Raw genomic sequence first — 114,448 nt, 5'->3', positions numbered from 1 at the left:
GAGGGGCCACCGCCGGGATCGGAATCTGGTGCCTGATTGACCCGTCTTCATTCGCCGCTGCCGTCGGATTTGGCGCACACCGGCACTTCCTGCATGACGTCGGAGCGTTCCAGCTCGGCCTCGGCGTCATCCTGCTGCTCGCACTGGTTTGGGGTGATGCGCTGGCCACCGCGCTCGCCGGCTTCATCGTGGCCAACACCGTGCACACGGTGAACCACATTGTGGACCTCGACGAGGGGGGCTCGGCCGCGCAAGCGTGGGTTCTCGGAGCGGTGTCGGTTGCGCTGTCACTGGCGTTCATGCTGCGCTTGCGCCAACTCGGCTATGTTGTGGGCGCCGTTGGCACGGCGACCAATTCGGCGTTGGCGCCGTTCGTGCGGCAAAAAACCATCAGCCTCACCACCTTTCGTAAGGATGGCAGGCCAGGTTCTAGCCCGGTGAGCATCGTTGTGGACGGAGACCGCGCATACTTTCGGAGTTTCGAGCAGGCGGTCAAAGTGCGTCGAATGCGGCGTAATCCCATGGTCGAATTCGGCCCCGCCACGGCATCGGGCAAACCAACGGGATATACCCAATCCGGCCGCGTGCGCCTGTTAGAGGGCCCTGAAAATCTGAAAGCCGCACGCCTGCTGCGGCAGAAATATCCGTTTCTGCACGGCGTATTGGTGCCGTCGGCGCACCGGCTCATGCGCTCGAAATTCGGTCACACGGTCCACGCCGAGCTGAATCCGTTATCGTGACGAGCCGCAGCACATCCGAATCAGATCGGTGATCTGGCCGCCCGTTGCGATCGGTTAGACCCCGTGGGTAGCGCACGAACGGCGCGCCAGCGACGAAAAGGCGAGAGCTGCTAGCCTTTCCAGACGACCTTGTCCGTGCCGCCGGCGTCCCGGTAGACGACGCTGTCGGGGTTCGTCCCGTTGCGAACGTCGAAGTAAATGCGCCCTGTCACAGGGCTTCCCAAGGGGAGTGGCCCCTCGGGAAGGCCGTCGGTCTGGTTGCCCTTCATCACCGCGAACGTGGAGCTGTTAACGGCCCTGGCGTTGAAGTCGGCAATGTTCGGGGTTGCGTTCCCGCTCACGCCTTTTGCCGTGACGTCGGAGTACCACACGCCGTCGTTGTGGCCGCTGGGCTGCAAATCGCTCACCGTGTAGTCGATGGTGCCGCCCATACTGGAAATCTCGGCCATCTGGCCGAACTGCAGCACTTGCGGATCGGCGAATGCCGGTGTCGCCGCGAAGAGTCCGGCCGCCGCCAGTGCACCGGTTGCTGCCGTCGTTTTCGATGCGATGTGTGAGAACGCCATTTCGGGCTCCCTTCGTCATGTGCCGACCGTTCAGGCGCGGCAGTTAGCTCGAAGGTGTATCCACGGCTGGGAGTTTCAAACCTGATGTTTGCTGAATAAGACTGGCCGATTCTGAGCGGGCGCTCAATCGGGCACCGGTGATCCTCAAGGGAGGTACCGGGCTCGCCGGCTACGACCGCGTTGTAAGTTCACTCGGGCTACGAAGACCGCGATCGCCTGCGCACTCAATGGTTCGGTTATCGTCCCGGGCCAGGCGCTGAGTCGGCTGCGGCTTGACGCACACCACAGGAAGGCGCGAGAGAAGCCCATGAGAACGATCGCATACCGCCGCGCGGCAGCCGTCGGCCTGGCTGCCGTCGCGCTGATAACCGCCGGCTGCAGCAATGGCAAGCGTGTGGATGCGTCCGCACCGCCTCAGGCCGGGATGAACACCACGTCTACAACCCCAGCGCAGCCCACCGAGGTGAAGCTCATTGGGGAACGCGACGTGGAGGTGACCCTGACCGGCCCGATCGCCGTCAAATATTCCTCGGCAACCGAAGAACAGAAGAAGGCGCTCGGCAAGCCCCTGACGGGTGACCGCAACGCGGGAAAGCGGGAGAGCGGCGTGGTATTCCAGCAGTTCCAGGGCGGCGCGATCGTCGCCAAGAACGACGCGGCTGGCACGCCCGCATATATCGTCCTGGGCAAGATCCGGGAGGCCTGGAACGTCCCACGCGACCCGGCCGGCGCGCCTGCAGTCACCGGCTCTAACGGCTCGGCTGGGCCGTTGGGCTTACCGGTCACCGACCAGAACGCCGTCGGCGATCTGCTGGTGTCGAACTTCGAGCACGGCAAGATCGAATACAACCCGAAGACCGGCCAAGTCGAGGTGACCGTGAACGGCAAGGCCGTGCCGTCCGGGCTGTAGCCCGAACGGGGCGCTTGAATCGGCGGCGCGGCAGATGAGGCGAGTCGAGGATTCGAGGAGTGGCGCGACGGGTATGCGCAGGGGAGTGGCATCTGCCGCGGTAACCCGTAGATCGGAGCGACCGTGATTGTCCTCGGCATCATCCTTCTCGTTATCGGCTATTTCACCGGGCTCAGCATCCTGTACACGATTGGCGGGATTCTCGTCGTCGTCGGCATTATCTTGTGGATCCTGGGCGCGGTGGGGCGCCCCGTCGCTGGCCGCAAAGTGTGGTTTTGACGCGCGTCGTGTCGCGTGGCTTTCAGTGAGCTAAGCGCTGGCGTCATCGGTCGTGGCGGTCGATCTCCTCGGCGGTTTTGCGGATGAAGGTGATTGTGTCGCCGGTGAGAATGTCATCGACCCCAGCTGCTTTGATGCTTGTTTCCAGCCCGTCGGCAATGTCGTTGAACAGTTGAGCCAGATCAGTCGGCGGTGGACCGGCGAGCTTGCCTCGTTGGGCGGCGATCCGGTCCGCCAGGTCGTCGCGTCCATTCTCGCGGGCTGTTCGCTCGTCTTCTTCGAGATATTGCAGAACTGCTGCTAGCTCATCTTTTTCGTCGCTCATTGTGAGAATGCTAGGCCAATGCCCTCTTTCCACGATCTGTAAAGCCCTGACCACCACGGGGCCATTGCGAATGTCAATTCGGATGGAGTCCAGGGAGGCGGCTCGAGTCGAGATCGCGCGCAGGGATTGATCCTGACGCCAGGTGAGGTTCTAACGTTGTGATTTGTGGATGATTTCGAACGCGCGGGACCGGGCGATCAGGTGTGGAAAGTCGGTGCTGTTGCGGAGTTGACCGGGCTGACGGTGCGGGCGTTGCATCATTACGACCACATCGGCCTGCTGGTGCCGTCGCGGCGGTCGAGGTCGGGTCACCGGCTCTATGACGGCACCGATGTCGCGAGGCTGTACCGGATCTGTGTGCTGCGGCGACTGGGGTTCTCGCTGGAGCAGGTCGCTGATGTTCTCGACGACCCGCAATGGCAGATCAAGCAAACGATGCAGCGGCATCTGGAGGACACCCGCCGGAGGGCGGGGTCAGCGGCCGAGCTGGCTACCCGGTTGTCGAGAATGTCGAGCGCGCTGGACGAGGTCGACCTACCAACCGCCAATGAATTGTTCGCAACAATTGAGGAGATGACGAAGTTGGAGCCCACCGTTCGCGGCACTACGGCCCTGCTCGTCTACGACGATTTGCCGACCGCGCATGGCTACTTGGTGCGCGTGTTCGGGCTTACCCCCGGGCCACTGCATCACGACGAGCAGAACCGGTACTTTCACGGGGAGGTCAGTGCAGGTAGCCATGTGATCTGGTTGCACCCGCCGGGGTCGGACTACCTGTCGCCAAAGACCGTGGGGGCTGCGACCGGGATGACCGTCATCAACGTCGATGATGCTGATGCCCACTACCGCCGATGCCTAGCGGCGGGCGCCGACGTTATCGAGGAGCCGATAAATCAGCCCTACGGAGTCCGGGAATGGGGTGCCCGAGACTTGGAAGGCCAGCTCTGGTACTTCCACTCACCGCTGCAGTAGTGAGCAGATGACCCCGAAGCGGCGCGCGGAAACATCGCGCAGTCCAGCGGCGGGATGCGCAGGAGCGACTGATTCACTACCGCACATCGCCACTTGGCTGGCCGACATGGAGATTCCACTGGCCGCAATCGGAAGCCAGGACGTCGTTGACGTCGACTTCGAGTCCACCGACCTTCGGCCCGGGATTGGACGAGGTGCTCACGACGCGCTGGTAGAGAACAGCGGCGGGGTGGACCTGATTGCCGGACCAGGCTCGAGTTTGCCAGACCCAGCGGCGGCCAGGCGTGCTCGAAGACCCGACAACGCCGTCGGCCGCGGCCCATTGGCACACCCTGAGGCCTCCATAGACCCCCGTGCGTTGCACCCCAAGAATCGAGTTGATTCCGCGAAACCACTGCAGCGCAGTGTGATTCCAGGTGTCGCGATTGATGTCCTCGTCGATGGTGAAGAAGATCGGCGCACCCTGGCCGCCGCCCGCGGCGGTGTGCAGCTGCCAGGCGGTACGTGCGTCCGCGATACCGCCGGCGTAACCCCGCGTGAAGTCCGACGGGACTGACCCACCCGGCTTGCCGTATTGGTAGTTACTGACGATCACGAGGCCCGCGGCTTTCAATGAGTCGGCGTAAGGCCGAGTGATCGGCTTGGCGCCAAACGATGACCCAGGACGTGACTCCGAAACGTAATTGACCACCCCGCTATAGCCGGCGGCTCGGATCTGCTGCGCAGGAATCTGGCGCGCGGCGAAGTCGATCAGTTGGGGAGGAGCGACGGCGGCCGCCGTGGGCATGCCGCAGGCCACTGATGCGGCGCCCAGACCGGCCAGCGCAGCAGCGTAGCGCAGCGCGTTGCGGCGGGAGACCGCTGGCAGCCGCGCATCGCCGGCCGGGGGGAGCGCACAGTGCATCGCGCGATGTTAACGATGTGACTGTTGTTCCCGATAGGCCCGCGCTAGCCGAAACGCGGTTGCATCCCCAAATGGATACCGAACGGTTACCGTTCGGCTATGACCACGAAAGGACATGCGAGGGAACGGCTTACCCCACGATCGCCTGCGCCGCGCGCTCGGCGATGAGCATGGTCGGCGCGTTGGTGTTGCCGGAAATGATGGTGGGTATGGCCGACGCATCGACGACTCGCAGGCCGGCGACGCGATAGACGCGGCAATCGGTGTCGAGCACCGTGGTGGACGCTCGCGGCCGACCGTGGGCGTCGAAGGCGCCCATCGCGCAGGTACCCACTGGGTGGAAAATCGTCGTACCCAGTTCGCCGGCCGCCTTCTGTAGTTCCGTGTCGCTCACCAAGTGCGGGCCGGGAAGCAACTCCTGCGGACGGTAGCGGGCGAGGGCCGGCGCCGCCATGATCTGCCGGGTCATCCGGAGGCCTCGCACGGCGATTTGACGATCGGCGTCAGTCGACAGGTAATTGCAAGAGATCTTTGGGTAGGTCAGTGGATCCGCACTGGCCATGCGGACATGTCCACGCGAGGTGGGTCGCAGATTGCAGACCGAGGGAGTGATCGCTCCGAACGGGTGCAGGGGTTCGCCGAACTTCGGCAACGACAGAGGCTGCACATGCCACTCCAAATCCGAACTGGCCAGCGCGGGGTCACTTTTGGCGAAAGCCCCGAGCGTGGAAGGCGGCATGGTCATGGGCCCCGATCGAAACAGCAGGTACTGCAGTCCCATGCCCGCACGGCTGATCCAATTCCGGTACAGCGTATTGACGGTCGGGGCGCCGCGGATCCGGTAGATCGTTCGGATCTGCAAGTGGTCTTGCAGGTTTTCACCCACTCCCGGCAGATCGACGGCCACCGGCACCTGATGCTGGTTCAGCAGGCCCGCGGGGCCCAGACCAGAGACCTGCATCAGGTGCGGCGACCCGATAGCTCCGGCGCTCAGGATCACCTCCCGGCGTGCCCGGACGTCGACGATGTGGCCGCCTTTGAGCAGGCGCACACCGGCGACGCGGTGCTGCGCCGTGGTCCAGGCGCCGCGACGCTGATCCTCGTAGACCTCGTCGTCCAGCAAAAGCCGCAAGGCCTGAGTTTGCGTGTAGACGGTGAGATTCGGCCGACGAGCGATGGGATGTAGGAAGGCATCGGCCATCGACCAGCGGCGGCCGCGCCGTTGGTTGACGTGGAAATATGCACAGCCGGCGTTGTCGCCCTGGTTGAATTCCTCGATCGGGGAGATGCCCACCTGGGCGGCGGCGGCCTGCCAGGCGTCCAGGATCTTCCATCGCACCCGCGGTAGCTCGACGCGGATCTCACCACCGGCGCCGTGCCAGTCGTCGGCTCCACCGAAGTAGTTCTCCAACTTCCGGTAGATCGCCAGTGTCTCGCCGGGACTGTCCGGGCCACCCCAGAGCCAGCGCTCGTCACCGGTGGCCTGTGCCCAGAGCTCGTAATCACTTGCTTGCCCGCGCATGTGGATCATGGCGTTGATCGACGAGCAGCCGCCGATCACCCGGCCCCGCGCGTAGTGAATGCTGCGGCCGGCGAGGCCGGGGTCGGGCTCGGTTGTGAAGCACCAGTCGGTGCGGGGGTTGGCGATCGTGTACAGATAGCCGACCGGCACCTTGATCCAGAACCAATCATCATTGCCGCCGGCCTCAATCAAGAGCACGCGACGATCAGGGTCCGCAGTGAGCCGGTTGGCGAGCAGGCAGCCTGCGCTGCCTGCTCCGACGATGATGAAGTCGAATTCGGCAATCGGACTCATTCCGGCATTAGTCCTTCCATGGCATCGGATGCGTTCCTAGTGTGCGCGATGTGAACAGCGTCGGCGATTCGTTCGTGTCCACCTTCGAGCACGGCAAGATCCAGGACAACAAGGCCGGGGAGACGCAGGCGACGGTCGAAGGCAAGGTTGTACCGTCCGGGTTGTGGCGGCACGATCGGTAGAGTCGCGGCCGTGGGTGAAGTGCTTGACGAGGGCCCGTTCTTTCATGGCACCAAGGCAGCGTTGCGTCCCGGCGACCTACTGACAGCCGGATTCAACTCGAACTACCGGCCCGAGATCGTCATGAATCATATCTATTTCACTGCTCTGCGCGACGGGGCTGGACTCGCGGCCGAGATCGCAGCGTTGGACGGCTCCACGCCACACGTCTACGAAGTCGTGCCCACCGGACCCTTCGAGAACGATCCGAACGTCACGGATAAGAAGTTTCCGGGCAACCCCACACGGTCGTTCCGGAGCGAAGCTCCGCTTCGTGTGGTGCGCGAAGTGACCGACTGGACGCGGCTGACGCCGCAGGCATTACAAATGTGGACCGACCGGCTTGCCTCGATCCGCGCCGACGAACGAGGCGAGATCATCAACTGACGAGCCGTGGCGATAGGCGAGAACCCGTTGGGCTGCAGCGCGGTTATTGATCAGCTCAATCAGAGATGTTGCGCCGCATAGCTTCTTGGACAGCGTTAGCGTTGGGCGCCGGTGCGAGAGTGTGGTGGTGGGTGGTGTCGCAGGCGGCGATCAGATAGCTGACCAGCCGCGCCGAGGCCACGGGGGCGAGCTCATAGGTGCTGGAGACGACTCCTGCATTGGCCATCAGGAAGACCACGAGGTCCTGATGTCGGAAGTCACTGCGCAGGCGTCCGGTCGATTTGGCTTTGGAGATGAGGGTTTTGAACCCTCGATAGGCGGCTGACCGTGTGGCCTCGAACGCGCATGCGTTGGGGAACGTCATTGTCAGCACGTGGTTGAATCCACGGTCCTGGCATTGCATTGCACATACCTGCTCGACGAAACCGCAGAATCCGTGCCATGGGTCGGGGTCGCGCAATGCCGTCTCCACTGCATCGAGGTACGCCGCCATCTTCTCGTCGAACACGGCGGTAATCAGGTCATCGCGGGTCGGGAAGTGGCGAAAGAGGGTGGCGATACCGACTCCGGCTTGCCGGGCGATCTCGGCCATCGCGACATCAAGACCTTGTTCGGCGAAAACCCGCCGAGCGGCAAGCAGGACGGCGCCACGGTTGCGGGCGGCGTCGCGTCGCAGGTTCGGCGACTCGGTCGGGCCGGGCAAGGTTGTCACGGCCTCACCTTAAGGCAGTACTCTGCGGTGGCTGGCGTCGTCGAGGGCGATACGCGAATCGGCGCCGAGATCTCAGTAGTCATTTCTAGTCCTGTCTCGAATACTGTCGTCGCCGGCGGTAGCAGCGCTGGCATATCACGGTACTTTCCTGTTCGCGAATGTGTTGCGTTGTTGCACAGCGTGTTTAGTTGCTGATGGCCGGAAGGGCTCGCACATAGCGTCTGTCGGCGATCTGGGCGACCATGAATGCCGCGATGTCTGCCCGGGTCATCGTCCAGCCCACCTGGTCGACGCCGAGGAAACCCGAGCGGGCCGTCCCTTTGACCGCTTTGTCGGTCGGGCGGATGATACGCGCGACAGTCCAATCCAGATCCGAACCGGTGATGGCCTGGGTCATCGAAACGATCTCGGCGAACCCGTTCGGAAACAACACACGGGCGATTGCCGGGATGATCCGGCCCCGAAATGTCGGACGGTCGCGCGGATCGGTCACCGAGGGGGTGGCCAGCGCGATCAGTCGGCGCGCCTCGGCGGCGCGCATGGCCGCGACGATGGCCCGGGTGCCCTCAGACAATTCTGATCCGCCGACACGGCGATCCAGGGAAGGGCCGAGGGCGCTGATCACGACGTCGGCGCCGGCAATCGCCTTGGTAACCGCCGCGTGGTCAGACAATTCACCGCCCAACACGGTCAACCTTTCGTGGGTGATTCCCAGCTTCTGCGGGGCCCGAGCATAGGCCGTCACGTCATGCCCTGCCGCCAACAACTGGTCGACGACCAGGCGACCGATACCTCCGGTCGCGCCGAACACCGTGCATCTCATCGACCTGACTCCTTCATCCGTGGATCACCAGGTTAACTGGAAAGACCTTTCCACTTACTGTACGCTAAGTGGAAAGCGGGCTCCAGTTGTGGAAGTGAGGAATCAGATGTCGACCCCGGAGCAGAACAAGCAAATCGTGGTGGAGTACTTCGAGCTGCTGTTCAACCAACGACGCATCGACGAGGCGGTGAACCGTTACCAGGCCAGCGATTACGTGCAGCACAACGCCGCGGTCGCGAATGGTCCCGAGGCGCTCAAAGCCACTATCGCAACGTTGTTCGCCCAGTTCCCGGACATGCGCCTCGATATCAAACGTGCCTTCGCCGAGGGCGATTACGTTATCGTCCATTCCGAACTGAGCGGGGTCAGTCTCACCCTGGACGGCACCGAGAACATTGCAGCGAACTCAGCCGATCATGGACACTCGCGATACGCGCTCGTGGACATTGTTCGCCTGGAGCATGGCCGCATCGTGGAGCACTGGGACGTAGCGCAGAAGATCCCGGCGGCAACGATGGACGGAACTCCGATGGTCTAGCGGACATCACATGATGGCGCCGCGTAGCCCAGGGGAGGACGCGCCCAATCACAGCAAACCGATTCGGTAGGCGCCAACGGTGGCCTACGCATGGAGATGGAGACGAAACTATGAGTGAACTCGCCGGCAAGACGGCGTTGGTGATCGGGGCGACTTCAGGCATCGGGCGGCAGACGGCGGACCGGTTCGTCGCCGAAGGGGCCCATGTTTTTGTCACTGGTCGTCGACAGGCTGAATTGGACGCGCTCACTGCTGAATACGGCGATGCGGTTACCGCGATTCGCAATGATGTCACCAAAGTCGAAGAGCTCGATGGAGTATTCGACGCGATCCGCGCGCGGCAGGCCGGGCTGGACGTCGTAGTGACCACCGCGGTCGGCGGCTCGTTGGCACCGTTGCGAGATCTGACGCTGGAACATTTTGAGGAAACGTTCGTCGGCTACCTACGTGGCATCGTTTTTGCCTTGCAGAAGTCACTGCCGCTCCTGAACAAGGGCGCCTCGATTATTGTGACCGGTTCGACCGCGACGACCCGGGGAACGGCATCCTTCGGCGCGTATTCGGCGTCCAAAGCCGCGCTGCGGCAGTTCGTCCGGGTGTGGGCCGTGGAACTGGGGCCACGCGGGATTCGCGTCAACACAGTCAATCCCGGTCCGATCGAGACCGCAGCGCTCAAGAAGCAGGCAGCCGGCCCTGAAGACGTTCAACGCGTGCTCGAGGCTGAGGCCGCTCGTGTGCCGCTCGGGCGCATTGGGCAACCGAACGAGGTTGCCGAAGCAATGGTGTTCCTTGCCTCCGACCGGGCTAGCTTCGTCTCCGGCGGTGAACTGTTCGTTGACGGCGCGCAAGGTCAGGCATAACCCGGCCACCAGGCACAAAAGTGCTCGGCCATGCCGAGACTCCATTGGACTTTGAACTAACACTCTTAGGAGGCTTCACATGCTGAACACCAAAACCATCGTTCATCCCCGTCTCCAACACATCGCACTCACATCCTCTCGACCTGACGAGATGGTGGCGTGGTACCGCACCGTGTTGGGAATGCGCCTTATGCACCGCAACGAGAATCCCACTGGGGCCGACCACGCCCACAACCCCGGTGTCGTTGCCATCTGGCTCACCAACGACGAAATCCACCACCGGATGGCCATCCTGAGCCTGCCCGGACTCAGCGACGACCCGCAACGGTCCGCACACCCGCGCGTGCAGCACTTCGCATTCGAATACCAGACCCTCGACGAACTACTCGGCTCATGGGTACGACTGTCCGACGCCGGAATCACCCCGGTTCTTGCCGCCGACGAAGGCCTCCAAACAGCGTTCTACTACCTCGACCCCGACGGAAACAGTGTTGAACTCAACGTCAACAACTACGGCAGTAACCTCACCGCCAGCGAACACCTCCAGCACTCACCCGAATTCGCTGATCGTCCACTGGGCCAGTTCGTCGACCCGGCACTTTTGGTGCAAGCACGCGAGGCGGGGGCAACCCCTTGGGACATTCACGAGCGTGCGTGGCGAGGCGAATTCGCACCGGCGCAACCACCCAACCCACTGGCCTTGTACTAGCAATCGCGTTGACCACGGCATGGCCGAAATCGATTCCACGATAGGTGATCTCATGACAGCGTTGAGCGGAAGAGTAGCGATCGTGACGGGCGCGGGCCGCGGAATTGGCCGCGGTATTGCTGTGCGGCTTGCCAAGGAGGGAGCGCATGTCATGGTCGCGTCGAGAACCGAAAGTACCGTGCGCGACGTCGTTGCCGAGATCACGGGGCAGGGTGGCACGGCGATCGGCGCCACCCTCGATGTCGCCGAGGAAGAACAGGTTGACGCTGCGGTGGAGCAGACCGTAGAGACGTTTGGGACGGTCGACATCCTCGTCAACGCCGCCCAGTCCTGGGCCAGGCCGGACATCAAATCCATCTCGCCGCCCAAGACGCCCTTCGAGGATGTCACCGCCGCGGAATGGGACCTGACCTTCCGGTCAGGGTTCTACGGAACCCTGTATGCCATGAAAGCGGCGCTGCCGCACATGAAACGGCAACGAAGCGGACGGATCATCAACTTCGGATCGCCTGTCGCCTTATCGGCGCAGCCGTTGTTGGCTCCTTACAACGTGACCAAAGAAGCGATCCGGAGCCTCACCTTGACCGCCGCTCATGAACTGGCTCCCCACCAGATCACCGTGAACTGCATCTTGCCGGCCATCCTCACCGAAGCGTTGGCCCACCACGAGAAAGACCATCTGGAAACACTGGTGCAAAGCCTGCCGATGGGCCGGCTCGGCGACCCCGAACGCGACGCGGGCGGCCTGGTGGTCTACCTCGCAGGCAACGACGGGGGCTACCTCACGGGAGCGACGCTGATTCTCGATGGCGGCGCGGCACACTGACCACCCCGCCGATTTGGGAGCACGTCACGCAGCGGCACGGATAGCAGGGCGGAGGAGTGCATCAGGAGCCGCGGCAGGGGATAGGCTCTGATGACCGCGACCGAACTTGGCCACGAACCAGTTTCGGCGGAGCTCCGCGATGCAGAATGCTATGGGGCAGTGCGGATTCGGTCCGATCGCTGATCTCGGGGATCCGAAGTTGCCACATTGGCGACTTCGGTGAAAAGTCTGAGTACTGCCACTGCGGGGCTTTCGACGGCGGCAGCATGACGCATAGGCTTCTTCGACTGTCTCGTTGTGGTAGGTCAACGCGTCCTAGCCCGTGGCCATTTCGCCGGACTGCGGACCGCTCTTGGCGGACGCCGGGCGATCAGTTCAGGCGTCCGGTTCGCGCGTGAGTGGTCGAGCACGCATTACATAAGTGATCGCCGCACGGAGTCGGCGGGGGTCATCACCGAACGCGCCGAGTCCGGCATTGCACGACGGGCACAAGAGCCCGCGAATAGCCCCCGTCTTGTGATTGTGATCGACGGCCAGCGGCACCTTGAGTAGGGGTTGGCCATCGCTACGCGGGCGACCACCCACTCGGGTGAGGTCGATGTCGGCCTCACTGACGCCGCAAATGCCGCACCGATAGTCCTGCATCGTCCGCAGTTCGTCATATTGCTCGGGAGTGATCCGATACTTGGCCCAAAGATTCGCACGCCGAATCTCGGCAGGACGCTGATAGGATCTGCGAGCTCGCTGGTAGCACGCCATACACAGCGCATCGGACGCGCGGCGCCGTGCCATCCGACTGCGCGGTTTGAGTTGACCGCACCCGTAGGTGGGAGAGCAGCGAATCAACTCCAGATCCGGACGAGTCGTCGTCATGGTCAGAGCATGTCAGCGGGGACCGACATTAGTTGACATAGTGTTGCTTATCGGTAAAAGGTGATAACCCGGTTCAGGAACAGCATGGCCGTCGGTTCAGGAAAGCATGCCCGCTTCAGCTCGCTGCCGCCGCGCACCGGCTGCAAAGCCCAAGCTGGTTACAAACTAGTGGCAGGTCGATGCGCCCGAGCGGACGATTCGACCGTCGCCATTCCACCGCCGCGCACGTGCAAGCAAGAGGCCGTTTACCCCTTCCGCCTTCCCGGCGCCGTAACGACCTCAATATGTCACAGTGACGAATTACATTGGCCCGTGCGTCCTTTGGGCACGCTTGTTGTCCGTTCTCACCGTAGTTGGGGCATTCTCATCGAATCTGGGGTAAGTGCGTGTCTTTCTCATTGAATCTGGGGCACCGGGCTTAGCGTTTATATGTGCTGACGGCGGCGGTGTCGGCTGAGCAGGTCGTGGCGAGTGCTGTGGACTTGGAGTTCAACACCCGCGAAGGCTTCGTGCGTGAACGACTCGACCGGTGTGCCGCATCGCAGTTCGAGCTGGAGTGTTCACCAGTGCGGAACTTTCCGTCGTTTCGTGGTCAGCGCAATTATCCCGGCCTGTGGTGGTTCGCCACTACGGGGACTCATGTTGGTCATGAATCGTGGGTTGAACGTGACCAGTTGATGGCGCTCGACGCCGATCCAGACGTCATTGGTGTGCTGTCTCAACCGTTTTGGATTCACTGGCCTGACGGCACCCGGCATGCTCCTGACTACTTCGTGCGTCGACGCGACGGATCTGTTGTCGTGGTCGACGTTCGGGAAGATGATCGGGTCCCTGACGCCGACCGTGAGGTGTTTGATCGATCAGCGGCGACGTGTGAAACCGTGGGCTGGAATTATCGCCGTGTCGGCGCTCTTGATCCGGTGTTGAGGGCGAACTTGCGTTGGCTGTCGGGTTATCGGCATCCACGGGTATTGCGGATGCGCCTGGCTGACCGCCTGGCCGAGGTCTTCGCCCGCCCGAGTCCGTTGATGGCGGGCGTGCTGGCAGTAGGGACTCCCCTGGTGGTGCTGCCCGTCCTTTACCATCTGCTCTGGCATGGCCGTTTGGTTGCCGACTTGTCCGGTGCGACGCTCGCTGATGACACGCGGATAGCCTTCGGGACAGGCTGGTAACCTGACGTGAGAACGGGTATCGTCCGAGTTGGTGACGAAATCCGTTTATCGGCAGGTGTTTTCACTGTCGTGACCTTGTTATCGGGGTCGGCTCGACTGGTCGACGCAGTCGGTCAGCAGATGGTGATGCCGCTATCGCAACTGTTGACTGATCCGACCCTGGAGTTGGTGTCGGGCTCGCGGCCGCCGTTGTGTTCGGAGGAAATGCTGGCCGGTATCCCGGAGGTAGCCGTCGAGCAGGCTCGCTGGTGGGAGCGCCACATCGTGGAAGTTCTGACTGGCCGCCAGCCCGGGGTGGCCCCTGGCACGCGACCACGCCCGCAGTTCGACACAGCGAAGCGTTCACTGCGTCAACGGGAGCTGGCCAAGCTTGAGGAGTTGCGCGCCGCCGGCCACAAGGTGAGCCGGAATGCGTTGCAGCGCCGCAGATTTTCCTATGAGCGTGACGGCCTTCTGGGGGTCGTCGACGGGCGGCACAATCGACGCCAGCCGGTGTTTGGCCGGGTCGACGAACGCGTCGTCGTCGCGGTGCGCGACGCCATCGACGGCGAGACTGATCTGTCGACCGGAACGGTGCAGCGTTTGCAACGACAGGTCGCCAAGGCGTTGGTTGTCACCTATGGCGCCGATGATGCGCCCGCGATGCCGTCGCAGCCGACCTTCTATCGGCTGGTCAAACGGCTCGCCGAAGGCCGGCACACCTTCGGGTCGGCACGCACGCGCCGATCGCTGTCCAAGCAGCCCGACGGCCCGTTCGGGTCGATTACCGTGGTGCGGCCCGGTGAGATGGTGGAGATCGATTCCACCCCGTTGGATGTTCGGGTGGTCCTCGATGACGGCCTGGTCGATCGGGTCGAGTTGACCGGGATGGTCGACAATGCGACCCGATCGATCCCGGCGGCGGTGTTGCGGCCGACGACCAAGGCGGTCGATGCGTCGTTGCTACTGGCGCGGGCGTTGACGCCCGAGCCGATGCGTCCGGGTTGGGCTGACGCGCTGCGGATGTCACGGTCGGTGCTGCCGCACCACAGCATGACCGATGTTGATAAACGTTTGGCCGACGCCGCGGCGCGGCCGGTGATCGCACCAGAGACAATCGTCTGCGATCATGGCAAAGCGTATCTGTCCAACACGTTTCGGCAAGCGTGCTGCACGTTGGGCATCAATCTGCAGCCGGCCCATCCGGACTGCCCAACGGACAAACCGAAGATCGAACGCACCCTGCAGTCGGTAGGCACCCTGTTCGCGCAGTACGTCGCGGGGTACGTGGGCTCCTCGGTGGAACGGCGAGGCAAGAACGCCGAGCAGGACGCGGTGTGGTCGATGGTCGAGCTGCAGGCGCTGTTGGACGAATGGATCATCGCGGTGTGGCAGAACCGTCCCCATGACGGGCTGCGGGACCCGGTGAACCCCGGTAAGGCGTTGACTCCCAATGAGAAATACGCCGCGCTGGTCGAGGTGGCCGGCTACGTGCCGGTGCCCTTGGATGCCGACGACTACATCGAGTTGCTTCCGGTCCAGTGGCGCACGATCAACAGCTACGGGATCCGGATCAACCACCGTACCTATGACGCCAAGGCGCTCAACCCATACCGGCGCCAGCATTCCGGCGTCGATGCCCACAACGGGAAGTGGGAGGTGCACTACGACCCCTACGACGTTTCACGGATCTGGGTGCGCAATCACCACGAAGACGGCTGGCTGGCCGCGACCTGGACATACCTGCGCAGCGCCCCGGTTCCGTTCGGTGAAACGCTGTGGCGCCACGCACGCACGGTGGCCGACCGTAGAGTCACCCAGAAGGCTCGGGAAGCCGAGATCGCAGCAATCGCCGAGGACTTGATGGATCGGGCCGCAGCCGGACCTGCAGATCGATCGAAAGCCGAGCGGCGGGTGACCGGGCGGTCCAGCGCCGCCAGCGCGAGCCCGACCTGGCCGGCCCCACCGCGGTCACCGGAGCGCGATGCGCCGTCGCCGGCGCGGGCTGCTGCCCACGGTGCGTCCATCGACGATGACGATGACATGGCCGAGGTTATACCCCTGCCGGTGTTCGACGCGCGTAAGGAGGCCCACACATGGCGGCTGTGACCGAGATTGCCGCGGTCGGTCAGCTCGAAGATCGTCGCCAGCCCACCACGACGTTGGAAGGCTGGCGGCGTTTTGTTGATGCGGACCCACCGGAATTCGCTTTGCTCGACGAAGACGCATGGGCCAGCCTCGGCGATGACGAGCGCACGGCCTACAACGAGGCCCGTGTGGCGCACCATTCCGAGCTGGTGGTGGTCACCACCTCCGCGATCGAAGCGATCACCCACCAGGGCCGGCTGCTGACCTTGCTCAACCAGCGTGAGATCGGAGCACGGCGGGGACTGATCATTTCCGGCGGCGCGGCGACCGGAAAGACCACAGCCATCAAGCAACTGGGCCGGTTTCACGAACTACGCACCCACACAAAGTTTCCCGGCGACGAGAGCCGAATTCCGGTGGTGTATGTGACGGCCCCTCCGAAAGGGTCACCACGGAAATTGGCGATGGAATTCGCCCGATTCTTGGGACTGCCACTGCTCAATCCGCGGATGAACGTAACCGACATCTCCGATGCGGTCTGCCAAGTGCTCATCGACGCCCGCACCGACATCGTGGTGGTCGACGAGATCCACAACCTGAATCTGGATACCCGCGCCGGTGAGGAACTGTCTGATCATCTGAAGTACTTCACCGAACATCTGCCGGCAACATTCGTCTACGCGGGGATCGACGTGGAACGCTCCGGGTTGTTCACCGGGACCCGAGGACGACAGCTCGCCGGGCGCTGCGGAGTCATCCACACCAGCGCGTTCCCCGACGCCAAAGAGTGGCGACAACTCATCGCCGCGATGGAAGGCACCCTGCGACTGCACCGCCACGAACCGGGAACCCTCATCGCTCAGGCCCGCTACCTGCATCGGCGCACCGGCGGCATGATCGGCAGCCTGGCTCACCTGATCCGGGCTTCAGCGATCCAGGCCATGCTCGACGGCACCGAGTACATCACCCGTGACGGGATGGACGCGGTGTTGATCGACTATGCCGCACACACTGCTGCGGCCCGCACCGCCAGCTGACATGGCTGCTACCTGGGCCTGGCCCCGTGGCCCGCGCCGGCGGTTGCCGCGAACAGTCGCACCGTTCGCATATGAGGCCGCAACGTCGTATGCTGCAAGGCTGGCCCACGCCAACCGCATCGGAGTGCACACGCTGCGGGGCTACGTCGCTGAATCATGCAACGCTCGCCCGCGGCCCGACTGGTTGGCCGCTGTGAGCGGTCAACCAGTGGACGTCCTCAAGATGCGTCTGCGTGGCCTGGCTGGCGATCCGGCCACGCTCAAGCAGAATCTGCGACGTCCGCTCTGCCGAAGATGTATGGCTGGTAAAGGAATCCGCGAACCCGTCTACTGCTACCTGCCAGCGCACCTCACGGTCTGTCACCGGCACCGTCGTTGGGTCGGACCGCCTGCGCACACTCTCGACGACCAACTTGATCTGCGGGGTCATCCTCAGGTACTTCGGGCTGCCCGAATACACTGGCGCCTGGCGAATCGGTACGCCGACCTCGACCTGCGCGCGGCGCTCGGCGATGCGCGCCACATGCTGGGCTATTGGGCTCACGCCGAGCAGCGCGAAGCGGCCGCGATTCTGCGGGGTGGACTACACGCACACGTGTCGGTCTATCCCGAGGTGATCTCGATCGCCGCTATCTTGCTCACCGTTCGACCGCAGATCGAACATCCCGACGGCTCAACGGTATCCGCCTCGACACTGCTGATGGTACGTATCGGCGAACGCACCACCACCCACCACAATGACGCCACTCCCGTTGAGCAATGGGTACAGAACCGGCGGCAGGTGAGCAAGGTGTCGGGCGGTCGCTTGTCAGGGGCTCCTTAATCGGGGGCTCGAAAAGCTTCGCAGTCCACCCAGATCGGACGGCAACCCGTCGACATCGACGGCGACGAGTATGCACCGATCTGCAACGGTGATCGGCTGCCCGCGGTCCTTCCGCGACGGCACACGTGGGATTCGTGGGGCTACGCCGGACGGACGCGCTCTCGTCTGTCCCGGCATCCTTGATCAAGCACCGCGGGTGGTTGCATTGCCTTCCGTCCAGTTCTAGTATTTGGTCATTGGACCAACTGACGGATTCTGGCCGGCGGCGCTTGGCGGCGTCTGAAACACGAGTCTGCGAAGCAGGGCGGAGGCGCACTCGATGCAAACCGGGCTGGCTCACTACCCCATGCCACCGTGCTGGGCTAGTTCACTTCGAGCGAGTCGGTAATACGTTGCCTACGAATGTGTCCCGGTCTAGTAGCGGCTTTGATGTTGTGGTCGTCGGCTCCGGGTTCGGCGGTGCGGTGACGTCGGCGCGGTTGGCCGAAGCCGGCATGAAGGTGCTGGTCCTCGAACGCGGACCCTGGTGGGGCATGAGCGGCGATTCTCGGCCTAAGGAAGTCACCCGACCATTTCCTCGCGGTCTGACGGGGATGCCGGGGTTTCTCCGCGGCCTGACCAGGGCCAACGATGATGGACAGCGAGTCCTGTGGTCACGTCCGACCGGGTTGTTCGACGTGCATCTGTGGCCCGGTGTGACCGTTGTGGTCGGCAGCGGTGTCGGCGGCGGTTCCCTGGTCTACGCGGGGTACCAATCCCGTCCGGCGGTCGGATTCTTCGATGACTACTTTCCCGCTGAGATCTCCGATGCTGACATGGCACCCTACTTCGAGATGGTCGAAGCGATCCAGCAACCGCAGCAGCTGCCACACCCGGTTGCGTCGCGTGAGATCTTCGCCCAGGGGCTCGCGCGCGCGGGCCTGGGGACGGCTGAAGCACCCGTTATGGGTATCCAGTTCGGCGACCCCGTCAGCCCGCAATGGCGGAACAATGCGGTCGGGAACTCGCAACAAACGTGTCGCGCCTGCGGCGCCTGCGTTATCGGATGTGAATACACCGCCAAGACGACGCTGGATCACACGTACCTCACATTGGCGCGGCGCCACGGCGCCGATATCCGTGCGCTGTGCGAGGTGACCGCGATCGGCGGTACCGACCACCGCTACGAGGTGGCCTGGCACGACCACCGCGACGGAACCGATCATGTGATCGTCACGCCGCAGCTGGTGTTGGCTGCCGGCACGGTTGGTACGCTGCGGCTGCTGTGCGCCGCCCGCGACAAGCACCGCAGCATGCCCTGGCTACCGCCCGCGCTTGGCAAGAACTTTTCCGGCAATGGGGACTATCTGGCGATGCTGAGCCGAACTCGTTCGGCGAAACATGATGGGCGGCACGCAATGTTTCAGAATGTGCACCACTTGGCCGACGGCGGATTCATCGGCGAGGCCGCCCCGCCGGTTGCCCAACTCCCGCTGCCCGGACCGGTGCGCCGCTGGTTATCCGAAACGGTGTTTCTGTTCGCGACGGGCCGCGAGCCCGGGATTCAGTTGCTGGCCGCCAACGGCGTTCCGTTCGCCCCGGCATACAAGGCGATCAATGCCGATTACTACACGCAGACGGGCGATCGGGTCAAACGCGTCGCCGAGGCCTACCAGCCATCCCGGTTCCGTGGGAACTGGCCCGGCGGACAACGAAGCCGACGTCTGGTCACCGTGCACCCGGTTGGGGGCGCCGCGATCGGGGCGACGCCCGATAACGGGGTGATCGACCACCGCGGGGAGGTGTTCGGTCACCGCGGGCTCTTCATCGCAGACGGGTCCATCTACCCGGCCGCCCCGGGGGTGCCTCCGTCGCTGGGGATTGCGGCAATGGCCGAACGGCAGGCCGCATTGATGGTCGGCTCATGACAGCGAAGAACCACGGTTAAGCCGGAACTCTGAAAGGAGTCATGATGGTGTTCACCAAGAAGTCGGCACGGGCCGTCGGAAAACCCACTGGGAAAACCTACACGCTACGTCAACTGGCCTCCGCCCTGGTGCGATTCGTCCCGCTGGCACCCTACGCGGGGATGGTGTGGGGACTGCGCCGGATGGAACCGAGTCTGCGCGAACAGGTCATGCTGACGGTCGCCCGGGCAAACGGCTGCCGGTATTGCAGCTATATCCATCAGGAATGGGCCATCCGCAGCGGAGCGTCCGACGAAGAAATCGCGCAACTCGAGGGCACCGATCCCGCGGCCTTCGACCGTGGCAGGTGGAGCGCTCTTGTCTACGCGAGATCACTGGCTGAAAACGACTTCGGGACACTGCCCCCCGAGATCGTCGCCGACGCGGCCCGCCACCACAACGCGGGTGAGCGACACAACATTGAAGCCGTTGCGCTGGTGATGACCATCGTCAACCGATCCGCGAACACCATGGACGCTCTGCTCTGCCGCTTGCGCGGCGAACCCGCTTCACAGTCGCTGGCCGCCGAGTTGGTCATTACCGCCGGCCTTTTGGCTGTTGGTCCGGTCATCGTGCCAGCTTTGAGCGGCATTCTGCGCAAATCCCCGTGGCGACTTCTTCGTGAGTTCCGCGCCTTCACCGCCGGCAAGACGCCCAACGATGCGCAGGCCGCCTGATGGACGTTCACAGCGGCCAAGACCCGACTATCCCTGAACCCGACGGCCGAGCACCGCAGACATCGCCCATCCAGGAGGCCGTACCGCGGGACAGCTCCAGCGCGTCGGTGCGCACGATGGCCGAATGCGAACAGCTGTTTGATCGCTTGACTGCCCCGCCCGCAAACACGCTCAACGGTGTGTTTCGTGGCCGTCTGGCAGCCTTTCCGGTACTTGACGCACTGCCAGATTGGATACGACGTACAGTCGCCTTGCTCACCCCGCACCTACGGTTTCCTTGGTATGGCAAGTCTTTTGACGGTGACCACGGTGCCAACGTCTGGTTGACCTCGACCGGTCGATTCCGGCGTTTTGGCTACACCGTGCAGTATCGCGAGCAGCGCGTGCGACTGTCGTATCAATGCCCGGACAACCCGCGATTTCTGCGCGGGCTCGAAGCTGAGATACGTGAACTCACACCGGGTCACTTCCTGTGCCGGGCCATCCATCGCGGCACGGTGGTGCTGTACTTCACTCTCGAAGCGTAGAAAACTCAGGCGTGCCGACACCCGTTGCCGCCAGCCACCCCGCCGCTAAACCGATGCCGAAGGACAGGGGCCATCGCACCACGACACCGCGCAACTGACACGCGCACGAAGATTCTCAACAGCGCTGCACGTCGTTTTCGCGCGCAGGGCTACCTGGCCACCACGGTTCGCCAGGTCGCCGACGATGCCGGAATGCTGTTGGGCAGCCTGCAGTACCGCTACGCCAAGAAAGAGGGGCTGCTGATCGCGGTCATGGAGAGCGCGGTGGACCGCACCACCGATGCCATCCGCCAGGCGATCGCCGGCAAGCACCGGGTCGATGACCGACTGCGCGCGGCGATAACGGCTTACCTTGAGACGCTGTGGAGCGGGAACGACGCACTCTACGTCCTGCTGTATGACTGGCGCTCCCTCAAGGGCGGAGATCGGGAGCGGGCAGCGCTGCTACACGAGCGACTCTTCTCGCTCTTTGACGGCCTGTTCTATGAAGCCGCCGGCGCCGGCTTCATCTCCGCCGACATCGACATCCCCACCCTGAGGGATCTGTGGCTGGGGGCGCTGAACTGGACGGCCGACCATCCACCAAATAAGACTGCCGAACAGATCAGCGAACTGCTGTGGACGGTCCTCACCGAGGGCACCGCGCAGCGTCGCGTGGAGCAAGACCACTGAGCGAAGCCGATGATTCCTGTGTCACGCGATCATGTTTTTGACGTCTTCAACAAGCGCACCTATACCGTCGCTCAGTTGTGGACAGATCTGCGGCGCATCGACTGGAAGATCGGAGCCGATGTTTGGCTCCGTCACACAGTGGATCGGCGAACGCGAGAAGCCATCATGCTGGCGGTATCCCACGCCCACGACTGCCGCTACTGCACCTTCATCCACCGCGAATGGGCGTTGCGCACCGGCCTTCCGCTGTCGGTGATCTCAGGACTCGAGACACCCGCCGACCCGCACCAGAAACAGACCATCGGCTCACCACACGACCCGCAATGGCTGGCCACCACCTACGCCGAAGCATTGGCACGCGCCGACTTCGGCCCGGTCTCGCCTTTGCTCGAAACCGCGGTAGCGGTCGAATTCGACAGCGACCACCGCACCCGGATCGAGACGATCGCCCGGATCATCACGATCTTGAACCGCAGCACCAACACCTTCGATGCACTTCTGGCCCGACTGTCGTGCGATCCCGCTGATAACAGCAGGCTGCGCGATGAACTGGCAGTCTCCCTGTTCGCCTGGGCAGTCACGTTTCCCATGTTTCTCACGGCCGAATTGATTCGCCGCGAATCTCCTCGCCACGTCCTGCGCCGGTTTCGGCGTTCCTAGACAAGGCAATTGCGCTTCTGCATGCTGTTGGTCCACCTAGAATCGCGTAGCTACCTACCAATCGAACACGACTTGCCCCAGATTGGATGAGAAAGCCCACGGACGGATTCTCATTCAATCTGGGGCAACGCAGGTCAGAGGCGGCGTTGTGCCCCAGATTCACTGAGAACGGACACTTGTCATCAAGTACGCCGAGCTTCACGATCCGCTGACGACATACGAGGCGATGACGCGGGCCGACGGGCGATGAAGACCCCCTCCGAGCCCTGCTGCCCCCTCCCTGCCCATCGCCGCCCATACGTCACTGTGACGAATGGCTGTGTAGGGCACGGAGACTGGAACACGAGATCGCCGGTGTTGGTTCGGCTTGTGCCCCTACCGCTTGGAGCGCGTGCGGCGATGCGTGGCGGTTGACCAGAGGTAGCCGCAATCCGCGCACTGCAGGTGCACCAGCGTGCCCCGGTTGCTCAGCAGATACTGCCAGTGCGTGTCGCAGTTTCGGCTGCTTCGGCATTCAGCACATTTGGTGCCGTGATCGCAGCACGGGCACGGCAGCCATGCGCGGCGGCTGCGGTCGGCAGTCGGATCAATCGGAAACACGAGCAGTCGTCCGTTCTGGAAGCACACCCGCGCGGACCAACTCGTCATAGACCCGCTGCTGCTCGTCGTCCAGATCGGAGTAAAGCATGTCGTAGGCCTTATGCTCCTCGGCGAGCACTGCGATGGGGTCCCAGTCATCGCCGATTGCTTCGAGCACGGCGCTGCGCCTACGCGCCTCGTCGAGGGTCAGGTCATAGGCAAACTCGAGGTCGGCCATCTCGCTCCCAGCCGTTAGATAGATATGCAAACGAACGGTTAGGATTCCCTAACCGACGCCTGTCACGCTATGACTTGCGTCACTTGTCTTAGTTGAGGTTCGTCACAGTCCGCGCGGGCACCCGCGCCACCGACGGCCGGTTCACCGCACGTCGAGATGAGGGCGACGGCGCGGTCGCGGGATGCCGCACGCCGCCACACCGGCCCGAGGCGCCTCCCCTTTCCCCTTCTCGCCCGTCGCCCGCAATCCGTCACTGTGACGAATATCCTTGCACCGCAGGCGTTTAACGTCGCCACGGCGGACCCGGCCTCAAACCGGGCGCGGCGGGAAGTACATCTCTTGCTTTACCGTGCACACCAGTTCGCCGTTGCGATCGAACATCGTCCCACTCGCCAGCGCCAGCGAACCGGCGCCGCTCGGTGACGACCTGTCGTAAAGAAGCCAATCCGACAAGTCCGCCGGTGCGTGGAACCACACCGAATGGTCGCGCTGAGCTGATGCCCCGGCACCACCGCGTGCGACATATGCCGGTTCGGTCAACGTCACCGCCGACAGGTAGGCCACCAGGCTCGCGGTCAGCACTGGATCGTCGGGAACCTCGCCGTCGGGTCGCCACCACATCAGCGCCCGGGATGGTGGAGCGTCCTGGGTGTCGATTGTTCGGCGCTCGAACCAGCGCAGGCTCGACCACTGCCTGCGGGTGCTCTCGTCGGACTCCGCCGGGTGCGGCGCGACCCATGGCAGGGACGCCGGGCTCGCAGCCTCGGGCATGGGTGGTTGGTAGACGACCTGAGCGGGTGCGGGATCGGCGACTTTGAACGAGGACATCGCTTCCATCAAAATCTTGCCGTCTTGGCGCGCCGTGACCCGTCGCGCGGAAAACGTCCGGCCTTCTTGGAGGTCGACCACTTCGAAATCAACCGGCCGACGCGAATCGCCAGGCCGAAGAAAGTACGTATGGACGCTGTGCGGTGACCGACCCGGCGCGGTGTGGCTGGCCGCCAACAAAGCCTGCGCCGAGATATGTCCGCCCAGAATATGGTTGGCGGGCGCAGGCAGTTGCTGCCCGACGAAGAGCCACGGGTCGACCCTCTCGAGCTCCAGGGTGGCGAGCACGTCGCCAAGCGAAGATGACATCACCGACGTATCTTGCCGGATCGCGTCTCACGCGCTGCTGCGCCGGTATACCTGTAGCCGCCGCAGCGCGTGCGCCGACGCCGGCCCCGATGCCGGCTGCAGCGCGTGGTCGAGCCTTGCACGGACAGTGCGGGTGTCCAGATGCATGCCGATCGCCACCAGGCAGTTGGCGGTGGCCCCGGGCGGTGCCTTCCGGATGTGGATTGCGCCGCCGACCAGGTTGACGACATATTCGTGCACGATCCTGCGATGCCGCACTGCCACAACGCCTTTCAGCCGGAACACCTGCGGCGGTGGATCTTCGAGAAGATCGAGCAGGGCATCGGGGTCGATGCAACCAGAGCTACCTACGGTGACGGCATCGGCGTGGACGTGGTCGTGGTCGTGCTCGGGCGCCAAGTCCAGAAACGAGAGTTGCCCCACCCGTCCGGAGGCGGCGGACGCGTCGAAGAGCAGCTCCGGGTCTATCCGGCCGGCCGTCGTGCCCACGACGTGTATCCGCGGGTTGCGTTGGGCCGCACGCTCTGTGACGCGTTGCACCACAGCCGACCGTTCCGGCTCGGGCACCTGGTCCAGCTTGTTGACCACGATCAGTGACGCCGCACCATAGCGCACCGGCGGCACACTGCCGCGGTCGACGGTATCGAAGTGGTTCACCGCATCGACGACGTCGACAAGCCCACCCGCCCGGACGCCGCGGATGTCACTGAAGCCGATGATCCGCGCGATCGCCACCGGGTCGGCCAGGCCGCTCGCCTCGACGACGATGGCATCGAGGCGGCGAGCCGGGTCGGCGAGCTTGACCAGTGCCTCCTCAAGGCCGCCGCCGTCGGGCAGGCAGCAGATGCAGCCCCCGGCGATCGAGGCCGGCTCGTCGACCTGGCCCGCCACCAAGCCGGCGTCGATGTTGACGTCGCCGAAGTCGTTGACTATCACACCGATTCGTGTACCGGGATGGCGCAATAGATGGTTGAGGAGCGTCGTCTTGCCGGCTCCGAGATGGCCCGTGAGCGCGATGACGGGTATTGCAGCCAAGCTTTGCCTTCCACGTCGACGTCCGGACATCCGATGCTAGCCGCCGCGGCGTGGACCCCTGCGTCTGGTTGACAGGGCCATATTCGATCGAGGCCGCGTCTTAGTCGCGTCAGTCCCCCGGCGCCGACCAGTGCACCACCTTCGGTCCGCGCTCGCCAAACCGGCCGGACACCAGCCCAGCGGCCGGAATGTATAACAGAGCATCCGCTCTGTTATAGTGACCTGGTGCCTCGTCCACGCATGCATGATCCCGACGCCGTACTCGATGCCGTCGAGAACCTGGTGGCGCAATCCGGCCCGACCGCGGTGACCATCCGAGCGATCAGCGCCGCGGTTGGTGTGTCCAACGGCGCTGTGTACCATACGTTTACATCGCGGGGCGGCCTGATGGGCCAAGCCTGGCTGCGGGCGGGTCAGCGATTCTTGGCCGTGCAGACTTCGCTGGTCGACGAAGCACTGGCCAGCGACGGCTCGACCGAGGCCGTGGTGGCCGCCGCCAACGCGGCGGTGGTGTTCACTGAGCAGTATCCCGGGTCGTCAGCGCTCGTGCTGCGCGTGCGCCGCGAGGAAGTACTCGACGACGACGTTCCCGACGTTGTTGCCAATGACTTGCGACAACTCGACAAGCTGCTCGTCGCCTTGATGGTGCGGCTTGCCATCGCGGTATGGGACCGCAAGGACGCGGCGGCGGTCGACGCGATAACCAGCTGCGTCGTCGACCTGCCCACCGCCCTCCTGCTGCGCCGTGGCCGGCTTGGAAGTGCCACGGCACGCGCGCAGTTGCACGCGGCCGTACGCGCCGTGCTGGCCGTAGGACCCGCGACGGCGAAACTTCGCAACTACAAGCCCAACTCACGAGGAGACACATGACAGTCACATTGGATTACGCCGACAAAATCGCCATCGTCCGCCTGGGCGAGGACGAGAACCGTTTCTCCCCTACGTTTCTGGATGACATCGATGATGCGCTCAGCCAAGCCGTCTCAGCTGGCGCCCAAGGGCTGATCACAACGGCCGCCGGAAAGTTCTACTCCAATGGCCTGGATCTGGAATGGTTGGGCGCCCACACCGATCAGGGGCAGTGGTACATCGGCCGGGTGCACCAGCTGCTGGCACGCGTGCTGACCCTGCCCGTCCCCACCGCCGCCGCGGTGGTGGGCCACGCATTCGGCGCCGGAGCGATGCTGGCGATCGCGCATGACTTTCGCGTGATGCGCGCCGACCGCGGGTACTTCTGCTTTCCCGAGGTAGACATCCGCATCCCGTTCAATCCCGGTATGGCGGCGCTCATCCAGTCCAAACTCACGCCGCGCGCCGCCATCGCCTCGATGACCACCGGCCGACGCTTCAGCGGTCCCGAGGCAGAACAGTTCGGCATCGTCGACGCCACCTGCGCCGAGGGTGCGGTCACCGACACCGCGATCGACATGCTGCGCCCGCTGCAGGGCAAAGATTCGGGCACGCTCGGCGCGATCAAACAGACCATGTTCGAAAACGCTGTCCGCGCGCTAGTCGATCAGCAGGGCGGGTCGCAATAACTGCTCATGGACACTGAGTCGGTTCCTGTATGGTCAGCGACGTCTGCCGGCGTAAGAACAGAGGGCATTGGATGGCGAACAGGCTCCCCGACAACGCCTTCACTTCTCCCCAGATATTGGATCCCGGCCTTCGCAAGGCAGCGCGATTCGTGCCTCGCGGCTACGCCTTGCACCGGGGCCTGAAGTTTCAGCGCGCCGTCATGAATCTGATGGGCAATGCGGGACGTATCCGCACCGTGCCAGTCGCCGCCGTCAACGAATACGTCAGTGTCCGTCTGCATCGGCCGGCCGGCCTTCCCGACCGCGCACCCGCGCTGCTGTGGATCCACGGCGGCGGAACCATCATGGGGCACGCCGCCCAGGACGATAAGTTCTTGCGCAAGTTGTCCGACCGCACCGGGTTCGCAATCGCCGCGGTAGAGCACCGCTTGGCTCCCGAACATCCCTATCCGATACCTGTCGAGGATTGTTACGCGGCCCTGCTCTGGCTGGCCCGGCAGCCGTGGGTGGACCCGCGTCGAGTCGCCATCGGCGGGGCCAGTGCCGGAGGGCATTTCGCGGCCGCGGTCGCCCAGCGGGCACACGACCGCAACGACGTCCACATCACCTTCCAAATGCTGGTCTATCCGATGCTCGACGATCGCACCGGCGCCAAGCGCGACGGCCCCAGGCGCATCATGTGGACCGAATCCGACAATCAGCTCGCCTGGCAGTGGTATCTCAACGGGGCCGATCCCCAAGAAGCCGCACCGGCCCGCCGAGCGGATTTGTCGGGCCTGCCGCCCGCCTGGATCGGGGTCGGAACGCTGGACCTCTTCTATGAGGAGAGCCTCGAATACGCGCGGCGCCTGCGTGCGGCGGGCGTGCCGGTGCACGAGGAAATCGTCCCGGGCGCGTTCCATGCGTTCGATCAGATCGCCGACAAGGCGGCGATATCGAGCAAGTTTTTCGAAAGCCAATGTGACTATTTGCGGTGTGCGCTGGCGGCCAGCGGATGACCGCCACCAACCGGCGCGTCATTCGTCACGGATGATCGAATCACGTTGTGAAGGAATGTCGTATCCCCGCGACGTTCGCAATCTGCACAGCGCCATGCTTACTTCAGCTTGATCGGACGCATTTGCTGAGGAACACGACGCACATCGCCCCTCGACCTCGAACGCGGCACTTTTGACTGCAAAGTGTGCACAACGTGCAACTATATGGGTATGGCCAATCCGGTAGGGCTACGAGAGCGCCGTCGCCGCCAGACGAGCGCCGACATCCGCGACGCCGCGGTGCGCCTCACGCTGGAACGCGGATTCGACAAGGTCACGGTCGACGAGATCTGCGCCGAGGCCGGAATCGCCACGCGTACGTTCTTCAACTACTTCCCCAACAAGGAATCCGCCCTCGCCTACGGCCCCTCGGACATACCACCCGAGCTGGTGGCCGATTTCGTCGCCGCTGGGCCAGCCCCCTACTCGGTGGTGCTGGCGGAGCTGATCACCCTGGCCGCCCACCACCTTCGCGACGTGCCGCCGCAGCGCGAGCACGCGGCCCACATGCTGGAACTCGCCAAGACCTCGCCCGCCGTGCTGGCGGCGTTCCTCGCCGACTTGGAGCGGTTTCAAAAGCAGTTGACCGACATCATCGTGCGTCGACAGGCGATGCAGCCCGACGACGAGATGGCGGCGCTGATCTCCGCGCTGGCGCTGACGGCGGTGCGGTCCGGCATCGAGAAGTGGGCCGGCGGCGCGGCGAGTGACACCGCCGACACGCCGATGCCCTATGTTGAGCGTGCCGCGGCGCTGGTGAACAGCATTTTCACAAAGTGACCTGAAACACCAGCAGCAAATGTTGCATGCACTGCAAGATATGCACATCATGTACTATGCGCTGGTGGCGGTACCCGGTAAGGCTTCAGCAACAAGGCGAGCCGGGTGCCGATGCCGGGGACGTCAGCCGGTGTGGGTGGGCAGCATTCACCGCGCTTGATGGCCCAGCGCGGGCGAACCGTAGCAATCGACGTACTTCGCTGTTGAGCAATGCGACTTTGTGGGCGCTCACCCGTCCACGCCCTCCGGTCGCGCAAACGCTGATCCGCGTCACGACCGCGTGATGGGGAAGGGACCACCTAGGTGCAGATATCGAGACTTGTGCGCAACGCCTGGCTGCCGCTGTTGATCGCGGCGGTCGTGGTGGTCGGCGGCTTCGCGGTCGTCAGGGTCAAATCGTTTTTCGGCGCCCACGACACCGGAATCATGAGCAGCCCGCGGCTCGATGATTCGAAGCCATTCAAGCCCAAGGTCGTCAAGTACGAGGTCTTTGGCTCGGCCAGCCAGGCCAACGTGAATTATCTGGACTTGTCGGCCGATCCGAGACGTATCGACGGAGCGCCGCTGCCGTGGACGTTGGTTCTCAGCACCACCGCCCCGTCGGTCTTCCCGAATCTTTCGGCGCAGAGCGACGGCAATTCCCTCGGCTGCCGCATCACCATCGACGACGAAGTCAAGGCCGAGAACATGACCCAAGGCGTGCACGCCCTGACCTTCTGCTTGGTGAAATCCGCATGAGCACAACGATCGACGACACCCGCACCGACGCCATCCCCGTCGTCAAAGAACCCGTGCACGACAAGATCCCGCGCATCATCCGCACGCTCGCCGTACCGATCATCCTGGGCTGGATCGCCATCATCGCGGTGCTCAACGTCGTCGTCCCCCAGCTGGACGAGGTCGGCAAGATGCGTTCGGTGTCGATGGCGCCCGACGACGCGCAATCGGTGGTCGCTACCAAGCGCATGGGTGCGATTTTCAACGAGTACAAGTCCAACAGCTCGGTGATGATCGTCCTCGAGGGTCAGAATCCGCTCGGCGCCGACTCGCACGCCTACTACGACCAGATGGTCAAGAAGCTCGACGCCGACACCAAACACGTTGAGCACGTTCAGGATATGTGGAGCGATCCACTGACCGGGGCCGGCGCGCAGAGCAACGACGGCAAGGCCGCCTACGTCCAGGTCTACCTCGCCGGCAACCAGGGCGAGGCGCTGGCCAACGAGTCGGTGGAATCCGTCCAGAACATTGTCAAGAGCGTGCAGCCACCCAAGGGCGTCAAGGCCTACGTCACCGGCCCCGCGGCGTTGTCGGCGGACCAGAACGAGGCCGGCGACCGCAGCCTGCAGCTCATAACATTGGCCACATTCACCGTGATCATCGGCATGCTGCTGTTGGTGTATCGCTCGGTCATCACCGTGCTGCTGACGCTGGTGATGGTGGTGCTCGAACTATCGGCCGCGCGCGGCATGGTGGCTTTCCTCGGCTACTTCAAGCTCATTGGGCTTTCGACCTTCGCCACGAACCTGTTGGTCACGTTGGGAATCGCGGCCGCCACCGACTACGCGATCTTCTTGATCGGCCGGTATCAGGAAGCCCGCGCTCTCGGCGAGACCCGCGAAGAGGCGTATTACACCATGTACAAGGGCACCGCCCACGTGGTGCTCGGGTCCGGCATGACCATCGCCGGCGCGACCTTCTGCCTGCACTTCACCAACCTGCCGTATTTCCAGACGCTGGGTATTCCGCTGGCCATCGGCATGGTGGTGGTGGTCGCAGCGGCGTTGACGCTCGGTGCCGCCGTCATCGCGGTGGCCACGCGGTTCGGCAAGACCCTCGAACCCAAACGCACCCAACGGATTCGCGGGTGGCGCAAGATCGGCGCCCTGGTCGTTCGCTGGCCCGGTCCGATCCTGGTCATGACGATCGGGATCGCGCTGGTGGGCTTGCTGACCCTGCCGGGCTACCGCACCAACTACAACGACCGCAATTACCTGCCCGCCGATCTGCCCGCAAACGAGGGTTACGCGGCCGCCGACCGGCACTTCTCGCAAGCGCGAATGAATCCGGAAGTATTGATGATCGAAAGCGATCACGACCTGCGGAACTCGGCGGACTTCCTGGTCATCGACAAAATCGCCAAGACCGTCTTCCGGGTGCCGGGAATCGGTCGCGTGCAAGCCATCACCCGCCCGCAGGGGACCCCGATCGAGCACACCTCGATCCCGTTCCAGATCAGCATGCAGGGCGTCACCCAGCAGATGAATCAGAAGTACCAAGAAGACCAGATGGCCGACATGCTGCACCAGGCCGACATGATGCAGACGACCATCGACAGCATGCAGAAGATGCAGAGCATCACGGCGCAAATGACCAATGACATGCATCAGATGGTCAAGAAGATGCACGACATGACGATCGACATCAACGAATTGCGCGACCACATGGCCGATTTCGAGGACTTCTTCCGTCCGATCCGCAGCTACCTGTACTGGGAGAAGCACTGCTACGACATTCCGGTGTGCTGGTCGCTTCGCTCGGTCTTCGACGGACTGGACGGCATCGACACGATGACCGACGACATCGAGAGCCTGTTGCCGATCATGGATCACCTAGACACGCTGATGCCCCAGATGGTGGCGCTGATGCCGTCCATGATCGAAAACATGAAGGCGATGAAAACCACGATGCTGACCATGTATTCGACCCAGAAGGGTCTGCAGGACCAGCAGAACGAGGCGCAGAAGAACTCCAACGCCATGGGCAAGGCGTTCGACGCCTCAAAGAACGACGACTCGTTCTACCTGCCGCCGGAGACGTTCAACAATGCCGAGTTCAAGAAGGGCATGAAGAACTTCATCTCCCCCGACGGGCACGCCGTGCGGTTCATCATCAGCCATGACGGCGATCCGATGTCTCAGGAAGGCATTTCGCACATTCCGCTGATCAAGAAGGCCGCCTACGAAGCATTGAAGGGCACGCCGCTGGAGGGCTCGAAGATCTATCTGGCGGGTACCGCGTCGATCTACAAAGACCTCAGCGACGGCAACACCTATGACCTGTTGATCGCCGGGATCTCTTCGCTGTGCCTGATTTTCATCATCATGCTGATCATCACGCGAGGCGTGGTGGCATCGGCGGTGATCGTGGGGACGGTTTTGCTTTCGCTGGGCGCGTCCTTCGGGCTCTCGGTCCTGATCTGGCAACACCTGATCGGCATCGAGCTGCACTGGATGGTGCTGGCGATGTCGGTCATCATCCTGCTGGCCGTGGGCGCCGACTACAACCTGCTGCTGGTGGCGCGGTTCAAAGAAGAGATCCACGCCGGCCTGAACACCGGCATCATCCGTTCGATGGGCGGCACCGGTTCGGTGGTGACGTCGGCGGGGCTGGTATTCGCCTTCACGATGATGACGATGGCGGTCAGCGAGCTGACGGTCATCGGTCAGGTCGGCACCACAATCGGATTGGGTCTGCTGTTCGACACCTTGATCGTGCGGTCGCTGATGACACCGTCCATCGCCGCGCTGCTGGGCAAGTGGTTCTGGTGGCCGCAACGGGTTCGCCAGCGCCCGGTTCCGTCGCCCTGGCCCCAGCCGGACAAGCAACCCGAATCGGTAAGCGCCGCTACGTAACCCAGTCCGGCTGCGCGTCGGTCTCGACGTTGGAGAAGTCCTTGTGTCCTAGGCCGGCCGTGGTGCCGCCGTCGACGACGAACTCCGAGCCGGTGGAGTAGCTGGACTCGTCGCTGGCCAGGTAGACCACGAGGTTGGATACCTCGACCGGTTGGGCCACGCGGCCCAGCGCGGTCTGGAAGATGTCCTCGGGAACCCAGTCGGTCATCGGCGTCTTGATCAGGCCGGGATGGATTGAGTTGACCCGGATTCCGCTCGGGCCCAGTTCGAGCGCGGCCGACTTGGTCAGTCCGCGCACGGCGAATTTGGTTGCGGTGTAGCCGTGGCAGGCGATCGTGCCGGCCATGCCCTCGATCGACGAAATGTTGATGATCGACCCCCGGCCCGCTTCCTTCATCGGTTTGACCACGGCGCGGATACCGAGAAATACACCGGTCAAATTGATGTCGAGGATTCGCTGCCACTCCGACAGCGCGTAATCCTCCAAAGTGCCGATATTGATGATGCCCGCGTTGTTGACCAGCACGTCGATGCGGCCGAACTCCGCCAGCGCGGTCGCCACTGCCGCATCCCAATCCTCGGGCTTGGTCACGTCCAGGTGTAGGTACCGGACCGAGTCACCGACCTCCGCCGCCACCGCCTTGCCCTCGTCGTCGAGAATGTCACCGAAGACCACCTTTGCTCCCTCGGCGACCAGCGACCGCACGTGCGATGCACCCATCCCCCTTGCGCCCCCGCTGATGAGGGCGACCTTCCCCGCCAACCGTTCTGCCACTGCGCTTCTCCTCCTCGGGTGGGTTCGTCTATGCACCATACGTACCGTTGGCTATGTATGGCCATAGCCAAATGACCGGTCGGCGCGATGTGGTCAGGAGTCGTACGCGCGCAGCAGCGCCCTCGTGCGTGCCCGGCCCTCCGGCGACGGGTCGAATGCCGCGGCGACGTACTCGTCGACGCCCGCGGCGCGCAGTTCGTCGAGCCGACCGCGGACAGTGTCCTCGTCGCCGATGATGGCGGCATCCTGCGGCCCCGCGTAGCCCTCGCGGTCGAGCATCGCGCGGTACGACGGCAGCTGGCCGTAGATGGCGAACTGTTCGGCCGCTTGCTTGCGGGCGGCGTCGACGTCATCGGTGACGCTGACGGGCAGCGACGCGGCGACGCGCACCCCGTCCTCGCGGCCGGCGTCGGCGGCGGCCTGGCGCAGCGTCGGCCCGACGTGGTCGGCCAGCGTTTTGGGTCCGGTCATCCAGGTGCAGGTGCCCGACGTGCGCCGCCCGGCGAGCTTGAGCATCTGCGGACCCAGCGCCGCGATGTAGACGTCGGGCCGCGGCGCGCCCGAGATCATCAGCGCGCCGCGAGTGGTCACCGTCTGCCCGGTCGCGTCGGCACGTTCACCGGCCAGCAGGGGCAAAAGCCCGTCGAGGTATTCGTTCAGCCTGCGCACCGGCTTGTCCCACGGGATGCCCCACATCCCCTCGGTGACGGCCTGGTGGGTCATACCGAGCCCGAGCGTGAACCGGCCACCGGAGGCGAGGCTCAGCGTGAGGGCACGTTGCGCCATCTGCATCGGATGCTGATTTTGGATGGGCACCACACCGCTGGCCACCTCGACCGTGTCGACCTCGCGCAAAGCGATGGCCAGGATCATGAGAAGGTCTGGCTCGTAGGGCAATTGGCTCATCCACACTCGCGTGAAGCCTTCATCGCGAAGCGTCGTGAGGTTGGCGATCGTCGCGTCGATCGGCGATTGGCTGCCCGATCCGCTGAGTTGCCCGAACATAGATACCTGCATGACCGTCACGCTCCTTCGCATCGCCCCCGCGGTGGAAACGTTATCGCCAACCGCCCGGCCGTTGGCAACTATGCCCGCAGGCGGGTTGGGAACCGTGCTCAGCCGACGATGTCGAAGACGGCCGCGGCGGAGGTGACCGCCTTGTCGGCGTTGCCCTCGTCGTGCAGCAGCATGCGCACGCCGACGCGTCCGGTGCTGCCCGGATGCGCGGAGCCCTCGACCCGGAACGGCCCCACCTTGCCCCGCGACATGAACATGACATGCCAGCTGACGACCTGCAGCTTTTTGGTCCCGGCGACTTCGGCGGCGAGGTCGATCGCCGCGGTCTCGAGGACGACGTGCTGGGGTCCGATGTGTAGCGCGGCATCCGGCGACGCGAGTTCGGTGCTCAACTCGGGCAGTATCCAGTGACCGTCGCCCCGCCGGCTGGCGCCGAACGCCTGCCACAGCGGGGGCAGATCGGGAGAGTCCTCGATCACCAGCTCGGTGCCCGAAACATCCATGCGGTCCAGGCCTTCCGGCGGGATGCCGATGATCGCGCCCTGACCCTCGTTGAAGGCGATGACCCGGCTCGGGTGGTCGGCGTCGACGATGGTGCACCGCCCGTAGCCCATCGTGCGGCCCTGGTGCACGATGCCCGAACCGACGATCTCGATCCTGTTGACGTCGTAGCCCGGATCGACGATCTGCACCGAAGCGATGACCGGATTGGGCACGGCGACCATGTCGGTCTGACAGCCCTCCGGTGAGGAAATCGCCAACGGCGCCACCATGATCCCGCCCGCTTCGTTGCGCATGTCACGGCGGATGGTGACGGTGTCGTCGGTCTCCCCCAGGTTCATCGCCGAGTGTCTGCGACCGATGTAGCGGTAGCTCAGCAGGCCCGTCCAACGCCGGTACAATTCGTCCCGATAGGCGTCGGAGTCTCCCATCAACTCTCGGATGTCACGAAGCTGACCGCTCAATTCCGCTCGCCTCCTTAACTTTTGCCGCGCCGCACCTGATTGAACGGCACGCCCCGGTCGTCGGCGCGCTCGCGCGGGAAGTTCAGCACCCGCTCGCCGATCACATTGCGCGCCATCTCGGTGGTGCCGCCACCGATGCTGGCGGTCTGACGGCCCAGATAGCGCGTCCCGATGTCGACCAACCCGCCCCCGTCGTCCACCACGGCCGCCGAACCCGCAACCGCCAGCGCGGTATCGGTCTCGACGTCGTGCACCTCGGCCATATCGAGGCGGATGATCGATCCCGCGGCGGGCGGGAGGGACCCGCCGGCCACGGCGTGGAAGACGTGCTCGCTGAGTTGGCCATGCACCGCCCGGTGCACCAGCGCCCGGCCTACCATCTGCTGAAGCCGTTGGTTCCCAGCCTGGTTCGTCTTTTCGAGCAGCGACATCAGATCCACCGAAACATCATGGGCCTCAGCGATTCCCGGGCCGCTGGTATATTCCGAGCCGTCGCCCATCGTGCGCCGCTCGTGGTACAGCTGCCGGGATGCGACGTCCCATCCTTTGCCCGGTTCACCGATCACGGCGTCGTCGCCCACATCGACGTCGTCGAAGAATTCTTCGCAGAATTCGATGGAGCCGTTGACCTGCTTGATCCGGTTGATGGTGACGCCGGGATGGTGCAGCGGCACCAGAAACATGGTCAGCCCGTCGTGTTTGGGGACGTCCCAGTTGGTGCGGGCCAGGCACAGACCGTAGTCGGCGGCGAACGCCCACGTGCTCCAGGTCTTGGCGCCGTTGATGATCCACCGTCCGCCCCTGCGCTCGGCGCGCGTGATGACGCCCGCCAGGTCCGATCCCCCGTTGGGCTCGGACAGCAGCTGCACCAGCACCTCGTCGCCGCGCAGCGCGGCAGCAATGTGCGCGCGCTTCTGCTGTTCGCTGCCCATGTCGAGAATGGTTGCGCAGCAGATGGCGAACGATGGGACGTTGAGCAGCAGCGGAGTCTCATACGCCTGCGACTCGATGTCGAACGCCTTCTTGTATTCGTAGCTCAGGCCGAGCCCGCCATATTCGCGCGGAAAACAGATCCCGGCGAATCCGCCTTGCCACAGCAGCTTTTGCAATTCTCGAGCCCGCTGCCACGACGGCAGCTCATCGCGCTCCAGCAGCGCCGCCTTGGCCGGGTCGAGTCGCGGCATGGTTGCGGCCAGCCAGGCCCTGGCCCGGCTCCGAAATTCCTCGATCGACTCGGCAGTCACCGGCTGGCCTCTCATTCGAGCGTCGACCTTGTGCTGGGCGACTGTACAGCACCGCCTTGCGGGTGTATAGGTCGGCGCCTTTAGAGCCGCCCAACTTCACCGCCGCGCGAACGAGCGTTGTCAGAATGAATCAACCGATGGAGGTCGCTGCGGACCACGAGCCACGACCCCGTGTTCGGCAGTGAGGCCGCCCGCCAGTAATCTGCGGTCGATCACTATGACCGGCGCACATCCCTTCGACGAAGCCCTCGAGCTCGACGCGATCGGCGCGGGCGTCTGCCGCGGCCGCACCCACCCGGAGTGGGCCAACATGGTCGGCCCGTTCGGTGGGATCACCGCCGCCGTCATGCTGCGGGCCGTCGAGGGACACCCCGACCGCATCGGGGACCCGCTGGCCCTGACCGTCAACTACGCGGCCCCCATCGCCGAGGGTGATTTCGACGTCACCGTGCGGGCGGCGCGGACCAACCGCACCAATCAGCACTGGATCGTCGAGCTCAGCCAGGACGATGTGGTCAAGACGACGGCGACCGCGATCTTCGCGCTCGGGCGCGAGAGTTGGGCCGACACCGAGGGCCACCCGCCCAGCGCGCCGGGCCCCGAACAGGTGCCTGCGGTCGATCCGGGCCTCGTCCGATGGACCAGCCTCTACGACATGCGCTACGTCGAAGGTGCGATGCCGCCGAAAGGCGCGGAGCCCAGCGCGTCGTCGACCTCCACGCTGTGGGTCCGTGACGGCGCGGGGCGCCCGGTCGACTATCCGGCCCTCGCGGCGCTGTGTGACATCTTCTATCCGCGGGTGTTCCTGCGTCGCGGCGGCTTCCTCCCGTCCGGCACCATCTCGTTGACCACCTATTTTCACGCGGATCAGTCCCAACTCGACGCCGTCGCGAGCGACTTCGTGCTGGCCACCGCCCACGCCAACCGCTTCTCCCGCGGCTATTTCGACCAGAGCGCCAAAGAGTGGGCGCGCGACGGCGGGCTGCTGGCCACCACACATCAGATCGTCTACTTCAAAGGGTGACGGGTTTACACTTCGCCAGTGAAACGTCACGCGAGGACGCGTACCGAAAGAATCGAGCCGCAATGACGCCGGAAGGCCTGATCGACGACATGCTGCCGGCGATCGAATCGATCAAGCAACTCAAGGCCCGCTACTGCCGCTACCTGGACACCAAGGACTGGGCGGCCTGGCGGGCCCTCTTCACCGACGACTTCGTCAGCGACACGTCCGAAGCCGGTGGCAAGGTGATCTCCGGCGCCGACGGCTTCGTGGCCTTCACCCGTCGCGCCCTTGGCCGCCCGACGCAACCCACCGCCCACCAGGTCCACACCCCCGAAATCGAGATCACCTCGTCGACGACCGCGCGCGGGATATGGGCTCTGCAAGACGTTGTCCGATTCGGGCCCGGCGTCACCCTGGTCGGCTATGGCCACTACCACGAGACCTACCAGAGCGTCGCCGGCCAGTGGTTTATCAAGAGCTCCAAACTAACTCGGCTCCGCGAGGACATCGTGACGCCGTTCTTCTCGATCTATGTCTCTGCCCGAATCCGCACCGCGATCGGCAAGATCGCCGGCCGGCTGATGGAGCAGTGAGGCGGCCATGACCGTCGACACCGTATTGGTCACTGGCGCATTCGGACAGGTCGGTAAGCGCTGCACGCAGATACTGCTGGAACGGGGACGAACCGTCGTCGCGATGGATCTGCGCAACGACAACACCGTCGCCGTCGAAAGGCAACTCGCCGGCGGTGGGCACCCGGGGACGTTGATTCCGGCGTACGCCGATCTGTTGGATGCCGAGGCGGTGAGCGAGCTCATCGCCGCCCATCAGCCCGGGGCCATCGTCCACCTGGCCGCCATCGTGTCCCCGCCGTCGTACCGCAACCCCGGACTGGCCCGGCGCGTCAACGTCGGTGGCACCGAGAACCTCTTGACGGCCTGCTCGGCGCTCCCCCACCCGCCGCTATTTCTTATCGCCTCCAGCGCCGCGGTGTACGGATCGCGCAACCCCTACCGTCAGCCCGAGCGGATCACGCCGGACACCCCGGTGAACCCCATCGATCAATACGGTCAGGACAAGGTGCTCGCCGAGGCGGCGATCCGGGGTAGTGGCTTGCCCTATGCGCTTTTTCGCCTCGCGGGGGTCATCTCGCCGGACACGCAGGCCAGTATCAACGGCGACTACCTCGTCCTGATGCGTTCGATGCCCAGCGACAATCGCATACACGCGGTGGACGCGCGCGACGCGGCGCTGGCGTTCGCCAACGGCGTCGATCGCGCGGCATCGATTTCCGGCAAGGTCGTGCTCATCGGCGGCAACGAAACGTACGTGCTGCTGCAGCACAACCTGCAGGACGACCTGATGAGCGCCGCCGGGCTGGGCCGGCTCGGCCCGTCGGCGGGCCTGCCCGGCGACCCGGCCGACGACCGCGGCTGGAGTTTCACCGGCTGGTACGACACGACCGAAGCGCAGGCGCTGCTGGACTTTCAAGAGCACGACTGGAATCAGACGCTGGAGTGGATCGCCGAATCGCAGGGCCGCGTGCGCATCGTGGTGCGGCTGCTTGCGCCACTGTTACGGCCGGCGCTGCGCGCCATTTTTTTCGTTCAGCGCCGGCTCGAGGGGCGCGGTCCCTACGCCGACCCGTGGTCGCTGATCGAAAAGAAATATGGCACAGCGGCTTTGGCCAGCGTCGACTAGCGCGTACCCGCACCAGCCGCTAGCGGTCGATCCAGGCCATTTGCGCCTCGGCGTGATGCCCTCCCACGGGAGGGGTGAGGCTGTCGAGCCTGGCGAGCTGATGGGCCGTCAGTTCTACCGCGTCCGCACCGACGTTTTCTTCCAGGCGGGTGACGCGTTTGGTTCCCGGAATGGGCACGATGTCAGGACCTTTCGCCAGCAGCCAGGCCAAGGCGACCTGAGCCGGCGTGGCACCGACGTCCGAGCTGATGTCGCGGACCTCGTCCGCGCACCGCAGGTTGTGCTCGAAGTTGCCCTCGAAGAACCGCGGGTTCGTCTTGCGGTAGTCGGTGTCGGGCAACTCCTGTGCGGAGCGGATGGCCCCGGTGAGGAAGCCACGGCCCAAGGGCGAGTAGGCGACGAATCCGATGCCCAATTCGCGTAGCAGCGGCAGGATTTCGTCTTCTTGATCGCGCGTCCACAGCGAGTACTCGGATTGGACCGCCGTGATGGGGTGTACGGCGTGGGCGCGACGAATGGTGTCCACGCCGACTTCGGACAGACCGACGTGCCGAATTTTCCCGGCGGCGACCAGCTCGGCCAGCGCGCCGATCGTGTCTTCGATCGGGGTCTGGCGGTCGAGTCGGTGTTGGTAGTACAGGTCGATGTGATCGGTCGCCAACCGTCGCAGCGAACCGTCCACGGCGATCCGGATGTTGGCGGGGCTGCTGTCGAGACCCTCGCGGCCCGTGTGCGAGATCAGGCCGAATTTTGTTGCCAGGACCACTTGATCGCGTCGGCCCTGCAACGCACGGGCCAGAAGTTCCTCGTTGACGTACGGGCCGTACACCTCGGCGGTGTCGATCAGCGTGACACCCACGTCGATGGCGCGATGAACGGTGCGGATCGATTCCGCATCGTCACTGCCAGCACCGGCATAGGCCACCGACATCCCCATCGCACCCAGCCCGAGGCGACCGACCTGTAGCTCGCCGAGTTGTGCCTGTTTCATGGGGATGTCTCCTGTCCTACGGTTGAGCGAGACCCCGCTGAGTGCTGAACGGTAGCGTGGCGCTGTGTACCGCGTCGAGCTTCCCCCGAACTGATGGACCGCGCAAACAACCCGCAACGCAATCTGGCGGTCGACTACTACCGGGTATCGGGTGTGGTGCTGATCGTGCTGGGCCACTGGCTGGCCGGATCGGTAACCTATCGCGACGGACAGTTCGGCCGGCAGAACCCGCTCGTCGACCTGCCCTGGACCCAATGGCTGACCTGGCCCTTCCAGGCCGTCCCGGCGTTCTTCCTGGTTGCCGGCTACGCCGCGGCCGTGTCCTGGACCCATCACCACGACACCGGCGGGGTTTCGCGTCGAACCTGGGTGCAGCGTCGGGTGGCCCGGGTGCTTGGGCCAACGGCGGTCTACGCCGGGCTGGTGTCGGTGGCCGTGGTGGTCCTGGCTGCCTGCGGTGTGGCCGGCTCGATCCTCGAGTACGCAGGCTGGGCGGTCGCGATGCACCTGTGGTTCCTGGCGGTGTATCTGGTGGTCGTGTCGATGACGCCGATTGCTGTTGTCGCACAACGCCGTTGGGGGCTGCTGGTGCCGGTTGTCCTGGCGCTGGCGGTCGCGGTGGTGGATGCCGCCCGGCTCGCCGGGCACGTGCCCTACCTCAACTGGGTGAATTATCTGTTGGGTTGGGGCACTCTGTATCAGCTCGGAATCGCTTGGCACGGGCGGTCATTGGGCGGCCACAGGCCTTGGCTGCTGGCCGGCGTTTATGCGGTAGCGCTGGCGGTGCTGGTTTGGCTGAACATTTATCCGGTCAGCATGATCGGAGTTCCCGGACAGACCATCGACAACACGACGCCACCGACCGTGGCCCTGTTGGCGTTCGGCTGTGCGCAAGCCGGAATCGCCATAGCAGTGGCCCCCGCGCTCAACCGTGCGCTGCGCGCCGTGCGCGTCGAGCGCGCACTGTCCATCGCCAACAACAACATCATGGCTCTTTACTTGTGGCACATGATTCCCGTCGTGATCGTGGCGATCGTCGGCTACCCGGCCGGGCTCTTGCCGCAGCCGCCCGAAGGGAGCGCGGAGTGGTGGCTGGCCCGGCTGGAATGGGTGGCCGTCCTCGGCGTCGTGACCGCGGTGGAAATAGCGCTGCTGTTTTGGGCGCGAAGACTTTTCGCTGCCCCCCTGCCCCTGCTCGGCGCACCGCTCACGAAGCGCTGGGCGGAACCCGCGATGCTGGCCGGCGCCGCGATGGCGGCTTATGCCCTGTCGCTGATCGCCGCCGAGGGCTTTGCCCCCGACGGGCGATTTCCGTGGCTGACCGCGGCGATCTTCGCCGCCGGAGCGCTGCTGGCCGCGTTTCGCCCCGCTCGGCAGCACGCCGAAAGGGTGTAACGCTGCCCCGCCTAGTCAAAGGCGCTGTCGGGCAACGGACGGCGGCATATCGCGCCCGCCTCGGCGGCGCTGAGCCCAAACAACCGCAGAACGCTCTCGGTGACCGTGTCGGCGGCATGCGCGTCGTCGCGGTCCGGGTGATCCCGCAATAGGTTGCCCAGCCCCAGCAGGGCGCCCCCGGCCATGGCGAGGGCAAGTTCGGGGTCTTCCACCGTGAACCTGCCGGCCTCGACACCGGCCTTGATGTCGCGCAATGCGCGCGGTGCCAGGCCGTTGGGCGACGACAACAGCGCCAGCCCGTTCGCGAGCAGAATCTGGCTCTCCCGCGGGCGGCGCCGGAACAGCCGGCCGGTGAGCCGGAAGCTGGTGGCGAACGTCTCCGCCGGGTCCTCGATGGATTCGGTGAGCCTGTCCAGCATCGCCCCATACGCGTCGAGTACGTCGGCGACGGCCGCGTCGAACAGCTGCTCCTTGCTGTCGAAGTGGTTGTAGAAAGAACCCATCCCGACGTCGGCCGCTTGGGTGATCTCCAGGACGGGCACGTTGACCTTGCCCTCGGCGATCAGCCGCTGTGCGGCGCCAATCAGAGCAGCTCGGGTGCGCCGTTTGCGCCGCTCCAAGCGGTTGGGCGTCTGACTATCGGGCATCGCGCTCATCTTCAGCAGTATGCATCAGTTATGAGGATTCCGTCAGAAAGCTTGACTGAACGTTGACTCGTATGTGACGATTTCGTCAGTTAGTGACGGAGATGGCCATGGACATGACTAAGGGCGCCCAGCGGGACGGACACAGTCCGCACGGCGCGCTACCCGGCGAGCACACCGGCCGATCACGCAATCCGGTGATCAAGGTCGTCGATCTCGCCTGGCTGGAGTTTGAGCGACCGGACCTGACGCGCGCCGAGGCGTTCGCGCGGGCCTTCGGATTTCAGACGGCCCGCAAAGGTCCGGATGAAGTGCGGTTGCGCGGCACCCTGCCCGGCGGACCGTGCGTTATCCTGCGCCGCGGGCCGAGGCGACGATTCGCCGGTGCGGCGTTCCGGGCGTGCGACGAGGCGGACGTGCTGAGGTTGGCCGGTGCGCACGGCGCGCCGACGCGCCCGCTGCCCGATGGCCTCGGCGGCCTCTCGGTCGAACTGGTCGACCCCAGTCGCATGCCGGTACGCGTTGTCGCCGGCATGACCGAATTACCGGAACTTCCGGCGCAGCAACCGCTTCCGCTCAATTTCGGAGCCGACCCGCGGCGCATCAACGAAACCCAGCGTCCTCGGCGCGCGCCCGCGCGTGTGCAGCGGCTGGGACATCTGGTCATGCAGTCGACGAAGTACGTCAAAACGCTGAACTGGTACCTGGACAACCTGGGGATGATCGTCAGCGATTTCTTGTACTTTCCCGGCCAGCGCGACCGAGGACCGGCGATGAGTTTCATCCGCTGCGATCGCGGCCTGACCCCGACCGACCACCACACGCTAGCGCTCGCACTGGGTCCGGCCAACCGCTACGTCCACTCGGCGTATCAGGTCAGTGACCTCGACGCCCTGGCCGCCGGCGGCGAATACCTGCGCGAGCGTGGCTATTTCCGCTCCTGGGGAATCGGCAGACACATTCAGGGCAGCCAGATTTTCGACTACTGGCGCGATCCCGACGGGTACTTGTTCGAGCACTTCGCCGACGGCGACCTGTTCGACAACACGCTCGAACCGGGATGGGCGCCGTTCACCGCATCCGGATTGGCCCAATGGGGACCACCGGCGAGCAGGGACTTCCTCGGAACCGACCTTAAATCCGCCCGCCATGAACTCTTTTCGATCGCTACCGCCCTGCGCGGACATAACGAATTCGATATCGGCCGCCTAGCGGGACTACTGAAAGTGCCTACCTCATGACTGTTTCCGTCCTGCACACCGCCGACGCCTGGTGGCTCAAAACCGCGCGGGGCGCCGCGAAGATCGACACCGCCGCCACCAGCACCGCGGAACTGCTGGCCGATCGGGCCGCCGTTGAAGCGGCCGCCGACAATACCGACACCGTGGAACTGGACGGTTTGCGATTCGTCTCGCCGGTGACAAGGCCTTGCCGGGTGATAGCCCAGATGACCAACTTCGAATCGCACGTCAAAGACGCCGGCATGGACGCGTCGTCGGTGCCACTGACGTTCTTCCGCAAGGCGTCGGCATCGATCAACGGCCCATTCGACGACATCGTCAAACCGCCACACGTCAAACTCCTCGACTACGAGGTGGAGATCGGGCTGGTCATCGGGAGCACGATCCCGGTCGGCACCAGTATTTCCGAAGCGAACCTCGGCGACCTCATCGCCGGGCTGGTCGTCACCAACGACGTCTCGGCGCGCGACGTCCAGCTTCCCCAAACCCAGTTCTACGAGGCCAAGTCCTATCCGACGTTCACCCCGGTCGGCCCGGAGCTGGTGCTGCTCAACGCGGACGAACTCAAGCGGTTCGGCGATCTGCGACTGCGGTTGAGCGTCAACGGCGACGAGCGCCAGAACGCGCTCGTCGATCGCGACATGCTCTATCGTCCGCTGCAGGCGCTGCAGTCACTCACCCAATTCCAGGAACTCGCGCCCGGCGATTTGGTGCTCACCGGAACCCCGGCCGGCACCGCCTTGAGCGCTCCGCCGAAGCCGCTGCAGGTCATCGGAAACCTGTTGCCCCCCACCCTGAAATGGAAGGTCTTCTTCTCGCGCCAGGCCGACAACACGAACTACCTGCAAGACGGCGACATCGTCGAGGCGTCGATCGGCACCGACGACGGCGCCATCGATCTCGGAACACAGCGCGCCACAGTGCGATTCTCGTGAATAGCGAGGGCATTCCACGTCGTTCGGTTGTCGTAGTCGGCGCCGGACCGACCGGCATCACCGCCGCCACCCTGCTGGCGCAATACGACGTGGATTGCTTGGTGCTCGACCGCTGGTCCGCCGTGTACCGCCAGCCACGCGCCGTGCACCTCGACGACGAGATCTACCGCATCATCGCCCGCATGGGCATCGCCGACGAGTTCGCGTCGATCTCCAGGCCCACGCTGGGTTTGCGATTGCTGGGCGCCGATTTCGGGGTCCTCGCCCAGTTCGACCGAGGCCAGACGCGCGACGCGAACGGCTTTCCGCAGGCCAACATGTTTGACCAGCCGGAGCTGGAGACGCTGCTGCGCTCCAACCTCAAGCGCTACCCCACCGCACAATTGCGCGGGAACGCCGAGGTCACCGAAATCACCAACGGCGCCGAGAGCGCCCGCGTCACGTTCACCGACCGTTCCGACGGCCACGTCCACCACGTAGACGCTGATTATGTCCTGGGATGCGACGGCGCCAACAGCATAGTGCGCGCCCACATCGGTTCCGCGATGCGGGACTTGAACTTTCAGCAACGCTGGCTGGTCGTCGACGTCGCCACCGATGCCGCCCTGAGCCAGTGGGACGGCGTCCACCAGGTATGCCACCCGGTGCGTGCCGGAACCTACATGCGCATCGGAGAAGCCCGCTACCGATGGGAATTCCAGCTGTTGGCCGGCGAAACCGCCGAGGACTTCGGCACGTTGGCCGCACTGCGACCGTTGATCGGGCCCTGGGTGGGAACGGTCGCCGACAGCGAGCTGACCCTGCTGCGCGTCGCCGAGTACACCTTCCGCGCTCAGATCGCCGACCGATGGCGACGCGGCAGCGTGTTCATTCTCGGCGACGCGGCACACCTGACTCCCCCGTTCATCGGCCAGGGCATGGGGGCAGGGATTCGGGACGCAGCCAACTTGGCGTGGAAGATCGCCGCGGTCCATCGCGGGGCCATGGCGAAGGGTGTACTGGACAGCTACGAACAGGAACGCGCGCCGCATACCCGGCAGATGATCCGGCTGGCGCTGGGTGTCGGACGGGCCATGACCGGCGGCGGCCGCGCGGGCGATGCGGCACGTAGGTTGGTGCTGCCGCGGCTGCGCTTCCTCCCCGGTCTGCGCCGCAGGATCGTCGACTCCACCACGCCGGCACTGCATTCGTCTGCGCTCGTGCGCAATTCGCGACTGCCGCGCCGGCTCGGCGGGAGGCTCTGCCCGAATCCCACGCTGCGTGATGGTCAACGCCTCGATAATGTGCTCGGCACTGGCTTCGCACTGATCACGACGGTTCGCCCGACGGCCACCGACGAAGCAGCCCTGCGGCGCCGCGGTGTCGTCGTCCTGATCCCCCAACCCGACGATGCCCTGGCGACGTGGTTGCGTCGGGGACGCGCCAACGCCGCTGTCGTGCGCCCCGACCGGACCGTCGGCCGGGCCGGACGCGACGTCGCGGCGCTGTGCGCCTGGACGACCGGAATACTGCGTGAGCCCCCCGCCTAGACCTTGCGCCGCTGCAGTTGCGCGATGATCCAGAACGGCAACGCCACGAATACCGTGCCACCGACAAGGTTTCCCACGGAGGTGATGCCGATGTTGGTGAGCAGCCCGTGCTGGCCGAAGCCCCAGCCGATCGCGCCGCGCGGCGCCACCGGGTGGAAGAGGTTGAGCAGCAAGGGAAGCCCCAGAAATCCGACATTGGCGATCACGTGCTGGGTGCCGCCGATGACGAACGCGAACGGCCCGTAGAACGCGAACGCCATCCGTGCTACGTCGCTGCGAGCCTTGAAGAACATGCACATCGAGGTCTGCAGGAACCACGTGCACACCACGGCCAGCAGCAGTGCCGTCCAGAAGGGCTGGCCGGCCTTCAGCGTGCCGACGGCGGCCGCTCGCTCGGCGAACGCGCCGAGGTAAGGCCCGCCCGCCGCGGCGCACACCGTGACGAACACCAGCGCGCCGACGATGTTGCCGATGAGTCCGACGGTAACCAACGCGGCATAGCCGCGCAGGCTCAGCGTGCGCTTGAGCACGGCGAGAAAGCCCGCGGCCATGTCCGCGGTGATCAAAGACATGCCCGACACCAGGATCAAGACGAAGGACATGCCGAAGGCCAAGCCCATCAAAAGGCTTGCCACACCGGGTGTTTTGACCCCGGTGCTCACCACCAGGGCCAGCAGCGCCCCGAAGGCCACCATCACACCGCCTACCAGGGACCGCATCAGGAATGCCCACGGATGCGCGGCCTTTTCCACTGCCATGGCCGCTACCCGATCCACCATGGCGCCCACCGACAGTGGTTCGAACGGATCCTCGGGCACGGCGCCGGCCCTGACGCAAGAGGGCAACACGGTCACGTTGTCCGCAACCACAGCATCGCTTCGAAGCTGCGGCGCTTCAGCATTGATCGTCATCGTGGTTCGCCCTTCCTCATGGTGTTGATCACGTTGATGACACCGGCAACGTCGTCCTCGCTGAGCTGCTCACCGTCGAAGACGTGGCTGAGCAGGATCTTGAGGTCGAGCATCTGTTGCAGATAGACCAGACACGGCGGGCATTCGTCGAGGTGCTTGGCCACGATCGGTCCCCACTGCTGCGGGTCGGAGTCGACGAGATCGTCGACGAGGCGGACGAAGTCGACGCAATCGATGGCGGGGACTGCGTTGTCATGAACGGTCATCGTTGATACCACTTTTCCAATTCTGTTCTGAGGTTTCCCCGGGCGCGGTAGAGCAGTGCCCGCTGCGCCTCGGCGGACAGTTCGAGAAGCTCGGCCGCCTCGTCGGCCGATGTTCCGACGATGTCTCGCAGGATGACCAGCTGCCGTTGACGTTCGGGCAACGCGTCCAGCGCCGACCGCACGTAGCCGAGCAGTTCGCTTTCGACGGTTTGGTCTTCGGGGAGAAAGCGACGCGTCGGCGGGAGGCTCCAGTGGCCTGCGTCGGGGTGACCGACGGGGTGCATGCGACCCGACAGCGGGCCGTCGCCTTCGGCGTCGGCGGCCAGCACCTCGTGGTGGCGGATCCGCGATTCCCGGCGCCGGTGCCGGGAGGCGGTGTGTTTGACGATGCCGAACAGCCAGGTGCTCACCGACGAGCGCCCCTGAAACGAATCCGACGACTGCAGCACCTGTACCCACGCCTCTTGCACGGCTTCTTCGGCGACCGTCGCCGAATCCACCATGGTGCGAGCGAATTTCACCATCGGCCCGTGAAAGTCACGCACCAAGCTGGCCAGCGGAACCCCGCCGACCAGGTATTCGGATTCGGTGCCCTCCGGCGGCACCGCCACCGGCGTCACCATCGATCCGCGCTCAGACGCATCTGGCCAGTTCCCAGCGCAGCTGCCCTTCGGACGGCGACTGGACGGGGATGAACGCCGCCTCTCGATAGCGCCGGCTTGCCGGTGTTCGGCTCGCATACCCTTTTCCGCCTGCGGTCCGCACCTCCAAGTCGGCGCTGGCGCTTGACAACTCGGCGGCGGTGAGGCGCAGCGACAGCAACGCCTCCTTGGTCGGCGGCTCGGCTCCTCCGACGGCCGCGGCCAGGTTCGCCAATGTGGCCTCGGCGGCAACCAGCCGGTCCGCGACCCGGTCGACGTCGTCGGCGAACACGGCGTTGACGCCGCCGAGCCCCTCGCGAGCCTGGTCCAGGGCCGTCCGGGCCAGCCCCAAACACATCGCCGACTGCAGGACAAGGAATGTCGGGCGCACCGACTGCAGGAAGCCCTCGAAGTCGCGCGACAGCACCTGCCCGGCAGGAACGTGCGCGTCATCCAGGTTCAGGTAGGACGAGGCGGTGCTTGCCATGGCCAGCAGATCGAAATGCTCGCCCACGTTCACCCCGGGCGTGTTCAGCGGCAGCGCGACGATCAGCTTCTCGCCGGTATCGGTGCGCACAGCGGTCACCATCGTGGAGTCGGGATACAGGTTGCTGGCCCACCTGATCGGACCGGACACCCGGTAACCGCCGGGCACGGATGTGGCCGTCAACTCCACGCTGCCGCAGCCCGCCGCCTCCTTGAACGCCGCGGCCATGCCGGTGACGCCCGGCACCGCTCCCGCTAGGAGCGGCTCGACCGCTGCGCTGCTGAATCCGGTTGCGGCGGTGAGCAGATACTCGACCGTCATGCGATGCGCCCACAACGAGAACCCCGTGCTCATGCAGGCCCCGGAGACCGATCGGATCACCTCGGCCATCACTGGGAGCCTGCCGTCGACGTTGCCCGGGGCGCCAATGCCCAGTAGGCCCACCTCCCCCAGCGCGGCGAAGCTGCGACGGGAGTGGCCCTCGCCGCGGTCCAACGCCGCGGCGTGACCCCGAATGTCCTCCAGCAGTTCGACATCCACCTGGCCGGCCACTGCGTCCGTGGTCGTCGTCATCTCGCCGCCTTCGTGTTGGTCAGTCTTCGTGCCCCGGTGCGGTTTTGCGCCACGGTGCTCATTCGGTGATCAGGGTCGAGTCGACGGTCACCGGGTTGCGAAACGTGTTCACCACCGGCGACCAGGCGATGGCGTTGTCGTGGATCTCCATGAGCGTGGCTTCGTCGGCGTCGCCGGCCAGGCTCACCGTGCAGCGGACGGCGCTGAACCCCAGGTACTTGCCCTCCGGGGTGTCCCCTACGCCCCACACCGCGGAAATGTCGATGTCGCCCTGCATCTCGACCTCGATCTTGGTCAGCGTCACGCCGCGATGCGTTGCGTTGGCCAACAGGCCCACCGAGACGCACGAACCCAGCGCGGCCAACGCGGTCTCCGAGGGATTGGGCGCCGAGTCGTCGCCCAGCAGCGCGGGCGGCTCGCCCACCAGCATCGGCGCCAGATCCCGGACGTAGGTCAGGTTGCGGAAGCCCGTGTGGCACACGGTCTTCGCTTTGAGCGTCTTCCTGCCCGTTTCGGGGTTGCTCTTGGCGTTACACGACAGCCGGTCCAGGCCTTCGGCGTCGATGACGAGCGCGTCGGTCATGTGACTTCTCCGTTTCTCGCTGATTGTGCGGGTTCACGGAGTTAGTGCGCGCCGGGCGGCGATGCGTGACGGCGGGTGCGCTTGATTCACCGGTCCGACACAAGACGTCACGGGCGCGAAACGCGGCGCCCCAGCCGGACCGCTGCCCGGCGACGGGATTTGCTCAGCTGAACAGGCTCTGAGCGATGTAGTGGCCTTCAGCGGGCGCCGGCGGCACCGCGAAGATAGCTGATCCGATGTGCCGGATGTATTCGTTGAGCAGGTCGTGGGCGCCCAGGCGGTTCTGCAGACGAATAAAATCTTGGGGATCTTTTTGATACGAGACGAAAAGCAGACCGGCGTTGAGTTGGCCGTTGGCGTCCAGGCCGTCGGTGTAGTTATACGACCGTCGGCGGATCATGATGCCGTCATTGTTTTCCCGGGCGGCAAGGCCGACGTGAGACTTCGGATCGATGAGCGGGTCGCCGTCGGCGCCTTTGGCCGCGAAGTCCGGCGTATCGAATTCGTGCTTGCCGCTCAGCGGCGCCCCTTCCTCTTTGGTACGCCCGAAGATCTTTTGCTGATTGCCGATCCGGTCGACATCCCACGTCTCCATCAACATCCGGATCTTGCGGACGACTTGGTAAGTCCCCCCGTTCATCCAGGGCTGGTCGCCGTTGGTGACCCAGACATACTTTTCGTACTCCGCATCGGTGGCGATATTGCGGGTTCCGTCCTTGAATCCCAACAGGTTTCGTGGCGTGTGCTGGCCCGGGCCGGCGGAGGCCCGGCCGAACCCGAGCACCGCCCAGAACGGCGAGACGATGTTGCGGCCGAGGCGGGCCAGGTTGCGCACCGCGTGGTAGCACACCTGGGGATCGTCGGCGCACGCCTGCACGGACAGGTCGCCACCATGCAAACGCGGATCCAAATTGTCCCCATTCAGCGGCGGCAGGTCGGTGAATACGGCCGGTCGCCGGGCCGCCAGCCCGAACCGATCGCCGAACAGCGACGGGCCCAGCCCGATCGTGACGGTGAGGCTGGCGGGGCTCAACCCGTACGCCTCCCCGGTGTCGGCGGGAGGCTGCACCTCGACCTGGGGTTGCACCGTCCCGACCGGCTTACCCTGCTGCAGGATCGCGGCGGCGGCCGACCAGCGCGCCAAGAGCGTCTGCAGCTCGGTCCGGCCCGCTCCGCCGGCCAGCGAGAACGACATGAACATGGCGTAACGCTGTGGGGGCGTTTCGATTCCGCCCTGGTGGGGCTGCCCGTAGAAGGGGTAACTGCGGCGCAGATCGACGGTGTCGTCGTCGTCGCCACGTTGTTCCGCGGCCATGGCGTGACCGGCGAACCCGCCGCCGATGGCACCGATGGCGGCGCCGCCGAGGCCGGCCAGCATGGCACCGCCCAGCGCGCGCCGGCGCGACACCGCTGTGGAGTCCGCCGGTGCCCCAGCGTCTTTCGGGTCGCCGTCGGAGGGTTTGGTGATGTCGTCGGTCATGATCAGCCTGCCGTGACGACTTTTTGGGCGACGGTGGACAGGCTCTGGTGCAGCGGCTGGATCACCGCGGTCAACTTGGGAGCGTCGCTGGCCTTCAGCGCCGGGGTATAGGTCTTGTAGCCGCCGAGCGCGGCTGGGTCGCGATACCCGTCCAAGGTGGCGAGCACGGTCTGGAACTGCTGATCGATCTGGTGAACCAGGTTGGCGTCGATCTTCTCCAGGCCCGGCCGTAACGAGGCGTACGCCTGCTGGGCGCCTTCGACGTTGCCCGAGAAGTCCACCAAGTCAATGTGACTGAAGGCCTCTTCCTCTCCGGTGATCTTGGTGTTCTGGATCTCTTCGATCAGGTCGCTGGCACCGTTCGCCAGGTCTTCGGGTTTGTACTGCAGGCTCGCCACAATGCCGTTCAATTTGCCGACGTTGCCGACCAATTCGGTGCTGAGCGCCTTCGTTCCGGGCGTGATCGCGCCGCCCTGCCACAGATCGCGCTCGACGGCGTGAAAGCCTTTCCAGCCAACCTTGGCGTCGACCGGCGTCGACGCACGCATGTCGATCAGATAATCCAGGTTGCCGGCGTTGTCGCCGACCGCGAAGCCCGGCAGCACGAAACCCTCCACCGTGGATTCCGAACGCTCCCAGAACAACCGGGCCTTGGCGTAGGCCGCCTTCGCCGCGTCGACGTTGCCCGATTGCACGGCGGCATCGAGCGCCTTCACGCCGTCGTTGAGCTGGCCGATCTGGTTGACGATGTAGGCCGCGTAATCCTTGGTGCCCTGCCCGAGGACGCTGGCCACGGTGCCCGTCGGCGTCGCCGGCGCTTTACCCGACACCGTCAGGGTCTGGTATTCGGTGCTCGCCCCCGGGCAGTACAGCTGGTAGGCGCCGCCGTCCAGCGAGACCGTGAACGACACCGGGTCCAGGCCGGGTGCAAGGTTCTCCTTCTCGCCCACAATGCGCTGGTCCCTGAGCAATTCGACCTCGTTGATTCCGGGTGCGTTCGTGTTGGCGACGGTGAAGGTCACCGGCCCGGCGGGCACGCTGGTGGTGTCCAGCGTGCAGCCGTCCTGACCACCGTTGTTCGCCATCGTGACCTTGACCGCGTTGGTACCTCCCGGCTTCGCCGGCTGGGCATGACTCGAGTTGTCGCCCGAGTGGCTGCATGCGGTCACCGGCAACACCGCCACCGCAACAAGAGCCGTTGCAGTCAACCAGTATTCACGAGACCGGGACGCTGCCCAGGCGATGCGACTCACCATCAACCGATTTCCTCTCATCCTCTTGCCGGCGGTCCGCGCGCAGCGAGGCTACCGCCGCCAGTGCGCAAGCCAACGCAAAACCCGCCAATACCAGTGGAAGCCACACATTCCAGAGCTGCCGCTCGCCGTGACGACGCTCGCTGGCCACGATCTCGGCGAGTGTCGAGTGGTCTTCGGCAGCGGACGTGGACCAGTCGGTCGCCAGCCCGCCAAGGCTGACGGTTTTGGCGCCCGTCAACCCTCCGCCGGTCAACAGCGCCGTGCGGTTGCTCGTCGCGTGCGCACTGACCACGGAATCGCCTCGCGCGAACACGGTATAGACCGTGGTCGTCGACCATTGACCCTGAAATGGCCCCGGGGTGCGTCCCGCCGCGAGGCCGACCGGCAGCCGGCCCCCCGTCATGGTCAGCAACTGATCCAGCGTGACTTCCGGCGCACCGTCGGCCCCGGCGGCCTCGGAAACCTGCCATACCTGTACCGGCACGCCGTCCACCGTCTGGTCGTCTGCCGGGACGAGCACGATGTTGTGGACGGTCGAGGTGCCCTGGGGGACGACGCTCAGCTCGCGGCCGTGCGGTCCCGTCACTATCGACACCGCGGCGGCGTGGCCGGATCGGTCGGTGACGGTGCGCGCCCCCGGCGTCGGCGGCGAGGCGGCGGCCGGCGTCATGATCACCAGCACCGCCCCGACCACGAGTAGCACCGCCGACGTCGCCGCCAACAGCCGGGCGCGGGCTCGCGGCGCGGCCGCGAGCCGGGTGGGCCAGAGGAAAACGACCAGAACGGGCACGGCATACAGCAGCCAGCCCAGCACCTCGATGAGCCGTGGGTCGGCGGGGATGCCGAACACCCCGGTCGTCGCCGCACCCAGCACCGAATTGCTGGGTATCAAGCCGGACAGGTCGAGCACCTGTTGCTGGCCGATGCTCACCCAACCGGCCTCGTGCGCGGTGCGCAGCGCGCCGAGCACCAGCCCGGCGGCGATCAGCACCAGAAACACCCCGGTGACCCGGAAGAACCGGCCGAGGTTGATCCGCAAGCCGCCGTAATACAGGCCCACGCCGAGCCCGACCGAGGTCAGGATGCCCACGGCGCCGCCCAGCACGGCGAACCACCGATTGCCATGCGACGTCTCGGCGGCGGCCAGCAAGAACACCGACGTCTCGAAGCCCTCCTTGAGGACGGCAAGGAACGCCATCGCAGCCAGGGCGAACGCACCACCGCGGTTGACCGCCTGACGGGCTTCGCGCTCAAGTTCCCCCTTGAGCTGCGCGGCGTTGCCGTTCATCCAGATGATCATCGACGTCACGAACACCACCGCGATGGCGTTGATGACGGTTTCCATCATCTCTTGCTGGACCTGCGGCAGGCTGGCGGCGAACAGGTCGAGGCCGACGCCCACGCCGACGCTCAGCAGCACCGCTACGGCGACACCGGCAAACATCGGCCGGACCGTCGAGCCGTTCCGCTTGAGGAAGGCAGCGACGATGCTCACGATGAGCGACGCCTCTAAGCCTTCACGAAGACCGATGAGGAATGTGCCGATGAATACGCCGAAAATGCCCTGCATACGCCCTGTTTCCGTCCCGCCGGTCGGGACATCGGCCAGCGTAGCCTAACTAGCCCGACGGGCTTCAGCCGTGGTCCGCCGGCCGCGATATCAGGCGACCGGCGCCGTGACGAAGTCGATGAGTTCTTCGACCCGGCTGATCAGTGCCGGCTCGAGATCGTTCCAGTCGCGCACCCGCGAACGGATGTGCCGCCAGGCCCTGGCGATGTCCGGCTGACCGTTGTGCGGCAGACCGAGCGCCTGGCACACGCCGTGCTTCCACTCCACCTGCCGCGGCACCGTGGGCCAGGCGTCCAGGCCCAGCCGCTGCGGTTTCACGGCCTGCCAGATATCGACGTAGGGATGACCGACGACCAGGGTGTCGGTGCCGCCCGGGCCCCGCCGCACCGCATCGGCGATGCGCGCCTCCTTGGAACCCGCGACAAGGTGATCGACGAGCACCCCCAGCCGGCGCCCCGGTCCCGGGGCGAACTCGGCGACGATGTCCACGAGGTCGTCGACGCCACCGAGTTGCTCGACGACGACGCCTTCGATTCGCAAGTCCTCACCCCACACCTGCGCGATGAGCTCGGCGTCGTGGCGACCTTCAACGTAGATGCGGCTGGCCCGGGCGACGCGCGCACGGACACCGGACACGGCGACCGAACCCGAAGCGGTCCTGCCCGCGGCGGTCGGTACCGGCCGGCGCGGCTCGGTGAGGATGACGGGCCGCCCCTCAAGCAAATACCCAGGGCCCAAAGGGAACCCACGCACGTGACCACGCCGGTCTTCGAGGTCCACTCGCCCGTATTCGACCCGCACCACCGCGCCGACGTATCCCGTCGCCACGTCCTCGACCACAAGGCCCGGTTCGGCAGGATGCTCGGTCGAGCGAGGCTTACGTCGTCCCGCGGCGAGGACATCGGTTCCATAGCGATCCACCACGCGGCAATACTAGAAAGCCTTGCGGCCAAAGATCGTTACGGCGCGCCACGTTCGGCGAATCGTCACCGAAGTCACTCTCGATGCGCCGACCACCCCGGCCATAAAAAGTGCGTTTAACTGTGTGGCGTTACTCAGCTGATGGCATTGCCGATGGTACGTTGCTACAAGCAAGCACTGCCGCTCACGCGCAACTTGCGGCGGTTAGCGAGGTGGACACATGGACCTGTCCCATTGGGTGACGAGCATCGTGGCTTTCGTGCGGGCCGGCTACCCCTCGGGCATGCCGGCCGCCCGGCATGTGCCATTGGTGGCGTTGACGCGCCGACGGGTCTGCGGTGACGACATCACCACCATCGCAAGGGATCTCATCGCGCGCCGGCTCTGGCCGATAAGCTCCATCGACATCGGCGTGGAGATCACCCGCATCACCAACCAGCTGCCCTCCCCCGACGACATCGCGCGCGTCCAGCGTCGCGTTCATGCGCTCCGCTGCTCCCGCGGGTAGGCACCTCGACCCAACCCAGTGGATCAACGGATTCGGCGGCCATCCACACCGAAGAAGTGCAGGTGCCCGGGCTCCGGGTGCAGACGCACCCTGCTGCCCTTCTGTGGTGGGTTGCGTCCGTCGACCCGCGCGACGATCGACGCATCGATTACCTTGCCGGACCCGGTGATTCGCCCATACAGGTAGGCATCCGCCCCCAGTTCCTCCACCACGTCGACCTCCATCTCGACGCCGAGACCACCCAGCTCGAAATGTTCGGGACGAACCCCGACCACGACCTCGCCCGCGGCGCTGGCGACGTCCCGGGGCAGGGTTATGGGCCAATCGCCCAACGCCACAGTGGAATCCACGATGGGAAGGGTGAACAGGTTCATTGCCGGCGATCCGATGAAACCCGCCACGAAGACGTTGTCCGGGTTTCGGTAGAGCTCGCGGGGTGGTGCGAACTGCTGCAGCACGCCGTCGCGCAGGACGGCTACACGATCGCCCATGGTCATGGCCTCGACCTGATCGTGGGTGACGTAGACGGTGGTGGTGCCCAACCGCCGTTGCAATGCGGCGATCTGGTTACGGGTCTGCACCCGGAGTTTGGCGTCGAGGTTGGACAGCGGTTCGTCCATCAGGAACACCTGGGGCCGGCGGACGATCGCGCGGCCCATCGCCACTCGCTGGCGTTGGCCGCCGGACAGGTCCTTCGGCTTGCGATCCAGATAGGGTTGCAGGTCAAGCAATTTCGCCGCGCCCAGCACCCGCTGACGAATCTCGCCCTTCGGCGTCTTGGCGATCTTCATGGCAAAGCCCATGTTCTGGGCCACTGTCATGTGTGGGTAGAGCGCATAGTTCTGAAAAACCATCGCAACGTCACGATCCTTGGGATCGACGTTGGTGACGTCTCGCCCGCCGATCCGGATATGGCCGGAGTCCACGACTTCCAGCCCGGCCACCATTCGCAGCGACGTCGTCTTGCCACACCCGGACGGCCCTACCAGGACGACGAATTCGCCGTCGTCAACGACGAGGTCGAGGTTGTCCAGGGCGGGCCGGTCCGCTCCCGGGTAGCGCCGGGTCGCTTGCTCGAATGTCACCGAGGCCATAGCTAGCCGCCCATCCCGGTGACGGCGATTCCCCGGACGAAGGAGCGTTGCGCCACCGCGTAGATGGCGACCAGGGGCAGCATGATGAGCATCGAGGTTGCCATCAGGACCGGCCACCGGGCAACATACTCGCCCTTCATCCGGACCAGGCCCAGGGTCAGGGTGGCCAGGCTGTCGCGCTGAATCATCAGCAGCGGCCACAGGAAATCGTTCCAGACGTTGACCCACGTGAGCACGGCGAGCACCATCACCGCCGGGCGCGCGTGGGGCAGCAGGACCCGCCAGTAGACCTGCCATGGCGAACAACCGTCGAGTATCGCCGCCTCCTCCAGATCGGTGGGCAGGGTGCGAAAGAACTGCCGCATCAGGTACGTGCCGAATGCGCTGCCGAAGAAACCCGGCACGATCATGGCCCACGGCGTATCGACCCAGCCCAGGGTTCGCATCACCAGAAACTGCGGGATCACGGTGACCGTCAGGGGCACCATCAACGTGCCGAGATACACGACGAACAGCGCGTCGCGGCCACGGAAATCCAGCCGCGCGAAGGCATATCCGGCCAGCGAGCAAAAGAAGACGTGTCCCGCGGTGACGCAGCCCGCGTACAGCACGGTGTTGAAAAACATTCGTCCGAACGGCATCAGCGTGAACACCTCGGTGTAGTTGGACCACCGCGGGTGAGCCGGCAACAGCGTGGGCTCGCTGACCTCGCCTTCGGTTTTCAGCGAGCCCGACACCGCCCACGCGATCGGGAACAGCGCGCACCAGGCGACGGCGAGCAACGCGCCATACACGATGCCGCCGCGCACCACGGTGCGCCTGATGACACCCTCACTTAAGCCCACGCGAAGTCTCCAAAGATCGTCGATGGCTGACCCGCAGCTGCACCACGGTCAGCACCAGCAAGACGGCGAACATCACCCACGCCAGCGCGGAGGCGTATCCGAATTCGAGGAAGGAGAACGCGTGCTGGAACAGCATGATGCCCAGGACGTAGGTCGCCGATTCCGGCCCGCCGCTGGGTCCGTTGAGGACATAGACCATGTCAAACGCCTGGAAGGCGTGGATCACCGAGATGATGATCACGAACGAGATCGACCCCCGGATCAACGGGACGGTAATGGAGACGAATTGCCTTATCTCGCCGGCGCCGTCGATCTTGGCCGCCTCGTAGACCGTTCCCGGAACGCCTTGCATCGCCGCCAGCAAGACGACGGTGGCGAAGGGCACGCTGCGCCAGACGCTGACGATGCACAGTGAGGCCATGGCCCAATGGGGATCCACCAACCACGGGGCCGGACCAAGCCCGACCCAGCCGAGCATGATGTTGAGCAAGCCGTTGTCGGTATTGAAAACGAACTGCCACACCACCGCCATCACGACCGATGAAATAGCCAGCGGCAGAAAGACGATCGTGCGGAAGACGCCGATGCCCCTGACCTTCTGGTTGAGCACCCCGGCGACGGCCAGGCTGATGAGGACCGTCGGCCCGACCGTTCCGAGGGTGAAGATCACCGTGTTGCGGATCGCGATCACGAAGAGAGGATCGGAGGTGAACAGCTCTCCGAAGTTTTTCAGGCCCACGAATTTCGGTGGGGTGAACACATCCCACTGCTGCAAGCTCATGTACAGCGAGAAACCCAGCGGAAAGAGCATGAACACGGCGACCGCCGCCATGTTGGGTGCCACAAACAACCGGCCCGCCCACGCGTGCCGGCGCCACGGGCTCGGGTCCTTATGCGTCGTTTTCGCCCTGCCGGCCGGAGCTGTCGCGCCAGGTGCGCCCGTCGAGGTCATGGGCTGCGCAGCACTTCGTCTACGGAGCGGGACAATCCGCTCAACGACGTGGCCGGCCGGTTGCCGCGCAGGACGCGCCCGAAGTTGCGGTCCATCAAGGCATTGACCTTCTCCCACGCCGGTGTGATCGGCAGGCCCTGTGAAAACGCCGGCCCTTCGGTGAGCACGCCGAGATTGCCGAGCCGTCGATGAGCCTCGGCGAATCCGTCCGACCGCAGCGCTGAGCGCAGCACGGGAACAAACAAAAGGGATTCACCGATCAACGCTTGCCCGACGGGACCGGTCGCGAACTTCACGAATTCCCACGCCTGCTCTTTGCGGGGGCTGCTCGCCGAGATGGCCAGTCCGGTGGCGCCGATATCGGAACACGCGGCGTGACCCTTTCCCAGCGCCGGGCCTACCGGCAACGGCGCGACATCGAAATCCAGATCCTCGGCCCGGATGTAGGTCTGGTAGCGCCAATGCCCGCCGAGCGCGATCGCCGCCCGTCCGACCGCGAAAAGATTGGGTGTCGACATCGACTGCGTCTCAGACGCATTGGGCGCAACCCGGTATGTGTTGGCCAGATCGGCGTAGAACTGCACCGCTTCTTGAAACGCCGCGTCGTCGAAGTTGAGGTGGGCCGGATTGAGCCGCGGGTTGGACCAGGCGACGCCGTTGTTCATCGCGAAAAGGCCGGCTGAATAGTAAGAACCCCAGGTGTTGACAAAGCCGTACTGCGACGCCCGCCCGGCGGCGTCACGCTTGGTCAGGGCGCGCGCCGTGTCCAGGAATTCGGTGAAATCCCAAGGCTGCTCCCACGTCTTGGGCGGCGCCGGCACCCCGGCCTCGGCGAAGAGCCGCTTGTTGTAGAACATGTAGTTGCCCGACCACTGTTCGGGCAGCGCGTACTGCTTTTCGTTGAATGTGAAGGTTTCGTACAGCGCCGGGATGCTGTCCGCCTTGAGCTGGTCGGCGAACGCCTTGTCCCGCGCCAACAGCGTGTTCATGTCCAGCAGCACACCGCGGTCGGCGAGTTCGGCGTAGGTCAGTTCCCACGCCATGAGCACGTCGGGGCATCTGCCGCCGACGCAAAACGTCGAAAGCTGTTGCATGACGCCGGGACCGGATTGCACCGCCCGAACCTTGATATCGGGATGACGGCGCGTGAATTCGTCGACGATGCGCATCCTGGCGTCGCGCTCGTCCGGGTTGGCCGCGAAGAAGAAGGTGAGGGCGTCGTCTTCGGGGGCGCACCCGGCCGGCCACGGTGCCAGCGCGGCGGCAGAAAGCGCGCCGGCGCCCCGCAGCAGGTTGCGCCGTCCGAACGGCCTATCGAGCATGACTCTCCCGGTCTTGCCCCGCGCCCGGCTTCCCGGCCGGCTGTGTCTGACGTCCTTATTACCCGATCAGATCGTGACGTTCGTGGATCGGCCACCGGGGCAGCGTCAGCGCGGTCCGACGGATCCGCTCGACATTGCCGGTGATGTCGATCGTGTGGATGCGACCGTCGGCGCCGATGCCGATCACCAGCAGGACCTGCGCGTGCCCGTGGGCCGCGAGCACGATGCCCGGTGCCCCGTCGATGAGCATGACAGCACCAGCGCGCGCCCGCTGCGCGAACCGGCGAGTCTCGTTGGCGACCTCGGGGGCACCGCGCAACGTCGTTGGCACGTCGGCCGGGACGAGGGCCGGATCAACCGTGCGCACCACCTCGGGAGCCAACAGTTCGAGCAGGCCGGCGATATCACCGCCGCGGGAGGCCGCCAGGAACGCCTCCACCACCTCGAGGTGGTGGGCCGTGCGGCGCGCAGGGACGACCGGCCGCGCGTGCACCCGGCCGCGCGCCCTGCTGGCCAGCTTCTTGGCTGCGTCCGGTGACCGATGCATCACCGCGGCGATCTGTTCGAACGGCATCGCGAAAACGTCGTGCAGCACGAAGGCGACACGCTGCGCCGGGGACAGCCGGTCGAGCACGACGAGCAGCGCGCTGCTCACCGACTCCGTCAGCAGCGCGTCCTCGTCGGCCGGCGCCGACGCCGTCTGGGCCAGCCGGTCCAGTTCGTCGGGCCCGGCGAGGGGTTGTTCGGCGCGATGCTTGCGCACCCGAAGGTGGTCGAACGCCTCGCGCGCGGTGATCGTCGTGAACCAGCCCGTGAGATTCTCCACGGCGTCGAAGTCGGCACGACTGGCCTTGAGCCACGCCGACTGCACGGCGTCCTCGGCGTCGGCCACCGAGCCCAGCAGCTGGAACGCGACCGACCTCAGATGTCGTCGGTCGGCGTCGAAACGCGCCGCCAGATCCGCCAAATCCCTTGTTGCGCTCATGGGTCACCTTTTCCGCACGAAAGCCGTCAAGAAGGTGACCCCGTCCAACGGACTTCCTGTGGCAAAGGAGACAAGCACCATGACCTTACCGATTGTGCGCCGTGGCGCGCAGCGTGCGCACCCGACCCGCCGGTGCGGAATTTGCTGCGCGACAAAGGATTGGCCCAGATGAACACCGCACTTGTCGTGATCACGCTGATCACCGCCGCGATCACCGCCGCGATCGCCATCGCCGACTTCGTTCCGGCGCGATTCGTGCTGGCGAACTCTGCCGAGGTCGGGGTGCCGCGGTCGTGGTTACCGGCGCTTGGCGCGGCGAAGTTGGCCGGAGCCGCCGGCATCGTTGTCGGCCTCGTGGGTCCGTGGCAGTTGGGCGTCGCGGCCGCCGCGGGCCTCGTTGCATTTTTCGTCGGGGCGGTGGCGACCCACCTGAGGGCGCACGTCCTGTACAACATCGCGTTTCCGGGCGCGTACCTGTGCCTGTCCGCGGCATCGCTGGCGTTGATGGTGGTCGTGCGACATGCCTGACGCCGCTGGATCAGGCGGGAAAATACCTGATCCGTTTGATGGCGTTGCCGCGCCAAGCCACGTCGGCGAACACGATGGCGCGCCCGTGACCCGAGTTGAGTGAGACGGCCACGGTGGGGCCGGCGCTGTTCATCTTGGTTGCGCCGACCCCGTCCAGTTGCTCCATCAGTTCGGCCAGCTCGAGCGGGTCACGATCGCCCAAAGTTATTGCGGCATCCGAGGACAGCACTCGCGCCGCGGACAAGCTGTCCTTCCGCGCGACTGCGTCGAGGAACGTCGTCAGCAGCCGCTGGTGGCGCGCTCCCACCCGCCGGAATCCGGCCGCGAAACCCGCGGTGCCACGCCAGCCTTGATTGCTCAACAGCCCCTTGGACAGGTTCAGGGCGGGCCGCAGGGCACCCGAACCCGTGCGCAGGAACTGCAACATCATGGCGGGAAGCTCCCAGTAGGCGCGCAATTCGCCAATCTTCCACTCGCCGTTGGCTTCTCGGAGGTCGTAGCGCAGGAAGGCGGGAATGTACATCGTCACGGCCGAACCCATCGCCACCTCGAGCTCGAGGTCGCGCAGCACCGTCGTGCCCACGACGATGTCGAGATCGCGATGGAACTTGATGTCACGCGGACCGATGAAGGTGTCGTAGAAGCGCCCGATCTGCTCATGCCCCACATGCGGTCGCGAGCCCACCGGGTCCTCGATCCGGCCGTCACCGGTGAACAGTCCCACCCACCCGGCGCGATCGTGCGCGGCGGCCGCCTGCGGCGAACGCTCCACGGCGGCGAGCAGACCTTGCCGATCCAGCGGCACCACCATTAGGGTCCCCCAACCAGCTCGATGCCGGCGGAGCGCATTTCCGCCAGCGCCTCGGCAGCCGAGTCCGCGGCGGCGGCCGCGGTCAGGTCCAGCAGCACCCTGGTGGTCAGGCCTGCCGCCGCCGCGTCCTCGGCGGTCCGTCGCACGCAGAAGTCGGTGGCGATGCCGACGACGTCGACCTCGTCGACCCCCCGCCGCCGCAACCACCTCAGCAGTGTCGTCCCGTCCTCGTCGACGCCCTCGAAACCGCTGTAGGCAGCGGCGTGAGCGCCCTTGCGAAAGACTGCGTCGAGGTGGCGGATGTCGAGGTCCGGGCGAAGATCCGCGCCCGCGCTTCCGGCGACGCAGTGCACGGGCCAGGAGGATGAATAGTCCGGGTGGTCGGAGAAATGATCACCCGGGTCGATGTGGAAGTCCTGGGTCGCCACGACGTAGTGGTAGCCCGGGTCACCGGACAGATAGGTGTTGATCGCCGGCGCCAACTCGGCGCCGCGTGCCGTCGGCACCGAGCCGCCCTCGCAGAAATCGTTTTGCACGTCGACGATGATCAACGCTCGCACGCGCTCCACCCTATCGGTGTGCACCGTGATGTCGATGCGGGTCTAGCTGGGGATATTGCCGCCGCGGTTTGCTCGACAGACAGCCGGGTAATACACGGGCCATGGTGCTCAGGAGAATCGCGCGACCCCTGTTATCAGTGGCATTCATCGGGCAAGGAGTCAATTCGCTGCTCAATCCCAAATCGGCGGCGGAGGCCGCCGCGCCGGCAGTGGACGGCCTTCAGGCGCTGCCGGATTCGGTGAGCAGCAGCATCCCCAGCGACCCCGAGACGGTCGCGCAGATCACCGCGGCCGTTCAGATCGGCGGCGGCCTGCTGCTTGCCACCGGCAAACTCCCCCGCATCGCGTCGGCGGCGCTCGCGGTGACGGTGTTGCCCGCCAACCTCGGGACGCATTCGTTCTGGAACGAAAGTGACCCGGTGGCCAAAGCCCAGAAACGCCAGCAGTTCCTCACCGACCTCAGCCTGGTGGGGGGACTGTTGATCGCCTCCGCCGACACCGCTGGCAAGCCCTCGCTCGGCTGGCGTGGCCGGCGAGCGGCCGAACGGCTCTCGGAGCGGGTGTCGTCGGCGTGGCCCGGTTCCGACGACGCCGATTTCTCCGAGCTGGGTGATCGGATCGCCCACGGCTTGCAGGTCGGCGCCGAACGGGGCCGCGAACTGGCCAGCACCGCCGCAGAGCGCGGCGCGCCCTACGCCGAAGCCGCACTCGAACGCGGCCGTGAACTGGCCAGCACCGCGGCGGAACGCGGCGCGCCCTACGCCGAAGCCGCACTCGAACGCGGCCGAGAACTGGCCAGCACCGCGGCGGAACGCGGCAGGCCGTTGGCGAAGAAGGCCCGCAAGCGCGGGGAGCAATGGGCCGACGAGGCCGCCGACCGCGCCGCATATCTGGCGGAGAAGGCGCGTAAGCGCGGCGAAGACCTCGCCGATGACGCCGCCGACCGCGCCGCGCCGCTGGCCAAGAAGGCCCGCAAACGCAGCGAGAAACTGGCCAAGAAGGCCCGCAAGCGCAGCGAGAAGTTGGCCGGCACGGCGCGAGCGCGCGGCGAGGAGTTAGCCGAAACCGCCCGTCAGCGCGGCACCGACCTGGCCGACAGCGCTCGCGAGCGGGTCGGCAGTCAGGTAGACACCGGCCGCCGCAAGCTGTCCTGGTAGCCACCGGAGCGGTAGGCAGGTTAGTCGGGCCAGCGCGCCCGCAGATTCTCCGGCGCCCACGTGGGCCATTGGGGCGCGCCGGCCGTCAGGCCGCCGTTGAGTCGCGCCACGATACGCGGGCCGCGAAGTCTGCTGTTGTCGTAGACCGTGGCGAGGTCGGACAGGGCGATAGCCTCGGCGACCGGTATCCACAGCCGGCGATGGCGCTGCCGAATCTTGGCTTCCGGCACGTCGTGTCCGCCCGCCGCCACGCGGTGCCGGACGCGTTCCACTGCAAGGCCTTCCGGAATGAGCAGCACATGCAGCGCGACGGTGAAGCCCGCGCCGCGGGCTTCGTGGATGAGGTCCAGCTTGGACGGATGGGAAAACACCGTTTCGGCGATGAAGGACCGGCCCAGTTCGATCAGCTTTGTCCGGGTGTCCGCGGCGATGCGCGCGGCATCGTAGGCGTGCGACGCCGGATCGTTCGGCCAGCGTTGCCTCGCGATCTCGTCGGCGTTGACCACGAGGCTTCCGGGCAACAGCGGGGCCAGGGTGAACGCGATGAACGTGGACTTACCGGCGCCGTTCGGCCCGACCACCAGATCAAGTCGATCCATCGGACCGCCGGACCGCCGACGAACGCCGGGTCAGCGCCCGGCCACGAGCACCACCGCGGCGCCGTCGGGGCGGTGCTCGACGATCTCGCCGTCGTCGTTGAGGGCCACGGTGGTCACCCCCTGCCCGGCAAGCGTCGCCCCGTAGTCGGCGCGCCCCAGGCTTTCTTCGATGGCCGCGGAGATCTCGGCGTTGAACACCACGCCCTCCTCGACCGTGAGTTCGCTGGTCGCCAGGTAGCCGGCGAGTGCGGCTTCGACCCGTCGCCGCGACGCGGTGTGCTGGCTGGACACCGCTCGCCCGACCCGCGCCCAGTGGTCGAGTTGCTGCTTTGCCGAGCGGCTTTGGCGGGCACCCTCTGCCGCCGCGCTGTCCATCAGGTCGGACGCAACCCGCGTCACACGATCGACGGCCCCGGCCATGACGTCCTCCAATGCAACATTTTGCGACAAGTTGTAGCATAATGCTACACGGACGGCTCCGCCCCAGCTAGTCGCGACGCTTCACCACGATATCCACGATCGCGTCGACGTCGGGGCCGACGTCGACGGTCATGCCGGCCTCGTCGGCACCGAGGGGTTCCAGGGTGTCCAGTTGGGAGCGCAGTAGCGCCGCCGGCATGAAGTGGGCGGTGCGGGCGGCCAGCCGGCCGCCGATCAGTTCCGCCGAACCGGAAAGGTGCAGGAACGTTACCCCCGGGCAGTGCGCGCGCAGCTGGTCGCGATATGCCCTTTTCAGCGCTGAACAACTGGCCACGCCGCCGTCGCGGTGGGCGGCCAACCAGTCGCCGACCCGCTCCAACCAGGGGTAGCGGTCGTCGTCGTCGAGCGGTTCGCCGGCCGTCATCTTGGCGATGTTGGCCGGCGGATGCAGGGTGTCCGCGTCGACGAACGGGACCCGCAGGCGCCGCGCGAGCGCCGCGCCCACCGTCGATTTGCCCGATCCGGAGACGCCCATCACCACAACGGGAGCCGGTTCGCTCACTTAAGTCTGCTCGCCGAGGTTGCGGTTCCACTCCAGCCAGCCGACACCGCTACGCCCGTCGGCGGTGCTGATCGTCGCCCAGACGCGCGGAAACTGGCTGGCCCGCCCGTCCGTCGCGACGAGCCGGACCGGGGCCTGACCGCGCACGTCCACGGTCGCGGTGATCTGCCCCGGCTCCAGCGCCAGTGTCGCGTCCAGCGGTAATCCGTTGTCGGCGAACGACTCCCGTGAGTCGACGGTCTGCAATTCGGTGACCTTGCCGTCGGCACCCTGGGTGTAGCCGATGCTGAACGCGGGCGCCCCGGGGATCCGGATATTCACGCCGTGCAGGTGGGTGCCGTCGTCCAGGTGCAGCGCGCTCCACAGCCAATCCATGCCCCACCAATCGCGCACCCCCCACGAGTGATCACGTTGGCCGGCAACGGATTCCACACGGTAGTGGCGGTCGTCGATCGTGACGCCACCCGAGACGGTGCACGGGATTTCGTAACGCGTGGTCAGGCCGTACTTGTACGGCGTGCCGTCGGTAGCCCAGACCAGGCTCATGGTCAGCTCGGCCGGGGTTCCGGGCTCGCCCCGCAACAACGCCGATGGATCTGCGTAGGCCTGGGCCCGCGCCCGCACGTCGACGCGGTAGCTCTGCAGGGGCACGTCGGCGGAGTGGCCGAGCTCGAGGTCGTCGGTGCGCAGGGTCCATGGGTCCGACGGCAGCGGCACTTGCGCGTCGACGGCGACGGTGGGCATGTCGGGTCCGCACAACAGCACGTGCACCCACGCGATGTGCTCGTTGGCCACCCTGCCGAGCCGGAACCAGCCGCCCAATCCCTGTGCCGCATCGGCGAAATCGGCGTACCAGCTCTCACTCCACAGCGGTTCGGCGGTGGGATCGTGGGCGAGCTCGTCCGCGGCCGACGGCCGCAACGGCTCGGGCGCTACCGCTTCGGGCAGCGTCGACAGCGCATCGGTGTCGAGGACGTGGTCGCAGTGCCGCCGCAGCATCGTCATGAACATCTGGTCGCCGCGGTCGGTGCGCTCGACCAGCATCGACGAGACGATCGCCATCATCACCCCGAAGAAGCTCTGCCGCCGTACACCGTCGGCGACGTCGGCCAGGCTGAGTGGCGCCCGCGGACCGAGCGCCTCGTGGTAGGCCCGCAGCAGCGTGTCGTAGTGCTGTCGGCGGTCCTCGGTGGGCAGCGCGCAACCGAGGAAGTAGGCCAGGTCGGTCAGGGCCGGGCCCCAGGACACGGTCTGCCAGTCGACCACCGTCAGTGCGCGGTCGGCGCCGTCGGTGCCGAAGAGCATGTTGTCCAGGCGGTAGTCGCCGTGCACCAGGCCCTGGACGCGCCCGCGCCCGGACGCCTCCGCCGCGCCCTCCTTTTCCAAGGCCAGGTAGCCGTCGAACGCAGCAATCAGGCGCTCGCACACCACGCGGTGCTCCGGCGCGATCTGGTCGCCGTAGCGGTCGACGAAACCCGCATACAACGGGGTGATCATGGCCTGGTTCAGCGGAGCCGCGCGGTTGAGCCACGGCGCGTCGGCCAGCGAGACGTCGCCGAGCAGCGGCCCGTGCAGCCGACCCAGTTCGACGGCCCCGAGGTGGGCCTGTTCCACTGTGGCGCCGGCGATTTCGTCGCCCACGACCGCCGGGCCGGCGTCCGCCAGCAACAGATCGAACACGCCCGTCGATGTGTCGACCGCGGCGTGATAGCAGGGCGCGACGGGTCCGCCCAGACGAGGCGCGATCTCGCCGTAGAAGCGCACCTCCCGCTCGTAGAGCCCAAGCGCCAGGCCGGTCTGGCGGCTGACCGGATCGGTGGCCGCGACCTTCAGCACCACCGACTCGGGCCCCTCCGCGGATCTTTCGGCATAACTGAGCCGGACGCGATAGCACTCGCTCATCTGGCCGGTACCAATGCGCTCCACCGAGAAATCGGCGATCGGTCCGGTGCCGATGACCGCGGCCAGCCAGGAGGCGGTGAGATCACTGGGTCGTTCGATGACTTGCTCGGTCTCGGCGTGCATGGGGTCAGGGTGCCAGCTCACCGGGCCAATGAGAAGCCGTCCCATGCCATTCGGCGATGTGGGTGTGGATCGAACTCGACGCGGGACTTGCGGTCGAACACCATCACGGCGCGGTCTTCGGCGGTGTAGAGGGGCCAGTCCTCCCCCGGCACCCCGGTGCGGCTGAACGCGCGCCACCGGCGCTGCACCTGGTTGCTGACCCGCAACGCGGCCCGTTGGTCCGCCGCCGCGGTCAACAACGCGCCGAACCTGGTCCGGTAGACGTCGAAGACCGCGAGCAACTCGGTGGCGTGGGTGGCACCGAAACCGGACCAGCGCAGCGTGCGCGGGGCGTAGTCATACCGGTAGAGGTACGTCGGGGCATGGCCGCTGTGGGCCTCGGCGATCTGCCAGGCCGCCGAGGCGAAGGCGAAGTCACCGCCGAGCTGGATGCAGGCATTCCGGCCGGGATAGTCGGGATATGCAGCGGTAATGCGTTCGCGGATAGCGGGTTCCGCCTCGGCCAGCAGCTCTTCGACCATCGTTTCGTTGGTCGGCAGCATCGTCAGGAACCGGGTGAACAATCGGCCCTCTTCGGCATTCGTGCCCACGATCAAAGGAACCTTGTGGGCCGCGCCCCGCCGCATCGCCTCGACCGGGTCCATCGGCAGGATGTCGTCACCGAAGACGGGGCCGATCGGAAAGGCGCCCAGCCTGTCTTGCATGCCTTCGTCGATCAATCGGTGCTGGGTTTCCACCAGCTGGGCCGCGGATACTTGCATCAGTGCGTCGGCGGCATCCTGTCTGCGCACCCCGAGCAGGTTGGCGAAGCGGTTCGCGAACTCTGCCGCAACCTCTTTCGACCGCACCAGACCCGAGGCCGGGCTTTCCGAGATCGCCCGCGCGAACAATCCCTCGGCGGCCGGCACCGCCAGCAGTGAGGCGGTGATGCACGCGCCCGCGCTCTCGCCGAAGATGGTGACGTTGTCCGGGTCGCCGCCGAAGCCCGCGATGTTGTCGCGAATCCACTGCAGCGCCAGCACCAGGTCGCGTAGATACAGGTTGCTGTCGATCGTGATCTCCGGCGTCGACAGCGACGAAAAGTCCACGCACCCCAGCGCGCCCAGCCGGTAGTTCACGGATACGTACACGCATCCCCGGCGTGCCAGGGCCGCCCCGTCGTACAACGGTGTCGCCGAGCTGCCCATGAAATAGCCGCCACCGTGGATGAACACCATGACGGGCAGCGGTCCCTCGGCAGCGCGCTCGGGGGCCACGACGTTGAGGGTGAGGCAGTCCTCGCTCATCGGCTGATAGCGCCCGCCCAACCGCGACATGCCGAGCAGGGTGTAGCGGCGCTGTTGGGGCGCGCAATTGCCGAAGCCGTGGCAGTGCCGGACACCCGACCACGGCTGGGCCGGCTGCGGCGCCCGAAACCGCAGGCTTCCCACGGGTGGACGGGCATAAGGGATCGACCGCCACCGAGTGACCCCGTCGCGGGTGAAGCCCTCGACGGTGCCGATGGCCGTGCGTGCGCGGACAGTGCGGTGATGCATAACCCGACGGTAACCGACATGACGGCCGTAACGCGCGCACAGCGCCTTATTTGCCCGGCGCGGCGGTTAGCCTGACTGGATGCGGATAGCTGCGATGATCGCCGCGGCATTACTGGTCGCCGGATGCACACACGGCACGGGCGGCCATTCGGGGCCCACCGGAAGCACCACCAAGTCATCCACCGGGGCGCCGGGGAACACCTCACCGGGCCCATCCGCCGCGCCGGCCGCGGGTGCGGCGATCTCCGACGTCATCGCCTGGGTCGAGGCCGGTCACGCCGCCGATCCGAGCCGTTTCCACGCGGCCACCCGCGACGGGGTCACCACGCCGCTGGGCAACGACATCGCACTGACGGCGATGGCGGGCAAGGTCTCCTGCATGACCGATGCGAAACACACCGGTGGTGCGCTGGCCTGCCTGGTGAGTCTGACCAATCCGCCACCGGCTCCCGCGACGGCGTATGGCCAATGGCAGGGCGGTTGGATCGGCTTCGACGGGATGAACCTGCAAGTCGGATCCGCGCGAGCCGATCCCGGTCCATTCATCAACGGCAACGGACCGGAACTGGCGAACGGAGCTTCGCTGTCCTTCGGTGACTACCGGTGCCGCGCCGACCAAGCGGGCCTGTACTGCGTCAACTACGCGCACCAGTCGGCGGTCAAATTCAGCCCCGCCGGCATCGAGCCGTTCGGCTGCCTGAAGTCGGCGCCACCACCGGATGGTGTCGGCACCGCGTTCAGCTGCTGAAGCCGGCCGTCAAGGTCGCGAAGAGCTCGCTCATCTCGTCGGCGGCTCCGCCCGGCACGGTGTAGCCGGCTTCGTCGCGGATCTCGTCGAGATGGTCGCGCACGTCCTCGATGGACAATCCGGGGCGGTAGAAACCCTTGGTCCTGCCGATGAAGAACCGTGAAACTTGGCCTGCCCCAACGGTATAGATCTCTCCCGACACCGCACAATCCCGGTGGGTCAGGTAGGCCGCCACGGGAGCCACCGACGCGGGATCCAGTCGCCGTAGGTATGGACCCACCAGGTCATCCAGTACCGCTTGCGCGGCGGGACCGTCGGGCTGCGCGGCACCGTCCAGGGAGTGCGCCAGCATCCGCGTGTGGGCGATCGGGGCGATGGCGTTGACCTTGATGTCGCGACCGGCGGCTTCGGCGGCCAGTACTCGGGTCAGGCCGATCAATCCGGCCTTCGCCGAGCCGTAGTTGCTCATACCGGCGGCCCCCAAGATTCCGGCAGCCGAACAGGTGTTGAGAATGCGGCCATAACCTTGCTCGCACATCGCTTTCCACGCTGGCCTCGTCACGTAGCAGGCGCCCTTCAGATGCACATCCAATAGCGGTTCGAAGCGGTCGGCGGTCATGTCCTCGAAGGGCGCGTCCCGCACGATTCCGGCGTTGTTGATCACGATGTCGATTCGTCCCCATGCGCTCAGGGCGGTGTCGACGATCGCCTGACCGCCTTCGGGATTGGTGACGCTGTGGTTGTCGGCGACGGCCGCGCCGCCCCGGTTGCGGATCTCGTCGACCACGGCGCCCGGCGCCGCGGCGTCGGATCCCTGCCCGGTCACCGAGCCGCCGATATCGTTGACGACGACGCGCGCGCCCCGCGAGGCAAGCAGCAGGGCGTATTGCCTGCCCAGACCGCCACCTGCGCCGGTGATGACGGCGACCTGGTCGTCAAACCGCAGTTCGCCGCTCACCAGCGCACCGGAAGTTCTTTCATGCCATAGATGTTGGCGTCTTTGAAGCTCAACCGCTCCGGCGCCACCGCCAGTTCGAGGCCGGGCAGTCGGCGTGCCAGCGTCGCGAACGCGACCTGCATTTCGACGCGAGCGAGATTCGCTCCGATGCACTGATGGACGCCGTAGCCGAAGCCCAAGTGCCCGCGGGTGTTTCGGTCGGCGTCGAAGGATTCGGGATTGGCGACGAACTCCGCGTCCCAGTTCCCGGCGAGCAAGCTCATCATCACATACTCCCCGGCGCGAATCAGCTGACCGCCGATCATCAGGTCTTCGGTCGCCACCCGATCGACCTGGCTGTGCACGATGGACAGGTAGCGCATGAGCTCTTCGACGACGTTCGCGATGACGGCAGGGTCCTCGGTGTGGCCCAGGCGCTCGAATACATCGGGATGTTCCAGCAGCGCAACCGTTCCCAGCGAGATCATGTTGGCGGTGGTCTCGTGGCCGGCCTGCATCATGATCACGCCGGTCATGGCCGTGGTGGCGCGGTTGAGCTGACCCGTCGCCACGTATTCGGTGACCAGGCGGCTGATCAGGTCGTCGCCGGGTTCGCGGGCCTTACGTTCCACCAACTCCTCGATGTAGGCGTACATGGCGCCGAAGGCCTGTCCCTTTTCCGCGTCGGTGGACCTCTGGTCGAGCCCCTTCGTGGTGTTGAACTGGAAGAGTTCAAGATCTTCCGGTGGTACTCCCAGCAGCAGCGCGATCACCATCGACGGGACCGGTAAGGCGAATTCGCGCACCAGGTCGGCCGGGGCGCCATGCTCGATCATCTGGCCGAGGTAGTGGTCGACCCATTCCTGGATCTGCGGCCGCATCGACTCGCAACGGCGGAAGGTGAAGTTGCTGGTCATCATGCGCCGCAGTCGGTGATGCTCGGGATCGTCGGTCCGCGCGAACATCACCGGGACCTTGTTGTCGTCGTCCTTCGGCATGATCGAGTCCGGAATGGTCTTCGCGGACAGGCGAGGATCGACAAGCGCCGCCCTGATGTCCCGGTAGCGGCTGACCACCCACACCGGGTTTCCCTGGAACATCGCCCGTCGTAGCCCGGGACCGTCTCGCCATTCCTGGAACTCGGGCGGGGGCGCGAGCGGGCAGGTCGCCGGCCGCGGGATGGGCAGTGCGGGTAGACCGGCGTCGGGGCACACTTCCGAAGTTGTTGACATGAACCGCATTTCCTCTTAAGTGTCACCTGACTGCCAGTTATCGAGCGTAAAGCCAGCCTAGTTGGCAGTCAACCGTCAGTTACGCTGGGCACCATGACCGCGGTTGAGGATCGGCCGTTGCGGGCCGACGCGGCGCGCAACGTCGAGCGCATCCTGCGTGCGGCACGCGAGGTGTACGCAGAGTTGGGACCCGACGCGCCGGTCGAGGCCGTCGCGCGTCGCGCCGGCGTAGGTGAGCGGACCCTCTACCGCAGATTTCCGGCAAAGGCCGACCTGGTCCGCGCCGCCCTGGATCAGAGCATCGCCGAGGACCTCACCCCGGTGATCGACAGCGCCCGCCTCGCCAAGGACCCGCTGCTTGGTCTGACCCGACTGATCCAAGCGGCGATCTCGCTGGGGGCGCGCGAACACCACCTGCTGACCGCCGCGCGCCGGGCCGGGTCACTCACGTCCGACATCTCGGTGTCGCTCAACGCCGCGCTCGGCGAGCTCGCCCGAGCGGGCCAGCGAGCCGGCAGCATCCGCGGCGACCTCGTCACCGACGATCTGCCCCGCCTGGTCGCGATGCTCTTCAGCGTGCTGTCGACCATGGATGCGGACAGCGACGGTTGGCGACGGTATGTCGCGCTCATCATCGACGCGATATCGGTCAACGGCCGGCGGCCGCTGCCTCCCGCCGCCGCCCTGCGTTATGAGGTGCGGCCGGACAGTTGGCCCCTGTAACCGGTCGGGAGCTCAGCCGGACGGCAATCCCGCTTTGACCGCGGCCTCTTGCTTGCGCGCGAGATCGAGCATGACATCGGCCGGTGTGGGATTGCCCATGACGCAGTCGGACTCCAGGTCGACCATGGCCCGGCCCACGACGAAGACCGCCTCGGAGATCTCCATCGGGTTGGCCGGGTCGGTCCCCTGGCCGATCACCAAGAACCCCTTGGTGCCGACGTCGATCGGCTGCTGCTCCCCGTTGACCTTCTTGCCGACGACATCGCGCATGTTCGCCGCCGTCTGGTTGGCCGTGCCCGCATCGGGAAAAACCGCGATGGTGTCGATGATGGTGCGCTTGCCGTCGGGGTTTTTGAAAACCTGTCCCACGCCGGTGATGCCGCTGGGATTCTGGCTCGGCGGCCCGTCGGCCGTGGCGTTGGGGCCGATGTCGCTGGGCTTGATCAGCAGGTGGCTGTAGTCCGCCGGCGCTCCCGGCGATGCCGGCGCGCTCGCCGAGGAGCTGAACGAGGTGGCCGGCGACGAGGCCGAACCCGATGGTGCCGTGGTGTTCTTGTCCCCGCCGCAGCCCACCACCGTCGCGCTGATCAACACCGCGGTAGCCGTCATGCCAAGGGCGGACGCCCGCACCGTATTCATAAGGCTCTCCTTTGAGAAGTCAGCTATTTGTATCCCTTACCGGACGCGTAATCAGCGCGACACACGAAATTCCTTCGACGAACGAATGTCATCTGCAGCCCAGCCTATGGGCATGACGCGAGCTGGGGTAAGCGCACGCGTTTGCCAGCGGCGTGGCTTCGTTGTTCTTCGGAGTCCTAGCTGATGGTCACGCCCGCGTCGATTTTGAACTGCAGGCCCGTTACGTACCTGGACTCATCCGACAGCAGGAACAGCACCGCGTGGCTGACATCCACCGGTTCGATGGCCGGTGTGGGCATCGCGTTGACAAAGGTGGGAATCAGGTCGGGTCGTTCCTCGGAGAAGACGGCTCCAATCGACGGGGGGATCATGCCGGTCGGGCACCCGGTGGGATGCACGGAATTGACGCGCACGCACTGCGCGGCCAACTCGTTGGCCAACGCCAACGTCAGCCCCACGACACCGTGCTTGGCAGCGGTGTAAGGATGCTGCAGTGGAAAGCCTTTGATGGCGCCCGCGGAGCTGATATTCACCAGGCTGCCGCCACCTTGGTCGAGCACATGCGGGATCGCCGCCGCACACGTGTTCCAGGTTCCGATCAGGTTGACATCGACGACCGTGCGCCAGTCGTCGGGAGTTGTGGTGTTCCAAGGCCCGACGGTCAACACACCGGCATTGGCCACCGCGCCGTCCAGGCCGCCCAATTCGCTGACGCCATCATCGACGGCCTTGCGCAACGCGACATCGTCGCGGACGTCGACGATATGACTTACGCACCGCCGGCCCAATCCCCTCACCAGCTGTACCGTTTCGGCGAGATCTTCCTTTGTGGCCAGCGGATATTCGATCTGCGGCAGGGATCGGCAGATGTCGACCAAGATCAGATCGGCGCCCTCTTGCGCAAGCCGCAGTGCGTGGCTGCGCCCCATGCCGCGGGCGGCGCCGGTGATCAGAATGCGTTTTCCTACAACGCGTCCCGAGGGCGATGTCGACATACCAGGGATCCGGCTACCGTTCGGTCCACATCAGCCCGCGCATCGTCGCGGACAGCGGGATGTCCTCGACACCGATGAGCCCCTGGGGCGCACGGCACACCCAGTCGATCGCGTTGACGACGCGGCCGGCCGTCGAAATGCAGCCGGCATCAGTGGAATCGAACACAGGGTGGGAAACGTGGGTGTTGATTTCGACCCGGGGTTCGCCTTCCACGACGACGCGATGCACACCGGTATGACCCTGGGGCGGAAATTCCCAGTCGGGCGCGGCGGCCTGGGTGAGCCTGGTGACGTGCTCGAGGGTGATGACCGGCTCGCCGTCGCGGACGCCTTCGGTGGCGAACCGGACGGCGGCCATCTGCCCCGGCTGCACCGTCATCATGGTGCACTCGATGCGCTCCCGGGTGTACCAAGGTTCGACACGCTGGCGCAGGTCGTCGAGCTTGATGTCGAGGTTGTCCGCCAGACTGCGGACCTGACCGCCCCACATCGACACGATCACCCCGGGCAAGAACATCATCGGCGAGTCGTCATCCGGGGTGGTGCCGAATCCCATTGCGGCGCCGGTGAATTCGGCATCGTCGTAATTGCCGTAGTCGAAGATCTCCTGCACGGTGATCGATGACACCCGGGTGGTCAGGCTGACCGCGGAGTGCACCAGCGTATCGCCGGAGAATCCGGGGTCGATGCCGTTGACATACAGCGAGGCGTTGCCGGCCGCGCAGGCACGCTCCAGGGGCTCGCGTAACCAATCGTCGCAGTGGCGGGGCGTGACCAGCCAGACCATCGATGTACCGACCACATTCGTGCCCGCCGCGAGGAACTTGGCCATCTGCTCGATGGCTTCCATCGGGCGCGTTTCGCCCTGCGAGGTGTAAACCACGCAGTCGGCGCCCAGGCCTACCAACGCGTCGATGTCGTCGGTGGCGACGATGCCGGTCGGTTCGTGCAGTCCGCACAACTGCGCCGCGTCCTGACCGACCTTCGCCGCGCTGGAGGCGTGCACTCCGACCAGTTCGAGGTCTGGTCTGCCGATGACGGCTCGCAACGAATGCCGGCCGACGTTTCCGGTGGAGAATTGAATGACTCTGCGCATTACCCTCGTCCTTCCGGCGGTGGGTGAAGACCCATCATGGCGCGTTCACTGAAAAGCGCAGATCAGTAGTCGGGTATCGGCAGCGGAGAATTGTTCGAGTCGATGCCGCCGTCGACGTGAAAAGTCGCGTTGGTCGCGTAGCAGTCGCGGGTGCACAGATATACCGCGAGCCGTCCGAGGTCCTCGACGTCGCCCAGCCGATGCAACGGTGTGGCCTCTTGCATCTTCTCCAGCGACCCCGGCATCAGGTCCAGGCTGCCCTTCAGACCGTCGGTGGCGAAAGAACCCAAAGCAATGGCGTTGACGCGGATTTTGGGCGCGAGTTCTTGCGCCATGGCGCGGGTGAGCGCCTCGAGGCCGCCCTTCGCGACGCAATAGGCGGCCAATGCCCGGATGCCGAACCGCGCCGATCCCGACGAGATGTTGATGATTGAGCCGTGCCCCGCACTGAGCATGTGCGGGGCCGCGAGCTGACTCATGATGAAGGCCGACGTCACGCACCAGTCGAACGTATGGCGGAAATCTTCGTCGGTGATATCCAGGAATCGCGCGTAGGTGGCACCACCGACATTGTTGACCAGGATGTCGATGCGGCCGAACCGATCCATGGCGCTGTTCACCACGCGCTCCGAATCCGGACGGCTCATCGCATCCGCTACGAGCGCCAGACCCTTGCCGCCCGCGGTCTCGATACCCTCAATCGTGCCAACGATATCCGCCTCGGTACGCGCGGTCCCGACGATCGTGGCGCCCGCCTCCGCCAACACGCGCGCGATGCCCGCTCCGACACCCTTGCCGGCGCCCGTGACGATCGCGACTTGCCCGTCGAGCCGGAATTGCTCCAATGCCATGCCGGGCTCCCTCGATCAGATGTGTGCGCCGTTCAATTTATGAAGCTTGCTGACTAAAGTCAATGACCAGCCTTTGCCAGACATCTGTTACCGTCACGACGGTCCGAGAATGCTCAAGTTGTGCAAGCCTTTCTGGCCGAGACACGGCATACTGGTCGAGTTAGCCTCAAAGCTCTTACATGAGCCAGGTCAACCGTGAGGAAAGAAATGGCTGTGACGGATCGGCTGTCGGCGCGGGAAGCTAAGCGCCTGCAGACCCGGGAGCGTTTGATGGGCGCCGCGATCGCGGAGTTCGCGCGCGCCGGCATGGCCGAAGCCGACGTGGCCGCGATCGTGGCCGCGGCGGGCGTCGCCCACGGAACCTTTTTCTTTCACTTCCCCACCAAGGAACATGTGCTGCTCGAGCTGGAGCGTCGCGAAGAGGACCGCATTGCCAAGCAGTTCGCACAATCCTTGAAGTCCAAGCACGATCTGGCTTCCGCGTTGAATGAGGCGGTCCGCCTGGTGGTCGGGTTGGAACGCAGACTGGGCGATCGGCTCTTCAATGACTTTCTCGCGCTGCATTTCTCCCAGACCCGACCGCAGACCGAAGACGGCCGGGATCACCCGCTGATCGTGCTGGTCGCGCAGGAGATCGCGCAGGCCCAGGAGCGCGGCGAGACGTATCCGGATGTGAACCCCATGAACAGTGCGGTGTTCTTTTTGTTGGGTCTCTACGCCCTGTTGATCACCACCAACCACTGGCCGACGGGCCACGCCCTGCTGGAAGACTACGTGGCGAGGACATTGCGCAGCTTGAAGCCCTGACCCGCAACGCCTTTCGTGTTTAGCGCACCACGCCGAGCAACGGCACGAGGCCGAGTTCCTTGTGGGTGAGAAAGCCCGGCGCGGCATCGCAGACGGCGGGAACCGTGTTCGCCGGACCCATCGCGGTCCACGTGTAGCCCGGCTTGGGGTAGTTGCCCTGTGGGTCGGCCGGCGCCTGCAGGATCAGCTCGGTGGGTTCGTCGCCGTCGATCACGATGCGGTAGTGGTAGTGCCCGCCCCAATCCGGCTGCGGTTCGATGGCGTCGTAAGAGTCCATGGTGTACATCTCGTGGAAGGTGATGAGGGGCTTGTTGTCGACCCACGTCGTCCACTGGTGATGTTGCGAGGCGACGGTGCCTTTCTTGATCGTGCCCTTGAAGCCCGGCATGTCGCTGGACGGCCCGCCCTCATACGGGATGTCGCGAATCGCCGTTCCCAGTTCGACGTCCGTCGTGTATTTGTCGACCGTCTTCCCTAGGCCGTCGACCACCATGGCCATCGATTGCGCGAAGAGCGGCCACGCGTTGCCCAACAGATTCGGTCCCGCCCTGAACTCTTCGGGAGTACTCCCCATCCCCATCTCGTGCAGATACTTCAGCGTGTCCTTGCCGAAGTTCACCACCTCGTAGATGTGGATGGAGTCGATTCGGCTCACGATGCGAGCCAGCGTCAGAACCAGTAGGTCACCGGCAAAACCCGGGTTGACGCCCCCTGCGTGGAAAGACGTCCCGCCCTCGTGGCACGCCGCATCGATCTTGTCGATGTCGGCCTGGCTGTGCTCGGTGCGAAACCACCAGGCGCCCCCGGACGCGACGACGTTTTTGCCCGAGCGCAGCAGGCGGCAGACCTCGTCGGGATCCGACCACAAGGGCGCGTAGAACACGCAATCGGCGTCGAGCGCTTCGATTTCCGCCTTGTCGGTGGTGGCGAGCACCCCGATGGGCGCGACACCGACCAGCTCGCCGGCGTCCTTGCCCACCTTCTCCGGGCGGTTGCAGAGGACCCCGACCACCTCGTAGGCGGGGTTGTGCGCAAAATGGCGCAGTGCGATCGTCCCGACATTGCCTACGCCCCACTGGATCACGCGATACTTCTTGTCAGCCGGCGATTCGAGCGTCATTGCTACTCCTTCGGGGACCGGAAGGGCTCAGCGCTCGCTGAGCGTAGGCATCGCCGGAACTCCATGTCAACGATCCAGAGCTGACTTTTGTCAGCAGAAGGCGCCCACAGCAGCGACCTTTACTGCACAGTTCGACAGTGCTGCCAATGTCGCATCAAGCAGCGGGCGCGGGCTTGCCCGCAGTCTTCTGCTGACTACAGTCAGCCTGTTATAGTGCACACGCCGATCCAATCACCGGAGGGTTCGTGAATCTGCCGAAGCTCGAGTCAACCCGCGCCGCGCAGACGGCCCCGACCATCGACGAGCACATGGAGCGCTCGCAACTCGCGCAGCGCCGGGCCGACAGATGGCTGATCTCCGGCAGTCTGCTGATCGGCACCGCGGCCCTCGGCATCTTCGGCCTACCGCTGTTCCTCTGGGGAGTGCGGTTGCTGCGCCGCGCCCAACGCGAAGGCCTCTCGGTGCGGCCCATGCTGGTCACGTTGCTCGGCTACCTCGTGATCATCGACGCAGCGATCAACACCGTCGGATGGGCGCTCGACCTGGTGGCGAATCACACCATCCTGGCCCGCGTGCTGCTCAACGGCTGGGGCAACATGTTCGATGCCGGCTACTTCTGGCACTACAACGAGCTGTGGGTCGGCGGTGCGGCCGGCCCGGGCGAGAAGGCCTTGGAAGTCGGCCTGATCCTGACCGTCTTCACGATGCGCATCGCCGCGGCCATCGGTTTCCTGCAGATGAAGCGCTGGGGGCACCAGTGGATGGTCATCACCTGCTGGATGGGCGTGGTCATCTGGATCACCTACGTCTTCAACATGACCATGTTCGCCGACGTGCGCTTCGCCGGCGTCGTGCTGCCGGTCGTCGGCTGGTGGCTCTACGACATCTTCTACATCACCCCCTTCCTCGCCATCCCCTACCTGCACACCGTCAACCGCGAGCTCTTCTCCGACTGAAATGCGCGAGCCGAAATCCACTACGTTACAGAGGAAGTCACATCATGGGTTATCTGTGGGAGATCCTTCGCTACGTCGCCGCGTGGGGTGGCACCGGCCTGATCATCTGGTTCTGGTACTGGCTGTTTTCCAACATCGGCACGTTCTGAGCGGGGGGCCGGCTAGGCGGGACGCACGGGATTCTTGCAATGGCTGACCAATCCGATGCGCACGCGATGGCGCTGGAACGCAGTTGCGCCGTAACGGCGGTCGCGCTGAGCGAGCAGCGTCGCGAAGGCGCACGGCTCGTCACGGGCCAGCGGCGCAGCTTCGGTTTGAACGCGGCGCTCACCTTCGTCCACGTCCCCTATCCCGTGCCGCCCGACTGGACACGCCGGGTGCTGACCTGCGGTGTGGCCCTGCAATGTTCACCATCGAAGGAACGCGTCACCGGCTACCGCCTCAACGAGCTGGCCGCCCGCGAGCTGTGTGCCCTCACGCTGATCGAGGCCGGCGTGGCGCTAGGCTGGATAGCGTCGCGATGGCCCGGCCTGCTCCCCGATATTCAACGGCTCCTCCCCGACCTGCACGCCGAGGCCGGCGACCTCGACGGCGCCGAGATGCTCAATCGCGCAATAGCATTGGCGGCCAGCGGCCAGGCATTGCCGATTCATCCGCTGCTGGGCTCGTTGCCCGTGGCATACACCGCCCCGCACGGGCTGGCAGACAAGCTGCGGCGCAGCTTCGGCAGGATGCCCTGGACCACAACACAGAAGCGAATTCCGCGGCCGTACTCGGTTCCCGTCGGCGGCGACGGCGGCGTCCCCAACCCGAACCTGCCGCCACCGAACCGCCCGCAGGACAACGATCTCGACATCACGCCGGAACACCGGCCCGGGATTCCCTATCCCGAATGGAACATGTGGACGCAGCGATTCATGCGCGACCACGTCGCCCTGATTGAGCGCGCCGAGCATGCTGACGGCCCGCGGACCCGCCGGGCCGTTCCGGTGGCCGTCGACGTACGCAAGTGGTTCGAAGAGCACACCCACCGCGCGATGACCAACCGCCTCGAGGACGGCTGCGACCTGGACGTCGACCAATACGTCAACCACTACATCGACCTGTCGGCCGGTGCGGCCAAGGAGCCGAGGGTATTCCGCGACCTGCTGCCCAGCAGCCGCGATGTGACCACCGCGCTGCTGCTCGACGGCAGCTCGTCGCTGGGGGTGCATGGCGGCCGCGTGTTCCAGCTCGAATTGGCCTGCGCTGACGCGCTTTCGCGGGCCATGACGCTGGCGCGCGAACGTCACGGCGTTTTTGTCTTCACCGGCAACACCCGTCATCGCGTCGAAGTGCGATGCCTGAAGGACTTCGAAGACCGCCGGTTCGTCCCGCCCAGCCGGCTGGGTCTCTCAACCCGGGGATACACCAGACTCGGTGCGCCACTACGTCATTTGACGAGCCGGCTGCTGGCCCAGGCCTCCGAGCGGCGGCTGCTGATCGTCATCGGCGACGGCCTGATCTCCGACGAAGGTTACGAGGGTCGTTACGCCTGGGCCGACGCCGCGCACGCCGTCGAGGAGGCCAACGATGCCGGGGTGTCGATCTACTACGTGGGGGTGGGTCCCACCCGCGTCGATCCCCTGCCGGAGGTGTTCGGTCCGCTTCGGTCGCAACGCATCCGGCGTATCGAGGAGCTGCCCCGGGTACTGGCCCATGTCCACCGTGAACTGGTCGCCGCGTGAGCGCCGGCCTGGTGAGGAAGAGATGACCACCGAGACGTATTTCGCAAACGGCAACGAAGTCCAGTTGTTCGAACAGGCCTTCCGTCAACGGATTCCGGTGATGCTCACGGGCCCGACCGGGTGTGGAAAAACGCGCTTCGTCGAACACATGGGCTCACTGCTGCAACGACCCGTGGTCACCATCAGCTGCCACGACGACCTCACCAGCTCCGATCTGGTCGGCCGTTTCATGGTGACCGGCGGCGACGTGGTGTGGACCGACGGCCCGCTGACCCGGGCCGTCAAGGCCGGCGCGATCTGCTACTTGGACGAGGTCGTCGAAGCCCGGCACGACTCACTGGCGATCCTGCATTCGCTCACCGATCACCGGCGCTCGCTCTACCTCGACCGAGCCGGCGAGGTGGTGCAGGCACCGGAGGAATTCATGCTGGTGTGCTCGTACAACCCGGCATACCGCAGCTCACTCAAAGAGCTCAAACCCTCGTTCCGCCAGCGGTTCGCCACGCTGGCGATGAACTATCTGCCGCCCGACCGCGAGGCCGAGGTGATCGTCGCCGAATCCGGAATCCCCCTGACGGCCGCGACGCGGCTGGTCGGATGCGCGGTCGCAATCCGCACCGCCGACGAGGCCTTTCACTTCGAACCGCCGTCGACCAGGGTGCTGGTCACGGCCGCACAGTTGATCGCCGCCGGCGCAACCGAATTGGACGCGGCCAACGCGTGCATACTCGCGCCGCTGAGTACCGACGGCGCGGTCACCGACGGTCTACGTGAAGTCGCGGCGGCCAGCCTGGCCCCCTCGAATGCCTCCGGCAGTCGTTAGAAAGGAGCAACCGGCATGGACCGACAGGAGCAGAAGCGCAAGAGGGCGCTCATCGTCTTTCAGATCTTCATCTACGGCTACCTGCTGGCGATGTTCGGCGTCCAGCTGTACATGTCGTTCGCCCGCGGGTGGTGGGATCTGTGACTCTTGATGCCGCGCAGGCGAGTTCGGTCGGCCTCGACGATCACCACGACGAATCCCGCCGCGCCCAGCGGCACGCCGACAAGTGGATGATCGTCGGCGCCGCGCTGATGGGCATGTGGGCGCCCGGCTTGATCGGATTCCCCATTTTCATGCGCGGAGTGTGGCTGCAGCGCCAGGCGCTGCGCGCGGGCCTGTCGGTCCGGCCCATGATCGTCACGCTGATCGGTTACCTGGTACTCATCGACGGCATGCTCAACAGCCTCGGCTGGGCCCTGGACCTGGTGGCCAACCACACGCTGATCAACCGCGTGCTGATGGTCGGGTGGGGCAACATGTTCGACGCCGGCTATTTCTGGCATTACAACGAATTGTGGGTCGGGGGCGCCGCGGGGCCGGGCGAGAAGGCCTATGTCGCCGGTCTGATCCTGACGGTCTTCTCGATGCGGGTAGCCGCGGCGATCGGCTTCTTACAGATGAAGCGCTGGGGTCACCAGTGGATGGTCGTCACGTGCTGGATGGGCGTGGTGATCTGGTCGGCCTACGTGTTCAACATGACCATGTTCGCCGACGTGCGATATGCCGGTGTCGTCTTCCCGGTCATCGGCTGGTGGCTCTACGACATCTTCTACATCACCCCGTTCCTCGCCATCCCCTACCTGCACACCGTCAATCGCGAAATCTTCTCCGACTAGCAAGGAGCCGTGCCATGACTAGCCCGTCTACCACCGACGACAAAGACCCGGCCGCCGGTCTCGAGCCCGGCACCACGCCGTACTACGCCCGCATGCACAAATGGATCAAGCGCGCCGTATTGGTGTGCCTGGTGGCCCTGGTGATCGAGGGCGCCTTCACGTTGCCGTTCATGGCCGTGTACTACGGATACCCAACGCTGAGCCTCACCCAGATTTGCAGCGAGCTGCTGAAGATCCGGTACTCCAACGACACACTGGAGTGCAAGTACCCCTACCCGCCGTTCGGTCCGCCCGAGGGAGCCGAGGGCAAGGCGACCGCGCAGGATGTGTGGGGCATCCAGCCGATACCGAAGTATCACCGGCTGGGATTCCGCGAACTCGTCAAGATCCACGACGAGCGACTGGCCCGCCAGCACGCGGCGTCGCACCCATGATCGGTTTGGCGCCTTGACGTATCGGGTCGTCCAGTGGACGACGGGTAACGTCGGCAAAAGCTCGGTGAAAGCGATCGTTGCGAACCCGACGCTGGAGCTGGTCGGATGCTATGCCTGGTCGCCGGAGAAGGCCGGGCGCGATGTCGGCGAGCTGCGCGCGATCGCACCGCTGAATGTGAAGGCCAGCAACGACGTTGACATGCTGCTCGCGCTGAAGGAGACCGGAAGGTCATCGAGATCCGCGGACGCTGGCGCAAGGGTCAAACGCTGGATCCGGACTGGCCGTTGGACATGGGTTACACCATCGAGGTGCAGGGGCAGCCGACGATCAAGAACACGCTGAGTTTCCTTCCGCCGCCGGACTTTGCGGGCCAGACGCTGGACGCCTACGTCATGCTGGGGCTCACCATCACCGCGATGCCGGCGATCACCGCGATACCCGCCGTCGTCGCTGCCCCTCCCGGCATCGTCACCCTACAACGACCTGCCGCTGCTGCTGCCGCGCGGCGTGCTGCGCGCCGATTCACGATAGGAAGACCCCGATGCCCGAAGAACCCTCGCTCCACCACGTAGTGTTCGCCGTCGCGCCGGAACGACATGCCGCCGCGGCGCAGATGTTCGGCGATCTCGGATTCGTCTTCGAGCCCTTGCAGCTGGCCGAGCTAGGCCTCGACATCCACCTGGACTGGACCCGGGGCATCGAGCTGATCAGCCCGATCCCGGGATCCACCGGCGAAGTCGCCGCTTCGGTGACCGAGTTCCTAGAGCGGCACGGCGACGGCGTGTTCACCGTGGTCATCGGAGTCCCGGACGCCGCCGCCGGCGACGCCGTCGCCGAACGTTACGGCGCGACAACACGATTCCGCCAACACATGGAGGGTGAGGGCACCTACCTCGACGAAAACGACGTGTCGATCCTGGGCCTGCCGCTGACTTTCCTCGCGACCAACATTCCGTGACCGGAGACGACATGACCGTAAACGCGGCGATGCCAAGCGTTTTCGACGCCGACCTCCCGACGCTGGATTACGACATCACCGACACCGTGCACGACGTCGCCCCACGGATTCACGAGGTGCGCAAGCGGTCGCCGATCGCCATCGGGCCACTGGGACCCGAGGTACTCGGCTACGAACTCGCCCGCGGGATACTTCGCGACCCCCGGTTCGTTTTCCCGCCCGGCATGCACATGACGGCCCGCGGGATAACGTCCGGCCCGCTGTATGACCGGGTGCTCGGCACCATCCTGGGCATGGAAGGCGAGGAACATCGAAGGCTGCGCGGTCTGGTGTCCAAGGCGTTCACGCCGCGGGCGTCCGCGCGCATGGAAGACACCATCGACGCGGTGATCAACGAGTTGATCGACCGGGTCGCCGGTGCCGGACGATGCGATTTCGTCGCCGACATCGCCCGGCCCTACCCGATCCCGATCATCTGCGCGCTGCTGGGCGCGCCTTCCCAGGACTGGGAGCAGTTCTCCCTCTGGGCCGAGGACATTTTCAAGATCGTGCGGCTCGACTCCGACCTGGCGAACGAGCAGCACATCGTGATGCGGGCGTGGGACGAGTTCGACGCCTACATCGACGACATGATCGCCGAACGGCGAACCCGGTTGACCGACGACTTGATCTCCGAACTGATTCGCGCCCAGGACGACGGTGACCGGCTGAGCAACGCGGAGATGCGCATGCTGGCGTTCAGCATCCTGTCCGCCGGCACCGACACCACCCGCAATCAACTGGCCGCGTGCATGCACGCCCTGTGTGATCACCCCGCTCAACTGACGATGCTCCGCGACAATCCCGGCCTCGCGATGTCGGCCGTCGAGGAATGCATGCGCCATTCGCCGGCGGTCTGCACCACCCTGCGCACCGTCCTCGACGACGTCACCTTCGCCGGCTACGGCTTTCCGGCGGGAACCTTCATCTCGGTGAATACCTTTGCCGCAAACTGTGATCCAGAGGTCTATGCGCACCCGGACCGGTTCGACATCACCCGCGAGGACCCGCCGCCCATCTTGACGTTCGGCGGTGGCGCGCACTATTGCCTGGGCGCGAACCTCGCCCGAACGGAGCTCGCCGGAGCCCTCAAGGTCCTCGCCCGGCGCATGACCAACCCGCGTCGCGTTGCGACGGCGCGGTGGAAGCCAATGCTGGGCTTGAGCGGGCCGGCCGCGCTGGAGATGGAGTTCGACTAACTCAGCGCGTCGTCCGCGGCGAGCTCGAGCACCCGGATCTCGCCGGTGGCACCGTCGACCTCCACCATCGCTCCCTGCTTCAGCGCCTTGGTCGCGCCCTGAACGTCGACGACACAAGGAAACCCGAATTCGCGGGCCACCACCGCGGCGTGCGACATCGGACCGCCGAGTTCGGTCACGACGGCGGCGGCGTAGCAGAACGCCGCGGTGTACCCGACGTCGGTGACCTCCGCGACAAGGATCTCGCCGGGTTGCAGGTCGTCGATCGTCTCGGGCCGCACGATCCGTACCCGGCCGCGCACCCGCCCCCCGCACACGCCGACTCCACGCAGGGTGTCCCCGCTGGCCAGCGCGTCCGACGAGCTGGCGGTGGGCTGCCAGCTTCCGCTGAAGACCGTCGGCGGCGCCACCGCGACCAGCCGGCGTTGTTCGGCCCGGCGCCGGGCCACCAGCGCGCCCACATCCGCAGGGAGCGCGTCGAGTTCATCGACAAGCAGATAGAAGACGTCATCGGCGGCGGCGAAGATCCCCGCCTCGACCGACCTGCGCCCATACTCGCGAAGTAGCGTGCGTAGCAACCAGTTAGCCCGCACCACCTTGTCGCGGCGGACCTCGCGGTCACGAAGTTGCTGGGTAGCCATGGCCGCGATGGGCTTGGCGTGCAACGGAATCCGGGGCCGCCGGGCCTGCGGCGCCGGTGGCGCGCTCATCGCTTTGGTCACCATCCGAACCAGCAACTCGGGATCGTCGGCATAGCTGGTGGAGCGCATCTCGAGCTCGGCCGGACCGCGGTGCCCGATGAGCGCCAGCTCGTCGCGCAGCGCGGCATGGAATTCCGGTGCCTCGACGGCGAGCTTGTCCAGCCGGTCCCCCGGTTCGGCCAGCAGCGCCGTCACCTTCGGATCGCGCTGGGCGGCAACCACCAACCGCTGCATCGCCTCGACCGACCGCGCGCTGACCAATTCCGGCCCACCGGGCGCGGCGATGTCTCGCCCGCACAACCCACGCAGCAACACGTTGAACGCCGCGCACAGCAGGAACGAGCCCGCCGCCAGCACCCACCCGTGCACCACCTGGTCGCGGGCCAGCGAGATCAGACTCAACAACCGACGATCGTCCAGCGCGGCGAGGTTGCCATCGGTCAAGCGTTCCAGGCGATCCACGTCGACGACGAACTCGCGGGTGTCCAACCGCGCGCCCGCCGACAGGCCGATCAGGTTGACGCCGAAGACCCCGATGTTGCGGACGGTCCGCAGCTGCTTGCGAATCCGGCCAGTGTCCGAATGCGGATGATCCTCACCGAAGATCGGCAGGGCCGCCATGCTGGGACCGAAGAAACCGCTGTTGCTCACCACCGTCGTGGGTTTCACGAACGGCACCGTCTCGGCCATGAAGTGCGCGGTCGTGATAGCGCCGTACAACCGGTGGGCGAACACCGCGACCATGCGCATCGCGATCTCGCGCTGGATCGTGCCGCCGGGCCGCAGCCGCTCGGCGACGCACACGGCGCTGGCCCGCAGCCCGCGAACCGTCGCCGATGCCGACGCCGGCGAAAAGGGACCGGGCAGCGCCTCGGACAGATTCGTGGCCAGGAAGGTGGGAAAACGCGGATCGATCGGCGTGTCGAATTCCCCGTTATCCCCCGCCGCGCCTGCCCAAATGGGCTTGACGCCATCGTCGCTCGGCGCGTCGACCGAAGGTAGATCTTGGATGTTGGCCAGCCGCCACGGCAGCGATACCACCCGTTTGCCCACGGTCACCCGGCCACGCACCGCCAGCGCGAAATCCTGGACACATTCGCCGGATTCCCACGCCGGCCGGAAAGCCCATTCTTCTTGCAGCCGCGAGGTGTCCATCAGCGCAGCCCCCCGCATCAGGCGCAGCTCCGCCGGCTCGGGGCCCAGGCGCACGAGTGGGCGGCGCAGCGCAGCGGCGATTTGCCGGAAGGTCAGCTCGCCCGGGGCGGCGAGATTCACCGGGCCGCCGGCGATTTCGGCCTCCACGATGGCGCGGTTGAACAGCCCAAGCGCGTCGTCGAGGTGGACGACTTGGATGTGGCCATCTCCCGACCCGCCGGGGAACACCGGCAATGCCAGTGCGCGGCGCACCCAATTATCGACGCTTCGTCCCAAAATCAGCGCCGAACGGATCGCTACCCATTCCGCACCCGATTCCGCAAGCAGCTGCTCGGCCCTGGCTTTGAGCCGGCCTTCGACACTGGCCGGAGTCGGTACCTCGTGTTCGGCCCCAGGCGCGTCCATCCCACCGTACACATGGGCCGACGACGCGAAAACGATTCTCCTGGAGCCGGTCTCGGCCATCGCGTCGAGCACGTTGCGGGTGCCGCCGATATTGACCTCGTCGTCGTACCCGGAACCATTCGCCCACGCGCAGTGCGCGACCACATCCGCGCCGGCCACGGCGCGTCGGACAGCGCCGGCGTCACGGATGTCGGCCGCGACGAAATTCGCTGCGCTCGGCCAGCTTTCGGGACGATGTCGGGCGATCCCGGCGACATCGTGGCCCTGGCTGAGCAGCCGCGTGGCGAGGCCGCGGCCGAGTACTCCGCTGGCCCCGGTGACCGCGATTCTCACAAAACGCCCTCACTCAATTGCGCCGCTCCTCCTCATCGCTGCGCTCTGCATCGTCGACGGCGCGGCTCATGGCTATTCGTCGTCGTCCAGCAGCGCGGCGTTGACCAGGTCGTCGAGGTCCATGTCGGCGATGTCCTTCTCCGTGGATACCGCGGACGGCGCGTTCTCGCTGGACGATTCGTTGGCCAAGGCCAGCAGCAGCTCCAGCACGCCGGCCTGGCGAAGGCGCTTGACGGGGATGGATCCGACGACGCGTTGTATCTCGGCTTCGCCCGGTGCGGCTGCCGCCGCGGGCTGGTCCGACGATCCGACCAATTCGCGATACATGTAGCCGGCCAGCGCGGCGGAGTTCGGGTAGTCGAAGATCAGCGTCGGCGAAAGGGCCAGCCCAGTCGCGGCTTTGAGCCGGTTGCGCATCTCGACGGCCGTCAGCGAGTCGAACCCGAGCTCCTGGAACGCCCGATCCGGATGGATCGCCTCCGGGCTGGAGCTGCCCAGCACGGTGGCGATGTTCGCTCGCACCAAGTCCAGCAAGACCGCCTGCTGCTCGTCCTCGGGCAGCCCTTCGAGGCGTTGCAGCAGAGCGGATTTCGACTTAGCAGCGGCCAGTGAGTCATCGACCTGACGCCGCGTCGGCGCATTGATCAGATCGACGAACATCGGCGGCAACGTGCCCGCGTCGAACTTCACCCGCAACGCGGCGAGGTCGATGTGGGCGGGCAGCATGAACGGCTCGTCGACGATCAGGGCGGTGTCCATCAGTTCCAGCGCCTGGTCCGAGGACATTGCGACGATCCCGTCCCGGCCGAACCGGGCACGGTCGGCGGCGCCCAATCCACCGGTCATGGCGCTGGCCTGATCCCACAGGCCCCAGCCCAGCGAAATCGCCGGCAGCCCATGCGCCCGTCGGTGCGCGGCCAACCCATCCAGGAACGAGTTGCCGGCCGCGTAGTTGGCTTGACCCGACGCACCCGCGAGCCCGGCGATCGACGAGAACATCACGAACGCCGACACGTCCAGATCGCGGGTCAATTCGTGCAGGTTCCACGCCGCGTCGACCTTGGACCGCAACACGGATTCGATCCGGTCGGGGGTCAAGGACGTCACCACCGCGTCGTGCAGGACCCCGGCGGCGTGAATCACCCCGGTCAGCGGGCGCTGCATAGGGATTTCGGCGATCACCTTGGCCAGGGCCTCGCGATCGGCGGCATCGCAGGCCACCGCTTCCACGGTTGCGCCGGCCGCGCTCAGCTCGGCGACCAGCTCGGCCGCGCCCGGTGCGTCCAGGCCGCGGCGGCTGACCAGCACCAGGTTGCGTGCGCCGTGGCGGGTCACCACGTGTCGGGCGACCGCCGAGCCCGCCATGCCGGTGGCGCCGGTGATCAGCACCGTGCCGGCCGTCCACGCGCCGGGCATGGTCATCACGATCTTGCCGACGTGGCGGGCCTGGCTCAGGTAGCGCAGCGCGGCGGGTGCGCGTCGCACGTCGAACCTGGTGACCGGCAACGGCCGCAACACGTCTTCGCCGAACATGCCGGCCAGCTCGTCGAGCATCTGCGCGATGCGGTCCGGACCGGCTTCGAAGAGATCGAAGGCGCGGTAGCGCACACCCGAGTGGTCCCGTGCGACCACCTCGGGGTCGCGGATGTCGGTCTTGCCCATCTCCAGGAAGACTCCCCCGGGTGTCATCAGGCGCAATGAAGCGTCGACGAAATCGCCGGACAGCGAGTCCAGGACGATGTCCACGCCGCGCCCGCCGGTGACCGCCCGGAACTTCTCCTCGAAGTCGAGGCTGCGCGAGTCGGCGATGTGATCGTCGTCAAAGCCCATGTCCCGCAGGGTGTCCCACTTGCCGCGGCTGGCGGTCGCGAACACTTCCAGGCCGATGTGGCGGGCCAACTGGACCGCGGCCATCCCGACCCCACCGGCCGCCGCGTGCACCAGCACGCGCTGACCGGGCTTGGCGCCGGCCAGGTCCACCAGCGCGTAGTTTGCCGTCGCGAACACGACCGACGCCGTCGCGGCTGCGGTATGTGACCAGCCGGCCGGCACCTTGACGAGCAGGCGCTCGTCGGTCTTGGCGACGGTTCCGGTGCCGTCCGGGAACAGCCCCATCACTCGGTCGCCGACCTCGAAACGCCCATCGCGCGAGGCGGTTTCGGGGCCAGTTTCGATGACCACGCCTGCGGCCTCGATGCCCATGATCGCCTCGGGGTCGGGATAGAGGCCCAACGCGATCATGACGTCCCGGAAATTGGCCGCGATGGCCGACAGCTCGACCCGCACCTGGCCGGGACCCAACGGCGCGTCGGCGTCGGGAATCCGCTCTATGCGCAGATTCTCGATCGTCCCGTAGCTGCTAATGCCGAGTCGCCATGGTCCCTCGTCGGGTGGCAGCAACAGAGAACCGACGGCGCGGCTACCGAGGACTCGCGCGGTGTAGACCGTTCCCTTGCGCACTATCGCCTGCGGCTCGCTGAGCGCCAGGACCGCAGCCACCGCCTCGGATTCCAGGGGCTCATCCGCGTCGACGAGCACGATTCGTCCGGGATGCTCGGTCTGCGCCGACCGCACCAGCCCCCAGACCGCCGCACCGGCCAAATCGGTGACGTCCTCGCCCGGCAGCGTCATCGCGCCCCGGGTCGCGACCACCAGGGTTCCGGCGCCGTCGCGGGACAACCAGGACTGCAGCACGGGCAGCACCGCCCGCGTCGCCGCATACACCTCGGTGATCACGTCGCCGGCCACCGGCTGCGATTCGAACAGCACCGCCGACCGGTCGGCCTCGGCGTCGTTCAATTCCGGTGCGCCCCAGGCGGATAGCGACACGGGCTGCACCGCCGCCGGCGGCTGCGCCGACCAGATGACCTCGAAGAGCCGGTCCGGTCCCGAATTCGACACCGCGGCCAGCAGCTGCTTGTCGGTCACCGGGCGCGCCACCATCGATGCCACCGAGAGCACCGGCAACCCCAGCCCGTCGGCCAATTCGATGGAGACCGCGGACGAGCCGACCGGCACGATCCGCGCGCGCACCGCGCCCGCCCCCGCGGCGTGCAACGACACCTGCTGCCAGGAGAACGGCACCAGCATCGAGCCTTCGGGCAGTTCCTCGCTGTCGGAGGACAGCATGACCGCGTGCAGTGCCGCGTCGAGCATCGCCGGGTGGACGCCGAATCCGGCCGGCGATACCCCGGCGTCGGTGGGCAGCGACACTTCGGCGAACACTTCGTCGCCGCGGCGCCACATCGACGTCAGGCCGCGGAACGCGGGGCCGTAGCCGTAACCGCGCTGCGCCAAATGCTCGTAACCGTCGCCCACGTCCACCGGGACGGCACCCACTGGCGGCCACGCCGACAGGTCCGCGCTCGGCTGCACCGATCCCGCCCGCAGCACACCTTCGGCATGCAACGACCACCCTGAGCCCGCTTCGGCACGCGAAAACACCGACACCGCGCGGGCACCCGCATCGTCGGGACCGCCGACCACGACCTGGACGGCGACGGAAGCACCGGCCGGCAACACCAGCGGCGCCGCCAGGTTCAGTTCGTCGACGACTCCGCAGCCCACCTCGTCGCCCGCGCGAATCGCCAACTCGACGAATCCCGCGCCGGGGAACAGCACCACACCCCCGACCGCATGATCGGCCAACCAACCCTGCGTTCCAGGCGACAGCCGGCCGGTCAGCACCACTCCGCCGGTGGCCGGCAGTTCGACCACCGCGCCCAACAGGGCGTGTTCGCTGGCGGCCAGGCCCAGGCCCGCGGCGTCGGCCGGGGCGCCGTCGGCGGCAAGCCAAAAGCGCCGCCGGTCAAAGGCATACGTCGGCAACTCGACCAGGCCGGCGTCGCCGAGGGCACCGCGCCAGTCCACTTCCATCCCGGCGACGTATCCCTGCGCGACGGCGCTGAGCAAGGCGAGCGGCTCGGGGCGGTCCTTGCGCAGCGCGGACATGGTGGTCACCGGGGCCGCCGTCGGCTCGGAAGCCAGTGTTTCTTCGATCGATGCGGTCAGGCCGCTGCCCGGGCCGACTTCGAGGAAGCGGTTGCCGCCGGCCGAGTGCACGAAACGCACGCTGTCGGCGAATCGCACCGCCTCTCGTACGTGTCGCTTCCAGTACGCCGCCGAGGCGAAGTCAGCTCCGGCCAGCTGTCCGGTCACGTTGGACACGATCGGAATGCTGGGCTTGCCGACGGCCAGTCCGGCGGCGACGGTGCCGAATTCGCCGATCATCGGATCCATCAACGGGGAGTGGAAGGCGTGCGACACGGAAAGCTGATGCACGCGGTGGCCGTCGGCGCGGAGCTGATCGGCCACCGCGGCCACTGCTTCTCGTGCACCCGAAATCACCACCGACGTCGGCGCATTGACCGCGGCGATGTCCACGCCGGCCTGCTCGGCGGGCGCCAGCAACGGCCGCACCTGTTCTTCGGTGGCCTGGACCGCGACCATCGCGCCGCCCTCGGGCAGCGCCTGCATGAATCGACCGCGGGCCGCCACCAGCACCGCGGCGTTCTCCAGGGACAGCACACCGGCGACGTGGGCGGCCGCCAACTCCCCGATCGAGTGGCCCATGACGAAGTCGGGCCGCACGCCCCAGGATTCGAGCAGCCGGAACAGCGCGACTTCCACCGCGAACAGCGCCGGTTGGGCGAATTCGGTGCTGTTCAACAGGTTTTCGTCGTGCCCCCACATCACCTCGCGCAGCGGACGAAGCAGGTGCCGGTCCAGTTCGGCGACGACGGTGTTGAACGCCTCGGCGAACACCGGGTAGCCGGCGTGCAATCCCATTCCCATGCCCAATATCTGGGAGCCCTGGCCCGGGAACACGAAGACCGTCTTGCCGGCGGTCACCGCGCCGCGAATGACCGAGCCGCCCAGGTCGTCACCGGCTAGCTCGTCCAACCCGGCCAACAGCCGGTCGCGGTCGCTGCCGACGACGACGGCCCGCTGTTCGAAGGCCGACCGGCCCGCCAGCGACCATCCCACGTCGGCGATGTCCAGGTCCGGGTGGTTGCGCAGGTGGGCCGCCAGCCGCGCGGCCTGAGAGTTCAACGCCGACAGCGATTTCGCCGAGACCGGCCACGGCACCACGGGGGCCTTCGGGCCGTCCACGATGCGCGGCGCCTCGGCCGGCACGGCCTCGACGATGACGTGTGCGTTGGTGCCGCTGATGCCGAACGACGACACGCCCGCCCGACGCGGACGGTCGCCGGGCCAGGCCCGCGCCTCGGTGAGCAACGACACCGAGCCCGCCGACCAGTCGACGTGCGGACTGGGCTCGTCGACATGCAGTGTCGCGGGCAACATCTCGTGGCGCATCGCCAGGACCATCTTGATCACGCCGGCCACCCCGGCGGCGGCCTGCGTGTGACCCATGTTCGACTTGATCGACCCCAACCACAGCGGCTCGCTGCGATCCTGCCCGTAGGTGGCCAGCAGGGCCTGCGCCTCGATGGGGTCGCCCAATGTCGTTCCGGTGCCGTGCCCCTCGACGACGTCCACCTCCGACGCCGTCAATCCGGCGCTGGCCAACGCGGCCCGCACCACCCGCTGCTGGGAGGGACCGTTGGGCGCGGTCAGCCCGTTGGAGGCGCCGTCCTGATTGACCGCCGAGCCGCGCACCACGGCCAGCACCGGATGCCCCAGCCGCTGCGCGTCGGACAGGCGCTCCACCACCAGCATGCCGCCGCCCTCGGAGAATCCGGTGCCATCGGCCGCGCCGGCGTATGCCTTGCACCGGCCGTCCTCGGACAATCCGCGCATGCGGCTGAACTCCACGAAGATGTCGGGCGTGGCGTTCACGGTGACGCCGCCGGCGAGCGCCAGGTCGCACTCCCCCGAGCGCAGCGACTGCACGGCCATGTGCAAGGCCACCAGCGACGACGAACACGCCGTGTCCACCGACACCGCCGGGCCCTCCAGCCCCAGCACGTAGGACACCCGGCCCGAGGCCACACTCGACGACTGTCCGGTCAGCCGGAAGCCCTCCGCGGTCGGCGCCGCGCCCATGCCGTAGCCCTGCGTGTACACCCCGGCGAACATGCCGGTGGCGCTGCCGCGCAACTTGCCGGGCTCAATTCCGGCCCGCTCCAACGCTTCCCAGGACAGCTCGAGGAACATGCGCTGCTGGGGGTCCATGGACAGCGCCTCGCTGGGCGCGATGCCGAAGAAGGCCGGGTCGAAATCTGCCACACCGTCCACGAAGCCGCCGGTGCGGGTGTAGCAGGTGCCCGGGACATCGGGGTCCGGGTTGTAGACACCGGCCAGGTCCCAGCCGCGATCGGTCGGGAACTCGGAGAGCACGTCGCGGCCCTCGGTCAGCATCTCCCACAGGTCGTCGGGGGAATTCACCCCGCCCGGATAGCGGCACGCCATGCCGACGATCACGATCGGATCGTCGTCGATGGCGCGAGCGACCGGAGCGTGCTTGATCTCTTGCGGGACTCCGGCGAGCTGGGTGCGAATGTAGCCGGCCAGGCCGTTGGGCGTCGGGTAGTCGAAGATCAGGGTGGGCGAAAGCGCCAGTCCGGTAGCGGTTTTGAGCCGGTTGCGCATCTCGACCGCGGTCAGCGAGTCGAAGCCCAACTCCTGGAACGCCTTGTCCGGGTCGATGGCCTCGGCGGTCGCGTTCCCCAACACCGTGGCGATGTGCGAACGCACCAGATCCAGGAGCACGGCGTGCTGCTCGGGTTCCGACAGCCCGTCCAGGCGATGCGCGAGCGCCGATTTCGATTTCGCCGCCGCCAGCGAATCGTCGACCCGGCGGCGTGTCGGGGCGTTGACCAGGTCGGTGAACATCGGTGGCACCGCGACCGCGTGCGCGCGCAGGGCGCCAAGATCGATGCGGGCGGGCGCCAGGAATGGTTGGTCGACGATCAGCGCGGTGTCGAAGAGTTCCATCGCCTCGCCGGAGGACAGCGCCAAGATCCCGTCGCGGCCCAGCCGGGCCAGGTCGGCGGCGTCCAGCCCGCCGGTCATGGCGCTGGCCTGGTCCCACAGCCCCCAGGCCAGGGAGATCGCCGGCAAACCGTGCGACCGTCGGTGCGCGGCCAGCCCGTCCAGGAACGCGTTCGCCGCCCCGTAGTTGCCCTGGCCCGACGAGCCGACCAGCCCGGCCATCGACGAAAACATCACGAAGGCGGACAGATTCATCTCGCGGGTCAACTCGTGCAGGTTCCACGCGGCGTCCACCTTGGCCCGCAACACGGCGTCGACACGCTCGGGCGTCAGCGAGGTGACCATCGCGTCGTCCAGCACGCCCGTCGCGTGGATCACGCCCGACAGCGGCCGCTGCGCCGCAATGTCGTCGATCACCTGCGCCAGTGCCGCCCGGTCGGCCGCGTCGCACGCCACCACGCGCGCCCGGGCACCCGCGGTTTGCAACTCGGCGATCAACTCGGCGGACCCGGGTGCGTCCGGACCGCGCCGGCTCAGCAACACCAAGTCCTCGACACCGTGGTGCGTCACCAGGTGACGGGCCAGCGTGGACCCCGCCATGCCCGTCCCACCGGTGATCAGCACCGTGCCCGAGGCCAGGGCGGAAGGCAAAGTCATGACGACCTTGCCGATGTGCTTCGCCTGGCTCAGATACCGCAGCGCGGTGCGCGCGCGTCGCACGTCAAAGGTGGTGACGGGCAACGGTTCCAGTACGCCGGCGTCGAACAGCCCGGCGAGCTCCTGCATCCACTGATGCATCCGCGGACGGCCCGGCTCGAACAGGTCGAAGGCGCGGTAGCGGACACCCGGGTACTCCTGGGCCACCACGCCCGGGTCGCGGATGTCGGTCTTACCCATCTCCAGGAACACGCCGCCGGGGGCGACGAGCCGCAGTGAGGCGTCGACGAATTCGCCGGCCAGCGAGTCCAGCACCACATCCATGCCCCGGCCGTCAGTGGCCGAGCGGAACTTCTCCTCGAACTCGAGGCTGCGTGAGTCCGAGATGTGATCGTCGTCGAAGCCCATGGCCCGCAACGTGTCCCACTTGCCACGGCTGGCCGTCGCGAACACCTCCAAGCCCAGGTGCCGGCCGAGCTGAACCGCGGCCATCCCGACACCGCCGGCGGCGGCGTGCACCAGCACCCGCTGCCCGGGCTTGACGTCGGCCAGGTGGATGAATGCCATGTAGGCGGTGGTGAAAACCGCCGAAATGCCGGCCGCTTCGGCATAAGACCAGTCGGCGGGCTTGCGCTGCAGCAGGCGGCCGTCGCCGGGCACCAGCGTGCCGCTGCCGTCGGGGAAGAAGCCGTACACCGAGTCGCCGACCGCGAACTCGGTGACCCCCGGCCCGACTTCGACCACCACGCCCGCGCCTTCACCACCGAGCAGGGCGTCGTGGGTGAACATGCCCAGGGTGATCATGACGTCGCGGAAGTTGGTGGCGATGGCGCGCAGCGCCACCCGAACCTGCCCCGGTTCCAGTGCGGCACCGGCGTTGGGAACGGGCTCCAGTTGCAAGTTTTCGAAGGTGCCCGCACTGCTGATGCCGAGCCGCCATGGACCGTCCGCCGGAGGCGTCATGATGCCGTCGACCGCGCGGCTGCCGTGCACCCGCGCGATGTAGGCCGTGCCGCCGCGCAGCAACACCGCGGGCTCGCCGACCGCCAGAACGGTCGAGATCGCGCTATCATCAAGCGCCGCATCGGAATCCACCAGGACGATGCGGCCGGGGTGCTCGGTCTGCGCCGACCGCACCAGCCCCCATACCGCCGCGCCGGCCAGGTCGGAGACATCCTCCCCTGCCAACCCCATCGCGCCCCGGGTCGCGACGATCAGCACCCCGGAGTCGTGCTCGGTCAGCCACGACTGCACGGCCGCCAGCGCACGATGCGTCCGCTCGTAGGTTCCAGACACCGGATCTTCGCCGGCCGCAATGGATTCGAAAACCTCGTGTACCGGCGGCTCGGCATCGCCGGCTGTCGCCGTGGCGGGCGACCAGACCACCTCGAACAGCCGGTCGGGACCCGAAGCCGACATCGCCGCCCGCAGCTGCCGCTCGCTCACCGGGCGCGCCACCATCGCGCGCACCGACAGCACCGGCAACCCGAGTCCGTCGGCCAGCTCGATCGAGACCGCCCTGGACGCCCCGGCGCCCTCCGACGCCGATGCCGGCGCGATGCGCACACGTACCGCCGATGCGCCCGCCGCGTGCAACGACACGCCCTGCCACGAGAACGGCAGCACGACCTCGTCGGTCTGGCCGGCGACGTGCTGGCTGACGATCAGTGCGTGCATGGCCGCATCCAGCAAGGCCGGGTGCACCCCGAAACCGTTGACGCCGCCGGCGGCGTCGGGCAGCCGCACCTCGGCGAACACCTCGTCGTCGCGCACCCACGCCGCGGTCAGGCCCTGGAACGCCGGGCCGTAGCCGTAGCCGCGTGCCGCCAACTGCTCGTAGCCGTCGGCCGCGTCGACCTTGACGGCGCCGGCCGGCGGCCATGCCGACAGATCCGCTCCCGGCTCGACCGAGCCGGGACTCAAGGTTCCTTCGGCGTGGCACACCCAGCCGGCACCGGTGTCGGGGCGCGAGAATATCGACACCGGGCGCTGGCCGGATTCCTCGGCGGAGCCGACCACCACTTGCACGGCAGCCGACGCCGACCCGGAATCCTTGGCCGGCAACATCAACGGCGCCTGCAGCGTCAGTTCGTCGACCGTCGAGCAACCGACTTCGTCGCCGGCACGGATCGCCAGCTCCACGAAGCCGGATCCGGGGAACACGGCCGTGCCGGACACGGCGTGATCGGTCAGCCAGCCTTGCAGGCTCGGCGACAGGCGGCCGGTCAGCACCACCCCGCCCGAAGCCGGGAGCTCGACGACCGCGCTCAGCAGCGGGTGCTCGCTGGTGCCCAGGCCCAGTCCCGAGGCGTCCGCCGCGATGCCCTCCCCGGACAGCCAAAACCGGCGCCGGTCAAAGGCATACGTCGGCAACTCGACGAAGCCGGCGCCGTCCAGCGCACCGCGCCAGCGCACGCTCACCCCGGCGACGAACGCGGTCGCGGCCGACGTCACGAATCTGTCGAGTCCGCCGTCGTCGCGGCCCAGGGTGGGGATGACTGTGACGTCTGCGGCCTCGGTGTCGCCCGGCAAACTGTCGTTGGCGGTGTCCTCGATGCCGGCGACCAGAGCCGGGTGCGGACTGGATTCGATGAAGGTCCGGTACCCGTGCTCGCAGGCGCTGCGCACCGCCTGGTCGAACTGCACGGTCTGCCGGATGTTGCGATACCAGTAGTCGGCGTCCAATCCGGCTGTGTCCAAACGGGTTCCGGTCACCGTGGAGAAGAACGCAATGCGCGAGGAGCGCGGCTCGATGCCGGAGAGCACCTCCGCGAGATCCGCGCGGATCGCCTCGACCTCGACCGAGTGCGAGGCGTAGTCCACGTCGATCCGCCGGGTCCGCAGCTCGAGGTCGGCGCAGAAGCCGACGAGCTCGTCGAGCGCGGCCACCTCGCCCGACACCACGACGGCCGAGCGGCCGTTGACCGCGGCGATGCCGGCTCGATTGCCGTAGGGCGCCAACAACTCCCGGGCCCGTTCGGTGCTGCACGCGATGGACAGCATTCCGCCGGGGCCGGCCAGCGCCGTCAGCAGCTTGCTGCGCAGTGTGACCACCCGCGCCGCGTCGGGTAACGACAGCGCGCCGGCGACGTAAGCGGCGGCGATTTCACCCTGCGAATGGCCGATCACCGCATCCGGGTTCACCCCGACCGACTTCCACAGCTCGGCCAGTGACACCATCACGGCGAAGAGCACCGGCTGCACGACATCGACCCGGTCCAGTCCCGGCGCATCGGGTGCGCCGCGCAACACATCGATCAGCGACCACTCGACGAACTCGGCGAAGGCGTCTTCGCAGTCCCGGATCTGTTGCGCGAATACCGGTGCGGTGTCCAGCAATTCGATGGCCATGCCCAGCCATTGGGAGCCCTGGCCGGGGAAGACGAACACGGTTTTGCCCGTTGGCGTCGCGATGCCCCGGATGACCGATCCGGTGGGATCGTCGTTGGCCAACTCGTCCAACCCGGCCAGGAGCCGGTCGCGGTCACGGCCGACGACGACCGCCCGGTGCTCAAACGTCGCGCGGCCCGCCAACGACCACCCGACATCGGCGATGTCGAGATCACTGTGCGCGCGAACGTATTCGGCCAACCGCGCCGCCTGCGCCGCCAACGCCGACGGCGATTTCGCCGACACCGCCCACGGAACCACCGCCCGCACCGGTCCGGCCGCACGCGCAGGCTCGGCGGGAGCGGCTTCGACGATGACGTGCGCGTTGGTGCCGCTGATGCCGAAGGACGACACGCCCGCCCGACGCGGACGGTCGCCGGGCCAGGCCTGCGCGTCGGTCAGCAACGACACCGAGCCCGCCGACCAGTCGACGTGCGGACTCGGAGCGTCCACGTGCAGCGTCGCCGGCAACGTCTCGTGGCGCATCGCCTGCACCATCTTGATGACGCCGGCCGCCCCGGCGGCGGCCTGCGTGTGACCCATGTTCGACTTGATCGAGCCCAGCCACAGCGGGTCGCTGCGATCCTGCCCGTAGGTGGCCAGCAGGGCCTGCGCCTCGATGGGGTCGCCCAAGGTGGTTCCGGTGCCGTGGCCCTCGACGACGTCCACGTCGGCAGGGGACAGCCCGGCGTTGGCCAGCGCCGCACGCACCACCCGCTGTTGCGAGGGACCGTTGGGCGCGGTCAGCCCGTTGGAGGCGCCGTCCTGATTGACCGCCGAGCCGCGCACCACGGCCAACACCGGATGCCCTAGCCGCTGCGCGTCCGACAAGCGCTCCACCACCAGCATGGCGCCGCCCTCGGACCAGCCGACGCCGTCGGCCGCGCCCGCGTAGGCCTTGCATCGTCCGTCCGGCGCCAATCCGCGGTGCCGGCTGAACTCGACGAAGACCGTCGGCGTGGCGTTCACCGTCGCGCCGCCGGCCAGGGCAAGGTCGCACTCCCCCGAGCGCAGCGACTGCACGGCCATGTGCAAGGCCACCAGCGACGACGAACAGGCCGTGTCCACCGAAACCGCCGGGCCCTCCAGCCCCAGCACGTAGGACACCCGCCCCGAGGCGACGCTGGAGGTCATCCCCGTCAGCCGGTAGCCCTCGATCTCCTCGGCGAGCATGCCGTAACCCTGAACGATGAGCCCGGCGAACACTCCGGTGGCGCTGCCGCGCAACCCGCTGGGGTCAATCCCGGCCCGCTCCAACGCTTCCCACGACAGCTCGAGCAGCATTCGATGCTGCGGATCCATCGCCAGCGCCTCGCTCGGCGCGATGCCGAAGAAGGCCGGGTCGAAGTCCGCCACGCCGTCGACGAAGCCCCCGGTGTTCACGTAGCACTTGTGCCGCGCGTCGGGGTCGGGGTCGTACAGGCTGGCGACGTCCCAGCCACGGTCGGTGGGAAACTCCGAGATCACATCGCGGCCGTCGGCCACCATCTGCCACAGCGCCTCCGGGCTGTCCACGCCACCCGGGAAGCGGCACGACATACCGACGATCGCGATCGGCTCGTTGGACCGCTCCAGCAGCGCACGGTTGGTGCGCTTCAGGCGCTCAACCTGGACCAGCGCTTTACGGAGCGCTTCGGTCGCGTGCTGGAGTTGATCAACCATCACAAACCTCGCCTAACCCTCACCTAACGACATGCGGCCGTCTTTCACCGCCGGATGCGGTTTTCGCCGAGTGACGGAAATTTGCTGCACGAGGCGACGCCGTTTCCCGTTCGACCAGCGCCGTGCTGCTCTCCGACCCAAGAATATTGCTGGTGAGTATGTCCAACTCCGACCGAATTTCAAAACGTCCGCTGCTCCCGGCTACTACGGGAGGACCGGCCTGGACAGGTGCGCCGCGCCGCGCAAAGAAAGTGTCACTCCGGGTGCCCGGTGTGTCCGCTGGACCGCGGTGCGCTGTAGACATGGCCCGACGTCCATGGCGCGACTGTACCCGGCTGACCATAGCCGATGGTCAGGCGCATGTCGCGCAGCCTCGGGGCCGCCGGCCAGAAGCGAACGACGCGGTCACACACCCGCTCGGCGCCATCCGTCGGCGGCCCGGGCGGCTTGGATCAGCGCGTCGCATAACTGGCGTAGCTCGGTGGCCCCGGCGCCTTCCTCGACCGCCGTGGCGACGTCCTCGGCCGCGCACCGCACCTGGTAGACGCGATCCGACAGGTCTGCGGCATCCTCGGCCGACAGCACCACCGCGTCGTCGGCCACCGCTGTCGCGCCGTGGCGGTTCAGCGAGGCCCGCTGTTCGTAAGCGCGTTGCCGGCACGACTGCCGGCAGTACTGGCGGCGGCGCCCCATCCCCGCATCGGTGACGTCTCGGCCGCACCAGCGACAGGGCTGGGGGTGGGTACGGCGGCTCACGCTTGCCGACTTTAGTCGGGTTTTCTCGATGATCCCGGTATCATTGATGGTCGCGTCGCGTACGCCGGCTCCGGCCGGGGAACTGCGCAGACGGCCGCAGCGTTTGCTCAATGAAGACTTATTCTCAATGAAGACTTAGGAGCCGCGGAGCTCCGAGAAGACCTGAAGGAGTAGCAGCCATGGCTGATCGTGTACTGAGAGGCAGTCGCCTCGGAGCCGTGAGCTACGAGACGGACCGCAACCACGACCTTGCGCCGCGCCAGCTCGCGAAGTACCGGACGGAGAACGGCGAGGAGTTCGAGGTCCCCTTCGCCGACGACGCCGAGATTCCTGGCACCTGGCTGTGCCGCAACGGCCTGGAAGGCACCCTGATCGAGGGCGACCTCCCCGAGCCGAAGAAGGTGAAGCCGCCGCGCACGCACTGGGACATGTTGCTGGAGCGCCGCTCGGTCGAGGAGCTCGAGGAGCTGCTCAAGGAGCGCCTCGAGATCATCAAGACCCGCCGGCGGGGCTGACCCGCGGACCGAGCCGGGGCGGCCGCACCTAGGTGCGGTTGTCGGCCCTGGTGGCCCTGGCACCCGACCGCCGGCCCTGGATACCCCAGCGGGTGACTTTGACCAGGGCCTCGCGGATGTTGGATCCGCTCATCTTGGACACGCCGAGTTCGCGCTCTGTGAAGGTGATGGGCACCTCGGCGATGGTGAACCCGTTGCAGATCGTGCGCCAGGTCAGATCGATTTGGAAGCAGTAGCCCTTGGAGTCCACCCCGGCGAGGTCGATCGCTTCGAGCACTTCGCGGCGATACGCGCGGTAGCCGGCGGTGATGTCGTGCACACCGATGCCCAGCGCCAGCCGGGCGTAGGTGTTGGCCGTCCAGGACAGGGCCCAGCGCCGCTTCGGCCAGTTGCGAACCGCGCCGCCCTCGACGTAGCGCGACCCGATGGCCAGATCGGCCCCGGCGTCCACGGCGTCCAGGAGGCGGTTCAGCTGTTCGGGCGCGTGGCTGCCGTCGGCGTCCATTTCGACCAGCACCGAGTAGTCACGGCTCAACCCCCACGCGAAACCGGCCAGGTACGCCGCGCCCAGGCCGTCCTTGGCGGTGCGGTGCATGACGTGCGTGCGGCCGGCGTCGGCCGCCGCCAGCTCGTCGGCGAGCCGGCCGGTGCCGTCGGGGCTGCTGTCGTCCACGACGAGCAGGTGCACGTGCGGGCAAGCGTCCTTGAGCCGCCGGTGGATGACCGGGAGGTTCTCCAGCTCGTTGTAGGTAGGGATGATCACCAAGACGCGCTGGCTGGGACGATTGCCGGGCGTTTGGGGCGCCGGCTGGCCGGTGGTCATGTAGCTCCTCTGTGTCGCCCGAAATCGATGCGGTGCCACCCCGTCCTGGTCGGACGGGGCGTGGTCAGTCGCCGTCGTCTGCCGGCGTGCGGTCCCGGGGGTCGGGCGCGGTGTCTTCAGTCGTGCTCGTCGGACGGGGCTTGCCGGGTGTTGCACCGGCCCCTTTCGATTGGCGTGTGGACGGCAGACGTATCGAACGCGGGAACCATCCATTGTGCCGTATCCCGGCCAGGATCACCGCTCCGGCCGCCAGGACCATGACCCATTGCAGCAGCGGCCCCCATCGCGTCGCAGGGGTCAGCCTGGTCTTGAGGCGCACCTGCATGTCCAGATAGGCGGGCTGGAAGAACTCGGTGCGGGCCAGCTCGCCGCCGTCGGGGGCCACCACCGCGCTGATCCCCGTGGTGCCGGCCACCACCACGTACCGGTCGTGCTCGACCGCCCGGACCTTGGCGAAGGCAAGCTGCTGCTCGCTCATCCTCTTGTTGAACGTCGCGTTGTTGGCCGGCACGGCCAGCAGCTGGGCGCCGCCGAGCACCGCTTTCCTCGGCACCCGGTCGAAGATCACTTCCCAGCAGGTGGCGACGCCGACGGGCACCCCCGCGATATGCACCACGTCGGAGCCCGGTCGGGGCACGAAGCTTCCGGCGCGGTCGGCGTACCCGGACAGGTGCTTGAACAACCACGGCATCGGCAGGTATTCGCCGAAGGGCTGCACGATCTCCTTGTCGTGGCGATCGGCGGGGCCGGTCGCCGGATTCCACACGATCATGGTGTTGGTGTAGTTCGGATCCTGCGGCGGGCGCCCCGGCACGTCGAGCACGCTGCCGATCAGGATCGGAGCGCCGATGGCCGCCGCGGCCTGCGAGATCTCCAGCGCCGCGTCATTGTTGACCAGCGGGTCGATGTCCGACGAGTCTTCCGGCCAGATCACGAATTGCGGTTGCGGGGCGGCGCCCGAACGCACGTCCTCCGCCAGCCGCAGGGTTTCCTGGACGTGATTGTCCAGCACCGCGCGCCGCTGTTCGTTGAACTCGAAGCCCAGCCTCGGCACATTGCCCTGGATGGCCGCCACGGTGACCGACGCCTCGCCACCCGATCCGGTGCCGGCGTGGCGCACCTGCGGCCAGACGATGAGCGACGCGAACAGCACCAGGCAGATGCACACGCCGGGCAGCACCACCGCGGGCGGCGCCTGATCGGGGTCGTCGGCGCGTCCGTCGTCGGCCGCCCGGGTCGCCGGATGACCCGAGTGCCACCACTTCACGATCTCGAGCGCGATGGCGGTCGCGCTGAAGCCCACCAGCATGATCGCCATCGACAGCAGCGCGACACCGCCGAGCTGAGCCAGGGGCAGGAACGGGCCCTGCGTCTGGCCGAATGCCGCCGATCCCCAGGGAAAGCCGCCGAACGGACCGATCGACTTGAGCCACTCCTGGGCCGCCCACAGCAACGCGAACCAGAGGGGCCAGCCGGGCAGCCGGCGCACGATCACGGCGCAGAGGCCGAACAGGGCGGGAAACAGCGCCGACACGGTGGCCAGCGCGATCCACGGGATGGGGCCGACCAGGAGCCCGACCCACGGCAGTAGTGGCAGGTAGAACGCCAGCCCGAAAAGGAAGCCGTAACCCAGGCCGCCCGCCGGCGTAGTCGCGGGATGCGTCAACACCCACGCCAGCAGCGCGGCGGCCACAACGGCGCCCCACCACCAGTTGAGGGACGGGAAACTGGCGCAGAACAGCAGACCGCCCACCACGGTGCAACTCAGCCGGGTCAGGCGGGGCAGCACCGCGGCCTGGGCGGCGGGCAGCCGCGCGGTCACCGCGGCGAGCAACCCCGTTACCGCGCCCCGCGCCGCGGTCCCCCGCCGACCGGCCGCCGGCGCGCGTTCCTCGGCCGGTGCGGCGTCCTCGTCCCGGTCGTGCGCGTCGGGCTCGGCGTGGACGTCGACGGGCTGATCGTCGCGGTCCGACTCGGCCGCATCGCTGATCGGGTCGGAATCCGGCGGCTGCGGCAGGTTCGCGTCCACCGCATCGGTTCGGTCCGCGGGTTGGTCGCCGCCCGACCGATCCCTAGCCATGGATCACAGCGCCCCGATGCACCGTTCGGCGGCACCGCGGTAGGGCGTCGCCCGGGCCTAATCGTGGCAGCGCGGGCACGCGGGAACGCGGGTCGGTCGACCAGCGCTGGACGGCGTCTTGCGGGGCGTGCACCGCCAGGTCTCCGGCATCCCAGATGGCGTATGAGGCCGCCGCCCCCGGCACCAGGGTGCCCACGTTGCCGTCGCGGACGCCGGCCGCCCGCCAGCCGCCGCGGGTGGCGGCCGCGAACGCCGCCCGCGCCGAGATCCCGCTGCCCGGGGTGCGGTGGTTGACAGCTGCGCGCACGCTCACCCACGGGTCGAAATCGGTGACCGGAGCGTCGGAACCTAGCGCGAGGGGCACGCCTTGGGATGCTAACAGCGCAAAAGGGTTGAGCCGACTGGCTCGCTGGGCGCCGAGCCGCCGCGCGTACATGCCGTCGGCGCCGCCCCACAGCGCATCGAAATTGGGCTGCACGCTGGCGATGACACCCCACTGGCCCAGCTTGGCGGCCTGATCGGCGCTGACCATCTCGACATGCTCGAGGCGGTGTCCGCAGCGTGCGACCGCGACCGGCCCGAGGTCGGCGACGACGCGCTCGAGCGCACTCACCACCGTCTCGACCGCGGCGTCCCCGATGACGTGGAACCCCGCGGTGACTTCGGCCTGGGTGCATGCCCGCAGATGTTTCTCGACGGCATCGCAATCGAGATAGCAGGTTCCGGTGCGATGCGACGCATCCGCGTACGGCTCGCGCAGCCAGGCGGTGCGCGACCCCAATGCCCCGTCGACGAACAGGTCGCCGGCCAGCCCGCGGGCTCCGGTCGCCGCCATCAGCTCGAGCGCCTGGGCGGGGCTGCTCACCGGCTCACCCCAATAACCGATCACCTCAACGCCATGGTCGAGGGCCCGCAATCGCAGCCAGTCGTCGATCCCGCCGATCTCGGGCCCGGCGCATTCGTGCACCGCGACGATGCCCGCCGCGGCGGCGGCACGCAGGGCCGCGGCACGGGCTTCGGCGAGCTGGTCGGCGGTCAGCCGGTCCCGCGCAGCGGCCCGCACCAGGTGGTGCGCGTCGCCGACCAGCGGCCCCTCGGCGCTGAAACCCGCCGCCGCCGGAAGGTCGCCGACCAGCCGCCGCAGGCCCGTCGACGCGAGCGCGGAATGCACGTCCACGCGCGCCAGGTAGGCGGGCCGGTCACCGACAACGGCGTCCAGGTCGCCGGTGGCCGGCGGGGCGTTCTCCGGCCACGACGTTTCATCCCAGCCGTGCCCCCACACCGGCTGGCCGGGGTGCGCGGCGGCATAGTCGGCGACCATCTGCAGGCACTGGGCGAACGAGGCTGCCGACCGCAGGTCCAGCCCGCTGAGCGTGAGCCCGGTCGCGGTGAGGTGGATGTGGCTGTCCACGAATCCCGGCGCCACGAAACCGCCCTGAAGGTCTTCGACATCGGCGTCCGGAAACATGCGTCGGCCGACCGCGTCGGCGCCCAGCCATGCCACGAGGCCGTCGCGGACCGCCATCGCGGTCGCGTCGGGCTGGGCCGGGCTGTGCACGCGACCGTTGACCAGCAGGGTTACCGGGGCGGATCGAGCGGTCACAGCCCAAAACTACGTGCACCGGTCCGAATGGCGATAACGATGATCAGACGGTCACAGCGCCGTGTCAGCGGCCGTCGAATCGTTGCGGCCGCGCCGGCGCCTCGACGTCGCGGACATCGATGACCTCGCCGTCGATGTAGTCGCCGTGGCCGCCAGCGTCCGGGTAGGCCCCGCCGGCGTACGAGGCCGGGTACGGATCGCCGCCGAACGCGCCCGCGTAACTGAGTCCCCGCGTCCGCCGCTGCAACTTGCGCATCGCTACTGCGGTCAGCCCGGGGCCGACGGCCGATCGTACCGGCGGGATGAGCAGCAACAAGCCCACCGCCGTGCTGGCCAGGCCGGGCACGAGGACGAGCAGCACCGCCAGGCTGACCAGCGCGCCGTCACCGGCCGCGGCGCGTCGTGCGGCCAGGCCCGAGCGCAGCTGCCCGATACGGCGGATCAGGTGCGAACCCGCCAGCGGGGCCACGATCCCCCAGCCGAGCAGGAAGGTGGCCAACAGCGCCAGCAGGGTCCAGCCCCATCCGATCGTCGACACCAACGCGAAGATCACCGCGAGTTCGACGACGGCGTAGATCAGCAACAGCCGCGACACCATGCCAGACCAACGCCCGCGGACCACACCTGAGTTCCCGTGGTGCTCGCCGGCGTGGTTGCAGTTAGATGACGCTATGACGACGATTCACATCGATACCCCCGACGGACCGATCGATGCGTTACTGAGCACCCCGCCCGGACAGGGTCCGTGGCCGGGTGTGGTGGTGATCCACGATGCATTCGGTTACGGCCGGGACAAGCAGTCGATCAATGACCGCATCGCGGCGGCGGGCTATCTGGCGATAACCCCGAACATGTATGCCCGCGGCGGCCGCATCCGCTGCATCACCCGCGTCATGAAGGAGTTGCAAACGCAGCGTGGCCGCGCCCTCGACGACATCCTGGCTGCGCGCGATCACCTGAAGGCCATGCCGGAATGCAACGGTCAGGTCGGCATCGCGGGCTTCTGCATGGGCGGTCAGTTCGCTCTTGTCATGTCGCCCAAAGGCTTTGGCGCCTCCGCGCCTTTCTACGGCGCTCCCCTGCCCCGCAACCTCGACAAAACGCTCGACGGCGCGTGCCCGGTGGTGGCCAGCTTCGGCGCCCGCGACCCGCTGGGCCGTGGCGCGCCCGAGAAGCTGAACAAGACCATCGCGGCCAAGAACATCACCGCCGATGTGAAGACCTATCCGGGCGTCGGGCACAGCTTCGCCAACGAGCTGCCGGCCCAGCCGCTGCTTCGCATAGCGGGTTTCGGCTACGACGCGAACGCCACCGAGGATGCGTGGCGGCGGGTGTTCGCGTTCTTCGGCGAGCATCTGGGAACGGGCTCCGCGACGTAGCGGGTTAGTGCGCGGCGTTCAGCTTCTGCGACAACACCGTTGCGAAAGTGTGGGTGTCGCCGGGCCAGCGCGCCGACACGTAGCCGCCGTCGTCGACGACGAAGGCGGGCCTCGAGTCGGTCGGCGTATCGCGCGCCATTCCCGAGGTTTTCAGCCGCCAGTGCGGCGATCCGCGGGCGACGTCGCAAAAATCCGCTGGATCTTCAAGCGCGCGGGTGACTTCCGACTGCACCGACATGTACCCGCCGGGTTGACCCGGTTCCTCGGTATAGGTCCGGTAGTAGTCGCGATCCCAGAACTGGGTGAATCGGGTGAGGCGCCAGGCCAACCGCTCCATGGCCCACGTCAACGCCGTGGTCTTGCGGCCGTAGAGGATGGACCGGCCGGTCGTGGGATCGGTGCTGCGCGCGGCGAGCAGCACCCCGTGACAAATGGCGGCCACCACCAGATCCCGGGCGAAGGCCTCCACGACCAGCCGGTGCAGGATGTCGCTGTCGATGTAGCCGCGCATTCCCCGGGCGCGGTGCCCACCCGGCAACATCAGCCCGTCCACGCCGTCCAGGGTGGCGTTCTCCCAGCTGACCGGATGCTGAAATTCGTTGGAGCGCACCATGTCCCGATACGCACGACGCCCGGTCTTGTTCGCGCGCAGCGTCAGTCCGATCAGCGGGATGGCGCCGAGCAGCGGCAGCGCGGACCAGGCGTCCAGTCCGCGGCCCGTCAGCATGATGTCGTCGGCCGCCCCGGGCGTGCCGCTTTCGGTCGCGAAGACCACCCGGTGGCCGTTTCGCGTCAACACCGACCAGCTGACGGCGACCTCGGTCGGGTCGAAGTCGCGGTCCGGGATCGGGATGAGAACGGTGCCCACGGCGCCTCGGCGGTCAGGCCACTTTCAGTTCGAGGCCGACGTTGTTGTTCATGCCGCCGCGCAGCTTGCTGAAGAAGTTGAACACCTTGCCCATCACCCCGTAGCGCTCTCCGATGGCGTCGTAAACGGAGGCCGTCGCCGACTTGTCGAGAATGGCCGCCGTTCCCTCGACGGCCTCGCTGGTCGGGCGGCCGTTCATGGTGCAGGTGGCCAGCGTGACGCGCGGGGTATTGCGGATCCGCTTGACCTTCCACGACTTCTCCTGGGTGATGACCAGGAGCCGGTCCCCACGCTGTTTGTCCAGGGCGGCCCAGATGGGCGTCGGCTTGGGCTTGCCGTCCTTGGTGAACGTGGTCAGCAGGATGTATTGCGCCCTGGCGAGATCGGCGAAGGTCGGTGTCACCAGGACAACGTACCGCCGCGCGGTGGGGGCGTTGACATTCTCGGCGCCCGGCTGCGATAGTCATGACAGCTTAACTGAAAACGTTATTTTCAATTAAGGCCGCAGAGCACCGATCGAAACGGGCAATCATGAGCGATCCGAAGAAGCCGCTGGCGTGGTTGCCGTTCACGATCGCCGAGGCGGCCTTGGCATCCTCTGGCGAGACGAGCGATCCCGACCTGTTTGCGGCGTGGTCACAGCTCTTGAGCCGGCTCGACGAAGCCGCGCGTACGGTCGAATCCGAGCCGGCGAGCCGCAGTCGGACCGACGCCGCCGCCGGAATCCGGCACCTGCTGGTGCTGCTCGCCGCGGGTATCGACGAGGCGCTGCGGTTCGATCCGGATCCGGCATTGCGTGTCCAACGCACCAGCACCGATGACATCGTGACCTGGGGAATGGAGTGCCCGGACTGCCTCTACACCCGCGCCGCGCTGCGCGGCGGACAGAGCTATCGGCTGTACGGCAACCGCGGCACCGCCCGCTACGTCGGGCTGCAGACGATGAATGGCATCACCGCCACCGCCAACGAGCTGGTCGACGAGCTCGAAGCGGATCCCGACGGCAACTTCGAGGTGGTGCTGTCGTCCTCGAAACAGCCTGGGCAAGAGGGCAATTGGATGCGAATCGAAGGTGAGCATCCCACGTTGACGGTGCGGCACTTCTTCTACGACTGGGATGCCGAGGTGGCATCGTCGCTGCGCATCGAGCGGCTCGGCGACCCGGCCCGGGCTACCCCCGGTGCGGTCCACCCCCACTCGGCGGTGACCAGGCAATTGGCGGCGCTCGGCGACTTCGTCGCGGACAACCTGGCGTTCTTTTTGCAGTTCGGGTCCGCCGCACCACCCAACGGCTTCCTGCCCCCGATCGATCGCACCGACATAGGGGCCGCCGCGGAGAACCGGCCGGTGATCGGCCGGTGGGAACTGCGCCCGGGCGAGGCCCTCATCGTCGAAGTGGAGCCACCACAGGGCATTTATTGGAGCTTTTCGATCGGCAACCCCTGGTGGGAGACGATCCATTACGGCCGCCACCAGTCCAGCCTGAATGCCCATCAGGCCGCGAAGGATTCCGATGGATTGGTCCGCGTGGTGTTGTGCGATCGCGACCCCGGCATCGCCAACTGGCTCGACACCGCGGGCCACAGCAACGGGCCGATCATCCTGCGCTGCGTGCGCACCGAAACGGCGCCCACGCCGACGACACGGGTGGTGCCGTTCGACGATGTCCACACCGAGTTGCCTCCGGGTACAGCGCAAGTCACCCCCGAAGAGCGCGCAGGAATCCTCGCGGCCCGGCGCCGCGCGGTGCACGAAAGGTTCGGACGGTGACCTTCGATGCTGACGAGTTAGAGGATGGTGCCCGAACCGCAACCGGCCTCGACGATTTCGGATCGCCCTACTACCGCGAGGGACTCGAACGCATCGTCGACGCGCTGAACCACGAGGCGGACCTCAATGACATCGGGCGGGTCATCCAGCACGCCACCATCAGCAACGCCCTCATCCAACGCCTGAAGGTCGAGGACGCCTACCGGCAGCATCCCGAGATCGACGACCAGGCGGTCGGGGGCCCCGTCTTCGTCATCGGCCTGCCCCGCACCGGAACCACCGCGCTGAGCCAGCTGGTGGCCGCCGATCCCCAATTCCGATCGCTGCGCATGTGGGAATCGCAAGCGCCCACCCCGCCGCCGGAGGCCGCCACCGAACACAACGACCCGCGGATCGCGCAGGCCGAGGCCGGCCTGAAGATGCTCGACGAGATGTTCCCGCTGATGAAAACCTTGTACAACTCCGAGGCCACGGCGCCGACCGAATGCCAGGACCTGATGGGAATGAGCTTCCGCACCTTCCACTTTGACGGCGCCGTGCGCGCGCCCGGGTATCTCGCGTGGCTGATGGGTTGCGACATGCGCGAGACCTACGTCTTTCATCGGCGAGTTCTCCGGTTGTTGCAATGGCACTGCCCCCCGGTGCTGTGGCACCTCAAGACACCCGTGCACATGTTCGCCCTCGACGCGCTCGTCGAGGCATATCCCGGCGCCAAATTCCTGTGGAGTCACCGCGATCCGGCCAAAGTGATGGGTTCGGTCTGCAGCCTGATCCGGTATGTGCGCAGCTGGAGCAGCGATCGGGACGACGCCAGGGAACTCGGCGCCGAGCAGGTCGACAGCTGGGTCGAAGGCATCCGGCGGGCAATGGATTTCCGCGGCCGGATGGGCGACGACCGATTCGCCGACGTCTCGTTCGCGGACCTTCAGACGGATCCGGTCGGCACGCTGCAAGCCAGCTACGCCGCCTTGGGCTTGACCTTCACCGATGCCACCCTCGGCGCGGTCACGCGTTGGGCCGCGGATCACCGGCCCGGCTCCCGCGGCGCGCATGACTATGACCTGGCCGACTACGGCCTGACTCCCGAAGGCGTTCGCGAGCGGTTTGCGGACTATCTCGCCGCCTACGATGCGACGGCCTGAATCCGTGAGCACCCCCCGCACGCGGCGACGCGAAAAACTCGGCCCGGACGCGGCGGTGCGCCGCGAGATCCTCGCCGCCGCGTCAACCGTGTTGCGCGAGCAGGGCGTTGGCGGACTCAGCATCGCGGCGGTGCTGGAGCGGGCCGGACTGAGCACCCGCGCGTTCTATCGCCATTTCGGCTCCAAGGAAGAACTCGTCGCCGCGGTCTTTCTGGAGAGCGCGCGGGGAGAAACGCGACGGCTACGCCGCCGGATGGCCGCTGCCACAACGGACATCGAGTCGGTGATCGCGTGGATCGACGGCCGACTGGACCTGGCATTCGACGACGGCATTGGATCCGATCTGCGCCGCCTGTCGCTGGAAGCCCAATCGCAGTCCCCCGGCCTGGTGCAGCCCGCCTACGCCGAGATGCTCAAGCCGCTGCGCGATGCGCTCGCGCGTGGACAGCAGGCCGGGGTGTTCCGCGACATCGACCCAGTCAACGACGCCCAGTTCGTCCACGGCGTGGTGTGGGCGGGCATCAACGAGCAGTGGGCGACGGGTGACTGCGACCGCAACGTGTTGCGCGAACGCATATTGCGTTTTTGTCTGCGCGGGCTGAAAGGAGACTAGCGATGGATCTCGGTTTCGGTGGATCGACGGCCGTGGTCACGGGCGGCAGCAAGGGAATGGGGTTGGCCGTCGCCCAAGCCCTTGCCGCCGAAGGCGCCAGCGTGGCGGTGATGGCCCGTGGCCGTGCAGCCCTCGACGCCGCCGTGACGGCGTTGCGCGAGGCCGGCGCCCCGGACGCCGTCGGGATCAGCGTCGACATGACCGACGCACAGTCGATCGCCGACGGATTCGCCGCGGTGGCCGAGCGTTGGGGGCGGCTCAACGCGCTGGTCCACACGATCGGGCCGGGCGACGGCTATTTCGAGCAGCTCGACGACGCGGGGTGGGACGACACGTTCGCGCTCGGCACCATGTCAGGGGTGCGGGTGATCCGCGGGGCGTTACCGCTGCTGCGCGCGGCGGAATGGGCCCGCATCGTCACCTTTGCGGCACACTCGATCCAGCGGCAAAACCCGCGGATCGTCGCGTACACGGCGTCCAAGGCGGCGTTGGCCAGCGTCACCAAGAATTTATCGAAAAGCCTTGCCACCGATGGCATTCTGGTCAACTGCGTGTGCCCGGGAACCATCGTCACCGCCAGCTTCACCGAGAACCTCAAGGACATTCTCGCCGCCGACGGCCTGGACGCGACCAATCCCGTCGACGTCATGACCTGGATCGATAACAACTTTCACCAACCCTGCGACCTCGGCCGCGCCGGGCTGCCCGAAGAGGTCGCCTCCCTGACCGCCTACCTGGCGTCGCGGCGCAACGGCTATGTCACCGGGGCCACCGTCAACGTGGACGGCGGCTCCGATTTTGTGTAGCTGTGGTTCGGCAGAAAAAATTAGCCCTCGAGATCGCCTTCGGTTTCCAGCAGCGCCTGCCGCAGCCCGTCGAGCGTTTCCGGTTGCGGCTGCGCCCACATGCCACGCCCCGCGGCCTCCAGCAGCCGTTCGGCCATGCCGTGCAGCGCCCAGGGATTCGATTCCGACATGAACTTGCGGTTCTCCGGGTCCAGCACGTAGCGCTCGGTGAGCTGTTCGTACATCCAGTCGGCCATCACCCCGGCCGTCGCGTCGTAGCCGAACAGGTAGTCCACGGTCGCCGCCATCTCGAACGCGCCCTTGTATCCATGCCGCCGCATCGCCGACATCCAGCGCGGATTGACGACGCGCGCGCGGAACACCCGGGTGGTCTCCTCCGACAGCGTGCGGGTGCGGATCGCGTCGGGGCGGGTGTTGTCGCCGATGTAGGCGGCCGGGGCCTGCCCGGTGAGCGCGCGGACCGTGGCCACCATGCCGCCGTGGTACTGGAAATAGTCGTCGGAGTCGGCGATGTCGTGTTCGCGGGTGTCGGTGTTCTTGGCGGCCACCGCGATGCGCCGGTACTGCCGGTTCATGTCGTCGACGGCCTCGCGGCCGTCCAGGTCGCGGCCGTAGGCGAAGCCGCCCCAGGCGGTGTACACGGCGGCGAGGTCGGCGTCGTCACGCCAGTTGCGGCTGTCGATCAGCTGCAACAGGCCGGCGCCATAGGTGCCCGGCTTGGATCCGAAAATCCTTGTGGTGGAGCGGCGTTGATCGCCGTGCTGAGCCAGGTCGGCCTGGGCGTGCGCACGGACGTAGTTCTCCTCGGCGGGCTCGTCGAGGTCGGCGACCAGCCGCACCGCGTCGTCGAGCATCGTCACGACGTGCGGGAAGGCATCCCGGAAGAAACCGGAGATGCGGACCGTCACGTCGATGCGCGGACGGCCAAGCTCAGCGAGCGGGATCGGCGCCAGGTCGACGACCCGCCGCGAGGCGTCGTCCCACACCGGCCGGACACCGAGCAGCGCAAGGACTTCGGCGATGTCGTCACCGGCGGTGCGCATGGCCGAGGTGCCCCACACCGACAGCCCGACGGATTGCGGCCATCGCCCGTGGTCGTCGCGGTACCGGGTCAACAGTGAATCGGCAAGCGCGACACCGGCTTCCCAGGCCAGGCGAGATGGCACGGCCTTGGGGTCGACGGAGTAGAAGTTGCGACCGGTGGGCAGCACGTTGACCAGGCCGCGCAGCGGCGAGCCGGACGGGCCGGCCGGGATGAATCGGCCATCGAGGGCGCGCAGCACCTGCTCGATTTCGGCGGCGGTTCCGGCGAGCCGTGGCACCACTTCGGTGGCCGCGAATCGCAGTACGGCCGCGACGTCGGCGTTGTCGGTGATCCGTTCGGCCGCATCGGCATCCCAGCCCGTCGCCTGCAACGCCCCGACGAGCTCGCGGGCCGCCGCCTCGGTTCGATCGACCGTGGTCCGGTCGTCGGTGCCGTCCTCGGCCAGGCCCAGCGCCTGACGCAATCCGGGCAGGGTGTGCTCGCCGCCGAACAGTTGGCGTGCCCGCAGGATCGCCAGCACCAGGTCCAGTTCGGCGTCGCCCGTTGGCTTTTGCCCCAGGATGTGCAAGCCGTCGCGAATCTGGACATCCTTGATCTCGCACAGCCACCCGTCGACGTGCAGCAGCATGTCGTCGAATGAGTCTTCTTCGGGCCGCTCGGTCAGACCCAGGTCGTGGTCCATCTTCGCGGCCCGCATCAGGGTCCAGATCTGCTGGCGGATAGCGGGCAGCTTGCCCGGATCCAGGGCGGCGACGTTGGCGTGTTCGTCGAGCAACTGCTCCAAACGGGCGATGTCACCGTAGGTTTCGGCGCGCGCCATCGGCGGGATGAGGTGGTCGACCAGAACGGCGTGCGCGCGCCTTTTGGCCTGTGTGCCCTCGCCGGGGTCGTTGACCAGGAACGGGTAGATCATCGGCAGATCGCCCAGCGCGGCATCCGGGCCGCAGGCCGCCGACATGCCCAGCGTCTTGCCGGGCAACCATTCCAGGTTGCCGTGCTTGCCCAGATGCACCACCGCGTGCGACCCGAAGCCGGCGTCCAGCCAGTGATAGGCGGCCAGGTAGTGGTGGCTGGGCGGCAGATCCGGGTCGTGGTAGATCGCGACCGGGTTTTCGCCGAACCCGCGGGGCGGCTGCACCATCAGCACCAGGTTCTCGGATTGCATTGCGGCGATGACGATTTCGCCGTCGGGATCGCGGCTGCGGTCCACGAAGAGATTTCCGGGCGCCGGGCCCCAGTGCTCCGTCACCGCGTCGGTGAATTCGGGGGGCAGGGTGGCGAACCATTCGCGGTAATCCTTGGCGGACACCCGGATCGGGTTGCCGGCGAGCTGGCCTTCGGTGAGCCAGTCGGGGTCCTGGCCGCCCCGTTCGATCAGAGCGTGGATCAGGGCGTCACCGTCGTCGGCCTCGACGCCCGGCAGTTCACCCACCCGGTAGCCGTGAGCGCGCATCGCCTGCAGCAGCGCGATGGCGCTTGCCGGCGTGTCCAATCCGACCGCGTTGCCGATGCGGGCGTGCTTGGTGGGATAGGCCGAGAACACCAGGGCCACCCGCTTATCCGCCGGCGCGACGTGGCGCAGCCGCGCGTGGCGCACCGCCAGTCCGGCGACCCGGGCGCAGCGTTCCGGGTCGGCGACATAGGAGATCAGCCCGTCGGAGTCGATCTCTTTGA

Annotated in this window: 103 protein-coding genes and 4 pseudogenes (2 of these 107 only partly in view); 53 read left to right on the top strand and 54 right to left on the bottom strand. The window is 66.5% G+C overall.

What is annotated here, in order from left to right:
- Nucleotides 1-740: the 3' portion of a PPOX class F420-dependent oxidoreductase gene (locus tag AC5Y7E_RS17275; protein WP_499949965.1), read on the top strand. 61 nt of this gene lie to the left of the window's left edge; 740 of the gene's 801 nt are visible here — the last part of the coding sequence; its start codon lies beyond the left edge, outside the window; the stop codon is at nt 738-740.
- A 110-nt stretch (nt 741-850) separates the two neighbouring features.
- Here the strand turns inward: AC5Y7E_RS17275 and AC5Y7E_RS17270 are convergent, their stop codons facing one another.
- A complete protein-coding gene (locus AC5Y7E_RS17270) occupies nt 851-1,306 on the bottom strand; it encodes an MPT63 family protein (protein WP_499949964.1) in 456 nt (151 codons plus the stop codon).
- A 307-nt stretch (nt 1,307-1,613) separates the two neighbouring features.
- Between AC5Y7E_RS17270 and AC5Y7E_RS17265 the strand changes: the two genes are divergently transcribed.
- Together AC5Y7E_RS17265 and AC5Y7E_RS17260 are read left to right on the top strand one after the other, a co-directional pair.
- A complete protein-coding gene (locus tag AC5Y7E_RS17265) occupies nt 1,614-2,216 on the top strand; it encodes an LGFP repeat-containing protein (protein ID WP_499949963.1) in 603 nt (200 codons plus the stop codon).
- A 123-nt stretch (nt 2,217-2,339) separates the two neighbouring features.
- Nucleotides 2,340-2,495 carry a hypothetical protein gene (locus AC5Y7E_RS17260; protein WP_499916285.1) on the top strand — a complete coding sequence of 52 codons (156 nt, stop codon included), beginning with the start codon at nt 2,340-2,342 and terminating at the stop codon, nt 2,493-2,495.
- A 43-nt stretch (nt 2,496-2,538) separates the two neighbouring features.
- Here the strand turns inward: AC5Y7E_RS17260 and AC5Y7E_RS17255 are convergent, their stop codons facing one another.
- Complete coding sequence (locus tag AC5Y7E_RS17255) at nt 2,539-2,820, bottom strand: hypothetical protein (protein ID WP_499916283.1); 282 nt, start codon at nt 2,818-2,820, stop codon at nt 2,539-2,541.
- 165 nt (nt 2,821-2,985) lie between these two features.
- On the opposite strand from AC5Y7E_RS17255, the gene AC5Y7E_RS17250 reads away from it, so the two are divergent.
- A complete protein-coding gene (locus tag AC5Y7E_RS17250; protein ID WP_499949962.1) occupies nt 2,986-3,792 on the top strand; it encodes a MerR family transcriptional regulator in 807 nt (268 codons plus the stop codon).
- A 76-nt stretch (nt 3,793-3,868) separates the two neighbouring features.
- Here AC5Y7E_RS17250 and AC5Y7E_RS17245 read toward each other — a convergent pair whose 3' ends face one another.
- Nucleotides 3,869-4,696 (bottom strand): DUF1906 domain-containing protein, encoded by an 828-nt coding sequence (locus AC5Y7E_RS17245; RefSeq protein ID WP_499949960.1) that lies wholly within the window; start codon nt 4,694-4,696, stop codon nt 3,869-3,871.
- A gap of 130 nt (nt 4,697-4,826) precedes the next feature.
- Nucleotides 4,827-6,512 (bottom strand): GMC family oxidoreductase, encoded by a 1,686-nt coding sequence (locus tag AC5Y7E_RS17240; RefSeq protein ID WP_499949959.1) that lies wholly within the window; start codon nt 6,510-6,512, stop codon nt 4,827-4,829.
- Nucleotides 6,513-6,562: 50 nt separating this feature from the next.
- On the opposite strand from AC5Y7E_RS17240, the gene AC5Y7E_RS17235 reads away from it, so the two are divergent.
- Nucleotides 6,563-6,694: a hypothetical protein gene (locus tag AC5Y7E_RS17235; RefSeq protein ID WP_499950089.1), complete on the top strand. Its 132-nt coding sequence runs from the start codon at nt 6,563-6,565 to the stop codon at nt 6,692-6,694.
- Between the two features lie 10 nt (nt 6,695-6,704).
- Nucleotides 6,705-7,118 carry an NAD(+)--rifampin ADP-ribosyltransferase gene (gene arr / locus AC5Y7E_RS17230; RefSeq protein ID WP_499916274.1) on the top strand — a complete coding sequence of 138 codons (414 nt, stop codon included), beginning with the start codon at nt 6,705-6,707 and terminating at the stop codon, nt 7,116-7,118.
- A 55-nt stretch (nt 7,119-7,173) separates the two neighbouring features.
- On the opposite strand, the gene AC5Y7E_RS17225 is transcribed toward arr, so the two are convergent.
- Together AC5Y7E_RS17225 and AC5Y7E_RS17220 are read right to left on the bottom strand one after the other, a co-directional pair.
- Nucleotides 7,174-7,821 (bottom strand): TetR/AcrR family transcriptional regulator, encoded by a 648-nt coding sequence (locus AC5Y7E_RS17225; RefSeq protein WP_499949958.1) that lies wholly within the window; start codon nt 7,819-7,821, stop codon nt 7,174-7,176.
- A 193-nt stretch (nt 7,822-8,014) separates the two neighbouring features.
- The gene (locus AC5Y7E_RS17220) at nt 8,015-8,653 is read right to left on the bottom strand and encodes an NAD(P)-dependent oxidoreductase (protein ID WP_499916270.1); all 639 of its coding nucleotides are present in this window, start codon (nt 8,651-8,653) and stop codon (nt 8,015-8,017) included.
- A 106-nt stretch (nt 8,654-8,759) separates the two neighbouring features.
- On the opposite strand from AC5Y7E_RS17220, the gene AC5Y7E_RS17215 reads away from it, so the two are divergent.
- The 4 genes from AC5Y7E_RS17215 (at nt 8,760) to AC5Y7E_RS17200 (ending at nt 11,586) form a co-directional block, all read left to right on the top strand.
- Nucleotides 8,760-9,191 carry a nuclear transport factor 2 family protein gene (locus AC5Y7E_RS17215; protein WP_499949957.1) on the top strand — a complete coding sequence of 144 codons (432 nt, stop codon included), beginning with the start codon at nt 8,760-8,762 and terminating at the stop codon, nt 9,189-9,191.
- A 110-nt stretch (nt 9,192-9,301) separates the two neighbouring features.
- Entirely contained in the window at nt 9,302-10,051 is a 750-nt protein-coding gene (locus AC5Y7E_RS17210; protein WP_499949955.1) for an SDR family NAD(P)-dependent oxidoreductase, read from the top strand.
- A gap of 79 nt (nt 10,052-10,130) precedes the next feature.
- Entirely contained in the window at nt 10,131-10,760 is a 630-nt protein-coding gene (locus tag AC5Y7E_RS17205) for a VOC family protein (protein WP_499916265.1), read from the top strand.
- 19 nt (nt 10,761-10,779) lie between these two features.
- On the top strand, nt 10,780-11,586 hold the full coding sequence (locus AC5Y7E_RS17200) for an SDR family NAD(P)-dependent oxidoreductase (RefSeq protein WP_499949954.1): 807 nt from the start codon (nt 10,780-10,782) through the stop codon (nt 11,584-11,586).
- Between the two features lie 375 nt (nt 11,587-11,961).
- Here the strand turns inward: AC5Y7E_RS17200 and AC5Y7E_RS17195 are convergent, their stop codons facing one another.
- The gene (locus AC5Y7E_RS17195; protein WP_499950081.1) at nt 11,962-12,231 is read right to left on the bottom strand and encodes an endonuclease VII domain-containing protein; all 270 of its coding nucleotides are present in this window, start codon (nt 12,229-12,231) and stop codon (nt 11,962-11,964) included.
- Nucleotides 12,232-12,890: 659 nt separating this feature from the next.
- Between AC5Y7E_RS17195 and AC5Y7E_RS17190 the strand changes: the two genes are divergently transcribed.
- From AC5Y7E_RS17190 to AC5Y7E_RS17150, 9 genes are all read left to right on the top strand, one after another.
- Nucleotides 12,891-13,631 (top strand): TnsA-like heteromeric transposase endonuclease subunit, encoded by a 741-nt coding sequence (locus tag AC5Y7E_RS17190; RefSeq protein ID WP_473140605.1) that lies wholly within the window; start codon nt 12,891-12,893, stop codon nt 13,629-13,631.
- Nucleotides 13,632-13,757: 126 nt separating this feature from the next.
- Entirely contained in the window at nt 13,758-15,719 is a 1,962-nt protein-coding gene (locus AC5Y7E_RS17185) for a Mu transposase C-terminal domain-containing protein (RefSeq protein WP_473140626.1), read from the top strand.
- Nucleotides 15,707-16,735 (top strand): TniB family NTP-binding protein, encoded by a 1,029-nt coding sequence (locus tag AC5Y7E_RS17180; RefSeq protein ID WP_473140604.1) that lies wholly within the window; start codon nt 15,707-15,709, stop codon nt 16,733-16,735. The genes AC5Y7E_RS17185 and AC5Y7E_RS17180 overlap by 13 nt, the downstream gene beginning before the upstream one ends.
- Before the next feature lie 208 nt (nt 16,736-16,943).
- On the top strand, nt 16,944-17,558 hold the full coding sequence (locus tag AC5Y7E_RS17175) for a hypothetical protein (protein WP_473140603.1): 615 nt from the start codon (nt 16,944-16,946) through the stop codon (nt 17,556-17,558).
- A gap of 404 nt (nt 17,559-17,962) precedes the next feature.
- Nucleotides 17,963-19,465, top strand: coding sequence for a GMC oxidoreductase (locus AC5Y7E_RS17170; protein ID WP_499949953.1), 1,503 nt, complete (start codon nt 17,963-17,965; stop codon nt 19,463-19,465).
- Between the two features lie 44 nt (nt 19,466-19,509).
- Entirely contained in the window at nt 19,510-20,181 is a 672-nt protein-coding gene (locus AC5Y7E_RS17165) for a carboxymuconolactone decarboxylase family protein (RefSeq protein WP_473140601.1), read from the top strand.
- Nucleotides 20,182-20,297: 116 nt separating this feature from the next.
- Nucleotides 20,298-20,708 carry a hypothetical protein gene (locus AC5Y7E_RS17160; RefSeq protein WP_473140600.1) on the top strand — a complete coding sequence of 137 codons (411 nt, stop codon included), beginning with the start codon at nt 20,298-20,300 and terminating at the stop codon, nt 20,706-20,708.
- A gap of 24 nt (nt 20,709-20,732) precedes the next feature.
- Nucleotides 20,733-21,380 (top strand): TetR/AcrR family transcriptional regulator, encoded by a 648-nt coding sequence (locus tag AC5Y7E_RS17155; RefSeq protein ID WP_473140599.1) that lies wholly within the window; start codon nt 20,733-20,735, stop codon nt 21,378-21,380.
- Between the two features lie 18 nt (nt 21,381-21,398).
- Nucleotides 21,399-22,040 carry a carboxymuconolactone decarboxylase family protein gene (locus AC5Y7E_RS17150; RefSeq protein ID WP_473140598.1) on the top strand — a complete coding sequence of 214 codons (642 nt, stop codon included), beginning with the start codon at nt 21,399-21,401 and terminating at the stop codon, nt 22,038-22,040.
- A gap of 586 nt (nt 22,041-22,626) precedes the next feature.
- On the opposite strand, the gene AC5Y7E_RS17145 is transcribed toward AC5Y7E_RS17150, so the two are convergent.
- From AC5Y7E_RS17145 to AC5Y7E_RS17135, 3 genes are all read right to left on the bottom strand, one after another.
- Nucleotides 22,627-22,857 (bottom strand): DUF6400 family protein, encoded by a 231-nt coding sequence (locus tag AC5Y7E_RS17145; RefSeq protein ID WP_499949951.1) that lies wholly within the window; start codon nt 22,855-22,857, stop codon nt 22,627-22,629.
- Between the two features lie 309 nt (nt 22,858-23,166).
- Nucleotides 23,167-23,994 carry an acyl-CoA thioesterase gene (locus AC5Y7E_RS17140; RefSeq protein WP_499949949.1) on the bottom strand — a complete coding sequence of 276 codons (828 nt, stop codon included), beginning with the start codon at nt 23,992-23,994 and terminating at the stop codon, nt 23,167-23,169.
- A gap of 27 nt (nt 23,995-24,021) precedes the next feature.
- Nucleotides 24,022-25,029, bottom strand: a complete 1,008-nt coding sequence (locus tag AC5Y7E_RS17135) for a CobW family GTP-binding protein (RefSeq protein WP_499949948.1) — start codon at nt 25,027-25,029, stop codon at nt 24,022-24,024.
- Nucleotides 25,030-25,254: 225 nt separating this feature from the next.
- Here AC5Y7E_RS17135 and AC5Y7E_RS17130 point away from each other — a divergent pair, with 225 nt between their 5' ends.
- From AC5Y7E_RS17130 to AC5Y7E_RS17105, 6 genes are all read left to right on the top strand, one after another.
- The gene (locus AC5Y7E_RS17130; RefSeq protein WP_499949947.1) at nt 25,255-25,899 is read left to right on the top strand and encodes a TetR/AcrR family transcriptional regulator; all 645 of its coding nucleotides are present in this window, start codon (nt 25,255-25,257) and stop codon (nt 25,897-25,899) included.
- Entirely contained in the window at nt 25,896-26,567 is a 672-nt protein-coding gene (locus AC5Y7E_RS17125) for an enoyl-CoA hydratase-related protein (protein WP_499949946.1), read from the top strand. Before AC5Y7E_RS17130 ends, AC5Y7E_RS17125 begins: the two co-directional genes overlap by 4 nt.
- 71 nt (nt 26,568-26,638) lie before the next feature.
- Nucleotides 26,639-27,565 (top strand): alpha/beta hydrolase, encoded by a 927-nt coding sequence (locus AC5Y7E_RS17120; protein ID WP_499916251.1) that lies wholly within the window; start codon nt 26,639-26,641, stop codon nt 27,563-27,565.
- 210 nt (nt 27,566-27,775) lie between these two features.
- The gene (locus AC5Y7E_RS17115) at nt 27,776-28,384 is read left to right on the top strand and encodes a TetR family transcriptional regulator (protein WP_499916249.1); all 609 of its coding nucleotides are present in this window, start codon (nt 27,776-27,778) and stop codon (nt 28,382-28,384) included.
- A 303-nt stretch (nt 28,385-28,687) separates the two neighbouring features.
- Complete coding sequence (locus AC5Y7E_RS17110; RefSeq protein WP_499916247.1) at nt 28,688-29,122, top strand: MmpS family transport accessory protein; 435 nt, start codon at nt 28,688-28,690, stop codon at nt 29,120-29,122.
- A complete protein-coding gene (locus AC5Y7E_RS17105) occupies nt 29,119-32,019 on the top strand; it encodes an MMPL/RND family transporter (protein ID WP_499916245.1) in 2,901 nt (966 codons plus the stop codon). The genes AC5Y7E_RS17110 and AC5Y7E_RS17105 overlap by 4 nt, the downstream gene beginning before the upstream one ends.
- On the opposite strand, the gene AC5Y7E_RS17100 is transcribed toward AC5Y7E_RS17105, so the two are convergent.
- The 4 genes from AC5Y7E_RS17100 to AC5Y7E_RS17085 form a co-directional block, all read right to left on the bottom strand.
- A complete protein-coding gene (locus AC5Y7E_RS17100; RefSeq protein WP_499916243.1) occupies nt 32,012-32,794 on the bottom strand; it encodes an SDR family oxidoreductase in 783 nt (260 codons plus the stop codon). The two genes, AC5Y7E_RS17105 and AC5Y7E_RS17100, sit on opposite strands and share 8 nt — an antisense overlap.
- Nucleotides 32,795-32,887: 93 nt before the next feature.
- Nucleotides 32,888-33,811, bottom strand: a complete 924-nt coding sequence (locus tag AC5Y7E_RS17095) for a TIGR03564 family F420-dependent LLM class oxidoreductase (RefSeq protein ID WP_499949945.1) — start codon at nt 33,809-33,811, stop codon at nt 32,888-32,890.
- 98 nt (nt 33,812-33,909) lie between these two features.
- A complete protein-coding gene (locus tag AC5Y7E_RS17090) occupies nt 33,910-34,776 on the bottom strand; it encodes a hypothetical protein (protein WP_499949944.1) in 867 nt (288 codons plus the stop codon).
- Nucleotides 34,777-34,790: 14 nt separating this feature from the next.
- Complete coding sequence (locus AC5Y7E_RS17085; protein ID WP_499949943.1) at nt 34,791-36,020, bottom strand: acyl-CoA dehydrogenase family protein; 1,230 nt, start codon at nt 36,018-36,020, stop codon at nt 34,791-34,793.
- A 217-nt stretch (nt 36,021-36,237) separates the two neighbouring features.
- Between AC5Y7E_RS17085 and AC5Y7E_RS17080 the strand changes: the two genes are divergently transcribed.
- From AC5Y7E_RS17080 to AC5Y7E_RS17070, 3 genes are all read left to right on the top strand, one after another.
- Nucleotides 36,238-37,044: an acyl-CoA thioesterase gene (locus AC5Y7E_RS17080; RefSeq protein WP_499949942.1), complete on the top strand. Its 807-nt coding sequence runs from the start codon at nt 36,238-36,240 to the stop codon at nt 37,042-37,044.
- Between the two features lie 62 nt (nt 37,045-37,106).
- Complete coding sequence (locus AC5Y7E_RS17075; protein WP_499949941.1) at nt 37,107-37,619, top strand: nuclear transport factor 2 family protein; 513 nt, start codon at nt 37,107-37,109, stop codon at nt 37,617-37,619.
- Between the two features lie 7 nt (nt 37,620-37,626).
- Entirely contained in the window at nt 37,627-38,727 is a 1,101-nt protein-coding gene (locus AC5Y7E_RS17070) for an NAD-dependent epimerase/dehydratase family protein (RefSeq protein ID WP_499949940.1), read from the top strand.
- A gap of 19 nt (nt 38,728-38,746) precedes the next feature.
- Here the strand turns inward: AC5Y7E_RS17070 and AC5Y7E_RS17065 are convergent, their stop codons facing one another.
- Complete coding sequence (locus AC5Y7E_RS17065) at nt 38,747-39,718, bottom strand: aldo/keto reductase (RefSeq protein WP_499949939.1); 972 nt, start codon at nt 39,716-39,718, stop codon at nt 38,747-38,749.
- Nucleotides 39,719-39,811: 93 nt separating this feature from the next.
- Here AC5Y7E_RS17065 and AC5Y7E_RS17060 point away from each other — a divergent pair, with 93 nt between their 5' ends.
- A complete protein-coding gene (locus tag AC5Y7E_RS17060; RefSeq protein ID WP_499949938.1) occupies nt 39,812-41,113 on the top strand; it encodes an acyltransferase family protein in 1,302 nt (433 codons plus the stop codon).
- Nucleotides 41,114-41,124: 11 nt separating this feature from the next.
- On the opposite strand, the gene AC5Y7E_RS17055 is transcribed toward AC5Y7E_RS17060, so the two are convergent.
- Nucleotides 41,125-41,769 (bottom strand): TetR/AcrR family transcriptional regulator, encoded by a 645-nt coding sequence (locus AC5Y7E_RS17055; RefSeq protein WP_499916228.1) that lies wholly within the window; start codon nt 41,767-41,769, stop codon nt 41,125-41,127.
- A 98-nt stretch (nt 41,770-41,867) separates the two neighbouring features.
- Between AC5Y7E_RS17055 and AC5Y7E_RS17050 the strand changes: the two genes are divergently transcribed.
- The 3 genes from AC5Y7E_RS17050 to mhpA are packed head-to-tail and all read left to right on the top strand — an operon-like array spanning nt 41,868 to nt 45,462.
- Complete coding sequence (locus AC5Y7E_RS17050) at nt 41,868-42,998, top strand: VOC family protein (RefSeq protein ID WP_499949937.1); 1,131 nt, start codon at nt 41,868-41,870, stop codon at nt 42,996-42,998.
- Nucleotides 42,995-43,933, top strand: a complete 939-nt coding sequence (locus tag AC5Y7E_RS17045) for a fumarylacetoacetate hydrolase family protein (protein WP_499949935.1) — start codon at nt 42,995-42,997, stop codon at nt 43,931-43,933. The genes AC5Y7E_RS17050 and AC5Y7E_RS17045 overlap by 4 nt, the downstream gene beginning before the upstream one ends.
- Entirely contained in the window at nt 43,930-45,462 is a 1,533-nt protein-coding gene (gene mhpA / locus AC5Y7E_RS17040) for a bifunctional 3-(3-hydroxy-phenyl)propionate/3-hydroxycinnamic acid hydroxylase MhpA (RefSeq protein WP_499949933.1), read from the top strand. The genes AC5Y7E_RS17045 and mhpA overlap by 4 nt, the downstream gene beginning before the upstream one ends.
- Here mhpA and AC5Y7E_RS17035 read toward each other — a convergent pair.
- The 9 genes from AC5Y7E_RS17035 to AC5Y7E_RS16995 all read right to left on the bottom strand — a co-directional run bounded on the left by AC5Y7E_RS17035 (nt 45,459) and on the right by AC5Y7E_RS16995 (nt 54,153).
- Nucleotides 45,459-46,373 carry a formate/nitrite transporter family protein gene (locus AC5Y7E_RS17035; protein ID WP_499949932.1) on the bottom strand — a complete coding sequence of 305 codons (915 nt, stop codon included), beginning with the start codon at nt 46,371-46,373 and terminating at the stop codon, nt 45,459-45,461. The two genes, mhpA and AC5Y7E_RS17035, sit on opposite strands and share 4 nt — an antisense overlap.
- Entirely contained in the window at nt 46,370-46,639 is a 270-nt protein-coding gene (locus AC5Y7E_RS17030; protein ID WP_499949931.1) for a hypothetical protein, read from the bottom strand. The genes AC5Y7E_RS17035 and AC5Y7E_RS17030 overlap by 4 nt, the downstream gene beginning before the upstream one ends.
- The gene (locus AC5Y7E_RS17025) at nt 46,636-47,262 is read right to left on the bottom strand and encodes an RNA polymerase sigma factor (RefSeq protein ID WP_499949930.1); all 627 of its coding nucleotides are present in this window, start codon (nt 47,260-47,262) and stop codon (nt 46,636-46,638) included. The genes AC5Y7E_RS17030 and AC5Y7E_RS17025 overlap by 4 nt, the downstream gene beginning before the upstream one ends.
- Before the next feature lie 10 nt (nt 47,263-47,272).
- Nucleotides 47,273-48,340: an acyl-CoA dehydrogenase family protein gene (locus tag AC5Y7E_RS17020; protein WP_499949929.1), complete on the bottom strand. Its 1,068-nt coding sequence runs from the start codon at nt 48,338-48,340 to the stop codon at nt 47,273-47,275.
- A gap of 58 nt (nt 48,341-48,398) precedes the next feature.
- Nucleotides 48,399-48,923 carry an OsmC family protein gene (locus AC5Y7E_RS17015; protein WP_499949928.1) on the bottom strand — a complete coding sequence of 175 codons (525 nt, stop codon included), beginning with the start codon at nt 48,921-48,923 and terminating at the stop codon, nt 48,399-48,401.
- Between the two features lie 163 nt (nt 48,924-49,086).
- Nucleotides 49,087-50,403: an iron uptake transporter deferrochelatase/peroxidase subunit gene (efeB, locus tag AC5Y7E_RS17010; protein WP_499916210.1), complete on the bottom strand. Its 1,317-nt coding sequence runs from the start codon at nt 50,401-50,403 to the stop codon at nt 49,087-49,089.
- Nucleotides 50,404-50,405: 2 nt separating this feature from the next.
- On the bottom strand, nt 50,406-51,581 hold the full coding sequence (gene efeO / locus AC5Y7E_RS17005) for an iron uptake system protein EfeO (RefSeq protein WP_499950079.1): 1,176 nt from the start codon (nt 51,579-51,581) through the stop codon (nt 50,406-50,408).
- Between the two features lie 37 nt (nt 51,582-51,618).
- Nucleotides 51,619-53,229: an iron uptake transporter permease EfeU gene (efeU, locus tag AC5Y7E_RS17000; protein WP_499949927.1), complete on the bottom strand. Its 1,611-nt coding sequence runs from the start codon at nt 53,227-53,229 to the stop codon at nt 51,619-51,621.
- Between the two features lie 90 nt (nt 53,230-53,319).
- Nucleotides 53,320-54,153: a DUF3097 domain-containing protein gene (locus AC5Y7E_RS16995; protein WP_499949926.1), complete on the bottom strand. Its 834-nt coding sequence runs from the start codon at nt 54,151-54,153 to the stop codon at nt 53,320-53,322.
- A 217-nt stretch (nt 54,154-54,370) separates the two neighbouring features.
- Here AC5Y7E_RS16995 and AC5Y7E_RS16990 point away from each other — a divergent pair, with 217 nt between their 5' ends.
- Nucleotides 54,371-54,658, top strand: a complete 288-nt coding sequence (locus tag AC5Y7E_RS16990; protein WP_499949925.1) for a DUF3349 domain-containing protein — start codon at nt 54,371-54,373, stop codon at nt 54,656-54,658.
- 23 nt (nt 54,659-54,681) lie between these two features.
- On the opposite strand, the gene AC5Y7E_RS16985 is transcribed toward AC5Y7E_RS16990, so the two are convergent.
- The 5 genes and pseudogenes from AC5Y7E_RS16985 to AC5Y7E_RS16965 all read right to left on the bottom strand — a co-directional run.
- Entirely contained in the window at nt 54,682-55,752 is a 1,071-nt protein-coding gene (locus AC5Y7E_RS16985) for an ABC transporter ATP-binding protein (protein ID WP_499949923.1), read from the bottom strand.
- A gap of 2 nt (nt 55,753-55,754) precedes the next feature.
- Entirely contained in the window at nt 55,755-56,576 is an 822-nt protein-coding gene (locus tag AC5Y7E_RS16980; protein ID WP_499916769.1) for a carbohydrate ABC transporter permease, read from the bottom strand.
- A 7-nt stretch (nt 56,577-56,583) separates the two neighbouring features.
- Nucleotides 56,584-57,491, bottom strand: a pseudogene (locus AC5Y7E_RS16975) (carbohydrate ABC transporter permease).
- A 54-nt stretch (nt 57,492-57,545) separates the two neighbouring features.
- Complete coding sequence (locus AC5Y7E_RS16970) at nt 57,546-58,871, bottom strand: ABC transporter substrate-binding protein (RefSeq protein ID WP_499949922.1); 1,326 nt, start codon at nt 58,869-58,871, stop codon at nt 57,546-57,548.
- Nucleotides 58,872-58,932: 61 nt separating this feature from the next.
- A pseudogene (locus AC5Y7E_RS16965) lies at nt 58,933-59,856 on the bottom strand (sigma-70 family RNA polymerase sigma factor); the annotation flags it as partial.
- Nucleotides 59,857-60,024: 168 nt separating this feature from the next.
- On the opposite strand from AC5Y7E_RS16965, the gene AC5Y7E_RS16960 reads away from it, so the two are divergent.
- The gene (locus AC5Y7E_RS16960; RefSeq protein ID WP_499949921.1) at nt 60,025-60,384 is read left to right on the top strand and encodes a DoxX family protein; all 360 of its coding nucleotides are present in this window, start codon (nt 60,025-60,027) and stop codon (nt 60,382-60,384) included.
- Nucleotides 60,385-60,394: 10 nt separating this feature from the next.
- On the opposite strand, the gene AC5Y7E_RS16955 is transcribed toward AC5Y7E_RS16960, so the two are convergent.
- Nucleotides 60,395-61,195 carry a ketosteroid isomerase family protein gene (locus tag AC5Y7E_RS16955; RefSeq protein ID WP_499949919.1) on the bottom strand — a complete coding sequence of 267 codons (801 nt, stop codon included), beginning with the start codon at nt 61,193-61,195 and terminating at the stop codon, nt 60,395-60,397.
- Nucleotides 61,195-61,755, bottom strand: a complete 561-nt coding sequence (gene pncA / locus AC5Y7E_RS16950) for a pyrazinamidase PncA (RefSeq protein ID WP_499949918.1) — start codon at nt 61,753-61,755, stop codon at nt 61,195-61,197. The genes AC5Y7E_RS16955 and pncA overlap by 1 nt, the downstream gene beginning before the upstream one ends.
- Before the next feature lie 101 nt (nt 61,756-61,856).
- Here pncA and AC5Y7E_RS16945 point away from each other — a divergent pair, with 101 nt between their 5' ends.
- Nucleotides 61,857-62,912, top strand: coding sequence for a DoxX family protein (locus tag AC5Y7E_RS16945; protein WP_499916194.1), 1,056 nt, complete (start codon nt 61,857-61,859; stop codon nt 62,910-62,912).
- A gap of 20 nt (nt 62,913-62,932) precedes the next feature.
- On the opposite strand, the gene AC5Y7E_RS16940 is transcribed toward AC5Y7E_RS16945, so the two are convergent.
- The 5 genes from AC5Y7E_RS16940 to AC5Y7E_RS16920 form a co-directional block, all read right to left on the bottom strand.
- Nucleotides 62,933-63,511, bottom strand: coding sequence for an ATPase (locus AC5Y7E_RS16940; RefSeq protein WP_499949917.1), 579 nt, complete (start codon nt 63,509-63,511; stop codon nt 62,933-62,935).
- Nucleotides 63,512-63,541: 30 nt separating this feature from the next.
- A complete protein-coding gene (locus AC5Y7E_RS16935) occupies nt 63,542-63,931 on the bottom strand; it encodes a TA system antitoxin ParD family protein (protein ID WP_499950078.1) in 390 nt (129 codons plus the stop codon).
- A 67-nt stretch (nt 63,932-63,998) separates the two neighbouring features.
- Nucleotides 63,999-64,493, bottom strand: a complete 495-nt coding sequence (locus AC5Y7E_RS16930) for a gluconokinase (RefSeq protein ID WP_499949915.1) — start codon at nt 64,491-64,493, stop codon at nt 63,999-64,001.
- Nucleotides 64,494-66,518, bottom strand: a complete 2,025-nt coding sequence (locus AC5Y7E_RS16925; protein WP_499949914.1) for a DUF7064 domain-containing protein — start codon at nt 66,516-66,518, stop codon at nt 64,494-64,496. It abuts the gene before it with no gap.
- 17 nt (nt 66,519-66,535) lie between these two features.
- A complete protein-coding gene (locus AC5Y7E_RS16920; RefSeq protein ID WP_499949912.1) occupies nt 66,536-68,053 on the bottom strand; it encodes a carboxylesterase/lipase family protein in 1,518 nt (505 codons plus the stop codon).
- Nucleotides 68,054-68,132: 79 nt separating this feature from the next.
- On the opposite strand from AC5Y7E_RS16920, the gene AC5Y7E_RS16915 reads away from it, so the two are divergent.
- Nucleotides 68,133-68,801: a hypothetical protein gene (locus tag AC5Y7E_RS16915; RefSeq protein ID WP_499949911.1), complete on the top strand. Its 669-nt coding sequence runs from the start codon at nt 68,133-68,135 to the stop codon at nt 68,799-68,801.
- On the opposite strand, the gene AC5Y7E_RS16910 is transcribed toward AC5Y7E_RS16915, so the two are convergent.
- Nucleotides 68,791-69,759, bottom strand: coding sequence for an SDR family NAD(P)-dependent oxidoreductase (locus tag AC5Y7E_RS16910; RefSeq protein ID WP_499949909.1), 969 nt, complete (start codon nt 69,757-69,759; stop codon nt 68,791-68,793). The genes AC5Y7E_RS16915 and AC5Y7E_RS16910 overlap by 11 nt on opposite strands.
- Entirely contained in the window at nt 69,756-70,970 is a 1,215-nt protein-coding gene (locus AC5Y7E_RS16905; protein ID WP_499916181.1) for a cytochrome P450, read from the bottom strand. The genes AC5Y7E_RS16910 and AC5Y7E_RS16905 overlap by 4 nt, the downstream gene beginning before the upstream one ends.
- Nucleotides 70,971-71,063: 93 nt before the next feature.
- On the opposite strand from AC5Y7E_RS16905, the gene AC5Y7E_RS16900 reads away from it, so the two are divergent.
- Nucleotides 71,064-71,693 (top strand): TetR/AcrR family transcriptional regulator, encoded by a 630-nt coding sequence (locus AC5Y7E_RS16900; RefSeq protein ID WP_499949908.1) that lies wholly within the window; start codon nt 71,064-71,066, stop codon nt 71,691-71,693.
- Between the two features lie 12 nt (nt 71,694-71,705).
- Here the strand turns inward: AC5Y7E_RS16900 and AC5Y7E_RS16895 are convergent, their stop codons facing one another.
- The 4 genes from AC5Y7E_RS16895 to AC5Y7E_RS16880 all read right to left on the bottom strand — a co-directional run bounded on the left by AC5Y7E_RS16895 (nt 71,706) and on the right by AC5Y7E_RS16880 (nt 75,274).
- Nucleotides 71,706-72,332 (bottom strand): hypothetical protein, encoded by a 627-nt coding sequence (locus AC5Y7E_RS16895; RefSeq protein WP_499949906.1) that lies wholly within the window; start codon nt 72,330-72,332, stop codon nt 71,706-71,708.
- 176 nt (nt 72,333-72,508) lie between these two features.
- Nucleotides 72,509-73,327: a mycofactocin-coupled SDR family oxidoreductase gene (locus AC5Y7E_RS16890; protein ID WP_499949904.1), complete on the bottom strand. Its 819-nt coding sequence runs from the start codon at nt 73,325-73,327 to the stop codon at nt 72,509-72,511.
- A 13-nt stretch (nt 73,328-73,340) separates the two neighbouring features.
- Complete coding sequence (locus tag AC5Y7E_RS16885; protein WP_499949903.1) at nt 73,341-74,423, bottom strand: NAD(P)H-dependent amine dehydrogenase family protein; 1,083 nt, start codon at nt 74,421-74,423, stop codon at nt 73,341-73,343.
- A gap of 62 nt (nt 74,424-74,485) precedes the next feature.
- Nucleotides 74,486-75,274 carry an SDR family NAD(P)-dependent oxidoreductase gene (locus AC5Y7E_RS16880; RefSeq protein WP_499916172.1) on the bottom strand — a complete coding sequence of 263 codons (789 nt, stop codon included), beginning with the start codon at nt 75,272-75,274 and terminating at the stop codon, nt 74,486-74,488.
- Nucleotides 75,275-75,481: 207 nt separating this feature from the next.
- On the opposite strand from AC5Y7E_RS16880, the gene AC5Y7E_RS16875 reads away from it, so the two are divergent.
- Nucleotides 75,482-76,081: a TetR family transcriptional regulator gene (locus AC5Y7E_RS16875; RefSeq protein WP_499949901.1), complete on the top strand. Its 600-nt coding sequence runs from the start codon at nt 75,482-75,484 to the stop codon at nt 76,079-76,081.
- Between the two features lie 19 nt (nt 76,082-76,100).
- On the opposite strand, the gene AC5Y7E_RS16870 is transcribed toward AC5Y7E_RS16875, so the two are convergent.
- Nucleotides 76,101-77,201, bottom strand: a complete 1,101-nt coding sequence (locus AC5Y7E_RS16870; RefSeq protein ID WP_499949900.1) for an NAD(P)H-dependent amine dehydrogenase family protein — start codon at nt 77,199-77,201, stop codon at nt 76,101-76,103.
- 308 nt (nt 77,202-77,509) lie between these two features.
- On the opposite strand from AC5Y7E_RS16870, the gene AC5Y7E_RS16865 reads away from it, so the two are divergent.
- The 9 genes and pseudogenes from AC5Y7E_RS16865 (at nt 77,510) to AC5Y7E_RS16825 (ending at nt 84,174) form a co-directional block, all read left to right on the top strand.
- Nucleotides 77,510-78,157, top strand: coding sequence for a hypothetical protein (locus tag AC5Y7E_RS16865; protein WP_499916765.1), 648 nt, complete (start codon nt 77,510-77,512; stop codon nt 78,155-78,157).
- Nucleotides 78,158-78,345: 188 nt separating this feature from the next.
- Nucleotides 78,346-79,884, top strand: coding sequence for a nitric oxide reductase activation protein NorD (locus tag AC5Y7E_RS16860; protein ID WP_499949898.1), 1,539 nt, complete (start codon nt 78,346-78,348; stop codon nt 79,882-79,884).
- 22 nt (nt 79,885-79,906) lie between these two features.
- Nucleotides 79,907-80,707: a CbbQ/NirQ/NorQ/GpvN family protein gene (locus AC5Y7E_RS16855; RefSeq protein WP_499949896.1), complete on the top strand. Its 801-nt coding sequence runs from the start codon at nt 79,907-79,909 to the stop codon at nt 80,705-80,707.
- A 15-nt stretch (nt 80,708-80,722) separates the two neighbouring features.
- On the top strand, nt 80,723-80,851 hold the full coding sequence (locus tag AC5Y7E_RS16850; RefSeq protein WP_011724800.1) for a hypothetical protein: 129 nt from the start codon (nt 80,723-80,725) through the stop codon (nt 80,849-80,851).
- Nucleotides 80,848-81,543, top strand: a complete 696-nt coding sequence (locus AC5Y7E_RS16845; protein ID WP_499916161.1) for a hypothetical protein — start codon at nt 80,848-80,850, stop codon at nt 81,541-81,543. Before AC5Y7E_RS16850 ends, AC5Y7E_RS16845 begins: the two co-directional genes overlap by 4 nt.
- A 14-nt stretch (nt 81,544-81,557) precedes the next feature.
- Complete coding sequence (locus AC5Y7E_RS16840; protein WP_499949894.1) at nt 81,558-81,977, top strand: hypothetical protein; 420 nt, start codon at nt 81,558-81,560, stop codon at nt 81,975-81,977.
- A 13-nt stretch (nt 81,978-81,990) separates the two neighbouring features.
- A pseudogene (locus AC5Y7E_RS16835) lies at nt 81,991-82,509 on the top strand (hypothetical protein).
- A 10-nt stretch (nt 82,510-82,519) separates the two neighbouring features.
- Complete coding sequence (locus tag AC5Y7E_RS16830; RefSeq protein WP_499949893.1) at nt 82,520-82,936, top strand: hypothetical protein; 417 nt, start codon at nt 82,520-82,522, stop codon at nt 82,934-82,936.
- A gap of 11 nt (nt 82,937-82,947) precedes the next feature.
- Nucleotides 82,948-84,174, top strand: coding sequence for a cytochrome P450 (locus tag AC5Y7E_RS16825; RefSeq protein ID WP_499949891.1), 1,227 nt, complete (start codon nt 82,948-82,950; stop codon nt 84,172-84,174).
- Here AC5Y7E_RS16825 and AC5Y7E_RS16820 read toward each other — a convergent pair.
- The 3 genes from AC5Y7E_RS16820 to AC5Y7E_RS16810 all read right to left on the bottom strand — a co-directional run bounded on the left by AC5Y7E_RS16820 (nt 84,171) and on the right by AC5Y7E_RS16810 (nt 100,130).
- Nucleotides 84,171-86,768 (bottom strand): sugar epimerase family protein, encoded by a 2,598-nt coding sequence (locus AC5Y7E_RS16820; RefSeq protein WP_499949890.1) that lies wholly within the window; start codon nt 86,766-86,768, stop codon nt 84,171-84,173. The two genes, AC5Y7E_RS16825 and AC5Y7E_RS16820, sit on opposite strands and share 4 nt — an antisense overlap.
- Before the next feature lie 72 nt (nt 86,769-86,840).
- Nucleotides 86,841-99,374, bottom strand: a complete 12,534-nt coding sequence (locus AC5Y7E_RS16815; RefSeq protein WP_499949889.1) for a type I polyketide synthase — start codon at nt 99,372-99,374, stop codon at nt 86,841-86,843.
- Nucleotides 99,375-99,779: 405 nt separating this feature from the next.
- The gene (locus AC5Y7E_RS16810; protein ID WP_499916152.1) at nt 99,780-100,130 is read right to left on the bottom strand and encodes a hypothetical protein; all 351 of its coding nucleotides are present in this window, start codon (nt 100,128-100,130) and stop codon (nt 99,780-99,782) included.
- A gap of 179 nt (nt 100,131-100,309) precedes the next feature.
- On the opposite strand from AC5Y7E_RS16810, the gene AC5Y7E_RS16805 reads away from it, so the two are divergent.
- A complete protein-coding gene (locus AC5Y7E_RS16805) occupies nt 100,310-100,645 on the top strand; it encodes an RNA polymerase-binding protein RbpA (protein ID WP_007770897.1) in 336 nt (111 codons plus the stop codon).
- Between the two features lie 28 nt (nt 100,646-100,673).
- Here AC5Y7E_RS16805 and AC5Y7E_RS16800 read toward each other — a convergent pair.
- The 4 genes and pseudogenes from AC5Y7E_RS16800 to AC5Y7E_RS16785 all read right to left on the bottom strand — a co-directional run.
- Nucleotides 100,674-101,495 (bottom strand): annotated as a pseudogene (locus tag AC5Y7E_RS16800) (polyprenol monophosphomannose synthase); the annotation flags it as partial.
- 37 nt (nt 101,496-101,532) lie between these two features.
- Nucleotides 101,533-103,548 (bottom strand): apolipoprotein N-acyltransferase, encoded by a 2,016-nt coding sequence (gene lnt / locus AC5Y7E_RS16795; protein WP_499949888.1) that lies wholly within the window; start codon nt 103,546-103,548, stop codon nt 101,533-101,535.
- Nucleotides 103,541-105,073 (bottom strand): amidohydrolase, encoded by a 1,533-nt coding sequence (locus AC5Y7E_RS16790; RefSeq protein WP_499950076.1) that lies wholly within the window; start codon nt 105,071-105,073, stop codon nt 103,541-103,543. Before AC5Y7E_RS16790 ends, lnt begins: the two co-directional genes overlap by 8 nt.
- A 142-nt stretch (nt 105,074-105,215) precedes the next feature.
- Complete coding sequence (locus AC5Y7E_RS16785) at nt 105,216-105,749, bottom strand: FxsA family protein (RefSeq protein ID WP_499950075.1); 534 nt, start codon at nt 105,747-105,749, stop codon at nt 105,216-105,218.
- 73 nt (nt 105,750-105,822) lie between these two features.
- Here AC5Y7E_RS16785 and AC5Y7E_RS16780 point away from each other — a divergent pair, with 73 nt between their 5' ends.
- A complete protein-coding gene (locus AC5Y7E_RS16780) occupies nt 105,823-106,530 on the top strand; it encodes a dienelactone hydrolase family protein (RefSeq protein ID WP_499949886.1) in 708 nt (235 codons plus the stop codon).
- 4 nt (nt 106,531-106,534) lie between these two features.
- Here the strand turns inward: AC5Y7E_RS16780 and AC5Y7E_RS16775 are convergent, their stop codons facing one another.
- Both AC5Y7E_RS16775 and AC5Y7E_RS16770 read right to left on the bottom strand, forming a co-directional pair.
- Complete coding sequence (locus tag AC5Y7E_RS16775) at nt 106,535-107,398, bottom strand: type 1 glutamine amidotransferase domain-containing protein (RefSeq protein WP_499949885.1); 864 nt, start codon at nt 107,396-107,398, stop codon at nt 106,535-106,537.
- 13 nt (nt 107,399-107,411) lie between these two features.
- Nucleotides 107,412-107,801, bottom strand: a complete 390-nt coding sequence (locus tag AC5Y7E_RS16770) for a PPOX class F420-dependent oxidoreductase (protein WP_499949883.1) — start codon at nt 107,799-107,801, stop codon at nt 107,412-107,414.
- A gap of 128 nt (nt 107,802-107,929) precedes the next feature.
- Between AC5Y7E_RS16770 and AC5Y7E_RS16765 the strand changes: the two genes are divergently transcribed.
- The 4 genes from AC5Y7E_RS16765 to AC5Y7E_RS16750 are packed head-to-tail and all read left to right on the top strand — an operon-like array spanning nt 107,930 to nt 111,729.
- Nucleotides 107,930-109,168: a DUF1214 domain-containing protein gene (locus tag AC5Y7E_RS16765; protein WP_499949882.1), complete on the top strand. Its 1,239-nt coding sequence runs from the start codon at nt 107,930-107,932 to the stop codon at nt 109,166-109,168.
- The gene (locus AC5Y7E_RS16760; protein WP_499949881.1) at nt 109,165-110,310 is read left to right on the top strand and encodes a sulfotransferase family protein; all 1,146 of its coding nucleotides are present in this window, start codon (nt 109,165-109,167) and stop codon (nt 110,308-110,310) included. Before AC5Y7E_RS16765 ends, AC5Y7E_RS16760 begins: the two co-directional genes overlap by 4 nt.
- 4 nt (nt 110,311-110,314) lie before the next feature.
- Nucleotides 110,315-110,923 (top strand): TetR/AcrR family transcriptional regulator, encoded by a 609-nt coding sequence (locus tag AC5Y7E_RS16755; RefSeq protein WP_499949880.1) that lies wholly within the window; start codon nt 110,315-110,317, stop codon nt 110,921-110,923.
- Nucleotides 110,924-110,925: 2 nt separating this feature from the next.
- Nucleotides 110,926-111,729, top strand: a complete 804-nt coding sequence (locus AC5Y7E_RS16750) for an SDR family NAD(P)-dependent oxidoreductase (RefSeq protein ID WP_499949879.1) — start codon at nt 110,926-110,928, stop codon at nt 111,727-111,729.
- Between the two features lie 20 nt (nt 111,730-111,749).
- Here the strand turns inward: AC5Y7E_RS16750 and cobN are convergent, their stop codons facing one another.
- Nucleotides 111,750-114,448, bottom strand: the 3' portion of a protein-coding gene (gene cobN / locus AC5Y7E_RS16745; RefSeq protein WP_499949878.1) for a cobaltochelatase subunit CobN. The gene runs 877 nt beyond the window's last position; the window shows 2,699 of its 3,576 coding nt (coding positions 878-3,576); its start codon lies beyond the right edge, outside the window; its stop codon occupies nt 111,750-111,752.

This window comes from Mycobacterium sp. NGS17 (genome assembly GCF_059813205.1).
This window is presented reverse-complemented; position numbering and strand designations above follow the sequence as displayed.

Excerpts from the sequence above, each read along its gene's own strand:
- AC5Y7E_RS17200 (WP_499949954.1), top strand. The coding sequence starts at position 10,780 with ATGGCCGAAATCGATTCCACGATAGGTGATCTCATGACAGCGTTGAGC.
- AC5Y7E_RS16935 (WP_499950078.1), bottom strand. The coding sequence starts at position 63,931 with ATGGCCGGGGCCGTCGATCGTGTGACGCGGGTTGCGTCCGACCTGATG.
- AC5Y7E_RS17255 (WP_499916283.1), bottom strand. The coding sequence starts at position 2,820 with ATGAGCGACGAAAAAGATGAGCTAGCAGCAGTTCTGCAATATCTCGAA.
- AC5Y7E_RS17060 (WP_499949938.1), top strand. The coding sequence starts at position 39,812 with ATGGACCGCGCAAACAACCCGCAACGCAATCTGGCGGTCGACTACTAC.
- AC5Y7E_RS17265 (WP_499949963.1), top strand. The coding sequence starts at position 1,614 with ATGAGAACGATCGCATACCGCCGCGCGGCAGCCGTCGGCCTGGCTGCC.
- AC5Y7E_RS17185 (WP_473140626.1), top strand. The coding sequence starts at position 13,758 with ATGCCGCTATCGCAACTGTTGACTGATCCGACCCTGGAGTTGGTGTCG.
- AC5Y7E_RS16785 (WP_499950075.1), bottom strand. The coding sequence starts at position 105,749 with ATGGTGTCGCGGCTGTTGCTGATCTACGCCGTCGTCGAACTCGCGGTG.
- AC5Y7E_RS16870 (WP_499949900.1), bottom strand. The coding sequence starts at position 77,201 with ATGACGCTCGAATCGCCGGCTGACAAGAAGTATCGCGTGATCCAGTGG.
- AC5Y7E_RS16875 (WP_499949901.1), top strand. The coding sequence starts at position 75,482 with ATGGCTGTGACGGATCGGCTGTCGGCGCGGGAAGCTAAGCGCCTGCAG.
- AC5Y7E_RS17145 (WP_499949951.1), bottom strand. The coding sequence starts at position 22,857 with ATGGCCGACCTCGAGTTTGCCTATGACCTGACCCTCGACGAGGCGCGT.
- AC5Y7E_RS17025 (WP_499949930.1), bottom strand. The coding sequence starts at position 47,262 with ATGGTGACGCCGGTGGCGGTGCCGCCGGAGGGCACCGAATCCGAATAC.
- AC5Y7E_RS16955 (WP_499949919.1), bottom strand. The coding sequence starts at position 61,195 with ATGGTGGTGCCGCTGGATCGGCAAGGTCTGCTCGCCGCCGTGGAGCGT.
- AC5Y7E_RS16855 (WP_499949896.1), top strand. The coding sequence starts at position 79,907 with ATGACCACCGAGACGTATTTCGCAAACGGCAACGAAGTCCAGTTGTTC.
- AC5Y7E_RS16850 (WP_011724800.1), top strand. The coding sequence starts at position 80,723 with ATGGACCGACAGGAGCAGAAGCGCAAGAGGGCGCTCATCGTCTTTCAG.
- AC5Y7E_RS16990 (WP_499949925.1), top strand. The coding sequence starts at position 54,371 with ATGGACCTGTCCCATTGGGTGACGAGCATCGTGGCTTTCGTGCGGGCC.
- AC5Y7E_RS17115 (WP_499916249.1), top strand. The coding sequence starts at position 27,776 with ATGGCCAATCCGGTAGGGCTACGAGAGCGCCGTCGCCGCCAGACGAGC.
- AC5Y7E_RS17070 (WP_499949940.1), top strand. The coding sequence starts at position 37,627 with ATGACCGTCGACACCGTATTGGTCACTGGCGCATTCGGACAGGTCGGT.
- AC5Y7E_RS16940 (WP_499949917.1), bottom strand. The coding sequence starts at position 63,511 with ATGGATCGACTTGATCTGGTGGTCGGGCCGAACGGCGCCGGTAAGTCC.
- AC5Y7E_RS16945 (WP_499916194.1), top strand. The coding sequence starts at position 61,857 with ATGGTGCTCAGGAGAATCGCGCGACCCCTGTTATCAGTGGCATTCATC.
- AC5Y7E_RS16920 (WP_499949912.1), bottom strand. The coding sequence starts at position 68,053 with ATGCATCACCGCACTGTCCGCGCACGCACGGCCATCGGCACCGTCGAG.
- AC5Y7E_RS16815 (WP_499949889.1), bottom strand. The coding sequence starts at position 99,374 with ATGGTTGATCAACTCCAGCACGCGACCGAAGCGCTCCGTAAAGCGCTG.
- AC5Y7E_RS17030 (WP_499949931.1), bottom strand. The coding sequence starts at position 46,639 with ATGACCGTTCATGACAACGCAGTCCCCGCCATCGATTGCGTCGACTTC.
- AC5Y7E_RS17270 (WP_499949964.1), bottom strand. The coding sequence starts at position 1,306 with ATGGCGTTCTCACACATCGCATCGAAAACGACGGCAGCAACCGGTGCA.
- AC5Y7E_RS17210 (WP_499949955.1), top strand. The coding sequence starts at position 9,302 with ATGAGTGAACTCGCCGGCAAGACGGCGTTGGTGATCGGGGCGACTTCA.
- AC5Y7E_RS16960 (WP_499949921.1), top strand. The coding sequence starts at position 60,025 with ATGAACACCGCACTTGTCGTGATCACGCTGATCACCGCCGCGATCACC.
- AC5Y7E_RS16765 (WP_499949882.1), top strand. The coding sequence starts at position 107,930 with ATGAGCGATCCGAAGAAGCCGCTGGCGTGGTTGCCGTTCACGATCGCC.
- AC5Y7E_RS17165 (WP_473140601.1), top strand. The coding sequence starts at position 19,510 with ATGGTGTTCACCAAGAAGTCGGCACGGGCCGTCGGAAAACCCACTGGG.
- AC5Y7E_RS16880 (WP_499916172.1), bottom strand. The coding sequence starts at position 75,274 with ATGGCATTGGAGCAATTCCGGCTCGACGGGCAAGTCGCGATCGTCACG.
- AC5Y7E_RS17015 (WP_499949928.1), bottom strand. The coding sequence starts at position 48,923 with ATGACCGACGCGCTCGTCATCGACGCCGAAGGCCTGGACCGGCTGTCG.
- AC5Y7E_RS16895 (WP_499949906.1), bottom strand. The coding sequence starts at position 72,332 with ATGAATACGGTGCGGGCGTCCGCCCTTGGCATGACGGCTACCGCGGTG.
- AC5Y7E_RS16900 (WP_499949908.1), top strand. The coding sequence starts at position 71,064 with ATGACCGCGGTTGAGGATCGGCCGTTGCGGGCCGACGCGGCGCGCAAC.
- AC5Y7E_RS16915 (WP_499949911.1), top strand. The coding sequence starts at position 68,133 with ATGCGGATAGCTGCGATGATCGCCGCGGCATTACTGGTCGCCGGATGC.
- AC5Y7E_RS17245 (WP_499949960.1), bottom strand. The coding sequence starts at position 4,696 with ATGCACTGTGCGCTCCCCCCGGCCGGCGATGCGCGGCTGCCAGCGGTC.
- AC5Y7E_RS17075 (WP_499949941.1), top strand. The coding sequence starts at position 37,107 with ATGACGCCGGAAGGCCTGATCGACGACATGCTGCCGGCGATCGAATCG.
- AC5Y7E_RS16825 (WP_499949891.1), top strand. The coding sequence starts at position 82,948 with ATGACCGTAAACGCGGCGATGCCAAGCGTTTTCGACGCCGACCTCCCG.
- AC5Y7E_RS16985 (WP_499949923.1), bottom strand. The coding sequence starts at position 55,752 with ATGGCCTCGGTGACATTCGAGCAAGCGACCCGGCGCTACCCGGGAGCG.
- AC5Y7E_RS17125 (WP_499949946.1), top strand. The coding sequence starts at position 25,896 with ATGACAGTCACATTGGATTACGCCGACAAAATCGCCATCGTCCGCCTG.
- AC5Y7E_RS16925 (WP_499949914.1), bottom strand. The coding sequence starts at position 66,518 with ATGCACGCCGAGACCGAGCAAGTCATCGAACGACCCAGTGATCTCACC.
- AC5Y7E_RS16790 (WP_499950076.1), bottom strand. The coding sequence starts at position 105,073 with ATGGCGGTCCGCGACGGCCTCGTGGCATGGCTGGGCGCCGACGCGGTC.
- AC5Y7E_RS16860 (WP_499949898.1), top strand. The coding sequence starts at position 78,346 with ATGGCTGACCAATCCGATGCGCACGCGATGGCGCTGGAACGCAGTTGC.
- AC5Y7E_RS17045 (WP_499949935.1), top strand. The coding sequence starts at position 42,995 with ATGACTGTTTCCGTCCTGCACACCGCCGACGCCTGGTGGCTCAAAACC.
- efeB (WP_499916210.1), bottom strand. The coding sequence starts at position 50,403 with ATGACCGACGACATCACCAAACCCTCCGACGGCGACCCGAAAGACGCT.
- AC5Y7E_RS17035 (WP_499949932.1), bottom strand. The coding sequence starts at position 46,373 with ATGACGATCAATGCTGAAGCGCCGCAGCTTCGAAGCGATGCTGTGGTT.
- AC5Y7E_RS17095 (WP_499949945.1), bottom strand. The coding sequence starts at position 33,811 with ATGCAGGTATCTATGTTCGGGCAACTCAGCGGATCGGGCAGCCAATCG.
- AC5Y7E_RS17160 (WP_473140600.1), top strand. The coding sequence starts at position 20,298 with ATGGCCGAATGCGAACAGCTGTTTGATCGCTTGACTGCCCCGCCCGCA.
- AC5Y7E_RS17220 (WP_499916270.1), bottom strand. The coding sequence starts at position 8,653 with ATGAGATGCACGGTGTTCGGCGCGACCGGAGGTATCGGTCGCCTGGTC.
- AC5Y7E_RS17105 (WP_499916245.1), top strand. The coding sequence starts at position 29,119 with ATGAGCACAACGATCGACGACACCCGCACCGACGCCATCCCCGTCGTC.
- AC5Y7E_RS17205 (WP_499916265.1), top strand. The coding sequence starts at position 10,131 with ATGCTGAACACCAAAACCATCGTTCATCCCCGTCTCCAACACATCGCA.
- AC5Y7E_RS17120 (WP_499916251.1), top strand. The coding sequence starts at position 26,639 with ATGGCGAACAGGCTCCCCGACAACGCCTTCACTTCTCCCCAGATATTG.
- efeU (WP_499949927.1), bottom strand. The coding sequence starts at position 53,229 with ATGCAGGGCATTTTCGGCGTATTCATCGGCACATTCCTCATCGGTCTT.
- AC5Y7E_RS16890 (WP_499949904.1), bottom strand. The coding sequence starts at position 73,327 with ATGTCGACATCGCCCTCGGGACGCGTTGTAGGAAAACGCATTCTGATC.
- AC5Y7E_RS16865 (WP_499916765.1), top strand. The coding sequence starts at position 77,510 with ATGGAGCGCTCGCAACTCGCGCAGCGCCGGGCCGACAGATGGCTGATC.
- lnt (WP_499949888.1), bottom strand. The coding sequence starts at position 103,548 with ATGGCTAGGGATCGGTCGGGCGGCGACCAACCCGCGGACCGAACCGAT.
- AC5Y7E_RS16750 (WP_499949879.1), top strand. The coding sequence starts at position 110,926 with ATGGATCTCGGTTTCGGTGGATCGACGGCCGTGGTCACGGGCGGCAGC.
- AC5Y7E_RS16905 (WP_499916181.1), bottom strand. The coding sequence starts at position 70,970 with ATGTCAACAACTTCGGAAGTGTGCCCCGACGCCGGTCTACCCGCACTG.
- AC5Y7E_RS16970 (WP_499949922.1), bottom strand. The coding sequence starts at position 58,871 with ATGCTCGATAGGCCGTTCGGACGGCGCAACCTGCTGCGGGGCGCCGGC.
- AC5Y7E_RS17080 (WP_499949942.1), top strand. The coding sequence starts at position 36,238 with ATGACCGGCGCACATCCCTTCGACGAAGCCCTCGAGCTCGACGCGATC.
- AC5Y7E_RS16780 (WP_499949886.1), top strand. The coding sequence starts at position 105,823 with ATGACGACGATTCACATCGATACCCCCGACGGACCGATCGATGCGTTA.
- AC5Y7E_RS16885 (WP_499949903.1), bottom strand. The coding sequence starts at position 74,423 with ATGCGCAGAGTCATTCAATTCTCCACCGGAAACGTCGGCCGGCATTCG.
- AC5Y7E_RS17180 (WP_473140604.1), top strand. The coding sequence starts at position 15,707 with ATGGCGGCTGTGACCGAGATTGCCGCGGTCGGTCAGCTCGAAGATCGT.
- AC5Y7E_RS17050 (WP_499949937.1), top strand. The coding sequence starts at position 41,868 with ATGGACATGACTAAGGGCGCCCAGCGGGACGGACACAGTCCGCACGGC.
- AC5Y7E_RS17240 (WP_499949959.1), bottom strand. The coding sequence starts at position 6,512 with ATGAGTCCGATTGCCGAATTCGACTTCATCATCGTCGGAGCAGGCAGC.
- AC5Y7E_RS17215 (WP_499949957.1), top strand. The coding sequence starts at position 8,760 with ATGTCGACCCCGGAGCAGAACAAGCAAATCGTGGTGGAGTACTTCGAG.
- AC5Y7E_RS17195 (WP_499950081.1), bottom strand. The coding sequence starts at position 12,231 with ATGCAGGACTATCGGTGCGGCATTTGCGGCGTCAGTGAGGCCGACATC.
- AC5Y7E_RS17020 (WP_499949929.1), bottom strand. The coding sequence starts at position 48,340 with ATGACGACGACCACGGACGCAGTGGCCGGCCAGGTGGATGTCGAACTG.
- AC5Y7E_RS17065 (WP_499949939.1), bottom strand. The coding sequence starts at position 39,718 with ATGAAACAGGCACAACTCGGCGAGCTACAGGTCGGTCGCCTCGGGCTG.
- AC5Y7E_RS16830 (WP_499949893.1), top strand. The coding sequence starts at position 82,520 with ATGCCCGAAGAACCCTCGCTCCACCACGTAGTGTTCGCCGTCGCGCCG.
- AC5Y7E_RS17140 (WP_499949949.1), bottom strand. The coding sequence starts at position 23,994 with ATGTCATCTTCGCTTGGCGACGTGCTCGCCACCCTGGAGCTCGAGAGG.
- AC5Y7E_RS17055 (WP_499916228.1), bottom strand. The coding sequence starts at position 41,769 with ATGAGCGCGATGCCCGATAGTCAGACGCCCAACCGCTTGGAGCGGCGC.
- AC5Y7E_RS16805 (WP_007770897.1), top strand. The coding sequence starts at position 100,310 with ATGGCTGATCGTGTACTGAGAGGCAGTCGCCTCGGAGCCGTGAGCTAC.
- AC5Y7E_RS16840 (WP_499949894.1), top strand. The coding sequence starts at position 81,558 with ATGACTAGCCCGTCTACCACCGACGACAAAGACCCGGCCGCCGGTCTC.